This window comes from Halomonas sediminis (genome assembly GCF_044871105.1).
Classification (GTDB): Bacteria; Pseudomonadota; Gammaproteobacteria; order Pseudomonadales; family Halomonadaceae; genus Vreelandella; species Vreelandella zhuhanensis.
Window position 1 is genome coordinate 2,870,661 of record NZ_CP085246.1, and the last position, 115,343, is coordinate 2,986,003.

99 protein-coding genes, 7 tRNA genes and 1 pseudogene (2 of these 107 cut by a window edge) are annotated in these 115,343 nt (G+C 57.3%); 51 read left to right on the forward strand and 56 right to left on the reverse strand.

The genetic code is table 11. The annotated features are described in order from the left end of the window. Positions 1–198 carry the start of an ectoine hydrolase DoeA gene (doeA, locus tag LG290_RS13550; protein WP_499835251.1) on the reverse strand. Its footprint begins 1,002 nt before the window's first position, so 198 of the gene's 1,200 nt are visible here — the first part of the coding sequence; it begins with the start codon at positions 196–198; its stop codon lies off the left edge, out of view. 299 nt (positions 199–497) lie between these two features. Between doeA and LG290_RS13555 the strand changes: the two genes are divergently transcribed. The 5 genes from LG290_RS13555 (at position 498) to LG290_RS13575 (ending at position 5,178) form a co-directional block, all read left to right on the forward strand. After that, on the forward strand, positions 498–1,433 hold the full coding sequence (locus tag LG290_RS13555; protein WP_499835252.1) for a 2-hydroxyacid dehydrogenase: 936 nt from the start codon (positions 498–500) through the stop codon (positions 1,431–1,433). Between the two features lie 169 nt (positions 1,434–1,602). After that, positions 1,603–2,361, forward strand: a complete 759-nt coding sequence (locus LG290_RS13560) for a hypothetical protein (protein WP_499835253.1) — start codon at positions 1,603–1,605, stop codon at positions 2,359–2,361. Next, complete coding sequence (locus LG290_RS13565; protein ID WP_499835254.1) at positions 2,362–3,294, forward strand: LysO family transporter; 933 nt, start codon at positions 2,362–2,364, stop codon at positions 3,292–3,294. It begins immediately after the preceding gene. A gap of 96 nt (positions 3,295–3,390) precedes the next feature. After that, on the forward strand, positions 3,391–4,173 hold the full coding sequence (locus tag LG290_RS13570) for a ZIP family metal transporter (protein WP_499835255.1): 783 nt from the start codon (positions 3,391–3,393) through the stop codon (positions 4,171–4,173). 87 nt (positions 4,174–4,260) lie between these two features. Then, a complete protein-coding gene (locus tag LG290_RS13575; protein WP_499835256.1) occupies positions 4,261–5,178 on the forward strand; it encodes a cation diffusion facilitator family transporter in 918 nt (305 codons plus the stop codon). A gap of 170 nt (positions 5,179–5,348) precedes the next feature. Here LG290_RS13575 and LG290_RS13580 read toward each other — a convergent pair whose 3' ends face one another. From LG290_RS13580 to LG290_RS13595, 4 genes are all read right to left on the reverse strand, one after another. Then, positions 5,349–6,086: an SDR family oxidoreductase gene (locus tag LG290_RS13580; protein ID WP_499835257.1), complete on the reverse strand. Its 738-nt coding sequence runs from the start codon at positions 6,084–6,086 to the stop codon at positions 5,349–5,351. 60 nt (positions 6,087–6,146) lie between these two features. After that, a complete protein-coding gene (locus LG290_RS13585; protein WP_499835258.1) occupies positions 6,147–7,253 on the reverse strand; it encodes an alkene reductase in 1,107 nt (368 codons plus the stop codon). 149 nt (positions 7,254–7,402) lie between these two features. Then, complete coding sequence (locus tag LG290_RS13590; RefSeq protein WP_499835259.1) at positions 7,403–7,987, reverse strand: TetR/AcrR family transcriptional regulator; 585 nt, start codon at positions 7,985–7,987, stop codon at positions 7,403–7,405. Positions 7,988–8,108: 121 nt separating this feature from the next. Next, positions 8,109–10,292, reverse strand: coding sequence for an OsmC domain/YcaO domain-containing protein (locus tag LG290_RS13595; protein ID WP_499835260.1), 2,184 nt, complete (start codon positions 10,290–10,292; stop codon positions 8,109–8,111). A 305-nt stretch (positions 10,293–10,597) separates the two neighbouring features. On the opposite strand from LG290_RS13595, the gene LG290_RS13600 reads away from it, so the two are divergent. The 3 genes from LG290_RS13600 to LG290_RS13610 are packed head-to-tail and all read left to right on the forward strand — an operon-like array spanning position 10,598 to position 12,891. After that, complete coding sequence (locus LG290_RS13600) at positions 10,598–10,741, forward strand: hypothetical protein (RefSeq protein ID WP_499835261.1); 144 nt, start codon at positions 10,598–10,600, stop codon at positions 10,739–10,741. A 33-nt stretch (positions 10,742–10,774) separates the two neighbouring features. Continuing rightward, positions 10,775–12,184 (forward strand): ATP-binding protein, encoded by a 1,410-nt coding sequence (locus tag LG290_RS13605; protein WP_499835262.1) that lies wholly within the window; start codon positions 10,775–10,777, stop codon positions 12,182–12,184. Beyond that, positions 12,181–12,891 (forward strand): response regulator, encoded by a 711-nt coding sequence (locus tag LG290_RS13610; protein ID WP_499835263.1) that lies wholly within the window; start codon positions 12,181–12,183, stop codon positions 12,889–12,891. Before LG290_RS13605 ends, LG290_RS13610 begins: the two co-directional genes overlap by 4 nt. Here LG290_RS13610 and LG290_RS13615 read toward each other — a convergent pair. Beyond that, the gene (locus LG290_RS13615; protein WP_499837110.1) at positions 12,888–13,748 is read right to left on the reverse strand and encodes an alpha/beta hydrolase fold domain-containing protein; all 861 of its coding nucleotides are present in this window, start codon (positions 13,746–13,748) and stop codon (positions 12,888–12,890) included. The two genes, LG290_RS13610 and LG290_RS13615, sit on opposite strands and share 4 nt — an antisense overlap. A gap of 180 nt (positions 13,749–13,928) precedes the next feature. Between LG290_RS13615 and LG290_RS13620 the strand changes: the two genes are divergently transcribed. The 4 genes from LG290_RS13620 to dauA all read left to right on the forward strand — a co-directional run bounded on the left by LG290_RS13620 (position 13,929) and on the right by dauA (position 19,392). Then, entirely contained in the window at positions 13,929–14,315 is a 387-nt protein-coding gene (locus LG290_RS13620; protein ID WP_499835264.1) for a hypothetical protein, read from the forward strand. A 185-nt stretch (positions 14,316–14,500) separates the two neighbouring features. Then, positions 14,501–16,549 carry a choline BCCT transporter BetT gene (gene betT, locus LG290_RS13625; protein WP_499835265.1) on the forward strand — a complete coding sequence of 683 codons (2,049 nt, stop codon included), beginning with the start codon at positions 14,501–14,503 and terminating at the stop codon, positions 16,547–16,549. Between the two features lie 240 nt (positions 16,550–16,789). Then, positions 16,790–17,533 (forward strand): ZIP family metal transporter, encoded by a 744-nt coding sequence (locus LG290_RS13630; RefSeq protein ID WP_499835266.1) that lies wholly within the window; start codon positions 16,790–16,792, stop codon positions 17,531–17,533. A 92-nt stretch (positions 17,534–17,625) separates the two neighbouring features. Continuing rightward, on the forward strand, positions 17,626–19,392 hold the full coding sequence (gene dauA, locus LG290_RS13635; RefSeq protein WP_499835267.1) for a C4-dicarboxylic acid transporter DauA: 1,767 nt from the start codon (positions 17,626–17,628) through the stop codon (positions 19,390–19,392). Here the strand turns inward: dauA and LG290_RS13640 are convergent. From LG290_RS13640 to LG290_RS13675, 8 genes are all read right to left on the reverse strand, one after another. Further along, complete coding sequence (locus tag LG290_RS13640; protein WP_499835268.1) at positions 19,387–20,010, reverse strand: methyltransferase domain-containing protein; 624 nt, start codon at positions 20,008–20,010, stop codon at positions 19,387–19,389. The genes dauA and LG290_RS13640 overlap by 6 nt on opposite strands. 163 nt (positions 20,011–20,173) lie before the next feature. Then, positions 20,174–22,441, reverse strand: a complete 2,268-nt coding sequence (locus LG290_RS13645) for an ATP-binding protein (protein WP_499835269.1) — start codon at positions 22,439–22,441, stop codon at positions 20,174–20,176. Beyond that, positions 22,431–22,949 carry a putative pterin-binding protein gene (locus tag LG290_RS13650; RefSeq protein WP_499835270.1) on the reverse strand — a complete coding sequence of 173 codons (519 nt, stop codon included), beginning with the start codon at positions 22,947–22,949 and terminating at the stop codon, positions 22,431–22,433. Before LG290_RS13650 ends, LG290_RS13645 begins: the two co-directional genes overlap by 11 nt. Before the next feature lie 167 nt (positions 22,950–23,116). Further along, a complete protein-coding gene (locus LG290_RS13655) occupies positions 23,117–23,929 on the reverse strand; it encodes a DUF2189 domain-containing protein (RefSeq protein WP_499835271.1) in 813 nt (270 codons plus the stop codon). Between the two features lie 155 nt (positions 23,930–24,084). Continuing rightward, positions 24,085–24,513 (reverse strand): universal stress protein, encoded by a 429-nt coding sequence (locus LG290_RS13660; RefSeq protein WP_160419135.1) that lies wholly within the window; start codon positions 24,511–24,513, stop codon positions 24,085–24,087. Positions 24,514–24,527: 14 nt separating this feature from the next. Continuing rightward, complete coding sequence (locus tag LG290_RS13665) at positions 24,528–27,122, reverse strand: TRAP transporter permease (RefSeq protein ID WP_499835272.1); 2,595 nt, start codon at positions 27,120–27,122, stop codon at positions 24,528–24,530. A 136-nt stretch (positions 27,123–27,258) separates the two neighbouring features. Continuing rightward, positions 27,259–28,239, reverse strand: coding sequence for a TAXI family TRAP transporter solute-binding subunit (locus LG290_RS13670; RefSeq protein ID WP_160419133.1), 981 nt, complete (start codon positions 28,237–28,239; stop codon positions 27,259–27,261). A 286-nt stretch (positions 28,240–28,525) separates the two neighbouring features. After that, on the reverse strand, positions 28,526–28,756 hold the full coding sequence (locus LG290_RS13675; protein ID WP_499835273.1) for a DUF2798 domain-containing protein: 231 nt from the start codon (positions 28,754–28,756) through the stop codon (positions 28,526–28,528). A gap of 163 nt (positions 28,757–28,919) precedes the next feature. Between LG290_RS13675 and LG290_RS13680 the strand changes: the two genes are divergently transcribed. Next, the gene (locus LG290_RS13680; RefSeq protein ID WP_499835274.1) at positions 28,920–29,465 is read left to right on the forward strand and encodes a macro domain-containing protein; all 546 of its coding nucleotides are present in this window, start codon (positions 28,920–28,922) and stop codon (positions 29,463–29,465) included. 48 nt (positions 29,466–29,513) lie between these two features. On the opposite strand, the gene LG290_RS13685 is transcribed toward LG290_RS13680, so the two are convergent. The 7 genes from LG290_RS13685 to LG290_RS13715 all read right to left on the reverse strand — a co-directional run bounded on the left by LG290_RS13685 (position 29,514) and on the right by LG290_RS13715 (position 36,089). Next, positions 29,514–30,833 (reverse strand): TRAP transporter large permease, encoded by a 1,320-nt coding sequence (locus LG290_RS13685; RefSeq protein WP_499835275.1) that lies wholly within the window; start codon positions 30,831–30,833, stop codon positions 29,514–29,516. Next, the gene (locus LG290_RS13690) at positions 30,823–31,302 is read right to left on the reverse strand and encodes a TRAP transporter small permease (protein WP_499835276.1); all 480 of its coding nucleotides are present in this window, start codon (positions 31,300–31,302) and stop codon (positions 30,823–30,825) included. Before LG290_RS13690 ends, LG290_RS13685 begins: the two co-directional genes overlap by 11 nt. A gap of 97 nt (positions 31,303–31,399) precedes the next feature. Further along, the gene (locus LG290_RS13695; RefSeq protein ID WP_499835277.1) at positions 31,400–32,407 is read right to left on the reverse strand and encodes a DctP family TRAP transporter solute-binding subunit; all 1,008 of its coding nucleotides are present in this window, start codon (positions 32,405–32,407) and stop codon (positions 31,400–31,402) included. Positions 32,408–32,523: 116 nt separating this feature from the next. Further along, on the reverse strand, positions 32,524–33,030 hold the full coding sequence (locus LG290_RS13700; RefSeq protein WP_499835278.1) for a DUF192 domain-containing protein: 507 nt from the start codon (positions 33,028–33,030) through the stop codon (positions 32,524–32,526). Beyond that, positions 33,027–34,511 carry a pyruvate kinase gene (gene pyk, locus LG290_RS13705; RefSeq protein ID WP_499835279.1) on the reverse strand — a complete coding sequence of 495 codons (1,485 nt, stop codon included), beginning with the start codon at positions 34,509–34,511 and terminating at the stop codon, positions 33,027–33,029. Before pyk ends, LG290_RS13700 begins: the two co-directional genes overlap by 4 nt. Positions 34,512–34,825: 314 nt before the next feature. Further along, on the reverse strand, positions 34,826–35,185 hold the full coding sequence (locus tag LG290_RS13710) for a phasin family protein (protein WP_499835280.1): 360 nt from the start codon (positions 35,183–35,185) through the stop codon (positions 34,826–34,828). 208 nt (positions 35,186–35,393) lie between these two features. Continuing rightward, positions 35,394–36,089 (reverse strand): glutathione S-transferase family protein, encoded by a 696-nt coding sequence (locus LG290_RS13715; RefSeq protein WP_499837111.1) that lies wholly within the window; start codon positions 36,087–36,089, stop codon positions 35,394–35,396. 431 nt (positions 36,090–36,520) lie between these two features. Here LG290_RS13715 and LG290_RS13720 point away from each other — a divergent pair, with 431 nt between their 5' ends. From LG290_RS13720 to LG290_RS13740, 5 genes are all read left to right on the forward strand, one after another. Continuing rightward, on the forward strand, positions 36,521–38,227 hold the full coding sequence (locus LG290_RS13720) for an L-lactate permease (protein ID WP_499835281.1): 1,707 nt from the start codon (positions 36,521–36,523) through the stop codon (positions 38,225–38,227). A gap of 159 nt (positions 38,228–38,386) precedes the next feature. Then, positions 38,387–39,886 carry a glycolate oxidase subunit GlcD gene (gene glcD, locus LG290_RS13725; protein ID WP_499835282.1) on the forward strand — a complete coding sequence of 500 codons (1,500 nt, stop codon included), beginning with the start codon at positions 38,387–38,389 and terminating at the stop codon, positions 39,884–39,886. A gap of 19 nt (positions 39,887–39,905) precedes the next feature. Continuing rightward, the gene (gene glcE / locus LG290_RS13730; RefSeq protein WP_499835283.1) at positions 39,906–41,027 is read left to right on the forward strand and encodes a glycolate oxidase subunit GlcE; all 1,122 of its coding nucleotides are present in this window, start codon (positions 39,906–39,908) and stop codon (positions 41,025–41,027) included. Between the two features lie 3 nt (positions 41,028–41,030). Further along, positions 41,031–42,263 carry a glycolate oxidase subunit GlcF gene (gene glcF, locus LG290_RS13735; protein ID WP_499835284.1) on the forward strand — a complete coding sequence of 411 codons (1,233 nt, stop codon included), beginning with the start codon at positions 41,031–41,033 and terminating at the stop codon, positions 42,261–42,263. Between the two features lie 117 nt (positions 42,264–42,380). Next, complete coding sequence (locus LG290_RS13740) at positions 42,381–42,785, forward strand: heme-binding protein (RefSeq protein ID WP_499835285.1); 405 nt, start codon at positions 42,381–42,383, stop codon at positions 42,783–42,785. Between the two features lie 81 nt (positions 42,786–42,866). Here the strand turns inward: LG290_RS13740 and LG290_RS13745 are convergent. The 5 genes from LG290_RS13745 to LG290_RS13765 all read right to left on the reverse strand — a co-directional run bounded on the left by LG290_RS13745 (position 42,867) and on the right by LG290_RS13765 (position 43,457). Next, positions 42,867–42,943: transfer RNA gene (locus LG290_RS13745), tRNA-Asp, on the reverse strand. 3 nt (positions 42,944–42,946) lie between these two features. Then, positions 42,947–43,023 (reverse strand) — tRNA-Val (locus tag LG290_RS13750). 89 nt (positions 43,024–43,112) lie between these two features. Beyond that, positions 43,113–43,189 (reverse strand) — tRNA-Asp (locus tag LG290_RS13755). Positions 43,190–43,235: 46 nt separating this feature from the next. Further along, positions 43,236–43,312 (reverse strand) — tRNA-Asp (locus tag LG290_RS13760). Positions 43,313–43,381: 69 nt separating this feature from the next. Beyond that, positions 43,382–43,457, reverse strand: a tRNA-Val gene (locus LG290_RS13765). A gap of 532 nt (positions 43,458–43,989) precedes the next feature. Between LG290_RS13765 and ccoN the strand changes: the two genes are divergently transcribed. The 11 genes from ccoN to fnr all read left to right on the forward strand — a co-directional run bounded on the left by ccoN (position 43,990) and on the right by fnr (position 55,003). Further along, entirely contained in the window at positions 43,990–45,417 is a 1,428-nt protein-coding gene (ccoN, locus tag LG290_RS13770) for a cytochrome-c oxidase, cbb3-type subunit I (protein ID WP_160419122.1), read from the forward strand. A gap of 18 nt (positions 45,418–45,435) precedes the next feature. After that, positions 45,436–46,044 (forward strand): cytochrome-c oxidase, cbb3-type subunit II, encoded by a 609-nt coding sequence (gene ccoO / locus LG290_RS13775; RefSeq protein ID WP_160419121.1) that lies wholly within the window; start codon positions 45,436–45,438, stop codon positions 46,042–46,044. A gap of 3 nt (positions 46,045–46,047) precedes the next feature. Then, positions 46,048–46,269: a cbb3-type cytochrome oxidase subunit 3 gene (locus tag LG290_RS13780; protein WP_499835286.1), complete on the forward strand. Its 222-nt coding sequence runs from the start codon at positions 46,048–46,050 to the stop codon at positions 46,267–46,269. Beyond that, positions 46,266–47,195, forward strand: a complete 930-nt coding sequence (gene ccoP / locus LG290_RS13785) for a cytochrome-c oxidase, cbb3-type subunit III (RefSeq protein WP_160419119.1) — start codon at positions 46,266–46,268, stop codon at positions 47,193–47,195. Before LG290_RS13780 ends, ccoP begins: the two co-directional genes overlap by 4 nt. A 133-nt stretch (positions 47,196–47,328) precedes the next feature. Then, a complete protein-coding gene (gene ccoG, locus LG290_RS13790; protein ID WP_499835287.1) occupies positions 47,329–48,759 on the forward strand; it encodes a cytochrome c oxidase accessory protein CcoG in 1,431 nt (476 codons plus the stop codon). A gap of 1 nt (position 48,760) precedes the next feature. Next, a complete protein-coding gene (locus tag LG290_RS13795) occupies positions 48,761–49,291 on the forward strand; it encodes a FixH family protein (RefSeq protein ID WP_499835288.1) in 531 nt (176 codons plus the stop codon). Beyond that, the gene (locus tag LG290_RS13800) at positions 49,288–51,735 is read left to right on the forward strand and encodes a heavy metal translocating P-type ATPase (protein ID WP_499835289.1); all 2,448 of its coding nucleotides are present in this window, start codon (positions 49,288–49,290) and stop codon (positions 51,733–51,735) included. Before LG290_RS13795 ends, LG290_RS13800 begins: the two co-directional genes overlap by 4 nt. Then, a complete protein-coding gene (gene ccoS / locus LG290_RS13805) occupies positions 51,732–51,962 on the forward strand; it encodes a cbb3-type cytochrome oxidase assembly protein CcoS (RefSeq protein WP_160419115.1) in 231 nt (76 codons plus the stop codon). Before LG290_RS13800 ends, ccoS begins: the two co-directional genes overlap by 4 nt. After that, the gene (locus LG290_RS13810; protein WP_160419114.1) at positions 51,959–52,657 is read left to right on the forward strand and encodes a sulfite exporter TauE/SafE family protein; all 699 of its coding nucleotides are present in this window, start codon (positions 51,959–51,961) and stop codon (positions 52,655–52,657) included. The genes ccoS and LG290_RS13810 overlap by 4 nt, the downstream gene beginning before the upstream one ends. A 168-nt stretch (positions 52,658–52,825) precedes the next feature. Continuing rightward, positions 52,826–54,157: an oxygen-independent coproporphyrinogen III oxidase gene (hemN, locus tag LG290_RS13815; RefSeq protein ID WP_499835290.1), complete on the forward strand. Its 1,332-nt coding sequence runs from the start codon at positions 52,826–52,828 to the stop codon at positions 54,155–54,157. Positions 54,158–54,250: 93 nt separating this feature from the next. Beyond that, the gene (gene fnr, locus LG290_RS13820) at positions 54,251–55,003 is read left to right on the forward strand and encodes a fumarate/nitrate reduction transcriptional regulator Fnr (RefSeq protein WP_499835291.1); all 753 of its coding nucleotides are present in this window, start codon (positions 54,251–54,253) and stop codon (positions 55,001–55,003) included. On the opposite strand, the gene ttcA is transcribed toward fnr, so the two are convergent. Both ttcA and LG290_RS13830 read right to left on the reverse strand, forming a co-directional pair. Then, on the reverse strand, positions 54,990–55,928 hold the full coding sequence (ttcA, locus tag LG290_RS13825) for a tRNA 2-thiocytidine(32) synthetase TtcA (protein ID WP_499835292.1): 939 nt from the start codon (positions 55,926–55,928) through the stop codon (positions 54,990–54,992). The genes fnr and ttcA overlap by 14 nt on opposite strands. A 106-nt stretch (positions 55,929–56,034) precedes the next feature. After that, the gene (locus tag LG290_RS13830; protein WP_499835293.1) at positions 56,035–57,855 is read right to left on the reverse strand and encodes a putative nucleotidyltransferase substrate binding domain-containing protein; all 1,821 of its coding nucleotides are present in this window, start codon (positions 57,853–57,855) and stop codon (positions 56,035–56,037) included. Positions 57,856–58,560: 705 nt separating this feature from the next. Between LG290_RS13830 and LG290_RS13835 the strand changes: the two genes are divergently transcribed. The 4 genes from LG290_RS13835 (at position 58,561) to LG290_RS13850 (ending at position 65,444) form a co-directional block, all read left to right on the forward strand. After that, a complete protein-coding gene (locus LG290_RS13835; protein ID WP_499835294.1) occupies positions 58,561–58,821 on the forward strand; it encodes a DUF4212 domain-containing protein in 261 nt (86 codons plus the stop codon). 6 nt (positions 58,822–58,827) lie between these two features. Continuing rightward, on the forward strand, positions 58,828–60,624 hold the full coding sequence (locus tag LG290_RS13840; RefSeq protein WP_499835295.1) for a sodium:solute symporter family protein: 1,797 nt from the start codon (positions 58,828–58,830) through the stop codon (positions 60,622–60,624). Between the two features lie 99 nt (positions 60,625–60,723). Continuing rightward, complete coding sequence (locus tag LG290_RS13845) at positions 60,724–61,236, forward strand: hypothetical protein (protein WP_499835296.1); 513 nt, start codon at positions 60,724–60,726, stop codon at positions 61,234–61,236. 260 nt (positions 61,237–61,496) lie between these two features. Then, a complete protein-coding gene (locus tag LG290_RS13850; protein ID WP_499835297.1) occupies positions 61,497–65,444 on the forward strand; it encodes a hybrid sensor histidine kinase/response regulator in 3,948 nt (1,315 codons plus the stop codon). A 28-nt stretch (positions 65,445–65,472) separates the two neighbouring features. On the opposite strand, the gene LG290_RS13855 is transcribed toward LG290_RS13850, so the two are convergent. The 3 genes from LG290_RS13855 to LG290_RS13865 form a co-directional block, all read right to left on the reverse strand. Then, entirely contained in the window at positions 65,473–66,135 is a 663-nt protein-coding gene (locus LG290_RS13855) for a response regulator (protein WP_160419106.1), read from the reverse strand. A gap of 209 nt (positions 66,136–66,344) precedes the next feature. Continuing rightward, on the reverse strand, positions 66,345–68,294 hold the full coding sequence (gene acs, locus LG290_RS13860; RefSeq protein ID WP_499835298.1) for an acetate--CoA ligase: 1,950 nt from the start codon (positions 68,292–68,294) through the stop codon (positions 66,345–66,347). Between the two features lie 190 nt (positions 68,295–68,484). Next, positions 68,485–69,045 carry a SprT family zinc-dependent metalloprotease gene (locus LG290_RS13865; RefSeq protein ID WP_499835299.1) on the reverse strand — a complete coding sequence of 187 codons (561 nt, stop codon included), beginning with the start codon at positions 69,043–69,045 and terminating at the stop codon, positions 68,485–68,487. Positions 69,046–69,089: 44 nt separating this feature from the next. Between LG290_RS13865 and LG290_RS13870 the strand changes: the two genes are divergently transcribed. Continuing rightward, a complete protein-coding gene (locus tag LG290_RS13870) occupies positions 69,090–69,749 on the forward strand; it encodes a YecA/YgfB family protein (RefSeq protein ID WP_499835300.1) in 660 nt (219 codons plus the stop codon). Here the strand turns inward: LG290_RS13870 and LG290_RS13875 are convergent. From LG290_RS13875 to ampD, 7 genes are all read right to left on the reverse strand, one after another. Then, a complete protein-coding gene (locus LG290_RS13875; protein ID WP_499835301.1) occupies positions 69,746–70,885 on the reverse strand; it encodes a phospholipase D-like domain-containing protein in 1,140 nt (379 codons plus the stop codon). The two genes, LG290_RS13870 and LG290_RS13875, sit on opposite strands and share 4 nt — an antisense overlap. Before the next feature lie 55 nt (positions 70,886–70,940). Continuing rightward, positions 70,941–71,633 carry a class I SAM-dependent methyltransferase gene (locus LG290_RS13880; protein ID WP_499835302.1) on the reverse strand — a complete coding sequence of 231 codons (693 nt, stop codon included), beginning with the start codon at positions 71,631–71,633 and terminating at the stop codon, positions 70,941–70,943. Next, positions 71,630–72,328, reverse strand: coding sequence for a tRNA (adenosine(37)-N6)-threonylcarbamoyltransferase complex dimerization subunit type 1 TsaB (gene tsaB / locus LG290_RS13885; RefSeq protein ID WP_499835303.1), 699 nt, complete (start codon positions 72,326–72,328; stop codon positions 71,630–71,632). The genes LG290_RS13880 and tsaB overlap by 4 nt, the downstream gene beginning before the upstream one ends. A 106-nt stretch (positions 72,329–72,434) precedes the next feature. Continuing rightward, positions 72,435–73,091 (reverse strand): adenylate kinase, encoded by a 657-nt coding sequence (gene adk / locus LG290_RS13890; RefSeq protein WP_160419101.1) that lies wholly within the window; start codon positions 73,089–73,091, stop codon positions 72,435–72,437. 200 nt (positions 73,092–73,291) lie between these two features. Then, on the reverse strand, positions 73,292–75,331 hold the full coding sequence (gene aceF, locus LG290_RS13895) for a dihydrolipoyllysine-residue acetyltransferase (RefSeq protein WP_499835304.1): 2,040 nt from the start codon (positions 75,329–75,331) through the stop codon (positions 73,292–73,294). Between the two features lie 57 nt (positions 75,332–75,388). Further along, entirely contained in the window at positions 75,389–78,061 is a 2,673-nt protein-coding gene (aceE, locus tag LG290_RS13900) for a pyruvate dehydrogenase (acetyl-transferring), homodimeric type (RefSeq protein WP_499835305.1), read from the reverse strand. A gap of 372 nt (positions 78,062–78,433) precedes the next feature. Beyond that, complete coding sequence (gene ampD / locus LG290_RS13905; protein ID WP_499837112.1) at positions 78,434–79,006, reverse strand: 1,6-anhydro-N-acetylmuramyl-L-alanine amidase AmpD; 573 nt, start codon at positions 79,004–79,006, stop codon at positions 78,434–78,436. Between the two features lie 143 nt (positions 79,007–79,149). Between ampD and nadC the strand changes: the two genes are divergently transcribed. After that, positions 79,150–80,007: a carboxylating nicotinate-nucleotide diphosphorylase gene (nadC, locus tag LG290_RS13910; RefSeq protein WP_499835306.1), complete on the forward strand. Its 858-nt coding sequence runs from the start codon at positions 79,150–79,152 to the stop codon at positions 80,005–80,007. 13 nt (positions 80,008–80,020) lie between these two features. On the opposite strand, the gene LG290_RS13915 is transcribed toward nadC, so the two are convergent. Further along, on the reverse strand, positions 80,021–80,518 hold the full coding sequence (locus LG290_RS13915; protein WP_499835307.1) for a GNAT family N-acetyltransferase: 498 nt from the start codon (positions 80,516–80,518) through the stop codon (positions 80,021–80,023). Between the two features lie 102 nt (positions 80,519–80,620). On the opposite strand from LG290_RS13915, the gene tsaA reads away from it, so the two are divergent. Beyond that, entirely contained in the window at positions 80,621–81,349 is a 729-nt protein-coding gene (gene tsaA, locus LG290_RS13920; protein ID WP_499835308.1) for a tRNA (N6-threonylcarbamoyladenosine(37)-N6)-methyltransferase TrmO, read from the forward strand. A 27-nt stretch (positions 81,350–81,376) separates the two neighbouring features. Here tsaA and purC read toward each other — a convergent pair whose 3' ends face one another. The 3 genes from purC to dapA form a co-directional block, all read right to left on the reverse strand. Next, positions 81,377–82,093, reverse strand: a complete 717-nt coding sequence (gene purC / locus LG290_RS13925) for a phosphoribosylaminoimidazolesuccinocarboxamide synthase (RefSeq protein WP_499835309.1) — start codon at positions 82,091–82,093, stop codon at positions 81,377–81,379. A gap of 52 nt (positions 82,094–82,145) precedes the next feature. Further along, positions 82,146–83,132, reverse strand: coding sequence for a lipoprotein, NlpB (locus tag LG290_RS13930; protein WP_499835310.1), 987 nt, complete (start codon positions 83,130–83,132; stop codon positions 82,146–82,148). Between the two features lie 74 nt (positions 83,133–83,206). Continuing rightward, positions 83,207–84,091, reverse strand: a complete 885-nt coding sequence (gene dapA, locus LG290_RS13935) for a 4-hydroxy-tetrahydrodipicolinate synthase (protein ID WP_499835311.1) — start codon at positions 84,089–84,091, stop codon at positions 83,207–83,209. 222 nt (positions 84,092–84,313) lie between these two features. Here dapA and LG290_RS13940 point away from each other — a divergent pair, with 222 nt between their 5' ends. Continuing rightward, the gene (locus tag LG290_RS13940) at positions 84,314–84,796 is read left to right on the forward strand and encodes a peroxiredoxin (protein WP_499835312.1); all 483 of its coding nucleotides are present in this window, start codon (positions 84,314–84,316) and stop codon (positions 84,794–84,796) included. Positions 84,797–84,867: 71 nt separating this feature from the next. On the opposite strand, the gene LG290_RS13945 is transcribed toward LG290_RS13940, so the two are convergent. Both LG290_RS13945 and LG290_RS13950 read right to left on the reverse strand, forming a co-directional pair. Beyond that, positions 84,868–85,965 carry an AI-2E family transporter gene (locus LG290_RS13945; protein ID WP_499835313.1) on the reverse strand — a complete coding sequence of 366 codons (1,098 nt, stop codon included), beginning with the start codon at positions 85,963–85,965 and terminating at the stop codon, positions 84,868–84,870. Then, entirely contained in the window at positions 85,962–86,219 is a 258-nt protein-coding gene (locus LG290_RS13950) for a sulfurtransferase TusA family protein (RefSeq protein ID WP_499837113.1), read from the reverse strand. The genes LG290_RS13945 and LG290_RS13950 overlap by 4 nt, the downstream gene beginning before the upstream one ends. Positions 86,220–86,477: 258 nt before the next feature. Here LG290_RS13950 and LG290_RS13955 point away from each other — a divergent pair, with 258 nt between their 5' ends. After that, entirely contained in the window at positions 86,478–87,950 is a 1,473-nt protein-coding gene (locus tag LG290_RS13955) for a M48 family metallopeptidase (RefSeq protein ID WP_499835314.1), read from the forward strand. Between the two features lie 89 nt (positions 87,951–88,039). Here the strand turns inward: LG290_RS13955 and nadA are convergent, their stop codons facing one another. From nadA to LG290_RS13990, 7 genes are all read right to left on the reverse strand, one after another. Then, a complete protein-coding gene (nadA, locus tag LG290_RS13960) occupies positions 88,040–89,068 on the reverse strand; it encodes a quinolinate synthase NadA (protein ID WP_499835315.1) in 1,029 nt (342 codons plus the stop codon). Between the two features lie 259 nt (positions 89,069–89,327). After that, positions 89,328–89,403 (reverse strand) — tRNA-Lys (locus LG290_RS13965). Between the two features lie 51 nt (positions 89,404–89,454). Next, positions 89,455–89,530: transfer RNA gene (locus LG290_RS13970), tRNA-Lys, on the reverse strand. A gap of 120 nt (positions 89,531–89,650) precedes the next feature. Beyond that, positions 89,651–90,463, reverse strand: coding sequence for a 23S rRNA pseudouridine(2605) synthase RluB (gene rluB, locus LG290_RS13975; protein ID WP_499837114.1), 813 nt, complete (start codon positions 90,461–90,463; stop codon positions 89,651–89,653). Between the two features lie 112 nt (positions 90,464–90,575). Beyond that, positions 90,576–91,361: an SMC-Scp complex subunit ScpB gene (gene scpB / locus LG290_RS13980; protein WP_499835317.1), complete on the reverse strand. Its 786-nt coding sequence runs from the start codon at positions 91,359–91,361 to the stop codon at positions 90,576–90,578. Next, positions 91,358–92,278, reverse strand: coding sequence for a segregation and condensation protein A (locus LG290_RS13985; protein ID WP_499835318.1), 921 nt, complete (start codon positions 92,276–92,278; stop codon positions 91,358–91,360). Before LG290_RS13985 ends, scpB begins: the two co-directional genes overlap by 4 nt. A 126-nt stretch (positions 92,279–92,404) precedes the next feature. Next, positions 92,405–93,439: an SO_0444 family Cu/Zn efflux transporter gene (locus tag LG290_RS13990; RefSeq protein WP_499835319.1), complete on the reverse strand. Its 1,035-nt coding sequence runs from the start codon at positions 93,437–93,439 to the stop codon at positions 92,405–92,407. Between the two features lie 79 nt (positions 93,440–93,518). On the opposite strand from LG290_RS13990, the pseudogene LG290_RS13995 reads away from it, so the two are divergent. Together LG290_RS13995 and LG290_RS14000 are read left to right on the forward strand one after the other, a co-directional pair. Further along, positions 93,519–93,791, forward strand: a pseudogene (locus LG290_RS13995) (MerR family transcriptional regulator); the annotation flags it as partial. Positions 93,792–93,968: 177 nt separating this feature from the next. Then, complete coding sequence (locus LG290_RS14000) at positions 93,969–94,505, forward strand: DUF924 family protein (protein WP_499837115.1); 537 nt, start codon at positions 93,969–93,971, stop codon at positions 94,503–94,505. Positions 94,506–94,525: 20 nt separating this feature from the next. Here LG290_RS14000 and radD read toward each other — a convergent pair whose 3' ends face one another. Beyond that, entirely contained in the window at positions 94,526–96,388 is a 1,863-nt protein-coding gene (radD, locus tag LG290_RS14005; RefSeq protein ID WP_499835320.1) for a DNA repair helicase RadD, read from the reverse strand. A 3-nt stretch (positions 96,389–96,391) separates the two neighbouring features. Continuing rightward, entirely contained in the window at positions 96,392–100,333 is a 3,942-nt protein-coding gene (gene purL / locus LG290_RS14010) for a phosphoribosylformylglycinamidine synthase (RefSeq protein WP_499835321.1), read from the reverse strand. A gap of 164 nt (positions 100,334–100,497) precedes the next feature. On the opposite strand from purL, the gene mltF reads away from it, so the two are divergent. Continuing rightward, positions 100,498–101,964: a membrane-bound lytic murein transglycosylase MltF gene (gene mltF, locus LG290_RS14015; RefSeq protein WP_499835322.1), complete on the forward strand. Its 1,467-nt coding sequence runs from the start codon at positions 100,498–100,500 to the stop codon at positions 101,962–101,964. A 100-nt stretch (positions 101,965–102,064) separates the two neighbouring features. Here the strand turns inward: mltF and tadA are convergent, their stop codons facing one another. Then, positions 102,065–102,532: a tRNA adenosine(34) deaminase TadA gene (gene tadA / locus LG290_RS14020; RefSeq protein ID WP_499835323.1), complete on the reverse strand. Its 468-nt coding sequence runs from the start codon at positions 102,530–102,532 to the stop codon at positions 102,065–102,067. Positions 102,533–102,641: 109 nt separating this feature from the next. On the opposite strand from tadA, the gene LG290_RS14025 reads away from it, so the two are divergent. Further along, complete coding sequence (locus tag LG290_RS14025) at positions 102,642–103,469, forward strand: acyl-CoA thioesterase (protein ID WP_499835324.1); 828 nt, start codon at positions 102,642–102,644, stop codon at positions 103,467–103,469. A 118-nt stretch (positions 103,470–103,587) separates the two neighbouring features. Here LG290_RS14025 and LG290_RS14030 read toward each other — a convergent pair whose 3' ends face one another. Both LG290_RS14030 and rpmE read right to left on the reverse strand, forming a co-directional pair. After that, on the reverse strand, positions 103,588–104,859 hold the full coding sequence (locus tag LG290_RS14030) for a malic enzyme-like NAD(P)-binding protein (RefSeq protein ID WP_499835325.1): 1,272 nt from the start codon (positions 104,857–104,859) through the stop codon (positions 103,588–103,590). A gap of 412 nt (positions 104,860–105,271) precedes the next feature. Then, positions 105,272–105,487: a 50S ribosomal protein L31 gene (gene rpmE, locus LG290_RS14035; protein WP_160419076.1), complete on the reverse strand. Its 216-nt coding sequence runs from the start codon at positions 105,485–105,487 to the stop codon at positions 105,272–105,274. Positions 105,488–105,633: 146 nt separating this feature from the next. Here rpmE and LG290_RS14040 point away from each other — a divergent pair, with 146 nt between their 5' ends. The 9 genes from LG290_RS14040 to ubiB all read left to right on the forward strand — a co-directional run. Beyond that, entirely contained in the window at positions 105,634–107,859 is a 2,226-nt protein-coding gene (locus tag LG290_RS14040; RefSeq protein ID WP_499835326.1) for a primosomal protein N', read from the forward strand. Between the two features lie 126 nt (positions 107,860–107,985). Further along, positions 107,986–109,671, forward strand: coding sequence for an arginine--tRNA ligase (argS, locus tag LG290_RS14045; protein ID WP_499835327.1), 1,686 nt, complete (start codon positions 107,986–107,988; stop codon positions 109,669–109,671). A gap of 3 nt (positions 109,672–109,674) precedes the next feature. Next, positions 109,675–110,403, forward strand: a complete 729-nt coding sequence (locus tag LG290_RS14050) for an SPOR domain-containing protein (protein ID WP_160419073.1) — start codon at positions 109,675–109,677, stop codon at positions 110,401–110,403. A 179-nt stretch (positions 110,404–110,582) separates the two neighbouring features. After that, on the forward strand, positions 110,583–111,140 hold the full coding sequence (gene hslV, locus LG290_RS14055; RefSeq protein ID WP_499835328.1) for an ATP-dependent protease subunit HslV: 558 nt from the start codon (positions 110,583–110,585) through the stop codon (positions 111,138–111,140). Positions 111,141–111,150: 10 nt separating this feature from the next. After that, a complete protein-coding gene (hslU, locus tag LG290_RS14060; protein ID WP_160419190.1) occupies positions 111,151–112,473 on the forward strand; it encodes an ATP-dependent protease ATPase subunit HslU in 1,323 nt (440 codons plus the stop codon). Between the two features lie 78 nt (positions 112,474–112,551). Then, complete coding sequence (locus LG290_RS14065) at positions 112,552–112,935, forward strand: gamma-butyrobetaine hydroxylase family protein (protein WP_160419071.1); 384 nt, start codon at positions 112,552–112,554, stop codon at positions 112,933–112,935. Positions 112,936–113,064: 129 nt separating this feature from the next. Beyond that, positions 113,065–113,820 carry a bifunctional demethylmenaquinone methyltransferase/2-methoxy-6-polyprenyl-1,4-benzoquinol methylase UbiE gene (ubiE, locus tag LG290_RS14070; protein WP_499835329.1) on the forward strand — a complete coding sequence of 252 codons (756 nt, stop codon included), beginning with the start codon at positions 113,065–113,067 and terminating at the stop codon, positions 113,818–113,820. A 7-nt stretch (positions 113,821–113,827) separates the two neighbouring features. Beyond that, positions 113,828–114,466, forward strand: coding sequence for a ubiquinone biosynthesis accessory factor UbiJ (locus LG290_RS14075; protein ID WP_499835330.1), 639 nt, complete (start codon positions 113,828–113,830; stop codon positions 114,464–114,466). Then, positions 114,463–115,343: the 5' portion of a ubiquinone biosynthesis regulatory protein kinase UbiB gene (gene ubiB / locus LG290_RS14080; RefSeq protein ID WP_499835331.1), read on the forward strand. 742 nt of this gene lie beyond the right edge of the window; 881 of the gene's 1,623 nt are visible here — the first part of the coding sequence; the start codon lies at positions 114,463–114,465; the stop codon falls past the right edge of the window. The genes LG290_RS14075 and ubiB overlap by 4 nt, the downstream gene beginning before the upstream one ends.

A 115,343-nucleotide genomic window follows, 5' to 3' on the forward strand; every position in this document is an offset into this window, starting at 1 on the left:
CACGGGCTCACCTTCCAGCCCCACCAGCACACATTGGTGTACATAAAACGACCAGCCGTCGTAACCGGTCAGCCAGGCCATATTCGAGGGGTCACTGACGATCAACACATCAATGCCACGGCCGGCCATCTCAGCTCGCACCTTCCACAGGCGGGTAGCATACTCCTCTCGTGTGAAAGGCAGGGAAACCTGAATCATGGGCGACTCGCCATTAAAAAATCATTCAAGAACCGGGGAACACCAATTGCCGCCGGGCCAAAGAATCGACTGCTAGCCCCGAGCGGCCTGCCATGGCACGCCCGGCAGCCCCGCCAATGTCGTCTTCGCCGATACTAGCACCCACCCTTGGCCAGTGGTCAAAGCCTTTGTATCAAAAGATGAATAAAGCCCCTACCGCCCACCGAAAGCGCCTCGGATGGTTGCACTCAACAATGGAGCTCACCCATCATGGGCGATAAACCCTTACGTTCATCAGGCCTTGAAGGAGAGCCTTCACCATGAAGATTCTTGTGCATATCGACGACGCTGAGGCTTGGCGCGATGCATTGGCCGAGCGTCTGCCTGACGCTCAGGTAATTACCAGTGACGCTTCTGCCGAGCAACGTCGAGGCATGGACTACCTGGCAGTATGGAAGCCCTCCGAACAGCTGCTGCGCGAACAGACGCAGCTCAAGGGAATCATCAACCTGGGCGCAGGCGTGGATGCGCTGTTGCGCACCCCGGGGCGCCCAAGCGATGTGCCCATCGTCAAGCTGCGCGATGCCGGCATGGGCGATTTGATGGTGGACTACGTGCTATATGGCGTGCTGCATTTTCAGCGCAATTTCGATCGGTATCGCTTCCAGCAACAGCAGGCGCAATGGCGCGAAATCACGGTACCCGACAAGGCCGACTGGCCGGTGGGCGTGTTGGGATTAGGCGCTATCGGACGCAAGGTCGCCACGCGTCTGGCAGAGGAAGGGTTCCCGGTGATCGGCTGGAGCCGTTCGCCCAAGCAGCTCGACGATGTCGATGCCGTTCACGGCGACGACGGCCTGAACCACCTGCTGGAGAATGTCAAGACGTTAGTCACGCTGTTACCGGACACTGCCGAGACCCGTGGGCTGCTTGATGCCCAGCGCCTCGCACAGTTGCCCGAAGGCGCCAGCCTTATCAACCCGGGGCGTGGCAGCCTCGTCGATGAGCGGGCGTTACTCGATGCACTGGGTACGCCCTCTTCCTCCGGCCATCTGCGCGGCGCATTGCTGGATGTCTTCCAGGAAGAGCCTTTGCCGCAAGACAGCGAGCTGTGGCGACACCCCAACGTCATCATCACGCCGCACATGGCCGCCCCGACACCGCTCAAGGAAGCCGTGGACCAGGTCGCCGACATGATTCGTCGCTTTGAAGCGGGGGAACCCCTGGATACGGTCAATCGCGACGCCGGTTACTGATTCCCTTGCCAATGGCGGTATACTCAATGGTTCGGCAATGCTTGGCCGCTAACGCTAATAAGCGCTAGCACCGCTGTCGGAACCAAGAGCGCACCAAGAGTTCCTATGCTTATTATAGGCTGCGGTTATTGCCCTGACCGTGGAACCGGCGTGAACCGTTTTGGAGCAAGTGCCATTGGCTAATTCTGCTGTATCAGCATCCCGGCTAGCGAGTCGGCTGTTTCGGATACCGGCGCATGCCTGGGTCGCGGTTGCATTTTTTTCGCTCTTGAGTGGTGTGGGAGCCGGCACGCTACAGGCTGCCATCCACACCCAGCAAACGCCTCTGGCCGAGCCAAAGCCGTTCGAAGCCCAGTATCGCTTTGAAATGCGCGGCTGGCCGAGCGCCACCATCACTCATCAATTAAGCCAGGAAGTTAACCATTGGCTCAGCGACATGAGCTTCTCGGTGACGGTTGCCAGAGGGGCTGAGCGCAGCCGTTTCATCGTCAATGAAGACAGCGTGCATTCGCTGGTTTACAACAGCAGCTACGCCCTGTTCGGCATTGGCGACACCTATCAACTGGAAGAAGCCGAGATGTTCCTGCCGGACCGCCAGGCCGCCCTGTTCGAGCTCTCCCGCCAGGCGGGTAATGCCGGCTGTGTGGTAACCTCTCCTTGTGAAATCAATTACCTTGATCACCGTGGCCGTGAGGAACAATTCGCGTATTATCTCGTTCAGCGTGGTCCGATCAGCTTGCCCGCCGGCGAATTTGATGCCCTCACCGTGGCGCTGGTCGACGCGGAAAAGCCCGATCGTCAGCTGCAACTCAGCTTCCATCCCGGTTTTCCCGGCCTGGTGCTGTCCGCCGACTATCGGCGCGAAGGCCGCCGAGAAACCAAGCTATCCTTGACCCACTTCCAACCCCAGGGGGGCGCTACGCCCTAAATGCTCTCCGGTCTTGTTATCGTTCTCTTACCCTTGGTGTTGGGTTATCTGGTAGCGCTGCGCTCCACCGCCGTACTCAATATCGTCAATCAGGCGGTCAATCTGTGTGTCTATGCCATCCTGTCGTTCATGGGCATCAGTCTGGCGGGGCTGGAAAATCTGGCCAGCCAGCTATCGCGGCTGGGCGGACAGACGCTGCTGCTGTTCAGTGTGACCACGCTATTCAACCTCGCGGCCCTGTGGTGGCTTTCGCATCGGGTCGCGTTGCGTGGGGGCACCTCGCCTGTGGTGGAAAATGCTCCCACCAGCAAGCTGGCCGCCATGGCGGGTTCGCTGATGCTGGTCGGGGTGGTCGCCGGGGGTGTAGGCGCAGGGTTGATCCTTGGCCCATGGGTGGGGGCGAGCCTCTTTCATGGCGCGGAAACCCTGGCTGAGTGGACGCTTTACCTGCTGCTGGTCTTGATCGGCTGCCAGTTACGCAACTCCGGCATGCCACTCAGGCAGATCCTGCTCAACCGGCTGGGCTTAGTGATTGCTCTTACGTTGGCGGCAAGTTCGCTGCTGGCGGGGCTGGTGGCAGCGCCGCTGCTGTCGCTTTCCTGGAATGAAGGTCTGGCCATGGCCGCCGGATTCGGCTGGTATTCGCTCTCCGCTATCCTGATCGGTGAACACCTGGGGCCGCTCTTGGGCGGGGTGGCATTTTTCAACGACCTGACCCGGGAGCTTTTCGCCTTCATCTTGATTCCTCTGGTCATTCGCCGCTACGCGGCACTCGCCATCGGTTACGGCGGCGCCACCTCGATGGATTTCACCCTGCCAGTGATTCAACAGCACGGCGGCGTGGCCTGCGTACCGGTAGCCGTGGTCAGCGGCTTCATACTCTCGCTGCTCTCCCCGCCGTTGATCCTGTTTTTTCTATCGCTTTCGGGTTGATTGCTTGGGCGAAGTGGCCGCGCGTGCAAGGGCAGTAACGACTACAGCAATTACGCTTCTCCACCGAATCCAGGCATATTTCAATAGGATAACCCCATGGAAACCGCCCAACCGATTCTCCTGGCATTTATCGGCAGCTTGGCAGCCGGGTTGCTCACTGCGGTTGGGGCACTGCCAGCCTTGTTTGGCAAGGTACCTGGCCGCGCTTTCCGCGACCTGGCGCTGGGCTTCGCGGCCGGGGTGATGTTATCCGCGTCCTTTTTCTCCCTGATCATCCCGTCCCTGGAAGCATCGGAGCTGCTTTACGGTGGCACTACGCTGCCAGCCATCATTGCTTGCCTTTCGATTTTGACGGGTATTGGAGTGATTGCCCTGCTGAATGAACGGCTTCCCCACGAACACTTCCAGCAGGGACGCGAAGGGCCCGAGGCAGCTTCACTTCGCCGAGTGTGGTTATTCATCATCGCCATCACGATCCATAATCTGCCGGAAGGGCTTGCTGTCGGCGTTGGCTTCGGTGCCGGCGGCTACGAACAAGGATTGCCGCTGGCGATCGGGATAGGCCTTCAAAACATGCCGGAAGGACTGGCGGTGGCCATTTCTCTGTTGGGTGAAGGCTACTCCCGATGGAAAGCGTGGATGATCGCCGCCTTGACAGGTCTGGTCGAACCCGTTGGTGGCTTGCTGGGAGCGAGTATCGTGAGCATCTCCCAACCGCTTCTACCTTGGGGTTTGGCTTTTGCCGCCGGGGCCATGCTCTACGTTATCAGTCACGAAATCATTCCCGAGACCCACCGCAACGGCCACCAGAACAAGGCGACGCTCGGTCTTTCGATCGGTTTGGTTATCATGCTATTTCTCGATGTTTCTCTTGGGTGACGCGCAGCCACTCCCTTTCTCCCCAAAGGCCAACGCAATACCTGAACTGGGCAGCGTCGCTTGCGAAAAACAAAGTGAGGATAATGCATGGGACATCATCACGAGCACCACCTCCCCATCGATGCCACCTCCGGTGACCGGCGCGTGACCCTATCCATCTGGGCCAACGGGCTATTGACCGTGGCTCAGGTTGTCGGCGGCATTCTGTCGGGCAGCCTCGCCTTGATCGCGGATGCGCTACATAACTTCTCTGACATGGCGGCACTTATCATTGCGTTTGCCGCCCGCAAGATAGCCAGGCGACCCGCAGACGCGAAGATGACTTTCGGCTATGGCCGCATCGAGATTGTTGCGGCGCTGATCAATTACACCACGTTGATTCTCGTTGGCACCTACCTGATTTACGAAGGCATCATGCGCATGATCGATCCGCCGGAGATTCAGGGCTGGGCGATCGTTATCATCGGTGGCGTGGCGCTGGCCGTCGATACGCTTACCGCATTTCTCACTTGGTCGATGCAGAAACATAGCGTTAATATTCGAGCCCTTTTTCTGCACAACCTGTCCGATGCGTTTGCGTCGATCGCCGTGATCGCAGGGGGGGCACTGATCCTGTTATACGATGTACGCTGGGTCGATCCAGCGATTACGATCGGCATTGCGCTATACATTCTCTATCTCGCCTTTACCGAGATTAGCGGCCCTATTCGCACATTGATGCTGGGCTCGCCGCCCGATATCGATGGGCAGGCGGTCATTGACCTGATGCGCGATGTCGATGATGTAAAGGATGTTCATCACGTTCACCTATGGCAAATGCAGGAGAACACCGCCGCCCTTGACTGCCACGTGGTGATCACAGAGGCTGGCTGGCAGCATCTTGAAGCAATCAAGGCGGATATCAAAACGCGCCTAAAAGAACACTTCGGTATTGAGCACTCCAGCCTAGAGTTTGAGCATATCGACTACCCCCATGAAAATGTCAAACTCTATGGGCACTGGTAATTTTACAAACTTGGCCTCACCAGGCCCGGCTTGTAATTATTTTCAGCGCGCGAGGGGTTGCCTGCAAAAAACCATAATCAAAGACTCGCCCGACAAGTCGGCCCACCACCCCATGCCGAGGGTTTGATTATTTGGTGGAAGGCCGATTCATCGTGCGAGGGGTTAGCTGTTTACAGCTGTTGCTGCGTCGGGCGGATGATCAGTTCGTTGACGTCGACATCGGCGGGTTGCTCGATGGCAAAGGCGATGGCACGCGCAATCGCATCGGCATCGATCGCCATCTCGTAGAGCTCGTTGACACCCTGCGCCGTCTTGTCATCACTGATGGTGGTGGTCAGCTCGGTGGCTATTGCCCCCGGGGAGATATTGGTCGAGCGAATCTCGCCGTTGGATTCCTGGCGCAGTCCTTCGGAAAGCGCCTTGACCGCAAACTTCGTCGCACAGTAAATCGCCGCGGCGGGAAACACCACATGCCCCGCCACGGAAGACAGGTTGATCACATGGCCGGAATGCTGGTCGCGCATGGTCGGCAGCACAGCAGCAATGCCGTACATCACGCCCTTGATGTTGACATCGACCATCTGCTCCCACTCGTCAACCTTGAGACGGTTGAGCGGTGACAGCGGCATCACGCCAGCATTGTTGATCAGCACATCGATACGTCCGTAGGTATCCCTTGCCGCCTGGGCCAAGTCTTCGACCTGCTCGCGCTTGGTGACGTCGGTCACCCGGTAGATCGCATCACCGCCCTGCTCATTGATCTGATCGGTCAGGGCTTTCAAGCGCTCTTCACGGCGTGCGGCGAGTACCAGCTTGGCACCACCCTTGGCCAAACGGTGTGCGGTAGCTTCGCCCAGGCCGCTGCTGGCACCGGTGATAATGACGACTTTTGCGTTGATCTCGGACATGAAATCTCCTTACAGAAATGAAATGTAGTGCGTGAATGTTAAAAGACGTTGACCTGAAACTCAGGTATCGCTCAAGAAGGGATAGTCGGTATAACCGTGCTCATCGCCTCCGTAGAAGGTGCTGTCGTCCCAGTCGTTGAGCGGGGCATTGCGTCGGAAACGTTCGGGCAGGTCGGGGTTGGCAATGAAAGGCCGCCCGAAGGTCACCAGGTCGGTCTTGCCGGCAGTGATACGTTCCCGAGCTTCGTCGGCAGTGTAGTTGCCATTGGCAATGTAGGTGCGCGAAAAGACTGCCTGAATGGCTTCGATGACGCTTTCGGGACGGCCGTTCGCATGATTGCCCTGGAAGGAGTCTTCCACCACTTCGATGAAGGCGATGCCAAGCGCATCCAGCTTCTTGGCGAAGGCAGCGAATGTTTCCTCGGGGTTATCGTCCTGCATGGCGTTGAAGCTTCCGGTGGGCGACACCCTCACACCGACACGCTCGACGCCCCACACATCGACCACTGCCCGCACGACTTCCAGCGGCAGGCGCAGGCGATTTTCGAGTGAACCGCCGTAGTCGTCATCGCGCTGGTTGCTGCCGCTGCGCAGGAACTGATCAAGCAGATAGCCGTTGGCGCAATGCACCTCCACCCCATCGAAACCGGCCTGCTTGGCATTTTCCGCGCCTTTACGGTACTGGGCGACGATATCGGGCATTTCCTCAGTTGTCAGTGCGCGAGGGGTGGGGATATCCACCATACCCGAATCAGCGCTGATAAAGGTCTTGGCGCCTTCCGGCTTGATTGCCGAAGGGGCGACCGGCAGGGCATTGTCGGGCTGAAGCTCAGGATGAGAAATGCGCCCCACGTGCCACAGTTGCAAGTAGATGCGCCCGCCTGCCGCGTGAACTGCCGAGGTTACCTGGCGCCAGCCTTCAATCTGAGCTTGTGAATGAATGCCCGGCGTGAAGGCGTAACCCTTGCCCTGGGGCGAGACCTGGGTTGCCTCAGCGATGATCAAGCCGGCGCTTGCCCGCTGGCGATAGTATTCAGCATTCATGGCAGTGGGCACATCACCGGGCTGGGCGGCACGCGAACGCGTCAAGGGCGACATCAATACCCGGTTGGGCAGCTCTAGATCGCCTAGCTTGAGCGGCTGAAACAATACGTCTGGTGTTGCCATGAAAGCCTCCTTGAGGTGGTTCATGAATCATTTATGTTAGACCAGTCTACTAGAGAGTAGACGATAAACGGTGCCTACCCAAACCCTTCAGGAACCAGGAATGGGTATTTAACGAAGCTGAGCTGTGAGCCTTCAACGAAGGAACAATGTCAGGGTTTTAACAGCTGGCTGAACAGAATATCTTCAAAACGCTGCATGGGCGTCACCGACTTGAGTGTCTTGGCACGCAGGATGGCGCCTTCCCAGCCGGCTAAAATGAAACTTGCCAGGTCGTGGGTATCGATATCAACGGCGATCTCACCGACGACCTGGGCGTCGTTCAAGCAAGTTACCAGGCGATGTTCCCAACGCTGAAAGACTTTATCCAGGGTGTCGCGAAACACATCGCTTTGTCCGGCCAGCTCCTGGCCCAGGTTACCGATCAGACACCCCCGCGCATGGTCGCAAGTGAGCATGTCAGCGCGCCCGGCAGCAAAATAGCGCCGCAGCCGTTCCAGCGGCGTTACCGAGGTATCTTCCAACAGCTGCGCCAAGGCTTCATCGTATGCCTCGGCAAAGCTTACGATCACCGCCAGACCGAAATCTTCCTTGCTGGAAAAATAATGGTAGAAGGACCCCTTGGGCACACCGCTCGCCTTGAGCACGGCATTGATGCCGGTGGCGTTGTAGCCGTGCTGAGCAATCAACTCAGCACCTGCCTCGATCAACCTGTCACGAGTGGCGGTCTGCTTCATGCCTGCTGGTTTCATGCCTGTCTGTTTTGTGGCTGTCTTTTCCATAGCTTCAAAGTAGACCAGTCAGTCTAGCCCTGTCAAGAAACGCATCCCGTCAAGAACAGAAATCCGCGGCAGTAGCTTACATCCCCGCTTTGGCCGCTCGAGCCGTGTGGAGCTTTTTGTAGCTTTCGACCAGACGCAGATGGCGATCAAGGCCTTCCAACTGCATATTGGTCGGGGTCAGGCCGTGGAAACGCACCTCACCGCTTACCGAGCCCACCACGGCAGCCATGGTGTCTTGGCCAAACATGCGCTGGAAGCTGTGCAGGTAGTCTTCGAGCATCAGATCATCATCCAGAGCGATTTCCAGCACCGCGTTGACCGCCTGATAGAACAGGCCGCGCTCGACGGTGTTGTCGTTGTACTGCAGGAACATCTGCACACAGTCCAACGCCTCTTCGTGGCGCTGGAGTGCCAGGTAGACAAGCAGCTTGAGTTCCAAAATGGTGAGCTGCCCCCAGACGGTGTTTTCATCGAACTCGATCCCGAGCAAGGTGATGATATCGGCATGGTCGTCCATCTGGCTGTCTTCCAGGCGCGCGACCAGCTCGGCCAGCTGGTCGTCATCCAGGCCATGCATGTTGAGAATGTCCTCGCGGTACTCCAGCGACTTGTTGGTGTTATCCCAGATCAGTTCCTCCACGGGATACACTTCCGAATAGCCCGGCACCAGAATGCGGCACACCGGCGCGCCGAGGTCTTCATGCACCGCCATATAGACTTCGGCCCCCAGCTCCTCGAAGATGCCCAGCAGTGTCGCGGCTTCTTGCTCGTTGGTGCCGGAGAAATCCCATTCGCAGAACTCGAAGTCCGGCTTGGCACTGAAGAAACGCCAGGAAACCACACCCACCGAGTCGATAAAGTGCTCGACGAAGTTGTTCGGCTCGGCGACCGTCTGGGAATTGAAGGTAGGTAACGGCAGGTCGTTCAGGCCCTCGAAGCTGCGGCCCTGGAGCAGCTCGGTCAGGCTGCGCTCCAATGCCACTTCGAAGCTGGGGTGCGCACCGAATGAGGCAAACACGCCGCCGGTGCGCGGGTTCATCAAGGTGACGCACATCACCGGGAACTGCCCGCCCATGGAGGCATCCTTGACCAGCACCGGGAAGCCCTGGGCTTCCAGGGCGTTAATGCCTTCGACAATGCTCGGGTACTTCGCCAGCACTTCTTGCGGCACGTCCGGCAGCGTCAGTTCCTGCTCGAGAATCTCGCGCTTCACCGCCCGCTCGAAAATTTCCGAGAGACACTGTACCTGCGCTTCCACCAGCGTATTGCCGGCGCTCATGCCGTTACTCAGGAACAGGTTCTCGATCAGGTTCGACGGAAAGTAGATCGTTTCCCCATCCGACTGGCGCACAAACGGCAGCGAGACGATGCCGCGATCGGTACGACCGGAATTGGTGTCGATCAAGTGCGAGCCGCCCAGCTCACCGTCGGGGTTGTAGATCTCCAAACAGTGCTCATCGAGAATTTCTTCGGGCAGCTCGTCGTTGGGCCCCGGCTGGAACCACTTTTCATCGGGGTAATGAACAAAGGCGTTGCCCGCAATCTCTTCCCCGAAAAACTGATCGTTATAGAAGAAGTTACAGCTCAGCCGCTCGATAAACTCGCCCAGCGCCGAGCACAGCGCGCTCTCCTTGGTCGCCCCCTTGCCATTGGTGAAACACAGGGGAGAGGCCGCATCGCGGATATGCAGCGACCATACATGGGGCACGATATTGCGCCAGGAGGCGATCTCGATCTTCATGCCCAGATCCGCCAGAATCCCGCTCATGTTGGCGATGGTCTGCTCCAGCGGGAGGTCCTTGCCTTCAATGTAGGTACTGCCGCCTTCCGGTGCGCCCATCAGCAGCGCCTGGGCGTCTTCGTCGATGTTCTCGACCGTTTCGATCTGGAACTCGGGGTTGGTTTGCACCACTTTCTTGACCGTGCAGCGGTCGATGGAACGCAGAATGCCTTCGCGGTCCTTGGCGGAGATATCCTCCGGCAGCTCGACCTGAATCTTGAAAATCTGCTTGTAGCGGTTTTCTGGGTCAACGATGTTATTCTGGGAAAGGCGGATATTCTCGGTGGGAATATCGCGGGCGTTGCAGTACACCTTCACGAAATAAGCGGCGCACATGGCCGAGGACGCCAGGAAGTAGTCGAAGGGGCCGGGTGCCGAGCCGTCGCCCTTGTAGCGGATGGGCTGGTCCGAGATAACGCTGAAGTCGTCGAACTTGGCCTCCAGCCGGAGGTTGTCGAGGTAATTGACTTTGATTTCCATGAGCGGGGGTCCGGATAGAGAAATGGGTCTAGGCCATAGGCTGATTGGCGGCCATTATCCAGTTTTTAGCCCACTGCGTCTTGGGGAAGCGTTGCACTCAGGTTATCAAGAGGCGGATAAATGGACGGTGAATAGCTTAATCATGCACTTGCCATGCGCCACGGCATGAATCATCCACCCATTTGCACATTGTTTACACGCTTATTGCCCAATCGCTGCGCGCCGATCGGCGATGCTAGCATGCTGTCGATACTCGTGTAGACACGCCTCAGGCTAATCAACTACGCCAACCGCAAGCACTGCGGATGATTCTAGAAACCTCGTGCCAGGCGCGTTTCATGATTCCCATGGCGGTTTCGATGGGTTTCGGTATGTTGTTCGCTACCGTGATCCTGCTGGTACTGGCGTCCTGCCTGTATCTGAGGCTGGAAATTTCCGGGAGCGCCTAGGGCGTTCTCTTCAAATAAAGGAGCCATGTCCTGATGGCAAGGCCTTCTTTTCGATGGGCTATCTCGCCCCTCGGGCTCAAGCTGTTCGTGATCATTCTGAGCGTCAATGTGGCGATTTCCGCCGCGGTGTTCCTTGCGGTGTCTCACAGCATCGACCGCGGCTTTCTGGATTATCTGAACCAGGCACAGCAGCGCCGTGCGGAAACCTTGGCCGAAGGGCTGGTAGAACAGTGGAGCCAGCACGGCGACTGGGAGTGGCTGGCCCGTTCTCCCGAGCGCTGGCCGCTATTGGTACGTCAAGCGTTGGCCGCGGAGCGCCGCCGCCGACCGTCTCCCTTGGGAGAAGCTCATGACTTCGTGCTGCGCGCCCCCGAGGGCGCTTTCGTGATTCCGCCTCAAGAAGAAGACCCCGACGCCGCCGCTGACTGGCACTGGTTGCCGTTGAGCGACCGCAATGCCGTCATCGGAGAATTGGGCTATCGGCCACCGCAACAGATGATGGAACGCATGGAGCGCGGCTTTCTCGCGCGCCAACAGCGTAACCTGATGATTATTCTAGCTTCATTGGGTGTCGCTTCGCTGTTGCTCGCCGGGGGGCTTTCCTGGTGGCTGGGGCGGCGCACCCGAGCACTAGCCTTGGCGACTCGCCGGTTGACGGAAGGCGATTACAACACTCGCCTGAAAGGCGGCGGCCGCGATGAGCTGGCGCGCCTGGCACAGGATTTTAATGTCCTGGCAGCCACCTTGAAAGCCAACCGTGAAGCCCGCGCTCGCTGGGTATCGGATACCGCCCATGAATTGCGTACCCCCCTTGCCGTCTTGCGCGGTGAAATCGAAGCCATGCAGGACGGGATTCGCCCGCTAGACCAGGAAAACCTGGGCTCTTTGGCGCAGGAAGTCAGCCAACTCGAACGCCTGGTGACCGACCTGCGCCTGCTTTCGCAGAGCGATGCCGGTGCCCTGGAAACGCAACTGGCGCCCTTGGATCTCAGCCACAGCCTCAAGACCCGCCTGCTCGACGCCCATGGCTGGCTGACCGACAGCGGCCTGACTCTCAGCACCGAGATTGCCCCCAAGGTAATGATTCGGGGTGACAGCCAACGCCTGCGCCAGTTATGGAACAACCTGCTGGACAATAGCTGCGCCTATACCTCACCGCCCGGCATTTTGAAAGTGAGCCTGCACCGCAAGGCGGACCAGGCGGTGGTGACCTGGCAAGACAGCACTCCCGGCGTTCCCGAACGGGAACTCGACCGCCTGACGGAGCGCCTTTACCGGGTGGAAGGTTCACGGAGTCGCGCCAGTGGCGGCAGCGGCCTGGGGCTTTCGATTGCCAGTGCCCTGGTAAAGGCCCATGGCGGCACCATGGTCGCCTCGACCTCCGCCCTTGGCGGGCTGTGCTGGACACTGACATTTCCTCTTCTGACGGATAAAACCCAATGACATCAAATGCAACCGATCATCTGCTGATCGTCGAAGACGAACCCAAGATTGCTCGCCTGGTGACGGACTACCTGGAAAGCAATGGCTTTGCCACCCATCACCTAAACCATGGCGACCTGGTACTGCCCTGGCTGGAAGAGACCGTTACTTCTCCTTCACTGGTGTTATTGGATCTGATGCTGCCGGGCACCGACGGCCTGACATTGTGCCGGGAAATTCGCCAGCGTAGGCCGAATATCGCCATCATCATGCTCACCGCCAAGGTGGAAGAAGTCGACCGGCTGCTGGGCCTGGAACTGGGCGCTGACGACTACATCTGCAAGCCGTTCAGCCCACGAGAAGTCGTGGCCCGCGTCAAGGCCGTGCTGCGTCGCAGCCAGGCGATTCAGGATGCTCCCGTCGCCCTGGCCTCCCAGGCATTGCTGTCTCTCGACGAAGACGGCTGGCGAGCACTTGCCAATGGCCAGGACATCGCCCTGACCGCCGTGGAGTTTCAGTTATTGAAAGTATTGATGCAGGCGCCCGGGCGCATCTTCAGTCGCGAACAGCTGATGGATCACATGTACCGTGACCACCGTATCGTGTCCGAGCGTACCGTCGACAGCCACATCAAGAAGCTGCGCAAGAAAATCAACGAAGCCTTGCCCGAACATGACATCATTCGTTCGGTCTATAGCGTCGGTTACAAGTATCAACCCGAAGGCTAGAACACCTGCTGATTGAGGAAGGCGATACCTGCATCCACCGCGTTGCCCCGGGTCAAGAAGCTGGTGATGTGGCCGCGAAAATGCTGCAGATAAAGTTCGCTTTCCACACCGTTGGCCTTCAGTTCATCATAGAAATCCGTGGCGTGATCCACCGGTACCAGCCGGTCCCAGGTGCCATGAAAGAGAAAGAACGGCGGCGCTTGCGGGGTAATATGCCGAGCGGGAGATGCCAAGTAATACGCTTCGGGTTCCTCGGCACGGGTACCGCCGATGAATTCAACCACTAGGCGCCCATCGGCGAACTTGAACAGGTCACTGGGCAAACCGCCGGCAACCACGGCCGCCAGACGCGTATGCTCGCCGCCATAAGGCTCGGCCAAGGGGCCTTCGGCACCGGTAAGTGCCAGCAGGCTTACCAGATGCGCCCCGGACGAAAATCCCACCCCGACGATACGCTGCGTATCCACCCGCCACGCATCAGCCTGTGAATGCAGCCACGCCATGGCTTGCTGGAGGTCATGGAGTGGTTTGGGAAATTTATATTCGGGTGCCTTGCGGTGTTCGATATTGATCACCACATAGCCTTGCTCAGCCAGCTTTCGTGCGATGCTCCGCATATCTTCAGGATCCCGGTTCTGCCAGCCGCCGCCGTGCACCACCAGGGCGGCGGGCCGTAAGGCGTCCCCTGGCGTTTCGGGCAGATAGACATTCGCTTCAAGGGGTTCCGGCCAGTCGCTGGGAGTATAGGTTTGTCCTTCTAGGCGTTTGAAATTTAACGAATCTCTTCCTGCGTCAGCGATCGTCGCGGCCGGTTCGCCTTGGCTGGCCAGATGCGTTCCCCCGCACCCGGCGATCATCAAGGCAACCCCTCCCGTCAGTATTAAATACAGCCACTTTTTCACCTGAGCGCTCCCTTGAACGGTAGAAGTCACGGTAGTAGATGTAACAGTAGACGTCATGATTGTTGCACAGTATCTGCAATGACCTTGCACAGCGCCCGATGATACTGCAGTTGTCCACTCACAAGGAGAGCTCACATGACCACTCAACATATCAGCAAGTTTTTGGCGCCCGCCCTTTTCGCACTGGCCATCGCCCCTTTCACCTTGACCGCGCAGGCCGGCCAGGACGACGACAAGACAGAGCGCGGTTATGGACGCATGCAGCTCCATGAGGAAAACCGCCAAGCGCTACATGAGCGCGCCGGGCTCGATGAAGAGACCCGCGCAGAACTCACCAGCACCCATGAAGAATATCGCGCCGCCATGCGTGAATTACGCGACCAGCACCGCGAACGCATGGATGAAATCCTCGACGAAGACGAACAACAGGCCTTGCACGATGCCATGCAGGAAATGCGGGCGGAAATGCGCGAAAAGGTCCGGGATAGCCATGACCCTCGTGGTGAGCGCAATAGCGACTAACGCTTATCGATAAATCCATGGATAGCCCATAGTTAACTTGAAACGCCCGGCCCTGCCGGGCGTTTCTACGTTCGGCTTGCGCAAAACACGACTTGAAGCACCGGGGGAAAGCGGGTATTTTATTTGAACGTTCATTTAAAATAAACTCTCCAAGACCCTTCCCTAACGACAGGAGTTAGCCCTGCATGGCGCATGACAACCCCGTCCAGGCCCCTCGTGACCGGCTGAATCCCGTGGTTTTCCATGGCAGCGTCGCCGGTATTGTTGTGTTTCTGGCACTCACTATGTTGTTCACCGAACAGGCGGGAGCATTCTTTGATGCTGGCCTGGCCTGGGTCAGCAAAACCTTCGGCTGGTACTACATGCTGGCCATCGTAGCCTACCTGATGTTCGTGATACTGATCGGCGTTTCGCGCTATGGCAGCATTCGCCTCGGGCCGGATCATTCGCGCCCCGAATTTTCGCTGCTTTCTTGGTCGGCGATGCTGTTTGCCGCCGGTATCGGTATCGACCTTCTGTTCTTCAGTGTCGCCGAGCCTGTGGCCCACTATCTGGCGCCGCCGGACCTTACACCGGAAAGCCAGGCGGCGATGCGTAACGCCGTCGTCCAGACCTACCTGCACTGGGGAGTTTCCGGTTGGGGCCTGTATGTGTTGATGGGGATGGCCCTGGCCTACTTCAGCTACCGCCATCGTCTACCCCTGGCGATTCGCAGTGCGCTCTATCCGCTGCTAGGCAAGCGCATTCACGGCCCAATCGGTAATGCCGTGGATATCACAGCGGTGATTTCCACCGTTTTCGGTATCGCGACCAGCCTGGGTATCGGCGTGATGCAGCTCAACTACGGCCTGGCGTACATGTTCGATGTGCCGGAAAGCTTGAGCGTGCAGATCATCCTGATTGCCTTGGTGGTGATTCTAGCCACCATCTCGGTGGTAAGCGGGGTTGAAAAAGGCATTCGACGCCTGTCCGAGTTCAACATGCTACTCGCCCTGGCGCTGATGCTGTTCGTGCTGTTTCAGGGCAACACCTTGGCATTGCTGGATAAACTGGTGCTCAATGCCGGGGATTACTTGTCCGGCTTCGTGGGCAAAAGCTTCGACACCTACGCCTTTGCCGGTGAGGAAGCCCAGGAATGGAAGATGTGGTGGACGATCTTCTTCTGGGGCTGGTGGATTGCCTGGACGCCGTTCGTCGGCCTGTTCCTGGCACGTATTTCGCGCGGACGTACCATTCGTGAATTCGTCGCCGGTGCCTTGTTCATTCCATTGGCGTTCATGATGGTATGGATGTCGGTATTCGGTAATAGCGGGATAGACCTCGTTGCCAACCAGGGTGTCGTCGAGCTGGGTGTTCAAGCGCTGAACACGCCGCAAACCACGATGTATACCCTGCTGGAATATTATCCGTTCGTTTCCATTACCGCTGCCGTGGTAACGGTGCTGGGGATCGTGTTCTTCATTACCTCGGCGGACTCCGGTGCCCTGGTACTGGCTAACTTCACTTCCATTCTGAGTGACGTGAACCATGATGCCCCGGTAAGGTTGCGTATTTTCTGGTCGGTCATCATCGGGCTTATCACCATTGCGCTGCTGATGGCGGGCGGTCTGGCCGCGCTACAAAGTGCGGTGGTGATCACGGCATTGCCTTTTTCGCTGGTGATCTTTGCGATCATGGTGGGCATGGTCAAGGCGCTGAAGCTCGAAGGCAGCAAGGTCGATGCTCGGCGCCAGATTGCCGGTAGCGCCCCGGGAGGCGACTGGCGTGAGCGTCTGGACCGCGCCCTGGATACCTCCAACCGCGCCGGTGCCGCCGCGACGATAGAGCATTCGATTCGCCCGGCCATGACGCAGTTTGCCCAGGAGCTTGAAAGCCGTGGCCAGACGGCCAACGTCACCGAAGAGCATGCGGAGGGAGAATCACTTCCCAACCTAACGCTACAGGTCGATTTTGGCGATGCCACCAGCTTTGTGTATCAGGTTTGCCCGCATCGCATGCGCACCCCGAGTTTCATTCCGGCGGATGACGACTACTATGTGCGCCTCGATGTCTACCTTGCCGAAGGTGGCCAGGATAAAGACCTGAACGGCTATACACGTGGTCAGGTGATTGGCGATCTGGTAGCTGAGTATGAGCGCCACCTGCACTTCTTGGCCTTGGCCGGTCAGCAGGGCAATATCCAGGCCATGCCTGGCACCATCGGCGAACCGCCGGAGGACGCTACCCAAGGCTGAACGTCAGTAGGTACTTTTTATCTGTAACACTTTTATCATTAGCCATTTTTAGTGGTTCCTCTTTCCCCAGCCTGCAGGCTGGGGTTTTTTATGTGCCATGCTCCTTGGGTTCAAGCCGCAAGATTTTGTGTTCAATGAGCACGCCGATTAAGCTTTAGCCTTCTTAACTTATTTCTTGCTGGTTTATTTTCTTCGGCCACGACCCGGATCGCCTATCGATTGAAAGCTCAGGAGCCACTCATGTCGTTCGATGCCAATTTATGGACGGTGTTCATCGCCGCCATGATCACCGCCCTGGCCACCGGCATCGGGGCGCTGCCCTTTTTGTTCGTCAAGCAGTTCAGCAGGTATTGGCTCAGCCTGTTCAATGCGACCGCTGCCGGTCTGATGCTGGCCGCCAGCCATAGTCTGCTGGTGGAAGGGGCCAATAATGACCCTTGGTTGACCATGCTGGGTATGGTCGTGGGGCTGGTACTGATCAATGTATCCGATATGTGGATTTCTCGGCGCGGCGCCCCGGACATCAGTGACCTGCATGGGGCCAACGCCCGCAAGGCCTTGTTGATACTGGGGGTGATGACCATCCATTCCTTTGCCGAAGGCGTGGGGGTCGGAGTGTCGTATGGCGGCGGTGAGTCGCTGGGGATGTTCATTACTACCGCCATTGCAGTACACAATATTCCCGAGGGGTTGGCGATCAGCCTGGTGTTGATACCGCGCGGCATGTCGGTATGGAAGGCGGGGGGCTGGAGCATTTTTACCAGCTTGCCGCAGCCGTTGATGGCGGTACCGGCGTTTCTGTTCGTCACCCTGTTTGCCCCGTTCCTGCCGTTCGGGCTGGGGCTGGCCGCCGGGGCGATGATCTGGATGGTGTTTGCCGAATTGGTGCCGGATGCCATGCAGGACGCGTCCAGCACAGCCGTGGCCACCATGGTGACGCTGGCCTTTGTGCTGATGTTCGGCTTCCAATACCTGATCCATTAAAGAGGCTGGAAGCTCTGTCATACCTTGGCCGCCTTGCGAGCCACCTGGGGTGGGCGTAGCGTATCGGCTCCTTTCGCTAAGGCACGGTGGCAATGTCACGCAGAATCAAGACCCCCAGAACCAAGACCCCCAGTTACCTCTTTCCTCTTCCCGGCCGGGCATTGTTCAATGCCTGGCGCGAAGGCTACAGCCTGGCCGCCTTCAAACGTGATCTCATGGCCGGGTTGACCATCGGCATTGTCGCCGTGCCGCTTTCCATGGCGCTGGCAATCGCCACCGGGGTCCCGCCACAGCACGGCCTCTACACCGCTATCGTGGCCGGTGCCGTTATCGCCTTGACCGGTGGCTCACGCTTCAACATTTCCGGCCCCACCGCCGCCTTCGTGGTGATTCTGTTTCCGATCGTGGCCAATCACGGCATCGGGGGACTGCTGATCGCCACGCTAATGGCGGGTCTGATCCTCGTCGCTCTGGGTCTGGCGCGGCTGGGCAGCCTGATCCAGTTCGTCCCCTACCCGGTGGTATTAGGCTTTACCGCCGGGATCGGGGTGGTGATCGCCCTGTTGCAGGTGCCTGATTTTCTGGGCCTGACTGGAGTGGCGCTTGGCGACAGCACGCCGCACAACGCCGTCGCCATTGTTCAGGCCCTGCCGAGTATCGCTCCGGCGGAGCTGGGCATCGGGCTGATCACTCTGGCGACCTTGCTGCTATGGCCCCACCTGAATACCGCCGTGCCCGCGCCGTTGGTCGGCTTGGCCGTGGGAACCCTGGCGGCGGCCTTGCTCATGGCGTTAGGCGGCGACGTGGATACCATCGCCTCGCGCTTCACCTGGGTGCTCGAAGGCCAAAGCGGTAGCGGCATTCCGCCTTTTGCGCCGAGCCTGGTGGCACCCTGGCACTTGCCGGGAGCCGATGGCACGCCTCTCAGCGTGAATTTCGAGTTGATTCGTGAACTGCTCGGCCCGGCCCTGGCGATTGCCTTGTTGGCCGCCATTGAATCGTTGCTTTGCGCCGTGGTGGCGGACGGCCTGACGCGTACGCGACACGACCCCAATGCCGAGTTGCTGGGCCAAGGTATCGGCAATATCGTCGTACCCTTCTTCGGCGGCATCACGGCCACGGCGGCGCTTGCGCGCACCGCCACCAACATCAAGAGCGGGGCTTTTTCGCCGGTAGCGGCGTTGGTGCATTCTCTCGTGGTATTGCTGGCGGTGGTGGCGCTGGCAGGCATCCTGGGGTTGGTGCCCATGGCAGCGCTGGCGGCACTTTTGTTCATCATTGCCTGGAACATGAGCGAAGCGCGCCATTTCGTCCACACCTTGAAAACTGCTCCGCTCGCTGACGTCCTGGTATTGGTGATCTGCTTCGGCCTGACGGTCATTTTCGACATGGTGCTGGCCGTCGCCGTGGGCATGGGCCTGGCCGCCGCCCTATTCATTCGGCGCATGGCACAACTCACTCATACCCGCCGCCTGAATAGCCCGGAAGATCAGGCCACCTATCACCTGCCCGCCAAGGTGACGCTTTACAAGATATCGGGGCCTCTATTCTTCGGTGCCGCGGAAAAAGCCATGGCCTCGCTGCGTATCGTCGATCATGGCGTGAATGTGGTCATGCTCGACATGCAGGACGTCCCCAGCCTTGATGCCACCGCCATTGTGGCACTGGATGGATTACGACAGGAGTTACACGACCAGCAGGTAGGGGTGATTTTCATCGGCCTGCCCGCGCGCATGGTGGTCAAGTTGAAGCGTGCAGGAATCAAGCGTGAAGCCGGAAAACTGGCGGTGGTCTCCAACATTGAGCAGGCTCGGCGCCTGGCGAACCGTTGGCTGGAAACGCAGCCTCAGCAATCATGAGTTTGATGCATGGCGCTCGAAAGCTGCCAGCTGGGTCGGCTGGCCAAGATGCGAATGCCATTCCCCGACGCCGCCGAAACGCACGCGATAACCGTTACGCCGCGCCACACCCTGAGCCCAATCGCGGAAGCGGTCGCGGGACCATTCGAATTTGTGGTCGGGATCACGGAACTCGCCGTCTTCCAAGTCGAACAACGGGTTGTATTCACTGTTGGGGGTGGTCATGACTAGGTAACCGGGGCGTAACCCACCGAAAACCACCTGCTCCACAGCGGATAAACGCTCTGGAGGGATGTGCTCGATGGTTTCCACCATGGCCGCGCCAGCGAACCCGGTGAGCGCGGGGTGATGTTCGGTATAAGAACCGCATACCAGCTCCAGACGCCCCTGGCGTGCCTGCGGCAGCCTACCCAGACGAAACTGGGCTTGAGCCAGCAGTTCGCCGCTCAACTCCAAGCCTACCAATTTCTCGAACTGAGGCTGATGGAGTAGATATTGCAAGAGCCCACCCGAACCGCAGCCCAAATCCAGTACTTTGCGAGCACCGCTGTCACGCAGCCGCTCCACCACATGAAGAAGCCGCTGTTGGTGTAAATCCGGCGCTTCGATATCGCTCATGATCCGCCTTGTGTTGGGCAAAGCCGCCATGATGCAGCAAAGTTTCGCTGTCTTATAGCGAGAAAGAGCAAAAAATGGGCGGGATAAGGCACGAAAAATAGTGCGTGGGGAATAAAAGCTCCGCTCGGGCACTGGCGTATTTTAATAAACGTCCCGAACGTTTCTAACCAGAGACATGCACGCTTCTCCAAGCCCCCATAGCCGCCAAGGTACGCTCCGCAGTTTCAAATAACTGTTGCAAGGCAGCGTCTATTTGAAATTGATTCTCTTCCTTAGCTAGAAGCTCCACGATTTTGGCTTGCTGGGCCAGACGTGCGCCCCCCAAGCTTGCCGATTCACCGCGTAGCTGGTGTGCCAGGCGACCAATTTCTCGAATTGGCGATGCGCGACTCGAGGGTTCTTCTACGGCGTACTTATCGGCTGTTTTCTCAGTTTCTGACAGGGCCATTAAATCAGCGATATAATGACTTATATGCTGATGATGCAGTTCCACCAATTGAGCCACTCCTTGGACACCCAGCATGGCATTCAGATTTTCCAGGATCGCGATATCCAGCAACGGCGCCAAATCCGCAGAGTCATACCAGCACAGTCGTTGCGGTGGCGAAAGCTGGGTTTCCAGTTGCTGGGAAAGCAGTTCGCTAAGGGCCGTCAACGATAATGGTTTGGTGATATACCCGTTCATGCCCGCAGCAAGACAACGAGCACGATCATCATCATAGCCACCAGCGGTCATGGCGACGATAGGTACATCCTTCAGCCAGCCGGTTTGAGCACGCAATTGACGTGTTGTTTCAATCCCATCCATGTCCGGTAACTGGATATCCATGAAAATTAGCGCTACCTGCTGATTGTCCACACAGGTCAAGGCTTCGTTGCCAGTGCCCGCACATATTACCTTGCAGCCCAAATACTCCAGCATGCCCACCGCTACTTTTTGATTGACCGGATTATCCTCCACCAACAACAGGGTTACTCCGTCGAAATGGTGCTGGGCAGGGACAAGGGCACCAAGTGACGATTCCGGTCCTGCTTTCACCAACGGTAGCTTCAACAAGAACTCACTCCCTTGGTCGGGAGTACTTTCCACCTCTATTTGGCCCTGCATGGCAACCACCAGACGCTTGCATATCGCCAAGCCCAAACCGGTACCGCCATAGCGCCGAGTCACGCTGTTATCTGCCTGTTGGAAGGGTTCAAACAAGCGGGCCTGTTGCGATGGGGTCAAACCGCAACCGGTATCACTGACGCTTATATGCAAGCCACTATCGCGGGTAAAGACACTTACCTGAATACTTCCGTGCCCAGTGAATTTGATGGCGTTAGCAATCAAATTGAGCAGAATTTGGCGCAACCGTCTGGCATCCATCAGTATCCATTCGGGAAGCTCGGGATCAAACGTTACCCTCAAGGCAACTCCCTTGGCCTGTGCCTTGGGATCAAACAATGCGACCACGCTCTTCACTAATGGCTTGATTTCGGTAGGGCTGGTTTCAAGTATCAGATGTCCGGCTTCAATCTTGGAGAAATCGAGAATTTCATTGATCAGTTCCAGCAGCTGGCTGGCACTCTCATGGATCGTATGCGCGTAGTCACTGACATTTTCAGCCTTAATCGGCGCCAGGAGTAATTCGCTCATTCCGATCACGCCATTGAGTGGCGTACGCACCTCATGACTGACCATGGCCAAAAAGTCGGATTTGGCACGACTGGCTGCTTGGGCTTGATGAGCCGTTATTTTCAATTTATGGCTCAAAAGCTCCTGCTCATGCCTAGCGTTTGTACTTTCACGCATTTCTCGCACCAGGAAGATCACCACTAACAGCGCTGCCAAGCTCATTGCCATAATCAAGCTAAGCAAGAGGCTGTATAAGATATTCAGTTGGTTACGCGCTCGGGTGGTTGCTTCCGCCAAATGACCATTGAATGCAATCACAAAACGTTCGGTCAAATGCGCCAATGCTTTAAGTCGATCTTCCAGCTCACGCAAATGCGGCGTATCAAAGGAAGCGGTTGGAGTAATCAGCGGGTCCAGCGCATCCAATGTCTGCTGGATCTGGGGAATCAAGTGCTGACCGGCGGGAATGCTTTGCCACAACTCCCTGATTTCTCCATTAGTCAGTAGGTTGATGCGGCTATAAAGTAATTCGAAGCGTAAATTAAGCTCTTGTTTTTCCGCGTCTTCGAGTGGGGCCGGCAAAGTACCCAAGAGATAATTAAGTAGCTGAACCGTATCTCGGTCCAGCTTGTACGCCACCCATGCAGTGTCTTCTCTCAGGCTGCGTGTCAGCCCGTCCTGACGCCAGGCGACTAGGGACGCCACCACCAAGGCAGCTGCAAACAACACAACGGCAATAATCGCGACGCTTTTCAAACGCCGCGGATAACGCAACACCTGGGGAGCATTCATGGGAGAATGCTTAGCGAACATGAATATGCATTACCTGCCACACCGAACGAAAACGAAACGTTTCGCCGAGCAGTTCTACATGGTCATCAAAGGGATACAGCACCCAGAGCGGCCCGTATTCGCGAATCGGCATGATTTCACCATCACGATGTATGGCTAACAGGACATCGTAGTTATGCAGATCGGCAATCGGGAGAGTAGCCTCGTAATCGTTAAGAGCCCTTACGTAAATGTCTTCTCCTTCAGCGCCAAGCGTTTCAAGCAAGTCACGCAGCAACGGACCGCTGTAATAACCGGACGTTTCCGTCCATGGAGTTCTCGTTTCAAAGCCGTGAGAAGGCATTGCTTCCAACATGGCAAGATCGAACTGAGCTTCATCTCCCACGTTGGTTACCGCAATATCGCCACTTATCGTCAAGATGGCCGAGCCGATGGGCGGTGGCAAGATAAGCTTGTCTTCGGCGTAAAGCGATGCCCAAGGAATCACGCTTCCCACCACCATGACCCATCCCAACACTATATTTTTCACGTAGCTGCCCCTTATAGTCTAACGACTTGACACTTTGTTGTTCGGCATAAAAAAGATGGCGCAAGAATACGCCATCTTATGGTCAAGGTCAGGTCATCCAACAAATTTCAGGCTTTACTATCTGATTCAGTTTTTCTTCAACGACTGCTTTGCCTTCCAATTTTCTTTCAAATTTTCACATAATCGATACGAACGAGATCCTTATAGGCATGCCAGCTGGCATGACCCAGTATCGGAAGCACCAACGCCAGGCCGATATAAAAAGTAAGCACGCCCACCAGAACACAGCCAGTCAGAATCGCCGCCCACAAGAGCATGGGACGGAAATTCTTCGACACAGCACGTCCGCTGGCTTCGATGCCTTCCATGAAGGTGAGGTCCTGGTCCATGAGGGTAGGAATCGCCACCACACTGATGGTAAAAGCCCCAAATGCCAGCACCCCTCCTGCCGCTGTACCCACAGCCAACATGCTTAGCCCTTCAGGCGTGGTTAAAAGAGAGGTATACAGCGCTTCGGGGCTGGGCACTTCAAAGCCGAAAAACAAGGCAAATAATAACGTCGCCAAGCGAATCCAGGCCATGAAGAAGATCATCATCATCACGCCCATCATCGCCAGCTGTCCGGCATGGGCTCTCCAGCTACCGAAGGCATCCCCCAAGTGAGCCGGCCGGCCTTGCTCAAGGGCACGGCTGATTCCATAAGAACCTACCGCAACCAATGGCCCGAGAAACATGAAGCCCGCAATCAACGGCAACAGCCAATGCCAATAACCCAGGGTGAAGGCACCTACGGTAATCGCGATGCTCCACCCAACCCAAAACATCCCATATGACAGACTGACTGCCATGGCACGCCGGAAATCTTCGAAACCGGCGGCCAACCAAGCTCTCGGTCTTTCCATTCCTATCTTGTTAATCGAAATTTGCACCCTGTAGGAGGTGTCCGGGTAGGCTTGTTTTTTTGTCGTGGCCTCACTCATGGCATGGCTCCTGTGGTTCACCCTTAAACCGTTAATTCCGACATAATGTCGTAATGCCAGTTTAATGTAGCCGAGTTACCCACCCTCTGTCCGCAAACACCATTAAACGATACAAAAAATCCACCAGAGTGGCTTTTAGCATCGATTTAAATCGTTCAACGCACAATCATCACTGAAATCTTGGAGTGATGTACCACATGCTCGGCATTAGGCCCCAGCACATAATCGATAAACTTACGCTTATTGTGCGAGGCCATGACGATCAAATCTGCATCCAATTTCTTCCCGGCCTTGATGATCGCCTCCCACGGCGAACCATCGACGATCACGCTCTGTACCTTGATATCCTCCGGCACATGTTGCTGGATGAATTCATGCTGTGCTTGCGAGATCGCTTCATGCGCCTTCTCGGAAAAACCTTCAGGAAAATAGGAGCCCACCATGGGCATTCGGTAGTCCGGTAATGCCGTGACAATATGTAACGAGGCCCCAAAGGTCTTGCACAACGTCAGTGCCGTGGGCAACGCCTTCTCCCATGAGCTTTCCTCGTTGATATCCACTGGCAACAGGATTTTCTTGTACATGGTATCTCCCTCCTTCAGGCAGTAGCGGTAGTCGCCGTTTTGTCACGACGCCGGCGCTGCATCAGTACAATCAGCCCGAAGACCAGGAAGGCAGGAATCCACATCAACTCCTTGGTCCAGCGGTCGACGGGGGCCAGCACCTCGATGATTTCCTGGTCGAAGTCAAAACCGAGATCCGACGCCTGGCTGCCGTAGGCGACCATATCGACGATCACTCTGTTGTCTTCGATCAAAAGCTCCATCCCCAGGTTATCGAGTCTCTCCTGACCAGTATCACCCTCAGGCACCGGCAGGGTCATGTAGGTGGTCATGGGATCGCCATACGCATCGAGGCCCGCAATCTGCAGGCGCAGGGTGGAGTCTTCATCGACATTGCCCAGAGCCTCAACAAATTGCGTGGGTGGCACGGATTCGTAGGGATCATGGATCATGTCCATCCAGAACCCAGGCCGGAACAGCGTGAACGCAATCAGTAGCAGCACAATGGACTCATACCAGCGGTTACGGGTGATCATGAAGCCCTGTGTCGCCGCGGCGAAGATCAGCATGGCGATGGTCGACACCACGAAGATCAATATCCCCTGCAAAAAAGTCACGTCGATAAGCAGCAGGTCGGTATTGAATATGAACAGAAACGGCAGCGCCGCAGTACGCAGGCTGTAGTAGAAGGCCTGAAAGCCGGTCCGGATGGGGTCGCCACCCGATACCGCCGCTGCCGCGAAGGACGCCAGCCCCACCGGTGGCGTGACATCAGCCATGATGCCAAAATAGAACACGAACAGATGCACCGCAATCAACGGTACCAGCAGGCCGTTCTGCGCCCCCAGCTGCACGACGACCGGCGCCAGAAGCGCCGATACCACGATGTAGTTGGCCGTCGTGGGCAGCCCCATGCCGAGAATCAGGCTGAGCACCGCCGTAAGCAGCAGGATCAGCATCAGGTTGCCCATGGCGAGGGTTTCCACTACCTCGGCCAGCACCAGGCCGACACCGGTCTGCGATACGGCCCCGACGATGATGCCGGCGGTGGCCGTGGCGATGCCGATACCGATCATGTTGCGGGCACCGGTGACCAGGCCGTCCCACAGATCCATGGCGCCTTCACGCAGGTCCGCGCTCATATCGCTGCGACCCCGGAATATCGAGGTAATGGGGCGCTGAGTCACCATGATGAAGATCATGAACATGGTGGCCCAGAAGGCGGACAACCCCGGCGACAAGCGCTCCACCATCAGACACCAGACCAGCACGATGACCGGCAGAATGTACTGCAGGCCGACCAGCACCGTGGGCTTGGTCTGCGGTAGCGAATAGATCGGTTGATTGGGATCATCGAGCTCGAGTTCGGGGTAACCGGCGGCCAGCTTGAGCAGCGCGATATAGACCCCTGTCAGCCCAACTGCGATTACCCAGGGCGTGGCGTCTCCCAGCACGGGCTTGAGCCAGCCAAGGCCGTAATAGACCGCAAGAGCGGTGATCATCATCAGCAACAGACCACCGAGAAAGCCGATCACCTTGCTCACCAGCGGCTTGGGCGGGTTGCTGCTCTGAAGCCCCTGCATGTTGGCCTTCATGGCCTCCAGATGAACGATATAGACCAGCGCGATATAGGAGATCAGTGCGGGCAGGAAGGCATGCTTAATCACCTCGACATAAGAGATACCCACATACTCGACCATCAGGAAGGCGGCAGCGCCCATGACCGGCGGCATGATCTGACCGTTGACCGAGGACGCCACCTCGACGGCCCCGGCCTTTTCGGCGGAAAAACCGACTCGCTTCATCATCGGCACGGTAAAGGTACCGGTGGTCACGACGTTGGCAATCGAGGAGCCGGAAATCAGCCCGGTCATTGCCGAGGCCACCACGGCGGCCTTGGCCGGCCCGCCCCGGTAGTGACCGAGCAGCGAGAATGCCACCTTGATGAAATAGTTGCCGGCCCCGGCCTTGTCGAGCAAGGCACCGAACAACACGAACAGGAACACGAAACTGGTCGAGACCCCCAACGCGATGCCGAAGACCCCCTGGGTCGTCAACCACTGGTGATTGATCAGCCCGAAGAGGCTGACCCCGCCATGCGAGAGAATACCGGGCATCCAGGGGCCGGCCAGGCTATAGAGAAGAAAGACCGACGCCACGATCATCAGTGGCGGACCAAGGGCTCGGCGGGTTGCCTCGAGCAGCAACAAGATTCCCGCCACCCCGACGATCACGTCCTGCAGTATCGGTGCCCCGGGGCGCTGGGATAGCTGCTCGTAGAACATGAACATGTAGGCGCCGCAGAAGGCCGCCGCCGCGGCTAGGATCCAATCCTGGATAGGAATACGGTCACGTGGCGAGCGCTTGAGTGCCGGATAGGCCATGTAGGCCAGAAAAAGCGCAAAGGCCAGGTGAATGGAGCGAGATTCAGTGGCGCTGAACACCCCGAAACCCAGAATAAAGGGTACCGGAGAAGCGATCCATAACTGGAAGAGGGACCACGCTGCCGCAATGCTCACCAAGAGCTTCCCAGGCATGCCGGCCGGCTTGCGGGCCCCCGTGTCGCTGGAAGCGACCATGTCCTCCAAGTCCACTCCGCTCCCCGAAGCCCTGCTGTTATCGTCAGTCATATGCCTGCCCTGCTCCGAGTCGATTGACGCCTGATGGCCATATCGAAATGTCTATCAACATCCTAAACCAGAATGCGCGGCACCCTGAGGTAACCGCGCATTCCTTACCAAGGTAGCAACACCTCGGACTGTAGGATTACTCGATCCAGCCTTGTTCACGATAGTAACGCGCCGCCCCATCATGCAGCGGTGCGGAAAGCCCTTGAGTCACCATCTCTTCCTGATTCAGGTTCTCAAAGGCCGGGTGCAGACGCTTGAAGCGATCGAAATTGTCGAATACCGCCTTGACGGTCTGGTAGATGATCTCGTCATTGGCCTCGGCGGTGGTTACGAAGGTCGCCGCCACCCCGAAGGTCTCGACATCTTCGTCATTGCCGCGATATAGGCCACCCGGAATTACCGACGTGGAGTAGTAAGGATACTCCTCGACGATGTCCTGAATATCCTCGTCGTTCAGCGGGATCAGACGAGCATCGACAGTGGTGGTGGCTTCCTGAATGGAACCATTGGGGTGGCCCACGACATAGACCATGGCATCGATGTTATTGTCAGCAAGGGCGGCAGCCTGCTCGGCGGCATCGAGCTGAGACGCCAGAGAGAAGGTATCCTCGGTCCAGCCCTTGGCGTCCATCACCACTTCGAAGGTGTTGCGCTGACCGGAACCCGGGTTACCAATGTTGACGCGCTTGCCTTCCAGGTCGTCGAGTTCTTCGATGCCCGAATCGGCACGCGCCAGCAGGGTCAATGGCTCACCGTGGACGCGGAACACGGCCCGCAGCTCCTCGTAGGCATCGCCTTCGAAGTTGCCAGTGCCGTGGTAGGCCTGGTACTGGACATCGGACTGGGCGACACCCATGTCCAGTTCACCGGACTTGATGCCATTGATGTTGGCAACCGAACCGCCGGTCGAGGGCGCATTACACTTGATGTTGGAATCTTCCAGACGATTCACCAAGCGACAGATCGACTGGCCGACCACGTAATACACACCGGTTTGGCCACCGGTGCCGATGGTGATGAATTGCTCATCATCCTGAGCCACCGCCGGGGAGGCAAAGGAGGCTGCAGCAATCAAAGCGCCGGAAAAAGCGGCGGTGGAGAAGACATGGCGTTTCATGAATACACCTCTTGATATTGTCAGCAAAATATTTTGCATTTTTCAGTACCGACCCGGTATATGCCGGTTATTTAACGTAATTTTCTACTTAAGCAATTTACCACAGCAAGATTCCAATTCAATGAAGAAATGCTCCTTGGTGTAGCCATTTTCTTTGGGCTGAGCTTTTTACTCATTCTGAAGTCTAGTCATAAGCTACGTTTAGAGAACGTTAATTTTTACCTTGCATCATGCTATCTTCTCGTCATTATTTCACGACGCTTTCATGATCAACGCCTGCTTAGCTTCAATGCTTGCGAATCAGCTTGACCGTCACTCTCTGAAAACGGGGTGCGCCTACCCATATAAGAGAAAAAGCCACTGGCCAGGCAATATAGAACGCATGCCACCAACGCCCGAGAAAACCATCGCCAAGGCCGGTGTTGATCCAAGTGATCAGACACGTCATCAGCGATACCATATAGAACGACATCAGCACGGCAAAAACCAGCGGGGCAAAACGTGGAGCAAAAAGCATCCGACTCTCCTGAAACAGGAAAATGAATTAACGTTATAACAATATCGTCATTCAGTATATTACCTCAGCTTGTTAAGCACACTCAAAAGCAACCAGACTGCCATTGACCTAGTATTTTTTGACAACTAACCAGAATCGAACATCCTTCCACAGGAGTGCGATCATGAACACACCAGCGGAACGTATCGAATGCCGACAAGGGGATATTGCCAACCAGTCGGATATGGACGCAGTCGTCAATGCCGCTAACGCCCAACTTAAAAGTGGTGGAGGCGTGGCGGGAGCATTACACCGTGCCGCTGGGCCAGGCCTTGCACAGGAATGTCACTCAATGGCCCCGATCAAGCCTGGACAGGCGGTACTCAGCAGTGCCCACGACCTGCCCAACGACTACGTTATTCATTGCCTGGGGCCGGTGTATGGGCGCGACGAACCTTCCGACAAGTTGCTTGCCGATTGTTATCGCAATGCCCTACACCTTGCGGAAAAGCATGCTATTGCGTCTCTCGCGTTTCCTGCGATTTCAGCTGGAGCCTTCGGTTATCCACCCGCCGAAGCGGCTCGTATTGCGCTGAGCACCGTCATCAAGACGTTACCCGAGTGCCCGCATATCAAGTGCGTGCGATTCGTGCTGTTCGATGCTAAAAGCGCCCAATTACACCATGAAATCCTGGCTCAATTACACTCCAATACCAGTCATAGTGAGTGAACCGCAGCAAGCCGGTGACCGCCTGGCTCATGCCTTCGGCCAGGCGCCTCAAACGTTGTAGCCCAGCACTGTGGGCAACCACAAAGCAATGCCGGGGAAGACCGCCACCAACGTCAGGGCGCAGGCCATGGCTACCACGAACAGCAGCGCCCAACCCATGGTATGTTCCAGGCGTATTCGCGCCACTTCCGTGGTCACCATCAGGTTCACCGCCACCGGCGGAGTAAACTGACCGATGGCGATATTCATCGCCATCAGAATACCGAACCACACCGGATTCCACTCGAAATGCTGCATCACCGGAATCAGGATCGGCATCATGATCAGGTAGATGGAGATCGCATCCAGTAGCATCCCCGCCACCAACACCGCCAGCATCACCAGGATCAACAACAGCACGCCGTTATCGGTCAAACCGATGATCCATTCGGCCAAATGGCGAAAGGTACCCAGCATGGTGCCGGCCCAGGCGAAAATACCCGCCAAGGCGATGATCAGCATCACCACACCGGAAATTACCGCTGCTTCGCCGAACAATTCCCACAGATCACGCAAGTTGATTTCCCGGGTCAGGAACAGGCCGACCAAGGCGCCATAGGCGACTGCCACGACCGCCGCTTCAGTGGGAGTAAACAACCCCGAACGTAACCCGCCCAGAATCAGCACCGGGGCAAATAGCGCAGGCAATGCCTGCCTGAAACTCTCGCCCACGCTCAGACGCTCCTCCCCTTCTCCCAGGTTTACGCCTGCCTGACCACCCCCTTCCCAACCGTAGCGTTTCGAAACGATTAGTGCCGGTACCAACAGTGCCATCCCCGCCAGCAGGCCGGGGAAAAGCCCAGCGGCAAACAGCGCTCGCAAATCGACTCCCGGCACCACAATCGAATACAGGATCAGGGCTACCGAGGGCGGAATAAGAATCGCGGTAGAAGCTGAGGCAGCAATCAAGGTGGCCGAAAACGGTTTGGGATAACCCGCCTTGGTCATGCTCGGCAACATCACCATGGCCACCGCCGCTGCATCGGCCGGGCCTGAGCCGCTCATCCCGCCCATGATCATGCACACCAGCACCGCCACCAGCGCCAAGCCACCGTGACGCGGCCCGATCAACGCCTGAGCGAAGCGCACCAGACGCAACGCCACCCCCGAGCGCTCGAAAATCAGTCCGGTGAGAATGAACAATGGAATCGCGATCAAGGGATACTTGGCAATGCTGTTGTAGGTATTGGTGCCCAGAGTCGCCAGCATGGTCGGCGAGAGCCCCACCACAATGCCCACGGCACCCGACAGACCTAGGGAAAACGCCACCGGCACCCCGGCGATCAACAGGCCGACAAAGGCCAGCAGCATCCAGATATCAGGGCTCATCGTCGAGACTCCCGTTCAACCGGGCGCGCGTTTGCTGAACCAGACGCACCAGCATGGCAGCCGATAATAGCGGCAGCCATACGATGTACCACCATTGTGGCAATCCCAGCCCCGCCGACAGGGATTCCCAGTGATATTCCTGCCAGGCCAGCTTGACACCGAACCAGGTCACCAGCCCTAATACAGTTCCCATACACAGCGCCTGGAAAACGATCAAGCCATGGCGCGGCCCTTCCGGAAGCGCCCGCTCGAGAAAACTGATACGAATATGCCGATTGCGCCGCAATGCCACCGACGCCCCGGCAAAGGTCAGCACCACCAGCAGAAACACTGAAAACTCTTCGGTGAACGAGAACGAGCCCCCGGTGATATAGCGCGTTACCACATTGCCCAGGCTGATCACGGCGATAATGATCAACGCCAGCGATCCCAGCCAGCGCTCCACCGGCGCATCGGGAAGTTGTTTCATGAGTCCCTCATGTTTTTTCACTCCGCCCCTCTTCATAACCTACGCAAGAAAACCGGCCCTAAAGGGCCGGTTAAACGCTAGCAGGCAAGAATTTTGGTTAGCGTGCGTCAATCGCAGAACGTGTCGCTTCAACCAGGTCTTCGCCGATACGCGGCACCCATTTTTCATACACTGACTGAGTGGCTTCGACAAAGGCTTGATGTTGCTCATCCGTCAGTTCGGTGACGGTGACGCCACGCTCCTGAATACTCGCCAGACGCTCGCCCTCCTGCTCACGGGTCATGGCGATTTCCCATTTGCCGGCTTCGATGGCGGTTTCGCGCATCAGCTCACGGTCGGCCTCATCCAAGGACTGCCATACATTCTGATTGACGGCGAAAATTAGGGGATCATTCATGTAGTTCCATAACGTCAGATATTTCTGACCCACCTGGTCGATACGCGCCACATCGAACACCGACAAGGGGTTTTCCTGACCGTCCACTGCGCCTGTGGTCAAGGCGGGTTTGGCATCGGCCCAACTCATCTGAGTGGGGTCGGCATCCAGCGCACTGAACGTATCCTGAAACAGAGGTGAGCCCACTACCCGAATCTTGAGTCCCTCAAGGTCCTCGGGCGCGCTGACAGGCCCTTGCGAATTGGATAACTGACGAAAACCGTTTTCACCCCAAGCCAGAGGAATAACACCGCGTGACTCGATAGCCTCGAACACCCTTTCACCCGCCTCACCGCCGGTCACCGCATCCACAGCGGCTTCATCCGGCATCAGGAACGGCAGCGAAAACAAGTTGAGTTCCGGCACTTGCGGCGACCAGTTGATGGTCGAGCCCACCGCGGCATCAATCAGGCCGGATCGCATGGCGGAAAACTCGCGGGTCTGATCGCCCGATACCAGCTGGGAGTTAGGATAAACGCGCAGGGTCAAGCGTCCCTCGCTACGCTCTTCCATCAACTCTGCCCATTTTTCTGCTGCCTGGCCCCAAGGGAAGGCATCGGGCAGGACAGTGGAAACGGAAAGCTCCCGCGCCTGGACGGAAAGCGACGCGGTCAAGACGGCGGTACCGGCGAGCAGCACGGCGGCACGGGTTAAATGCGGCAATGTCATGATGGTTCCTTGCGCAGAGCCTGGAAAGGCGGTTGTTATTGGGGTTTTTTACGTTTAGTCAAGCTATCTGATTGTACTCAGCCAAGCGTTGAAACCGAATGCTTGAGCCGCTTTTTTCAGCAGGCGCCTTCTCGCCCCGGCCAACTGACGCAGTCGCCAACCTTGATAGCATGCTCGGCGAAAAATCCTGCGTTTACCTCGAGCGCAGAGCGGTAGCTTGCTCCTGCCGGATAAGAGGCGCAATCAGCCGCCGACTCAGATTCACAAGGTGACATACGATTGATGGCGACAATCCGGCCTTGCTCATCCAGATAAGCGATATCCAGCGGAATGCGCGTGCGGTACATCCAGAAAGCGTTTTCCGGAGGCTGATCCTCCGCGTAGCGAAACAGCATGCCCGAGCGAGGCGCAAGGCTGTCACGCTCCATCAAGCCCTGGCGTCGCTGTGCTGGGGTTCGAGCCACTTCCACCTCCAGGCGCTGTGGCCCTTGGTCGCTATGGATCACCAGGCGTGTCACCGCTGGCAGGGAAGACTCTTCGGCCTGCAACCAGGAAAAGGGCGCCAGGCTGAAAAACGGCAGGGCAAGCGCCCCTTTAAGCAAAGCACGACGTGTCGGGTTCATTTCGGGATCGCCTCGCCGTGGACATCGTCCACCTGCATGACCTTCATGGTATTGGTGCCACCGTGAGCATTCATGTGATCGCCCCGCGTCAGAATGACATAGTCGTCCTTTTCAGCCAGTCCGTGACTCACCAACAAGGCCAAGGCGCGGTGATTGAGTTCGGTCGGGCTCATCCCGGAAGTATCGAACGGCAGCGACACCACACCGCGATACAGTGCCATGCGTCGCTGGGCAATGGGGTTGTGCGCCAGACCCACGATCGGCAGACCCGAGCGTATACGCGAGGCGATCAGGGGGGTATAGCCCGACGCCGTCATGCAGGCAATGGCAGCCACGCCGGTCATATGATTGGCCGCGTACATGGCGGAAAGTGCAATCGTTTCATCCGCCCGCGTGAAGCCTTCGTGAATACGATGACCCGATTCCTGGGCGCTCCTTTCGCGCTCGGCACCCAGGCAGATACGCGCCATGGCTTCGACTGTTTCCACCGGATAATCGCCGGCGGCCGTTTCGGCGGACAGCATCACGGCGTCACTACTGTCGAGCACGGCGTTGGCCACATCGAATACTTCAGCCCGCGTCGGCAGCGGAGAGTCGATCATCGACTCCATCATCTGAGTGGCGGTAATCACCGCGCAGTTGAGGGTGCGGGCGCGCTTGATCAGGCGTTTTTGTATCCCCACCAGCTTGGCATCACCAATTTCCACACCCAAATCGCCACGTGCCACCATGACCGCTTCCGATGCTTCGATAATCGCATCCAAGGTCGCGTCATCGGCCACTGCTTCGGCGCGTTCGATCTTGGCCACCAGACCGATATCGGCACCAGCCTCACCCAGCATGCGGCGAGCGGCATGCATGTCGTCGGCGGAACGCGGAAAGGAAATCGCCAGATAATCCACGCCGATGGCGACGGCAGTCTCGAGGTCCTGCTTATCCTTTTCGGTCAACGCCGGGGCGGAAAGCCCACCGCCTTGTTTATTGATCCCTTTGTGGTTGGAAAGCTTGCCGCCCACCACCACCGTCGTGTAAATTTCCTTTCCTTGAACGTGAGCGACTTCCAGCACCACGCGGCCATCGTCGAGCAACAGGCGATCACCTGTTACCACGTCATCCACCAGAGCGGTGTAATCGCACCCCACCCGCTGGTGGTCACCGGCATCACGATCCAGCCCCATGTCCAGAATGAACGTCTGGCCTTCATGCAAAGCGATAACGCCTTCCTTGAATCGGGCGATGCGAATCTTGGGGCCTTGTAAATCACCCAAGGCCGCGACGCTGCGACCCAGCCGGGCGGCAATTTCACGGACCTGTTCCAGGCGCCGTTTGTGATCTTCGGCACTGCCATGCGAGAAATTCAGCCTGACCACATCCACACCCGCCGCCAACATGGCTTCCAGCACACCGTCACGGTCGCTGGCAGGCCCCAGGGTGGCAACAATCTTGGTACGGCGAAGGGGAATATGCGGTAGGGGTTTCATAAGGTTCCTCGATAAACCGGCACGGCAAGATCGTAAATGCTTGCCTTTATTTCAGGCACCACCTCGATCATTGACGCCCTATAGATGAGCATCGAGGTAGCTAAGAGCCTCCAAGTATACTCGCCATTGAATGGCAGAGGTACGAGAGAGGTACGAGCGCCCCCACTCAAAATCGAGCTCGCCCTTCCATGGGTTAATAGCCTCCCTCGGCCACTCAGTACCGAAAGCGCATAAAAAAACGCCACCTTATAAGATGACGTTTTTGCACTCCGGCCTAGCAGCGCGGATCAAACCTTGCAAGCTAACCCTGACAATTACTGAGTTGCCACGACATTATTGGCTTTCTTGCTATTTTCTTCGGTCATTTCCTGGCTTTGTTGAGCGAAATCCTGGCTCATGGAAATGACTTTTTCCGCGTCACCTTTCATCCGTTCGGTAAGGTTGGCGGCGATTTTTTGCTGGCTTTCCATGGCTTTTTTAATGCTGTCGGTGTCTTTGACGTCCAGCCAGGTGCGCGCTTGCTCCATGGACATGTCGGTGTAGGCCCGCATTGCATCAATCTGGGCGTTGAGTAATTGATCATAATAGTTCAAGGCGGCGACGGCGTAGGAACGCATTGGAGAAATCATTGCAGATTCAAACTGTTGGCTGGCTTTTTCGGCTGTGTTTTTCATTGCTTCATCTCCTCAAGTGATAACGCCTCGGGGGCGACCATCCCCGTTAAGGGGAGACTTATTGCCCTGGCTGGGTAAAAAAGTAGCAGGGAGTTTTGTGCAGCGCAACATAGTTTTTGTCTTCATTTCATCCGCTTTTCATGTTTCCCCTTTTTAGGGCTTTTTAATCATATACTTCCGTGCTTCTCGTTCATCGGCTATCGAGGGCTTAATCCAGGTCTCGAATCGTGAAAGCCTTGGCCCCCACGCCATCGTGCACCATCAACATGCGCTTGAACCATTCATCCACCGGGTCTCCAGCACTCACCCAGGCGGCACGTGAGACGCTATAGGCCCACATGCAGCTGCCGAACATCAGGTAGTCCGCGCCAGCCGGTGCATCGCCATCGATGAAATCAGTGCCCCGTAACTGATCCCGTAAGGGTGCGAGTAGCGCTTTGAGCTGCGCGCGTCCTTGTTCGGGCTGGTGAAATTCTTCCAGGCGGCAGCCGAAACGTGCTTCGCGTGTAGTACGGAAATAATCTCGGTCATCCGGGTGAATGGCAGCCAATAAGTCCATGACCACAATTCGAAACAAGGCAGGCGTGACGCTGCGTTCCACGAAATGCTTGAAGAAAAGTACCCGGGATTGAGCTAAACCTTCTCCCAATACGGGTGATTCAGGGTAGGCCTGATCCAGGTAACGCATGATCTCGAAGCTGTCAGTCACCACCTTTTCGTCATCGCACAGCACCGGCACCTTGTCATGATCGGCAAAGGCCAATGCCTGCTTGTCACTGAAACGCCATTGGCGGGTTTCAAAACTCAGCCCCTTGTGCGCCAGCGCCATACGCACGCGCCAGCAATAAGGGGAAAAACGTAGCCGCTCATCACGACCGCAAAGATCATAGAGTATTCGTGTCATCATAATGCCTTGTTATCAAGGGATGGAATTACCTTTCATTTGTCGCACAAAGGTCTGGATGGCATCAATATCCCTGTTTGTCTTTCACTGAACTTCTTTGCATAGGCAAGCACACAAACAGAGCCCGAGAAAGGAGTGGGCAAAAAAAATAGGGTGGGCAAAACAGTGGTCAAGGCCTGTCTATTAGTCTAATGAAATTATCATGACTCAATGCCGATAAACCCAAGCAAACATCATAAAAATCATAATATTAAAAAAACCTCTCCTGATACCCAATAGCTTCGGACACTCAAAATATTGGTCATACCAATTCTCCAATAGTAGTCAAGCTGATAAGCGATACGTATCTTTCAGCCTGGCTTGGCTGCTGTATTTACGGCGCCGAGGTTATCGCGGAGCCTACCGATAAATAACAAGGGGCAGTTTTTTCCATGAATGAAACAACGCTTGCACTGATTGCTTTTGTACCTTTGGTACTGGCTGGGGTGCTGTTGATTGGACTACGCATGCCGGCCAAGAACGCCATGCCGATCGTCTTCGTGGTCACAGCACTGATCGGCCTATTGGCCTGGGAAATGACTTTCACACGCGTGCTGGCCTCCACCCTTCAAGGGTTGCTTCTGACGGTGGCGATACTGTGGATCATTTTCGGGGCTATTCTGTTGCTCAACACCCTGAAGCATTCCGGCGGCATCACGGCAATTCGCAAAGGTTTTTCCGGCATCAGCCCGGACCGTCGCGTCCAGGCGATCATTGTTGCCTGGATGTTCGGCTGTTTCATTGAAGGGGCTTCCGGCTTCGGGACGCCGGCGGCGGTAGCAGCGCCGCTGCTGGTCGCCTTGGGGTTTCCCGCCCTGGCGGCAGTCGTGGTGGGCATGATGATCCAGTCGACACCGGTTTCCTTCGGCGCCGTAGGTACGCCTATCGTGGTGGGGGTGAGCGGTGGCATCAACCGGGAAGGCATTACCCAGCAGCTCGCCGAGGGTGGCTATACCTGGCTTGAGTATTTCCGATTGATTGTTTCTGAAGTCGCGGTGATCCACGGCATCGTGGGTGTGCTGATGCCACTGATCATGGTGGTCATCATGGTGCGCTTTTTCGGTGCTAACCGTTCGTGGAAAGAAGGACTCTCCATCGCCCCCTTCGCGATCTTCGCCGGTGTGGCCTTCGTGGTGCCCTACATGCTCGCAGGCGTATTTCTCGGACCGGAATTCCCGTCGATGATCGGCGCCATGGTGGGCCTGGCAATCGTCGTGCCCGCGGCTCGTCGCGGCTTCTTGATTCCCAAGGACACCTGGGACTTCCCAGATCGTAAGTCCTGGCCTGACGAGTGGATCGGCAAGTTGGAAATCAAGATGGACGACATCGCCGGCAAGGCACCGATCTCCACCTTCATGGGCTGGGTACCCTACGTACTACTGGCTGTTTTTCTGGTCGCTTCACGCGTCATTGAACCGCTCAGGGACGCCTTGACGTCGTTCGCCTTCGGCTGGAGCAATATCTTGGGAGAGGCAGGCGTCTCGGGCAGCATTCAACCCTTCTACCTGCCTGGCGGCATCTTGCTGATCGTGGTTTTGATCACTGCGTTGCTGCATCGCATGAAATTGGGCGAACTGAAAAATGCCTTCAGCGATTCATCCAAGACCATTCTGGGCGCCGGTTTCGTACTGATCTTCACCATTCCCATGGTGCGTATCCTGATCAATTCCGGCATCAACGCGGCGGACCTGGTTTCCATGCCGGTCGCTATGGCGCGGTTTGTCGCCAACAGTGTGGGAGATGTCTACCCATTCTTCGCGCCGACCGTGGGGGCTCTGGGAGCTTTCATTGCCGGCTCCAACACCGTGTCCAACCTGATGCTCTCGGAATTCCAATTCAACATCGCCCAGCAGTTGGGGGTTTCCACGGCCATGATGGTGGCACTCCAGGCCGTCGGTGCAGCCGCGGGCAACATGATCGCCATCCACAATGTGGTGGCGGCATCGGCGACGGTCGGCTTGTTGGGGCGTGAAGGTACAACGATCCGCAAGACCATCCTGCCAACGCTTTATTACCTCATCGCCAGTGGTATTCTCGCCATGATCGTGTTGTATGGAGTGGGTATCAGCGATCCACTTATGCGCGCATCTGGCACCTAACCAAGCCCATCGCCGGGATAGCATTATCCCGGTGATTTCATGCAAAAGGTTTCCTCCTGCAATTCTTAAAATAAATTATGGAAACCTTTTCCATGAAACAATACCCTACAGGGTGGAGGCGTTCATTTCGTCTCGCCCTCTCTGGTTTCAGGAGTTGCCATGAATATTCACTTCGACGAGCGCCTGGATGGTGAACTGACTGTCATCGACAAGGCCGAGGTACTGGCCGACCTTCAGCACGCCTCCCCTGACTTGACCTTGCTGCATCGCGAAGAAGACCTGCATCCCTTCGAGTGCGACGGCCTTGCGGCCTATCGCGTACTCCCCATGCTAGTGGCGATGCCGGAAACCTTTGAGCAGGTACAAACGCTACTCAAGCGCTGTCACCACCTGGGCGTGCCTGTGGTGACCCGCGGTGCCGGCACCGGCCTTTCCGGCGGCGCCCTGCCCCTGGAAAAAGGCGTGCTGCTAGTGATGTCGCGCTTCAGCAAGATTCTGAGTGTCGACCCGGATGCCCGCCTGGCCCGTGTGCAACCGGGGGTACGCAACCTGGCCATTTCCGAGGCGGCCGCACCTTACGGGCTATATTATGCACCCGACCCCTCCTCCCAGATCGCTTGCTCGATTGGCGGCAATGTGGCGGAAAATGCCGGTGGCGTGCATTGCTTGAAGTACGGCCTCACGGTGCACAACGTCATGCGCTTGGACATACTCACCATCGAAGGCGAACCCATGACACTGGGCTCGGAAGCCCTGGATGCACCCGGCCTCGACCTGCTGGCGCTGATGAACGGCTCCGAGGGTATGCTGGGTGTGGTCACCGAAATCACCGTCAAACTGCTGCCCAAGCCGGAAACTGCCAAGGTGCTGATGGCCAGTTTCGACGATGTTGAAAGGGCCGGTCGCGCGGTAGGCGATATCATTGCCGCCGGTATCATTCCCGGCGGTCTGGAAATGATGGATAACCTGGCCATTCGCGCCGCCGAAGACTTTATTCGGGCGGGCTATCCGGTGGACGCCGAGGCCATTCTGCTCTGCGAACTGGATGGTGTGGAAGCGGATGTCGATGATGACTGCGCCACGGTACGCCGCGTTCTCGAAGCTGCCGGCGCCACCGATATCCAGCAGGCCCGCGACGATGCCGAACGCGCCAAGTTCTGGGCCGGACGCAAGAACGCCTTTCCAGCCGTGGGACGCATGTCACCGGATTACTACTGTATGGATGGCACCATTCCTCGCCGTGAGCTACCCAGGGTACTCAAGGGCATTGCCGCACTGTCCGAAGAAAGCGGCCTGCGCGTGGCCAATGTCTTTCATGCCGGCGATGGCAACATGCACCCCTTGATCCTGTTCGATGCCAATCAGGAAGGCGAACTGGAACTCGCCGAAGATGTCGGGGGCAAGATACTCGAACTCTGCGTGGCTGCCGGTGGGTCCATTACCGGGGAACATGGCGTGGGGCGCGAAAAGATCAATCAGATGTGCAGCCAGTTCAAACCCGATGAGCTGACGATTTTTCATGCCTTGAAGGCAGCTTTCGATCCAAAGCGCCTGCTGAACCCCGGCAAGAACATTCCCACCCTGGCGCGCTGTGCCGAGTTCGGCGCCATGCACGTGCACAACAATGAATTGCCGCATCCGGAACTGCCCCGTTTCTGAATGGCCTGCAGGAGTGATTATGACCAATACCAACCAGCCGTTACCCCAGGCCCCGGACATGACCGAGCAGGACAATGCCGAGACCCTGTGCGAGCAAGTGCGTCAAGCCTATCGTGAACGCTCACCGCTGCGCATTGCCGGGGGTGATACACGCGCTTTCTATGGGCGCGCAGTGGAAGGCCGGGCCTTATCGACCTCAGAGCATCGCGGCATCGTGCATTACGACCCTGTCGAACTGGTGGTCTCCGTGCGCGCCGGCACACGCCTGAGCGACCTGGAAGCCGCCTTGGCGCACCATAACCAAATGCTGCCTTTCGAACCGCCTCGCTTCGGTGAAGCCAGTACCATCGGCGGCGCCGTGGCAACCGGCCTTTCCGGCCCCCGGCGCCCTTGGGCGGGCGCCGTGCGTGATTTTGTGCTCGGCACCCGCGTCATCACCCAGGAGGGCAAGCTGCTACGCTTTGGTGGTGAGGTGATGAAGAACGTCGCCGGCTACGACCTTTCACGTTTGATGGCAGGCGCCCAAGGCACATTGGGGGTCCTCAGTGAAATATCCTTCAAGGTATTGCCCCGGCCCAACGCGACTCACAGCCTGCGCCTGACAATGCCCATTGAAGAAGCCTTGGAAAAAATCGCCGAGCTGGGTCGAAAACCGCTACCGATCACCGCGGCCGCCTGGCATGACGGAGGCTTACATTTACGCCTGGAAGGGGGGCAAAGCTCGGTCAAGGCCACCCATGAACGCCTGGGTGGTGACTCCTTGGATGCCTCCTTCTGGCAAGAATTGCGTGATCATTCTCTGAGTTTTTTCCAAGGGACCGGCGATAAAGCCCTGTGGCGCCTGTCGCTACCTCCCAATAGCGGCACCTTGGCGCTACCCGGCGTTCAGGAAAACGAGGTGCTTTACGACTGGGCTGGCAGCCAGCGCTGGGTGAAAACCTCTGTTGATGCCGAGACGTTAAGGCGCCTGTGTCAGGAAGCCGGTGGTCATGCCACCTGTTACACCGCTCACCAGGACGGGGGCGCTAGCGAGCCGTTCACGCCGCTCAACCCGGTGGTGGCCAAGTATCATCGCAACCTGAAGCGCGAACTCGATACCTATGCCATCTTCAATCCCGGCCGTCTCTACGCGGAGTTTTGAACCATGCAGACGCAATTTACCGATGCCGACCGCCAGAAACCGCATATCCAGGAAGCCGATCGCATTCTGCGCACCTGTGTGCACTGCGGCTTCTGTAATGCTACCTGTCCCACCTACCAGTTGCTAGGCGATGAACGCGACGGCCCGCGCGGGCGCATTTATTTGATGAAGGAGTTGTTGGAAAGCGCCGAGGACGACGACCAGGTCACGGAAGAGACTCGCCTGCATCTGGATCGCTGTCTGACGTGTCGCAGCTGTGAAACCACCTGCCCTTCCGGGGTCGAGTATCACAAACTTCTGGATATCGGGCGCGCCGAAATCGATCGTCGCGTTCCCCGCCCGGCTGCGGACAGAATGCTGCGCTTTGGATTACGCAAAGCCTTGGTCGAACCCAAGCGTTTTCAGGCATTGCTCAAACTGGGCCAGACCTTCAAGCCAATGGTTCCCGGCGCCCTGCAGAACAAGATGCCCCCCAAACCCGCCGATGCAGGACAGCGCCCGGATACACAAACGCATAGCCGCCGTGTGCTGATGCTGGAAGGCTGCGTGCAACCCGGGCTTTCGCCCAACACCAACGCCGCCACGGCGCGCATGCTCGACCGCCTGGGCATCAGCGTCACGCCAGTCAATGAAGTCGGCTGCTGCGGTGCTATCGACTTTCACCTCAACGCACAAAAAGACGGCCGTCACCGCATGCGTGCCAATATCGACGCCTGGTGGCCGCATATCGAACAAGGGGCTGAAAGTATCGTTCAGACTGCCAGTGGCTGTGGTGCCTTCGTCAAGGAATATGGCTATATGCTCCGAGACGACCCCGCCTATGCCGAAAAGGCCCAACGCGTGAGCGAGCTGGCCAAGGATCTCGTGGAAGTATTGCGTGACGAGAATCTGGAAACGTTCGAGATAGGCGACACTCAGCGCCTAGCCTTTCATTGCCCTTGCACTTTGCAACATGCCCAGCAACTGAGTGGCGCCGTGGAAGGTGTACTCACACGCCTGGGGTTTGCGCTGACGCCAGTGGCGGATGCTCATCTGTGCTGTGGCTCAGCCGGCACCTACTCGGTCACCCAGCCGGAACTTGCCACCCAACTGCGCGACAACAAGCTCAATGCCTTGGAAGCAGGCGCCCCAGAGGTGATCGTGACCGCCAATATCGGCTGTCAGACACATCTTGCCGGCGCCAACCGTACGCCAGTACGCCACTGGATCGAAATAGTCGATGCCGCCCTTGTCTGACCCTCTAGTTTCAAGCTTGATGCCGGCATGATTCAGCTGCGAGTCGTGCCGGCATCGACTTTTCGGGCATTTGCTCACCACCCCTGATCTACAATCAATCATCAAAAGGAAACTCTCATGCAGACCAAATCTGTTTTGTCCCAAGTCGATGTCACCGCCATGCTGGACGCTGCCCAACAGGAAGCCGACAGCAACGGCTGGCCGGTGACTATTGCGGTCACTGATGACGGCGGCCACCTGCTGGGCTTGCGCCGTCTGGATAACGCCGCTCCCATGAGTGCTTACGTAGCCACCGAAAAGGCACGTAGTGCTTCTATCGGGCGCAAGGAAACCAAGATTTTCGAAGACATGATCAATGGCGGGCGAAATGCGTTTCTTTCAGCCCCATTGGAAGGAATGCTCGAAGGTGGCGTACCAGTCATCATTGATGGCCAGGTAATTGGTGCAGTGGGCATTTCCGGGGTAAAGCCGGATCAAGATGCCCAGGTAGCCAAGGCAGGCGTCAAGGCTGTCGGCGGCTAAACATGTTTACCGAAAAGCGCCCATGACGAAAGCCCCGGATCAGGTAACTGATCCGGGGCTTAGGGATTCGTAGATGCTAAATGGCGGACCGGACGAGACTCGAACTCGCGACCTCCGGCGTGACAGGCCGGCATTCTAACCAACTGAACTACCGGTCCGCGTGGTGGGTGATACCGGATTCGAACCAGTGACCCCCAGCATGTGAGGCTGGTGCTCTAACCAACTGAGCTAATCACCCACGCATAAGCATTCTAATAACGCTGTTCTTACTACTTTCTACTACAAATTCGGCACTTTCTTTCTACTACAAATTCGGCACTTTCATCATGGCGGACCGGACGAGACTCGAACTCGCGACCTCCGGCGTGACAGGCCGGCATTCTAACCAACTGAACTACCGGTCCGCATAATGAAAATTCACTCAGAAAAGCAAGACTAGGAGGATGATGCTGGCGGACCGGACGAGACTCGAACTCGCGACCTCCGGCGTGACAGGCCGGCATTCTAACCAACTGAACTACCGGTCCGCTATATGCATCAAAACTTTAGACTACGTTTTTCTTTGCTTTTGCAACGTGATCACATCACCTAGGTGATGGTGGGTGGTACTGGGTTCGAACCAGTGACCCCCAGCTTGTAAGGCTGGTGCTCTCCCAACTGAGCTAACCACCCGTCTGGTCACGTGGCGCTGCATTCTACCAAAACTCAGGGGGATGTCAATATTCATGAAAATTTGATTGTCATGAATTATCTCCCTGCCACGGCAGCCTGCTGCGAGCGCGTGAAGAATGCAATATACGCGCCTCTGGGTCAATCATCTTGAAGAAATACCTGTGAGACAAACATGGAGGCAATTTGTCGCAGGCCAACCAGGATCGCTTCTCGGTCCTCAAAAAAACAGTAGGGATAACAGGCCTTCCGGTTAACCGCTGCACTCGCAAATGCTTGCAATAAAGGCGATTCCAGGCGTTTGGAAGGTTTGTAGGCTAATAATAAAGGGTGCTACAAAAATCCACCCGCAAGGCTCGAACCCAGACATTATTGCTTGCGTATATAATCGCTTAGCCAAACGCCTTGTTCAGCTTGTAGCGTGGCTGCGATAGAATACCAAACGGACTTATTGACCTGCATCATCAAGCGGGTGGCCGCACCCGAGCACAATGCTACGGGTTACCCCCTAACCGCGTTCGATGGGAACATTCAAATGAACTCAGCACTAGAACACCCGACCTACAATTACAAGGTAGTTCGGCAGTTCGCGATCATGACAGTGGTATGGGGCATCGTGGGCATGCTCCTCGGCGTCATCCTTGCCGCACAGCTGGTATGGCCGCAACTGAATCTCGATCTACCTTGGACGAGCTTTGGGCGGCTACGCCCGCTGCATACCAATGCCGTCATCTTTGCCTTCGGTGGCTCAGCATTGTTTGCCACGTCTTATTACGTCGTACAGCGTACTTGTCAGGTACGTCTTTTTTCCGACAAGCTCGCGGCGTTTACATTCTGGGGCTGGCAAGCTGTCATTCTTTCCGCCGTCATTTCGCTACCCTTGGGTCACACTACCACCAAGGAATACGCCGAACTGGAATGGCCAATCAACATATTGATCGCCGTTGTCTGGGTGACATATGCATTGGTATTCTTGATGACCATCAAGAAGCGGACGACGTCGCATATCTATGTGGCCAACTGGTTCTTTGCTGCCTTCATTCTGACCGTGGCCGTGCTGCACATCGTCAACAATGCAGCCATTCCAGTCACGGCCATGTATTCCACCTCGCTTTATGCCGGCTCCATCGATGCCATGGTGCAATGGTGGTACGGGCATAACGCGGTAGGGTTTTTCCTTACTGCCGGCTTCTTGGGGATGATGTATTACTTCGTACCCAAGCAGGCGGAGCGTCCGGTGTACTCCTACCGGCTCTCCATCGTCCACTTCTGGGCGCTGATCATGATTTACATGTGGGCCGGCCCGCACCACCTGCATTACACCGCTCTGCCTAACTGGGCGCAGTCTTTGGGCATGGTCATGTCGATCATCCTGCTTGCACCTTCTTGGGGTGGCATGATCAACGGCATGATGACGCTATCAGGCGCTTGGCATAAGCTACGCACCGATCCGACCTTGCGTTTTCTGGTCGTGGCACTGTCGTTCTACGGCATGTCGACCTTTGAAGGTCCAATGATGGCCATCAAGACCGTCAATGCTCTTTCTCACTACACTGACTGGACCATTGGACACGTACATGCGGGTGCGCTGGGCTGGGTCGCCATGATTACCATCGGCTCCATGTACCACTTGATTCCACGCCTGTTCGGCCAGGTACAAATGCACTCGGTCAATTTGATTGCCGTGCATTTCTGGCTGGCGACCATCGGCACCGTGCTGTATATCGCCTCCATGTGGGTCAACGGCATTCTGCAAGGCCTGATGTGGCGCGCCATCAACCCGGACGGCACCTTGATGTATACCTTCATCGAATCCGTGGAAGCCAGCGGACCAGGCTATTTCGTTCGCTTGATTGGCGGCTTGTTCTGGGTAACCGGCATGCTGATCATGGCCTACAACGTCTACATGACGGTGAAGCGTAGCGAAGCCATTCGTCAGCAGCCTGCACCGCAAGCGGCTTAAACGGGGATACCAAGACCAATGAAACACGAGATTGTTGAAAAGAATGTCGGTCTGCTCGCCGTCTTGATCCTGGTAGTGATCAGCTTCGGCGGCCTGGCAGAAGTGGTACCGTTGTTTTTCCAGAAACAAACCACGGAACCGGTGGAAGGGCTTGAACCGCTTTCCGCTCTGGAGCTGGCAGGGCGCGACATCTATCGCCGGGAAGGCTGTGTCGGCTGTCATTCCCAGATGATTCGTCCGTTCCGCGCAGAGACAGAACGCTACGGTCACTATAGCGTGGCTGGCGAGTCGATCTACGACCACAACTTCCTGTGGGGCTCCAAGCGCACAGGCCCGGACTTGGCACGCGTCGGTGGCCGTTACAGTGATGACTGGCATCGTGCCCACCTGTACAACCCGCGCGACGTCGTTCCTGAATCGATCATGCCTTCCTACCCTTGGCTGTTCGAGAACACTCTCGATGGTGAAGATATGGCCGCCAAGATGAGCACATTGCGCATTCTAGGCGTCCCGTATACCGATGAGCAGATCGAAAATGCCAAGCGTGACGTTCAGGGAACTCAAGAAATCACCGCGTTAATCGCTTATTTGCAACAACTCGGAACTGTGCTTGAGGGCACTCGCTAAGCTATGGATACGGGAACCTTTCGCGGCCTTATCACTTTTGTGCTTCTGGTCGCCTTCATTGGCATCACCTGGTGGGCCTACTCCAAGCGACGCAAGCCGGATTTCGACGAAGCGGCCAACTTGCCCTTCGCCGATGATAAAGATGAAGAAGAAATCCGCAAACAACACGCCGCGCAAGAAGAGCAGACCAATTCCCGACACGACGGGGGAGACAAAAACATATGAATAATCTCTGGGGTGACTCCCTATCCGGCTTCTGGAGTGCCTGGATCATCATCATCACGCTTGGCACCATTGCCTTCAGCTGGTGGATCCTAGTCTCGAATCGCCGTACCGATAAAACTCCTGACGCCGACGGCAATGTGGAAACCACAGGGCACGCAGCAGACGGAATTGAAGAATATGATAACGCTCTGCCCAAATGGTGGTTTCAGTTGTTTATCGCCACCATCATATTTTCTTTGGGCTATCTGGTGCTTTACCCAGGCCTGGGCAATTTTGCCGGCATTCTGGGTTGGACACAGGAAGGTCAATGGGAAGAGGAAGTGGCTCAGGCCGAAGAACGTTTCACACCGATTTTCGCGCAATATCAGGAAGTACCGATTCCTGAACTGGCAGAAAACGAAGAAGCCATGCAAGTGGCCGAGCGCGTCTACCAGAATAACTGTGCCGTTTGTCACGGCTCCAACGCCCAGGGCGGGTATGGTTTCCCCAATCTCACCGATGATGACTGGCTATATGGGGGAGAGCCGGAGAACATTCTGACGTCCCTGCACAATGGACGTAATGGTTTGATGCCTTCCTGGCAGCAGTTGGGGGAGAACAATATTGGCAACCTGACACAATATGTCCTCTCTCTTTCTGGGCTTGAGCACGACGCCGAGAGTGCCGAGCAAGGTGAAGCCACCTTCGCATCGGTATGTGCGGCATGCCATGGACCAAGCGGTACCGGTAATCAGGCCTTGGGCGCGCCCAACCTGACCAACGACACTTGGCTCTACTTGGCTCCTGGCCAGGAAGTCGCGGATTCAGTTCGTCAAACACTGCGTAACGGGCGTAACGGACACATGCCGGCACAGGCCTCTTACATTGGTGAAGAACGGGTTCATCTGGTAGCGGCTTACGTCTATAGCTTTCGCCTACAAGACTGATTCAATTAGCGTTTTTAACCAAAGGGTGCGGCTTCGAGTCGCACCCTTTCTTGTTGGCGACGATGAATAGTTATAATGAGGCTCCATTCTCTGGAGCAGCTTCCTTCTGTTCCTTCTGAGCTATGACATCATTATGGAAAGAATACCCAGCGAAGATGTAACTCCGGATTCCGTGGGTCATTACGCCCCCAAGGATCAATCAGCCACCCAGGAAATGTATGCTAGACGGCAGCATATTTATGTGCGTGAAATAAAGGGGCTATTCCAGAAAATCCGGCGCAGCGCCAACTGGGTACTGATGCTGGCATTCTTTCTGCTTCCATGGATCCAGTGGGGAGATCGGCCGATGATCTGGTTTGACCTGCCGAGTAGGGAATTTCACCTCTTTGCCGGGACATTTTATCCTCAGGAGTTCATGCTGCTTTCCTGGCTGCTGATCATCTGTGCCTTTGGTCTTTTTTTCATCACGGTTTTTGCAGGCCGAGTCTGGTGCGGCTATACCTGTCCACAAAGTGTCTGGACCTTCTTGTTCATGTGGGTCGAGCACCGCATCGAAGGGCAACGCAACAAGCGCATCAAGCTCGACAAACAGCCCATGACATCTGAGAAATTAGCCCGCAAGAGTGCAAAACATACGATTTGGTTACTGATTGCTCTGGCCACGGGTATTACGTTCGTGGGCTATTTCACCCCGATTCGCCAGTTAGTGATCGACCTACCCACCCTTGAGGCACATGGCTGGTCGTATTTTTGGGTGGGTTTCTTTCTGGTATTCACCTATTTGAATGCTGGCTGGTTGCGCGAGCAGGTGTGCTTTTACATGTGCCCCTATGCCCGTTTCCAATCGGTCATGTTCGACCGCGACACCTTGATTGTGTCTTATGATCAAGAGCGTGGTGAACCTCGCGGCGCGCGTAAAAAAGGTATCGACCCCAAGGAAAAGGGCTTGGGCGACTGTATCGACTGCGAGCTTTGCGTTCAGGTGTGCCCCGTGGGGATCGACATTCGTGACGGTCTGCAATATGAATGTATAAGCTGTGCCGCCTGCATCGATGCCTGCGATAGCGTGATGGACAAGATGGACTACCCGCGCGGCCTGGTGCGTTACACCACAGAAAATGCGCTGGAGGGTAAGAAGAGTCACATTCTGCGCCCCCGCCTCGCAGGCTATTTTGCGGCTCTGGTGATCATGATCGGGGTATTCGCCTGGGCGGTAGGTGATCGCCTGCCATTGGGCTTTGATGTGGAACGTGAGCGCAATCAGCTTTATCAAATGACACGTGACGGTCGCATCACTAACGTTTATACATTGAACGTGCGTAACCTGGATAACCGTGACCATACCTATCAGCTAAGTGTTTCCGGACTTCCGGGGCTCACTCTTGATCACAAGACGCTCGACGTGGAAGCCGGTGAATCACGCCTACTCGTGATTGACGTGACCGCCGATGAGGAGGTTATCGAAAAACCCAGCCATTCCATTTTCCTGACTATTGAATCTCAGCAGGATGAAAGTATCAGCCTAGAGCGTGACATACGCTTTATCGGCAACATAAGGAGGTAACATGCCTACCACGACACCCACAAAGATACCTCCTTGGTACAAGCAGTTTTGGCCGTGGTTCTTACTCGGCCTGCTGTTTTCCTCGATTATCGTCAGCACCACTTTTGCCGTCGTGTCGATAAAGAGCTTCGACGGCATGGTCGTCCAGGAAGATTATTACGAGCATGGCAAAGCCATTAACATGGTAATCGCCAAGCAAGTACGTGCGCGTGAATTGAACCTGAGCGCAGAGCTGCTCCTTGATCCGCTCACCAGCGATATCGTGGTGGACCTGGCGGGCGATACACGCCCCGAAAATTTGTATTTACAGCTCATTTTCCCCACGGAAAATAACCGTGACCAATCGTTCGTGCTCGAGCATGTCCGCGACGGCCGTTATATCACTCAAGGCCCCGATAACCTGCGCTATCGTTGGTATCTGCAGCTACAGCCCGATCAGCAAGATAGCGATTGGCGTCTCACGGGTGAGGCTACCTTCCCCAGTGATAACAGCATCGCGTTACTGCCGGGAGGGCGTAAAGAAAGCGAATGAGCCACGCACCTGCCTGCTACCATTGCGGTAACCCAGTGCCCGCTGCAGCACCTTGGACCATCACCCTGGACGAGGACACCCACCCGCTTTGCTGCCCAGGCTGCGAAGCGGTGGCCCATGCTATCGTCGACGGTGGTCTGGAAAGTTATTACCGCTATCGTACCGAACTTCCAGAGCGCCCGGATGAACGTCAGGCCGTGCGTGCCGACACCTGGTCGGTCTTCGACGACCCAGGCCTGCAACAGCAATTTGTCCATCCCGACGGCGATGAAGGGCATGTCGCCACCACACTAGCGGTGGAAGGCATTACCTGTGCGGCCTGCGCCTGGTTGATCGAGCACCGCCTGAACGCCATGCCGGGAGTAAAATCCAGTGCCGTCAACCTGACCCACCACCGGGTCCGTGTCAGCTGGGACCCCGATCAGATCAAGCTTTCCGAGCTACTTGCCGAAATGGCGGCTATCGGCTATAACGCCCAACCTTATGAGCCGGATCAGGCTCAGGCGCGCCTGCAGCACGAAGAACGAATGAACGTACGGCGTTTGATTATCGCCGCTGTGGGGATGATGCAGGTGATGATGTTTTCCATCCCTATCTATGTCTCTTCACCAGGCGAGATCAGCGAAGATTTCTACGCCCTGTTCCACTGGCTGTCGTTTGCACTAGCAACACCGGTCGTATTTTTTTCCGCCTTGCCGTTTTTCCGCAATGCCGTGCGGGATGTAAAAACAGGCGTACTCGGCATGGATGTTTCGGTGTCACTAGCCATTGGTGGCGCTTATCTCGCCAGCGGTTATGCCGTGATATTCGGCGTGGGGGAAGTGTATTTCGATTCAGTGGCCATGTTCACTTTCTTCCTGCTGTTCGCCCGTTATGTGGAAACCCGCGCCCGCCGTCGCAGTGGGCATAGCGGCAATGCCTTGAGTGGCGCGCTACCCCTTTCTGCCGTTCGCCTGGATGATGAGGGCAATGAACGCATTCTCCCCGCCTCAGAGCTCAGAACAGGCGACCGAGTCAGAGTAAAACCAGGCCATAGCGTACCCGCTGACGGCATAATAGAAGCGGGCGAATCAAGTCTCGACGAGTCCATGCTGACCGGCGAATACCTACCTGTCACTCGGCGAATAGGCGATGAAGTCACCGGGGGCAGTCAGAACATGGAAAGCCCTCTGGATATTCGGGTCACTTATGCGGGACGCGAAGCTCGTGTCGCTGGCATTGTCGACTTGACCGACCGCGCCTTTGCCAGCCGTCCGCGTCTGGCACAGATGGCCGCACGCATGGCGCACCTTTTTGTGCTACGCCTATTGATCGTTACCGCCTGCGTGGCAGCGGTCTGGTGGTTCATTGATCCCTCTCGTGTACTCTGGGTCACCCTTTCCGTACTGGTGGTCACCTGCCCTTGCGCCTTGGCACTGGCCACCCCAACGGCTCTTACCGCGGGTCATGGCCAACTGCGCAGCCGTGGCGTCTTGATTACGCGTGCCGACGCCCTGGAATCCCTCTCCCAAGCCCATAGAGTGATCTTCGATAAAACCGGCACACTGACGCATGGCGAAATGCAGCTGATGCAGACCCTTCCACTGGGGAATATCGACGAAGCAGATGCCCGCGCCCTGGCAGCCGCCCTTGAAGCCCACTCGGAACATCCCATTGCCCGAGCGTTTCATCCTTTTCGTGACACCACCGTGCAAGCAAACGAGGTGCAAAGCCATACGGGACAAGGGCTGTCAGGTTCCATCAACGGGGCACGCTGGCGACTAGGCAAACCCGAATTCGCCGCGATACAGCCGCCGACCATACCCGATGAAGGGCAATGGCTATTGTTGGCGAAAGAAGGCGAGCCACGTGCCTGGTTCGGTCTGCACGACGCGATTCGCGAGGACGCCGGAGAAACTGTAATGACACTACAGGCCGCTGGCCTCAAGGTCGAACTGCTTTCAGGCGATACGTCGCATGCAGTGGCAAGCCTGGCCAGACAGCTGAATATCGATACCTGGCAGGCAAGCACCTCCCCTGAAGGCAAGCTTGAGCGTTTGCAGCAATTGCAGGCTAGCGGCGAAACCGTGATCATGGTCGGCGATGGCATCAACGATATTCCGGTGCTGGCCGGGGCTGACGTGGCGATCGCCATGAATAGCGCCACGGACCTGGCCCGCACACGCGCCGATGCGATACTGTTGAGTCCACGCCTGATGCGCATTGCCGAAGCGATCCAGATTTCTCGGGCGACGCGCCGGGTGATGCGTCAGAACATGATCTGGTCGGTATGTTATAACGCTTCCGCCTTGCCGCTGGCCGCGATAGGTATCGTACCGCCCTGGCTTGCCGCCATCGGAATGTCTCTCAGCTCACTGGTGGTGGTAGGCAATGCCTTACGCCTATCCCGCTGGCGCAGCAGCACTGTGCCGCTGCCCCATTCCCCTACGCCGGTGCCCGCATGACGATATTGTATCTGTTGATTCCATTATCGCTAATTCTCCTAGGGTTGGCGGTCTGGGCTTTTTTCTGGGCGGTGAAAAATGAACAGTTCGATGATCTGGAAGGGCCCGCTCATCGCATCCTGTTCGATGAAGATGAAAACGACCTCTCGCCCGAGGAGCGCCAGCGCAGAAAACAGCAAAAGCAGCCCCGGACGCGACCGGACGATAACTCCGAGAGCCCTCGATGAATCCCACCGGCATGGACCTACCACCACTGCTGGCGGCGTTCGTTTTCGGTCTTTTGGGTGGAGCTCACTGCATCGGGATGTGCGGCGGCATCATGAGCGCCCTGACCTTTGCCGTGCCGCCCAGCATGCGCCATCCAGCTAGGCTCACAGGCCTGTTATTGGGTTATAACGCCGGGCGTATTGTTAGCTACATGGCTGCCGGTGCCTTGGTGGCAACGCTCGGCACCTTGCTGGCATTGTCCCCCGAGGCCGGCATGGTGCTTCAGGCCTTCGCCGCCGTCATGCTCATCCTCATGGCCTTGTACATCGCCAACTGGTGGAAAGGGCTACTCAAGGTTGAAGCGGTAGGCAAGCGGTTATGGCGTTACCTGGAGCCTTTGGGGCGCCGCTTGATGCCGGTGGTCAAACTCCCCCAAGCCTTTGCTCTAGGTGCCATCTGGGGCTGGTTGCCCTGCGGTCTGGTGTACTCAATGCTCGCTTGGAGTCTGGCCACAGCGGACCCTTTGCATGGAGCCGCCCTGATGGGAGCCTTCGGTCTGGGCACGCTTCCCGCATTGCTGGTTACCGGCATTGCAGCACGCCAGATGGCCGGCTTGATTCGTCACCGCGCCACACGCAGCCTGGCAGCATTAACTATCATTAGCTTCGCGCTTTGGCAATTATGGACATTGCTCACAACCTCCTCGCTTCACTAAGCCCAACCATCGTTACATTGACTCAGCTCAATCTTCCTTTCCTCTCTGCGAACTACCATTAGTACTCTACGTTCTAGATACCGGAGCATCTGTATGCCCGTTCAAGCCATTCCCGACCGCTACCCTGCTTTGAACGGATTCATTCCAGGCAGAGCTTGGAACCAAGCCATGTTACAGCGCAACGACAAAGAGGAGCCTCGCTATGTGTCTTACCCTACGCCGCGCTCCTTTCATGATAACTTCAGTGCCGAAGAGTTTACTGCTGCGCTAGAGCGCAGCAATAGTGGCAACAAGCCTTTAGGCGTGTATGTTCATGTGCCATTTTGCCGAAAAGTTTGCTTTTATTGCGCTTGCGACAAGATAGTCACTCAGAACACCCAACTAGCCGAGCCTTACCTATCGCGGCTGGATCGAGAAATGGTGCTGAGCTCACGCCATCTAGATTCCTCTCGTCAAATACAACAGCTTCACTGGGGCGGCACACCGGCTTTTTTGACGTTGGATCAAATGAGCGACTTGATCGACCGGCTGGATGCACGCTTTGGTCTTTCCTACGCGCCAACCCGCGATTACTCCATCGATATTGACCCGCATCAAGCCGATGTATTGACCTTGCGCCATCTTCAAGCCCTGGGCTTCAACCGGATAAGCCTGTCGATACAGGATTTCGACCCGACTGTTCAGCATGCAATCAATCGTGTGCAACCGCACGTCTTGACCGAGACATTGATGGAAGAAGCCAGCCGTCTCGGTTTTCGCTCGCTTTCTCTGGACCTGATTTACGGCCTGCCTTGCCAGACTCGCACAAGCTTCGCCAAGACACTCGCCCAGGCAATCGAACTCAACCCAGCACGCTTCAAGGTAACCAGCTACCGTCATATGCCTGAGCGTTTTGCGTCCCAACGGCACATCAACCGCGACGACCTGCCGTGCCCCGAAGAAAAAACGGCGATTCTACATACCGCTATCACCATGCTGACCCAGGCCGGTTACGTGCCTATTGGACTAGACCATTTCGTCCGACCGGACGACAACCTGGCTATCGCTCAGCAGCAAGGCACCCTACAGCGAAATTTCAAGAGCTACTCCAGCCACACCCAATATGATTTGGTGGGCTTAGGAGTTTCCGCTGTAAGTTGTGTGGATAATATCTATGCCCAGAACCCCACTAAGCCGGCAAGCTATGAACAAGCTTTGGATAAGGGTCACTTGGCTATAAAACGCGGCATTCGCCTGACACAAGACGACCAAATTCGCCGGCATGTCATCGAATGCATGTTGTGTGACATGGCGCTCGACCTTGATGAAATCAGTAGACGATGGAGCATCGACGCACCGCGCTATCTTGCAGATGCCTTGACCAAGCTGGAAGGCGCCGAACGAGCCGGCTTGATTCAGCGAACCGGTAATAGATTGGTGGCTACTGCCCAAGGGCGATTACTGCTCGGCCGCCTAGTCATGGCTTTCGATGCTCATTCACCAGCCCAAGCGATTTTTTAAAAACCGTTTTTTTAAGGAACTTTTTCGACAACACTTGCTGCCGGCGCTTAATTCCTCATAATGGTCCTTGCCACCTATTTGAGGGAGGAACTCATGCCGGACATCATGGGCCGTCATAGAGCCATACTGAACGAAGCTCACTGTCAGACATGCAGTTTGAGCTCACTTTGCCTCCCCTTGGCGCTTGAGCTTGAACACATGGATCAGTTCGACTCGATTATTCGTCGTCGCGCACCGCTCAAGAAAGGTGAGCCCCTATTTCGCCAAGGGGATGTCTTCACCAGCGTGTTTGCTGTGCGTTCCGGCAGTCTCAAGCAAGTCACCACGGAAGGTAATGGTAGCGATCAATTGACCAACTTTTACCTCCCCAGTGAGTTGGTGGGTCTTGATGGCATCAACGAAGCAACCTATCCCGGCAGCATCATTGCGCTGGAAACGACTACCGTTTGTGAAATTCCTTTCGACCGTCTGGATCTTCTTTCCGAGCAACTCCCTGAATTACGCGGACAGCTTTACCGCAGCATGAGCAAGGAGTTACGTGAGGATCGGCGCATGATGCGCCTACTTTCACGCAAGACGGCAGACCAACGCCTGGCAAGCTTCTTGATAACGTTATCCGAGCGGTTTCGCCGCAGGGGCTATTCGCCCTATAGCTTTCGGCTTTCCATGTCCCGAGCGGATATTGGTAACTACCTGGGACTGGCAGTGGAAACCGTCAGTCGCATCTTGAGTCGCTTTCAAAGCCAGAAGGTGGTGTCGGTTTCCGGAAGGGAGGTCAATGTTCTCGATATGCCTGCGCTGATTGCCTTATCCGAGGAAGAAGAGCAAGAGCTCAACTCACCTTGACTGCCTGAATGCGGCTGGCCATCAGGTCAGCCTGCTTGGCTTCCAGCCCGATAAAATCGAACAGCTCACGATCGGCCAACTGAGACGGTGCCACATTGGTGACCGCCTTGAACATGCTCTCCAGTCGGCCAGGGTATTTCTTGTCCCATTCCGCCAGCATCTCTTTGGCCAACTGACGCTGCATGTTGGGCTGGGAACCACATAGATTGCAGGGAATGATCGGGAAAGCCATTTGTCGGGAAAACTCGGCGATATCGGCTTCCTTGCAATACGAAAGCGGCCGAATCACAATATTTTTTCCGTCATCAGAGAGCAGCTTAGGCGGCATGGCCTTGAGCGTTCCACCGAAAAAAAGATTAAGAAACAAGGTCTCCAGTATATCTTCTCGGTGATGCCCCAAAGCAATTTTGGTGGCCTTGATTTCTTCGGCAAAGCCATACAAAGACCCTCTACGCAGCCGCGAACACAGCGCGCAGGTGGTTTTGCCTTCAGGGGTTTTTTCCTTGACCACCGAATACGTATCTTGCTCGAGAATATGATACTCGACACCTAGATTGTCGAGATAGGCTGGCAAGATATGCTCGGGAAAACCGGGTTGTTTCTGATCAAGATTGACTGCTATCAAGGAAAAATCAACCGGTGCATTGCGCTGCAGGTTGCGCAATATTTCCAGCAGAGTGTAGCTATCCTTTCCGCCACTAAGACATACCATGACGCGATCCCCTTCCTGGATCATGTCATAGTCAATAATGGCATTGCCTACCTGACGCCGCAGGCGCTTTTGCAGCTTGTTGAAGGCGCGTTTTTCATTGGCACCTTTGTCTGGCTCAGAAGCCGCGACGACGCCATGAGAATTATCTACACCGGAACCGCTCATGCTGGAATGGGCAAAAGCATCAGGATCGAAATGTTCAACGGATTGCATAGAGTAAGACCTGCCGATGGCTGGAATGGCGGGCAAATATTCTATCAATACTCACCCCTTGCCTACCAACAATCTATCCACCAACGATCTCCCCCGCTGCCTCCACTCACGAATATTCCAGATGGTAACGATGCGTCAGGCGCTGCTTGAAATCCTTGACGATGTGTAGGGCCTCACGCAGCAGATCACGTTCCAATGAGGAAAGTTCTTGCACCACCACGCGATCCGGCTGGCGATCTTCGGCCTCCCCATCCATCTGGGCCAATTGCTGTCTTAGACGAAGTTCGGTGAAAAGCGCCAAGGCTTCTCCCAAGTCTTCGGCAAAACGTTTTTTCAGCCGCCCATCCTCCACTAACGCATCGAGACGCTCAAACGTGGACGTTGCCTTGATACGCCGCTCCAAGGCCATGGTGCGAACCCCATGCACAATCGTAAAGATACCGCCTTTTTTGATATCAATGCCGTGCTGAGGCTTTTTCAGCGAGCCGAACAATGTCAAAGGTGTCGAGAAACGCAGTGCCGTGCGAGCAAAATAGGACAATAAAATCTCATCTCGTGCGCAGCGTTCAAACAATTCATCGCGTACCTGCTCCAGCAATGCTGCATTACCCGCCACCGCATGAGAGTCCAGAAGGATGGCCAGCTTCATCAGGCTCTCACCATCACGAGCCGCGACCCAGTGAGCAATATTGTGCTTCCACTGAGTTACCGTTCCCACCCATTCAGGGTTACATACCATGATATTGCCGGGACAAGGAGGATAGCCCAGCTCCACCAACGTATCCGTCAGGGCCTGCATTTGTTCGCCAACATCCGGCCACTCCAGATCGTCAGCAAGAATCAATCCGTTGTCCTGGTCGGTCTTGAGAATCTGCTCGCCCCGCCCTTCACTGCCCATCACCATCATGCAGCTATCACGATGGTAGCGCTCATCAATCAGAAATCCCCACGCCTTGTTCATGATGCGTCCGTTGAGTGCAGCCAGAAGATCCATGGCAAAGCGTAATTTGACTCCCTGGGCCATTAACGCCTTGACCAGCTCAGGGGTGCGCCGGCTAGCTTCGGTCAGAGCCTGCAGGCTATCCGCCTGCTCGACCTGGAGGCTGATGACATAGCTACGACTGGAGAAATAACTCAGCACATCCGTCAGTTCGACAACGCCGGTTACTTCCTTGTCTTCTACCACCGTTACACGGGCGACTTTGTGACGCGTCATGGCGACCAAGGCTTCAAACAGATATTGCTGCGGTGTGACGCTCACCAGCTCAAAATGGGCAATATCCTTGACCGCAGTGCTCTGCGCCAGCCCCTTGACCACCAAGGCATTGAGCAGATCGGTCTTGGTCACCATCCCCACGCCTTTCTGACTTTTCACCAACAAGCTATCGGCATGGCTGTCATTGAGGGTATGTACCGCCTGGTCGATTGGTGTCGTCGCCTCGACCATCAAGGGCGCGCGCATGCATTCAATCACCTTGGCCAGCATGAACCCGGCCATGGTAACGCCACCTTCTGCACGCTTTTCGGTCAATAAGCGCGCTTTGTGGGCCAAGGTTTGACGAAAAAAATCGTTGAAATCGGGATATTTTCGACATAACTGCTGAAATAAAGCCTTTGGCAGTAAGTAGCACAGCGTCTCCTGCTCCGCCTGGAAACGATAACGGCTCTTGCCATTGAGGATACTGATCGCGCCAAAAAGATCGCCGGCAGTGTAAAGGCCGATCCGAGCACTTGACGCTGGTAAGGTGGGATCGAGTTCAGCCACTTCACCTTTATGAATCAGAAAAACAAACTCACCCGGCTGTCCGGTTTCCAGAATGATTTCATCCCGGTCAAAATAGGCCAGATCCACACCACTGCGTATCCGTTCTCGACCCTCCTCGTCCAACAATGAAAAAGGCGGTTGTGAAAGTTCGACATCGACCATGGTATTACCCTCGTTATAGTACAGGTACTACAAGATTGTGGTGATTCACTGTCTGTCGCCCGCAATGCCGGTAATACTCGTTTCGGTGCAGTTTGCCAAAAACTGCAGCCACACCTGGAGAAGGGTTTCACCGCGCCTTACCATTATTTGATGGAACCCAAAGAACGACTTATGAAAAGAACTCACCCATGCTGAGAAACTGAAAGTCGATGAAAACAGAATACCAAAATCATGTTTTGCGAGAATACCTAGACTATCGTTTCGTATCCTTGAGAAACACATAAGCCCCTACAACAAAAAAATTATCAAAGCCTTTGTTTTTTAAGGTTTTATTAAAAATACTCATTACTCCCCTTTTGTCGTGATACCAAAGTCTGGGATTTAATTTTTGTGTTTATTGCCCAGTATTGTTCATGAGTCAGGCAGGGTAATCGCATGTTAGTAACGTAGCTCGATAGCCAGGCATTGAGGTGAGTAGAGAGCGACTTTAGTCGGCCAAAGGGCAGTAAAGGGTAACCGGCGCTGTCATCACCAGTGATGAAAACGCCGGTTACCTTGTTACCTTTTGGGCCTATGAACGAGCAAAATGGCTGTAGGCTGAAAAGCGATACAAGAAACTGTTCCGTGCATGCGACACCCTGATGAGTCATTCATTTTCAATGCAACTTCCCCTCCAACCTTAAATTACAAGTGGAGATCACCACTATGGCAGACGATAAATCCAATGCTGCTGCTTACTGGAAGGCTAACGTACGCCTGATTGCCGGGTGCCTGGTCGTCTGGGCATTCGTCTCGTACGGCTGTGCCATCCTGTTCCGCCCATTGCTGGCAGGTATCCCTGTCGGCGGCACCGACCTTGGTTTCTGGTTTGCCCAACAAGGTTCCATTCTGACGTTCATAGCGCTCATTTTCTTCTACGCCTGGAAAATGAACAAACTGGACGAAAAATTTGGACTCGGGGAGTAAGCCAGCATGAGTCAATTTGCAATCAATCTTTTGTTCGTTGGGGCATCATTTGCCCTATACATAGGCATCGCTGTATGGGCGCGTGCCGGCTCGACCAAGGACTTCTATGTTGCAGGGGGTGGGGTACACCCGATCACTAACGGCATGGCGACGGCAGCCGACTGGATGTCGGCCGCTTCCTTTATCTCCATGGCAGGTCTGCTGGCGTCCGGCGGCTATGCTAACTCATCGTTTTTAATGGGCTGGACCGGCGGCTATGTCATCCTGGCCATGTTGCTGGCACCTTACTTGCGCAAGTTCGGCAAATTCACCGTGCCCGACTTCATCGGCGATCGCTTCTACAGCAACACCGCACGTCTGGTGGCGGTAATCTGCCTGGTAGTGGCATCGGTCACCTACGTTATCGGTCAGATGACCGGTGCCGGCGTGGCCTTCTCGCGCTTTCTGGAAGTCAGCAACACCTGGGGCATCTGGATCGCCGCCTTCATCGTGTTCCTGTATGCCGTATTCGGTGGCATGAAAGGCATCACCTACACCCAGGTGGCGCAGTACGTGGTACTGATCATTGCCTACACCATCCCGGCAGTGTTCATTGCCATGCAGTTGACCGGCAATCCCATTCCCATGTTCGGCATGTTCAGCACTCATACCGAGTCCGGCTTGCCGCTGCTGACGAAGCTGAACACAGTACTCAATGAGCTTGGGTTCCGGGACTACACGGCTGATGTCGACAACAAGCTGAACATGGTTCTGTTCACCCTGTCACTGATGGTAGGTACCGCTGGTCTGCCTCACGTCATCATCCGCTTCTTCACCGTTCCCAAGGTGGCTGACGCACGTTGGTCCGCGGGCTGGGCATTGGTGTTCATCGCCCTGCTCTACCTGACGGCCCCGGCTGTCGCCTCCATGGCACGCCTGAACCTGATGACAACCGTTTACCCACAAGCTGCAGGTCAGGTGGAAAACTACGAAGAGGCCATGGATAACGCCCTGGTCTACGAAGAGCGTCCCGAATGGATCAGAACCTGGGAAGAGACGGGCCTGATCACCTTCAACGACCTCAACAATGATGGCCGCGTCCAGCTTTACAACGATGGCAATGAAGACTTTGCCGATACAGCGGAAGCGCGTGGATGGGAAGGCAGCGAACTGAATGTCAACAACGACATTCTGGTACTCGCCAACCCGGAAATTGCCAACCTGCCGCCTTGGGTTATCGGTCTGATCGCCGCCGGTGGTATTGCAGCGGCACTGTCTACCGCCGCGGGTCTGTTGCTGGCCATTTCCTCGGCCATCAGTCATGACTTGATCAAGACCATGATCAACCCGAAGATCTCCGAAAAAGGCGAAATGCTGGCTGCGCGCATCTCCATGGGCGGGGCCATCTTGCTGGCAACCTATCTCGGTCTTAACCCTCCCGGGTTTGCGGCTCAGACGGTGGCGCTTGCCTTCGGCATCGCTGGTGCTTCGCTGTTCCCGGCGCTGATGATGGGTATCTTCTCCAAGCGCATGAACAGCAAAGGCGCGATTGCCGGCATGCTGGCTGGTCTGCTCTGCACCCTGCTGTATATCTTCACCTACTTGGGCTGGTTCTTCATTCCCGGCACCAACATGCTGCCCAACACCGCGGAAAACTGGATATTTGGCGTTTCGCCGCTGTCCTTCGGCGCGGTGGGTGCAATGATCAACTTCGCGGTTGCCTTCGCGGTATCCAGTGCCACTGAAGAACCTCCGCAAGCTATCCAGGACCTAGTGGAAAGCGTTCGCTCTCCAAAAGGGGCTGGCATGGCAGTCGACCATTAAGCCATAATCGATTCCGGATGCAGCCTCTCTGAGCTGTGGAATCAAAATGAAATCGGGCTTCCCCTGGGGGAGCCCGATTGCTTTGAGGAAGGTTGAATTATGTTATGGCATTTAGTTGCGGCAGTATTTGCCGGTTTAGCAGCCGCCGGAGTGGGCTTGTTCTTGCGGGTTGTCACTCGCAAATGGCTACCCAGCTGGATCGTTCCGGTCTGTGCCGGGCTGGGCATGCTGGCTTATCAAATCAACCACGAGTATTCCTGGTTCAGCCACAAGCAAAGCCAGCTGCCTGAATCAGCACAGATAATCAGCAGCGAAAGAGGCGAAGCCTTCTGGCGCCCATGGACGTATTTCTTTCCGATGACCATCGCCTTCAGGGTCGTGGATCAGGACAACATGGTGAAAAGTGAGGCTAATGATCAACAACTTATCGAATTCATTCTCTACCACTTTGAAAAACTGCATATGGACCGGGTAACTACGCAGGCTTATCTACTCAATTGCACCACCCGCGACCTCGTGCCCCTCGGAGGGGAACAGCGTCAGCCCCGCACCACCGAGATGCGTCAGCTAAAAGCCTCAGCCCCTCTCTACCAAGCGTTATGCAACACCTGACATTTCTTTCAAGCGACCTGTGTCAAATTTTCAATGCCTGAGTAGCGCCCGGAAACCGCTCGGTGGACTGGACTCACTCAGGTTATTTCGCCATTACAAACTTCCCGCCTCACGACTGCCCCCCTAAGCGGTATTAACGTAGAATCGGCGTTTTGCCCTGCTGCCTATCGCTTGGCCCGGGTTTTCCAGCACTTCCAGGCGCTATTTCGGTAATCGTATTTGCCAGGCACCTATTGTTAGCTCTATTGACGGAGAGATGCATGTTCCACGGCTGGCTGCTGGTAATTATTTCCTTGTTCTACATTGCCGTGTTGTTCACTATCGCCTGGTACGGTGACCGTCGCGCACGCATGCATGGCGCCAGCCGGCGGCGTCCGATCATCTACAGCTTGGCACTGGCCATTTACTGTACCTCCTGGACGTTTTATGGCGCGGTTGGGCAAGCCGCTACGGCGGGCTGGTCATTTGCCAGCATCTTTGTCGGACCGATACTGACCTTCCTGCTTTTCTGGCCGATTCTGGCCAAGATGATCCGGGTGGCCAAACACCAGAACGTCACCTCGATCGCCGATTTCATCGCTTCGCGTTATGGCAAGACACAATCCTTGGCCGCCTTTGCCAGCCTGATCGCCCTCGTCGGTACCCTGCCTTACATCGCCTTGCAGCTGAAAGCCGTTTCCACATCGTTTACCGTACTGACTGATGCCACTGATATCACCCATACCCCGCTATTCGGGGACACGGCCTTTTACATTGCCATCGTCATGGCCGTGTTTGCCATTCTATTCGGCACCCGCCACACCGATGCAACCGAACATCATGAAGGTCTAATCCATGCGGTCGCCTTCGAGTCATTGATCAAACTGGTGGCATTTCTCACCCTGGGTGCCTATGTCACCTGGGTGATGTTTGACGGCTTGGGCGAGCTAATGAGCCATGCCGAAAGCCAACTTGAGCTACAGCGCCAGCTCGCTCGCCAGGACTTCGGGCAAAGTTTCTGGGCGCAAACGCTCTTGGCCATGCTGGCGATCCTTTGTCTGCCCCGCCAATTCCATGTAGCAGTAGTGGAAAACATTCATCCAGATGACGCCACCAAGGCGCGCTGGCTATTTCCGCTCTACCTGATTGCCATTGCCTTCTTCGTAGTGCCTTTGGCCGCCGCCGGCCTGATGCTGTTTTCCGGCACTGGGGTGGAAGCCGACTCCTACGTCCTGGCCCTGTCTATGGCCTCCAACCAGCAATGGCTGACGTTACTTACCTTCATCGGTGGCTTTTCCGCCGCCACTGGCATGGTCATTGTTGCGGCGGTAGCCGTCTCCATCATGATCTCCAATGAAATCGTGATCCCCGCCCTGTTCCGTATGCGTTGGTTTGATACCAAGGCCCGCGATTATGGCCGTATGGTGTTGCGAGCACGGCGCCTTACCATCATCGCCGTCCTCGCCATGGCCTACGGCTTCTACCATTTGATTGCCGAGTTCTCCTCACTGGCATCGATCGGCATGCTGTCTTTTGCCGCTGCGGCACAGTTCGCTCCAGCGGTAATCGGCGGGCTTTACTGGAAACGCGGTAACCGGCTCGGGGTTATCGTGGGGATGAACGTGGGTTTTGCCATCTGGGCCTACAGCCTGTTACTCCCGGCAATGATCAGTGCTGGGGTGCTACCGATGGAATGGCTGGACGGTGGACCATTGGGGCTGAACTGGCTATCACCCGTGTCATTGTTCGGACTCAACCTGGGCGACAGTTTCACCCATGGGGTCATGCTGTCGTTGGGACTCAACTTATTCTTTTATATATTTATTTCGCAAGTTACCTCGCAACGCGTGGTAGAACGCATTCAGGCTTCGCTGTTCGTCGATAGTGTTGAAACTCGTCAGACCTCGGTCAATCGTCCCTGGACGGGCGCCACCACGGTGGGCGACTTGAAAGTACTCTGTGAACGTTTTCTCGGAGCAGGCCAAGTCGACAGAGCCTTCGAGAACTACGCCCGGCGCAGTGGCAAACCCTTGGATAACAGCACGCGTGCTTCGATCGACATCATTCAGTTTACCGAGCGCTTTCTGGCATCGGTGCTTGGCGCCTCCTCGGCGCGCATCGTGGTCAACTCGGCGCTCCAAGGCCGGGGTATCGGCATTTCGGATGTTATCTCGATTGTCGATGAAGCCTCGCAAGTACTGGAATTCAACCGCGCCCTTCTTCAAGCCACCATCGAAAACATCAACCAAGGCATCAGTGTGGTGGACCAAAACCTAAAACTGGTGGTGTGGAACCAGCGCTATCTGGAGCTGTTCCGCTTCCCAGATCACTTGATTCGCGTGGGCGCGCCTATCGACAGGATCTTTCGCTATAACGCCCATAACGGTGAATACGGTCCTGGCGACCCGGAAGAACACGTCCAATTGCTGCTCGACAACATTCGTGACGGCCAACCGCATCGCTATGTGCGCTACCGCCAGGATGGCAGCGTGCTGGAAGTTCAGGGCAATCCTATGCCCGGCGGCGGGTTCGTGTATACCTATCAGGATATTACTCAGCAAAAGCGCATTGAAGAGGCGTTGATTCGCTCCGAGAACAACATCCGCATCTATACCGACAACGTGCCGGCCCTCATTGCCTATTTCGACAAGGAGTGTCGCTACCTCTTCACCAACCGCGCTTATGAGCAGGCCTTCGGCATCGACCGTAATGCGGTCATCGGCAAACGCTATGAAGAGGTACTTCCGGCCAGACATGCCGAAGAACGGGTACCTTGGGTGGCACGCGCCCTGGCTGGTGAGCGAGTCAACTTCGAAGTCTCGCTCAAGGTCAGTGATGCCATGCGTTACATGCTGGTGACCTACACGCCGCACTTCGGTGACAGCAATGCCATCCTGGGCTTCTTTGCCCTCTACCAGGACATTACCGAACGCCGCCAGGCTGAGATCGCGCTTAAAGAAACCAACGAAACCTTAGAAGAACGGGTACGTGAGCGTACCCAGGCGTTATCGGAAGCCAACGCCGCCCTGCGCCAGGAAAACCGCGTACGTGCAGAAGCGGAGCTGGCGCTACGCCAGGCCAAGCGGCTCGCGGAAGATGCCAACGCCTCCAAGACGCGCTTTCTGGCGGCGGCAAGCCATGACCTCTTGCAGCCTCTCAATGCCGCGCGTCTTTTCACCTCAGCCTTGCTGCAGAATGTGAAAGCCGAAGACACCCAGCGTACCATCGGCCATATTGATAATTCCTTGCAGGCTGCCGAAGAGCTACTCGGCACCTTGCTGGACATTTCCAAGCTCGATGCCGGCGCCCTGACACCGCGACGCAGTCACTTTGCCTTGGCTGATATCTTCCGTCCCTTGCGCGCCGAATTCGAAGTCATGGCCGATGAGCGCGGCCTGGATCTGATGGTGGTTCCCACTCGGCAATGGGTGGACAGCGACCCCCAGATGCTCAGACGCATCGTGCAGAACTTTCTTTCCAATGCCCTTCGCTATACTCAAGACGGCCGCGTATTACTGGGATGCCGACGCAGGGGCGACCGGTTATGGATAGAAGTCTGGGACAGTGGCCCGGGCATTCCTCAGTCCAAATTATCGGAGATCTTCCAGGAGTTTCGCCGACTGGACCAGGTATCACGCCACAAGGAAAGCGAGAAAGGATTGGGGCTCGGGCTGTCGATAGCCGACCGAATGAGTCGCGTACTCGATCATCCGATCAAGGTGCTTTCTCAGGAAGGGGTGGGTACCGTCTTTGCCGTGAGCGTTCCGCGAGTAGCCGCCAGAGAGCGACCCACCGAAAATATCGAGTTTCAACAGCGTCGCGGCAGCAACAAGCTTGCCGGCATTCGCCTTGTATGTATCGACAACGAGACATTAATTCTGGAAGGCATGGTCGCCATGCTATCGGGATGGGGATGCGAGGTGTTTACCGCAACCACCATCGGAGGAGCGAAATCGATACTGCGCAACATGAACGGAGAACCCGATGCGATTTTGGTGGATTATCATCTGGACAATGAAGTCACGGGGCTGATGGCGCTGGAAGTGTTGAGTGAACGCCTGGAAGGGGAAGTACCGGGAGTCGTGATCACTGCCGATAGAACCGAAGCCGTGGCGGAAGAAATCAGACGCAGTGGTTATCAGCTATTGCTCAAGCCAGTGCGCCCCGCTGCGCTACGTGCCCTGCTGACCCGCACCTTGCAGGCCAGCCGTGCCCCTCACAGCGACTAGTCGATTCGCTGCAAAAGACAAGGTTAGCTCAGGACTGAACCTTGGGGGGGTCGACTTCAAGCTTCTGGGCGGCAATCACCGCCTGGGTGCGTGAATGCACTCCCAGCTTGCGTAAGATAGCCGTTACATGCGCCTTGATCGTGGCTTCGGAAACACTCAGTTCGTAGGCAATTTGCTTGTTAAGCAAGCCTTCCGTCAACATGTTGAGAACACGAAACTGCTGAGGCGTCAACGAGGCAATGGCTTCGGCAAAGCGCGTTTCATCCTCATTGTTGCCTTCCATGACATTGGCCAAGGCTTCCGGCAGCCATACTTCACCTTCGAGAATTTCTCCCACTGCTTCAGCAATCAGGGCAAGCGAAGATGATTTGGGGATGAAGCCGGAAGCGCCATAATCGATGGCACGTCTTACCACATAAGGTTCATCACTACCCGATACTACTGCTACCGGGATATCGGGCATCTGGCCGCGTAACTGGATCAACCCGGAAAAACCATGAGCGCCGGGCATGTGTAAGTCCAGAAGGATCAAGTCCGCATCGGGGTGGCGCTTGACCACTTCGTTGGTCGCTTGCATGGTGTCGGCTTCCACGATTTCTGCTTGTGGTGCCAATTGGCGCAACGCCTGAGTCAGGGCCGCACGAAAAAGCGGGTGATCGTCGGCGACAATAAACTTATGGGCAAAGGCCATGGATATTCCTCCGGTTCCTTGCGCAGCGGGTCACTACCTGCCGCCACGAGGCTAGGCTCATTGGATGGGAGCATGGTACCGCATGGACTTCCTGATGCCCAAGCACTGCACGAAGAATGTATCATTTTTATACAACAATGCCGGCCCAAAGGGCCGGCATTGTTCATTGGCATCGCTTATCTTTGATTTGGCTATTTGATTTGGCGCAATTATTTGATAGCGCGATGCTCGATCAAGTCATCCACGACAGAAGGATCCGCCAGAGTACTGGTATCTCCTAGGCCCTCACATTCATTTGCAGCGATCTTGCGAAGGATGCGACGCATGATCTTGCCTGAGCGCGTTTTGGGCAGACCCGGCGCCCACTGAATGATATCCGGTGAGGCAATAGGCCCGATGTCCTTACGTACCCACTTGATCAACTCTTTCTTGAGTTCGTCGGTAGGTTCGGCATTATCGTTCAAGGTAACGTAGATATAGATACCCTGACCCTTGATATCATGCGGGAAGCCAACCACGGCAGCCTCGGCAACGGCTTCATGGGCCACCAAGGAAGATTCAATCTCGGCGGTACCCATACGGTGGCCGGAGACGTTGAGCACGTCGTCAACACGCCCAGTGATCCAGTAGTAGCCATCTTCGTCACGGCGGGCACCGTCACCGGTGAAGTACATGCCTTTGTAGGTCGAAAAATAGGTCTGAACGAAGCGCTCATGATCATTCCAGATCGAACGCGCCTGACCCGGCCAGGAATCCATGATCACCAGATTACCGTCGGTCGCGCCTTGGAGCTCATTGCCTTCGTTATCAACAAGGGCCGGCACCACCCCGAAGAAAGGCATGGTCGCAGAGCCCGGCTTGAGGTCAATTGCGCCTGGCAAGGGAGCAATCATGATGCCACCGGTTTCCGTCTGCCACCAGGTATCCACGATAGGGCATTTTTCATTACCGATAACCCGGTAGAACCACTCCCAGGCTTCCGGGTTGATCGGCTCGCCTACCGATCCTAGCAAACGCAGACTTTCACGGGTGCTGGAATCCATGACGTTGTCGCCATGCGCCATCAAGGCACGTACTGCCGTGGGAGCAGTATAAAGGATGGAAACCTTGTGCTTATCGACGATCTCGCCCATGCGGCCGTGAGTCGGATAGCTCGGCACCCCTTCGAACATCAGGGTGATGCCACCGTTGGCGAGCGGTCCATAAATAATATAGCTATGCCCCGTGACCCAGCCCACATCGGCGGTACACCAGTAAACCTCGCCTTCCTTGTAATCGAAGACATACTGATGCGTCATCGCGGCATATGTCAGATAACCCCCGGAGGTATGCTTCAGTCCCTTGGGGGCACCGGTGGAGCCGGACGTGTAAAGGATGAACAGCGGGTCTTCGGCGCCCATTTCTTCCGCCGCACAGTCGGTGGACTGATGGTCCACGGCATCCTGATACCAGACGTCACGGCCGTCTTTCCACTCGACATCGCCCCCGGTACGCTTGACCACCAATACCTTCGTGCAGACTTCGGTACCGGGACGCGTCAGGGCGGCATCGACGTTATCCTTGAGCGGCACGTGCTTACCGCCACGCACGGATTCATCGGCAGTAATCACCAGTTTGGAGTCAGCACCGATGACACGCTGGGCCACGGCGTCCGGGGAGAAACCACCGAAAACCACGGAGTGAATGGCGCCGATACGTGCACAGGCCAGCATGGCGACGGCGGCTTCCGGAATCATCGGCATGTAAAGCGTGACCACGTCACCCTTGGCGACACCCATTTCCTTGAGCGCATTGGCAAGCTTGCAGGTACGCTCATGCAGCTGACGGTAGGTGATCGTCTCGGAGTCGTTGGGGTCATCCCCCTCCCAGATGATCGCTGGCTGGTCGCCGCGCGCTTCAAGATGGCGATCCAGGCAGTTGGCGCTGACGTTGAGAGTGCCGTCTTCAAACCAGCGAATATCTACGTTATTGATATCGAAAGAAGTGTGCTTGATTTTTTTGGGTTTTTTGATCCAGTTAATACGCTCGGCCTGGTCGGCCCAGAAGCCTTCAGGATCGTCCACCGATTGCTGGTACATGGCCTGATACTTTTCTTGGTCGGCCCAGGCATTGGCGGCGAAATCGTCGCGCACCGGATAGACGTTCTGCTGTTCGCTCATGAAATTGCCTCTAGTCCGTAGGAATGTGTTCACGGAAACAATTCCGTGAAATGCATTCACTAAGGGGAATGTTGTCGACCAGGTTATTATTAACTCTATCGACGCCATATAACTCTCTTAGCATAAACCTCCCTTGGCGGGCTTCCCTTTAGACATTGGTATTAGCTATTTTTATTTATATAACAAAGACTTATATATGCCCTTTGGGCCTATCTTCCGCATGATAGACCAAGGTCTCGGCACAAAAACGGCACCGGTAGTATCCTCCTTGCAGGACGAAGGTATGTCGGCGGCGCGTCAGGGCATGCTCCCGGCAACCACAGCGATAGCGAAACGGGGTCGAACGCACGCGCCGCGTATCGAAGCGGTGGGTTACCCGAGGCACCAAACCGAATAATTCTCGCATGACGGTTTTCCATTCACGCCCATGAGGTTTCAGCCGGGGACCATTTTCCAGGTGAAATACCAACCAGTGGACCATTTCATGGGGAATCACTTCCTCAAAGAAAGCCAGACGATTATCTTCCAAGAGTAGTCGATTAAAACGCAGTCCGCCGCGTTTCATATTCGCTTGACCCGCCCCGGCCCCACGCAGATCCAGCCATACTCCCGGTCGCGGTAAATCGGGATGCACTTCCCGGCACAACTGCCACGCTTCGGCCACCCGCACATCCACGGCCTGTGCCAAGGCGCTCGAATCAAGTGATCCTAGTCGTTTGCTGCACGGCGAAGGCAATACCGGTGTCATCATAATGCTAAACTGTGCCCTTTGATTCACGTAATGATGAGGTTCCCATGGCAGATCACTCCTCCCCTCATGCGGAGACACCCTCTCCTCAACCGCTGCTTGACGATGAGCAACTTGAACGGCTGGATGAATTTCTCGATTCCGAGCATGTCGACCCCGATGCGCTGGATTTGATTTCAGCTCATGGCTTTCTTGTCGCTCTCGCCGTCGCTCCGCGGGAAACCCCTTTCACTGAATGGATGGCGGAGCTTTTTCAGGGCGAGCCGACCTTCACCAGCGACGCTCAGCGCCAGGATATTTTCGCGCTGCTCACCCTGCTGCGCGATAACGCCGTGGACGTGCTCGAACAAGGCGGGCTGCCGGAGCTACCTTTCGACCTGATCCTCGAGGGAGCCGCACCGGAAGACACGCCTATAGGCGACTGGTGTGCCGGTTTCATGGAAGGCGTTTTCCTCGATGAAACTGCCTGGTTCGACGATAACGAAGAGACCACGGCAACGCTACTTCTGCCGTTCATGCTGCTCTCTGGGCTGTTCAATGACGAACCGGACATGGCAGAGCTCTCTGCCGATACTCAGCGTCTGGAAGCGCTGGTGGTTCAGCTACCCGAACTGGTACTGGATATTTACCTGCACTACCGGGTGCCGCCGGAAACCGCCAAGCCCAAACCGCGCAAAAAGGCACCGGCGCCGGGCAAAAGACGTTAACGCAACCGAGCCAGCAAACTGTCCAGCGTGCCATACAGCCATTCCTTGATGCGTTGCGGATAGGGACGTTTCGCCCATTCACCGGCATTCACTTCTGCACTGGCAGCGAAATTGCGCTTGAACAATTCGCCCACCTCATCCGCTAGATATCGATCTTCGATTTCCTGATTGGCTTCCAAGTTCCAGTGCAGATTCCAGTGATCGAAATTGCAGGAACCCAAGCTGACCCAATCGTCCACCAGCACAAATTTTGCATGAATGAAGGTAGGCTGAAATTCAAAAATTCGCACACCCGCCTTGAGCATACGCTGATAGAACCGCTGACCGGCATAGCGCACGCCAGGGTGGTCGTGCTTGCTCCCCGGCAGCAACAAGCGTACATCCACCCCACGGCGCGCCGCTCGAGTCAGCCGCAGGCGCAAGGTAAAGGTGGGCACGAAATAAGGCGTACATAGCCACAGCCGTTGCCGGGAAGAGGAAACACGTTGGTACAATGAGTGGCGGATGGCCTGATAACGGTAACCCCGCCCCCAGATCACCCGGCCGCGCATGCCTTCCTCGCCTTGCCGCAACGTAGACGTATCCGGAAGCTTGCGTACCAGCCACGTCTTTCCCTTACCGCGCGTCAGCCTGGAATCCCATAACTGGCGGAACAGCCGCTCCCAGTCGTTCACTACCGGTCCTTGAATACGGATGGCAATTTCGTACCAGGCTTGAAGGAATTCATCCACGGCCCCGAACCCACCGGTAAATGCCACCTTGCCATCGACAACCACGATTTTACGGTGATCACGGCTCAGGTTACGCGCCAGGGAATGAAACCCCAGCGGATTGAAAAGACGCAGTGCCACACCGCCCGCCTCCAAGCGGTTTCGGTCTTCATTGGAAAGGCCCATGGCGCCGTAACCATCCAGCAATAGAAGAACCGTCACGCCGCGCTCGGCCGCGGCTATCAGTGCATTGCAGACACGAGTGGCAAGCTTACCGGACGCCATCAAGTAGAGTTCGATCAGTATGTAATCCTGCGCTTGCGCCACTGCCTTGAACATGGCGGGCAAAAACCGAGAAGCCTCGGGCAATAGCGTAAACTGATTGCCCTCTTGCCACACACTTTTCAAGTCGCTTCCTTCATGCATCCCGTCGCATCCTTGGTCTTCTTTCCCAGGCGTTTGTAGCTCAGCCTGTCAAGTATCAGCGCTGGGTCAAAGCCCGGTGAACATACAAATCATACCGACTGGTTTTACCCTCCACACTATGCTGTGGCGCTGGACCCTCGATAGGCGGCGCCTTGCGTGGCCGCTTGACCACCACCCGATGGGTCGCCACATCCAGCGCCGCTTCCAGCAAGCGCGATGCATCAGGATCATCGCCAGCTAGCTCACGAAACAGGCGCATTTCCTTTTTGACCAGGGCGGACTTTTCCCGATGAGGAAACATGGGGTCAAGATGAATGACTTGAGGCGAAAACGCCGTTTCAGCGACCAATGCCTCTAGCTCACTCACGGCATCCCCCTTGATCAACCGCATACGCGCTATTATCGCGGCAATTTCTGGATCACCGGCAGCACGCATCAGGCCATCCTCAAGCAAGGCGGCAATGGCGTCGACACGTTCGATCAATAGCACCTCGGCACCCAGGCTCGCCAATACGAAAGCATCGCGCCCCAGACCCGCAGTGGCATCGACCACATTCGGCGTTACCCCCTTGCTCAAACCGCAGGCCTTGGCGACCAACTGGCCGCGACCCCCGCCAAAGCGACGCCGATGAGCCGCGCGTCCTTGCACAAAGTCCACGCGTAGAGGTTTGCCATACAGACGTTCATCGCCGGCCAGCACCAAACCATCTGATTGATGGCGCAAGACCCACCCGCCGGGCAGGCTCATGCTGGTTTTTTCCAGGCGACTTCATTACGCAGGTAGACGGGCTGAACCTCATGGGGATCACGCCCCAGGCCAGCATCAAGATCCCGAGCAGCCAACACCACCATGTCTTCGGCACTGGCCTCGATGTTCTCGAGGGTCTGGCTCAAGCCGGCTTGAACCTGGGCGGGCATTTGTTCCCATAATGCCCATCCCGATCCCACCCCTACCCAGTCAGTTTCCTTTGCGGGCAAACGCAAGGCTTGCGGGGCCAGGACGGCTTCTTGCTGCAAAAGCGTGGTGACGCCATCGGCACAGTGCCAGGCAGCCACGTAAATCTCGCCCATCCGCGCATCCAGGGCAGTGACTAGATAGCGAAAGTGATAGCGACGGTGGACACCCAGTGCCAATGCCTCCAAGGTGGATACGCCCAGCAGCGGCCGTTCCAGACCGAACGCCAATCCCTGAGCTGCACCCGCTGCAATTCGCAAGCCGGTGAAAGAGCCTGGACCACGACCATAGGCAACCGCATCCAATTCGCTTGGAGTAATGCCGGCCTCGGCCAGGACCTCATTCACCATCGGCATCAAACGACGGGTATGGGCACGGGGCGTCAGCTCAAAGCGACTGATGCATTCCTGCTTTTCGGCATCCCGCCGAAGCAAGGCAACCGAACAAGCACTCGAAGAGGCATCCAAGGCAAGCAACACTGATGACATGGCGAAAACCACCCAACGCAGAATGAAACATGATTATACGTGGCTTGAACCATAACGACGATGGCCCGCACGAGGCGGGCCATCTGTAATGCTGGGCAAGCGAGAGTCAGTCTTTAAGTGCTTCAAGCACCTGACGGGTAATCTCGTCAACGCTACCAGTGCCTTCCACACGATGATACTCGGGGGCCACCTGCGGATCTTCCTTGGCCCACTGCTTGTAATAGTCGACCAGCGGAGCCGTTTGGTCATGATAGACCGCCAGACGATGACGCACGGTGGATTCCTGATCATCTTCGCGTTGAATCAAGGCTTCGCCGGTCACATCATCCTTGCCTGGCTCCTTGGGCGGATTGTGCTCAACGTGATAGACGCGCCCAGAGGCAGGGTGGACACGGCGACCTGCCAGACGGCTGACAATTTCCTCATCGGGAACCGCAATTTCCAGGACGTGATCGATCTTCACGCCGGCGTCTTTCATGGCTTGCGCCTGAGGAATGGTGCGCGGGAAGCCATCCAGCAGGAAACCATTTTCGCAATCCGGTTGGCTGATACGTTCCTTGACCAGATCGATGATGATGTCATCGGACACCAGGCCACCGCTGTTCATGATTTCCTTGACCTTGAGCCCCAGCTCACTGCCTTCCTTCACGGCGGCGCGCAGCATGTCGCCGGTAGAAATTTGCGGAATATTGAACTGCTCGCAAATAAACTGAGCTTGAGTTCCCTTGCCAGCCCCCGGGGCGCCCAACAGGATCAAACGCATCGCACTGCTCCTTGGATTACAAAAATATAAAAAATAGACCGTCGACAATAACCGTGGCGCCGGGGTGGCACAACTCTCCAAAAGCCTGAGACACGCCTTTTTTATCAAGTTTAGACGGGAAATTCGGTTTGAAGGGAGAACCGGGTACGCAAACGGCGCCCGAAGGCGCCGCTAACGTAGCGTTACTTTAAACAACTCTGTTACAGCAACAATCGCCGGATATCGCTCAGCACCTCCGCCAGGAAGGCGGTGAAGCGTGCCGCGTCCGCCCCGTTGATCGCCCTGTGATCATAGGACAACGACAGCGGCATCATCAGCCGCGGCTGGAAGGCGGCGCCGTCCCAGACCGGCTTCATTGACGCCTTGGACACCCCGAGGATGGCCACTTCCGGCGCATTGACGATCGGGGTGAACGCCGTGCCACCAATCGAGCCCAGGCTTGAGATGGTGAAACAGCCGCCGGTCATTTCCTCACGCTTGAGCTTCTTGGTCTGGGCCTTCTTGCCCAGCTCCGCCATGTCCTTGGCGATCTCGATCAACGACTTCTTGTCGGCATCGCGCACCACCGGCACCATCAGCCCGGCCGGGGTATCCACCGCCACGCCGATATGCACGTAGTGCTTCCACACCAGCGTCTCGCCATCGCCTTTCAGACTGACGTTGAACTGCGGGAACTTCCTGAGCGCAAAGGCACAGGCCTTGACCATGAACGGCAGCGGGGTGAGCTTGGCGCCCTGGGCTTCCGCTTCGGCCTTCATCGCCTTGCGAAACGCTTCGAGCTCGGTGATGTCGGCTTCGTCGAATTGGGTCACGTGGGGCACGTTCAGCCAGCTGCGATGCAGGTTGGTGGCGCCCATCTTGAGCAGCCGGCCCATGGGCTTTTCTTCGATCTCGCCAAACTGGCTGAAGTCGACCTCGGGAATCGGCGGGATGCCCGCACCACCGGTGGCGGCGGGGGCGGCACCGGCCTTGGCCTGACGGGCAATCGCCTGCTTGACGTAGTTCTGCACGTCTTCCTTCAGCACCCGTTCCTTGGGGCCGCTGGGTTTGACCAATGCCAGGTCGACTCCCAGCTCGCGGGCCAGCATGCGCACCGCGGGGCCGGCGTGCACCAGCTTGCCGTCGCGCGGCTTGTGCGCGGCCATCTGGGCTTCGGGGCTCGGAGTGCCGGGGGGTGTTTCCGCCTTGCTGGGTTTCTTGTCGGTCGTGGGTGCCGGGGCGCTCTTTTCGGCCGGCTGCGGCTTGGCCTTCTTGGCTGGCTTGGCCCCCGCCACTTCCATGATGCCGATCACGTCACCTTCGGAGACCGTGTCGCCTTCCTTGACGGTGAGCTCGACGATCGTGCCCTTATAAGGGCTAGGCACGTCCATGGAGGCCTTGTCGGACTCCAGGGTGATCAGCGGATCTTCCTCATTGACCTCGTCACCGGCCGCCACCCCGATCTCGATGATCGGCACATCCGTGGCGCCGGACAGGTCCGGCACCCGAATTTCCTTGCGTTCGGGCGCACCGCTGCCCTCTTCTTCTTCAGGTTCAGCTTCCTCGCCCGCTTCCTCTTCAGGTTCAGCAGGCTCAGGCGCCTGGGTCTCGTCGGGTCTCGCTTGCTCGTCGGCGGCGCCCTCGCCGGAGATCTCCATCTGGCCGATGACATCGCCTTCGGAGACCCTGTCGCCTTCCTTGACCGTCAAACTGACGATAGTGCCGTCATGCGGGCTGGGCATGTCCATGGAGGCCTTGTCGGACTCCAAGGTGACCAAGGTATCCTCGGCGTTGACCTCGTCGCCTTCGGCCACCGCCACGTCGATGATCTCGACATCGCTGTCGCCGCCGAGATCCGGCACCGTGATATCCACGGTCTGCTTGCCGCCGGCTGGCTTGGCGGCCTTTTGGGCGGCGGGTTTCTCCGCCGCCTGCGGTGCCGGTGGCTCTTGCGATGACGGCTTCGCCTCGGACTCAGACTCTGACTCGGCTGGCGCGGTATCTTCCTCTTCCTCGCCGCCCCCCTCGGCTTCGAGCTCGAGGATCTCGTCGCCTTCCGAGACCGTATCGCCTTCCTGGACCAGCACCTTGAGGACCTTGCCGCCTTTCGGAGCGGGCACGTCCATGCTGGCCTTGTCGGATTCCAGGGTGATCATGGTGTCTTCCGCGGCAATCACGTCGCCTTCGGCCACCGCGATCTCGATGATTTCGACATCCTCGCTGCCGCCGATGTCGGGCACTTTGATGATTTCGCTACTCAAGGTCGCGCTCCTTACAAATCGTGTCGAGCCGGCGGGCCTGGCCCGCCGGGCACCGGATCAGCTGGTCAGCGGGTTGGGCTTGTCGGGGTCGATGCCGTACTGCTTGATCGCGTCCCCGACCAGCTTGCGTTTGATCTCGCCGCGATCCGCCAAGGCCTTGAGCGCGGCGACCACCACGAAGTGGCGGTCCACTTCAAAGAAGTAGCGCAGCTTCTCGCGGCTGTCGGAGCGCCCGTAGCCATCGGTCCCCAGCACGGTATAGTCGCTGGGCACCCAGGCGCGTACTTGGTCGGCGTAGAGCTTCATGTAGTCGGTGGAGGCGATCACAGGCCCCTCGCGCCCGCTCAGGCACTGGGTAACGTGCGGCGTGGCCGGGTCCTCGTCGGGGTGCAGGAAGGCCTGGCGGTCGACGGTCAGGGCGTCACGGCGCAGCTCGTTGAAGCTGGTGACACTCCAGATATCGGCGCCGATGCCCCAGTCGTTGGCCAGAAGGTCGGCGGCGGCTTCGACTTCGCGCAGGATGGTGCCGGAGCCCAGCAGCTGGACGCGGCCCTTGTCACCCTGGGTTTCGCGTAGCAGGTACATGCCCTTGATAATGTCCTCGGCGGGGATCGTCTCGAGCTCGGGGTGCGCGTAGTTCTCGTTCATCACCGTGAGGTAGTAGAAGCAGTTTTCCTTGTCGGCGAACATGCGCTTGAGGCCGTCCTGGACGATCACTGCGACCTCATGGGCGTAGGTGGGATCGTAGCTTCTACAGTTGGGGATGGTGGAGGCCTGGATCAGGCTGTGACCGTCCTGGTGCTGCAGGCCTTCGCCGTTGAGCGTGGTGCGCCCGGCAGTGCCGCCGACCATGAAGCCACGGGCCTGCAGGTCCCCGGCGGCCCAGGCCAGATCGCCGATACGCTGGAAGCCGAACATGGAGTAGTAGACGTAGAACGGCAGCAGGGTGACGTTGTTGTTCGAGTAGGAGGTGGCGGCGGCGATCCAGGCGGACATGGCGCCGGCCTCGGAAATGCCTTCCTCGAGGATCTGGCCTTGCTTGTCCTCGCGGTAGAACATGATCTGGCCCTTGTCCACCGGCTCGTACTTCTGGCCTTCGGAGGTGTAGATGCCCAGCTGGCGGAACATGCCTTCCATGCCGAAGGTGCGCGCTTCATCGGGGATGATCGGCACCACGCGCTTGCCCAGGGTCTTGTCCTTGACCAGGCCGTTGAGGATGCGCACGAAGGCCATGGTGGTGGAGACTTCGCGGTCCTTGGAGCCGCCGGTCTGGGAGGCGAAGATCTTGTGGTCGAGCCCGGGAATCTCCAGCGCCTGGAAGTCGCTGCGCCGGCTGGGCAGGTAGCCGCCCAGGCGTTCGCGCTGCAGGTGCATGTACTTGAGCTCGGGGGAATCGTCCTCAGGCTTGTAGTAGGGCACCTCCTTGAGCTGGTCGTCGGACAGCGGAATGCCGAAGCGGTCGCGGAAGGTCTTCAGCGCCTCGTGTTCCATGGTCTTGATCTGGTGGGCTTCGTTGGCGGCTTCGCCATCACCGCCGCCCATGCCGTAGCCCTTGACGGTATGCGCCAGTATCACGGTGGGCTTGCCGCCGGCGTTCTGGGTGGCTTCGTGGTAGGCCGCATACACCTTGAAGGGGTCATGGCCACCGCGGTTGAGCTTCCAGATGTCCTCGTCGGACAGATCCTTGACCATCTCGGCGGTTTCCGGGTACTTGCCGAAGAAGTGCTCGCGGGTGTAGGCGCCGCCGTTGGCCTTGTAGTTCTGGTACTCGCCGTCGACCGCTTCGTCCATACGCTTTTGCAGGATGCCTTTCTTGTCCTTCTCGAACAAAGGGTCCCAGTGGCGGCCCCAGACGACCTTGACCACGTTCCAGCCGGCGCCGCGGAATACTCCTTCCAGCTCGTCCATGATCCGGCCGTTACCGCGCACCGGGCCGTCCAGGCGCTGGAGGTTGCAGTTGACCACGAAGATCAGGTTGTCGAGGTTCTCGCGCCCGGCCAAGGAAATCGCGCCCAGCGATTCGGGCTCGTCGCACTCGCCGTCGCCCAGGAAGCACCAGATCTTGCGATCGTGCATGTCCTTCATTTCACGCGAATGCAGGTACTTCATCACGTGGGCCTGGTAGATCGCCTGGATCGGGCCCAGGCCCATGGAGACCGTGGGGAACTGCCAGAAGTCGGGCATCAGCCAGGGATGCGGGTAGGACGACAGGCCGTCGCCGTCGACTTCCTGGCGGAACTTGTCCATCTGCGCTTCGGTCAGGCGGCCTTCGAGGAAGGCGCGGGCGTAGATGCCCGGGGCCACATGGCCCTGGATATACACCAGGTCGCCTTCGAAGTCGCCGTTGGGGGCGCGGAAGAAGTGGTTGAAGCCCACGTCGTACAGGGTCGCCGCCGACATGAAGCTGGCGATGTGACCGCCCACCCCGGGGCAGGCGCGGTTGTTGCGGATCACCTGGGCGATGGCGTTGTAGCGGATGATCGAGCGAATCCGGCGCTCCATGAACAGGTCGCCCGGCATCGGCGCTTCGCGGTGGACCGGGATGGTGTTGCGGTGCGGGGTTGTCACTGAGAAGGGTACCTTCATCCCGTCTCGGCGTAGCCGGTCCGCCAAGCGGGTCATCAGGTAGCGGGCACGTTCCTCACCCTCACGATCCAGTACCGACTCCAGGGAATCCATCCATTCCGTGGTTTCGATCAGATCGAGATCTTCTCTTGTCTCCAGACTCATAGAGGTCTCTCCGAATGACGATAAATGACAAGGGCCCCGCAACCTCAGGGCCAGCCGGCGATAGCAACGCTTGCGCCGTGAACCAATGACAAATCGTTGTACAGTGCATCAACCCTAACAGGCAACAACAGCACCGAATTAGATTTTGGCTCTATATTCAACGAATTACATAATTCAAATGTAGTAAACCTACAAAAATGTTAAAAAATAACCGCCTTGTATAGGCAGAAGATACCTCAAAGTCGCCACGCTGCCAATTCAGCAGGCCGGGAAAAGCCTATCGAAAACAAAGTACTGCACTGCAACATAAGGGTTATCCAGCATATTGCAGTTTACGACCAAGGCGCAGCAACTTGTAGTCAAACTACCGTTTTATACGGTTTTAGAGGGCTGCTTGGCCAGACAACCACGAAAGTACTTCCAATCAAATGCCGGTCCGGGATCAGTCTTGCGCAGTGGCGCCACCTGGGCATGGCTGGTAATACGTTCGGGTGTAAGAGAAGGATAGCTTTCCATCAAGGTTTTAGTGACGCACGCCAAGGCATGATATTGAGCCTGGGTGAAAGGCGTCTCGTCATCTCCTTCAAGCTCGATACCCACGGAAAAATCATTGAGCGCTTGGCGCCACTGTTCAACGTGCGCATCAAACCAGTGCGAACGCCCGGCATGCCAGGCCCGCGCCTCGAATGAGACAAACTGAACACACTTTCCGTCGCGGCGAATCAGCAAATGTGCCGAGACGCGCAAATGTGCAATCTCGCTAAAAAATTTATCCGCGTCAGGATCAAGGCGGTTCAGGAACAAGGCCTCTATTGCATCGCCATGAAACTGCCCCGGTGGCAAACTGATAGCATGCAGGAGCAATAACGAGACTTCACCTTCGGGGCGCTGATCCTGATTGGGCGAATCCACCCGGCAAGCCGCCTCCCACCATCCTTGATTGATTGAAACCTGATGAACTGAACGTTGATTGCCTGCGCTTTGTTCGATGGTTTGTTGGTGCTTGATCACCTTACCCCCTGACGTTGTGCCATGACTTTTCCTATAATGCTCAACTATATGTTATTCCTTCTGCTGAAAGGCACGCTATGCATTATCAAACCGCCCTTACCGATGAAATCCGTAACAGCGCCGCGCACTTGCTAGCGGAAGACGTCGGCCCCGGGGACATTACCGCTGAATTGATCCCCGACACCCAGTGGGCCACCGCCCATGTGATTACGCGAGAGGCTGCAGTGCTATGCGGTGTTGCTTGGGTCGATGAGGTATTTCGCCGCCTGGACAGCCGTGTGGTGCTCCACTGGCTGGCCGCAGATGGTGACAGCTTGGAAGCCGGGCAACGCTTTGTGGAAATGGAGGGTCCGGCGCGCAGTCTATTGACCGGCGAACGTGCCGCACTCAATCTGTTGCAGACACTTTCCGCCACCGCGACAGCCACACGGCATTACGTGAACTTGATCGAAAATACCGGTGTACGCCTGCTGGATACGCGCAAGACACTGCCCGGCATGCGTTTAGCGCAAAAATACGCGGTGACTTGCGGCGGTGGGCACAACCACCGTATCGGTCTGTGGGATGCTTTTCTTATCAAGGAAAATCATATTGCCGCCTGTGGCGGCATCGAAGCGGCAATCAACCAGGCTCACAAGATTGCCAAGGAACTTGCCGTGGAAATCGAAGTGGAAACGTTCGATGAGCTCGATCAGGCACTGGCCGCGGGTGCCGATACCATCATGCTGGATAACTTCTCACTGGACGATATGCGCGAAGCAGTCAAACGTACCGCAGGACGCGCTGTCCTGGAAGCCTCGGGGAACGTCGACGCAAGCACGCTGCGCGCCATTGCCGAGACCGGCGTTGACTGTATTTCCAGCGGTGCGTTAACCAAGGATATCAAAGCCATCGACCTTTCCATGCGCATCACCCAGACGCGCTCACAAGCCTAACGCCAGGCATCGCCTAGGTTTCTACCGCCACGATTGGCTTTTTCAAATGGTGGCGACGCAACCGCTCGCCTCCACGCTCGACCCATTCCTCACCTAAATCACGCCAGCCCCGTCGCAACAACCGTTCACAAAGCATCAGGCTGGCGTCTATCTGGATATGCTGAATGCCATGCTCCAACAACAAGCGCTCGGCGTGGATCAACAAGGTGGTACCGATACCCCGCCCGGCCAACGTCGGCCAGACGTAGAGAGTGACCACGCGACCTGTGGGAATATCCAGCTCCAAAAAAGCCACGCAACGGCCGTCACAGGTAGCCACCAGGGTGGAATAAAGCACCTGACGCACCGCCCAGGCACTGGCTTCTCGCGGCAGTGCCGAAGCCCAGGCCTGGCGCTGAGTCAAGTCGTATTGTGCCGTCGCGCCTTGCATCACCGCGTGGTAAAACACTTCCGCCTGGTCGGCCGCATCACGCGACAGGGCGGCACGATAAAGTATGCGATGGCTAGTCATCCAGTTATCCTTATTGGTTGGCGCGTCTCGGCAGCCTAAGCACTTTGCTTAAACGACTCAAGCCGCACCGTTTCGATTACTTGCCACGATACCCTGCTCCTCATGCCTGATTCATCTTTCGCAACTGCTCACTTTTCACTCACTTCTATCGGGGTGATCGAAAGCGATTACCCCGATAAATTCGGCATTCCGCGCCAGCCGGGCCTGGCCCCGGCGGCGCGCGCCACGCTTGTACTGACACCCCCGCACAATGACGCCTTGGCGGTACGCGGACTGGAAGCCTTTAGCCACTTGTGGCTAAGCTTCATTTTTCATCAGAGCCCTGAACGCTGGACGCCGTTAGTGCGTCCACCTCGCCTGGGCGGCAATGCCAAAGTCGGCGTATTTGCCAGCCGCAGCACCCATCGCCCCAACCGCCTGGGACTTTCGCTGGTGGAGCTTAGGTGCGTAGACACTACCCAGGGTGTGCGCCTGGAATTAGCTGGTTGCGACTTGGTCAGCGGCACGCCGGTGGTGGATATCAAGCCCTACTTACCCTGGGCGGAAGCACACCCGGAGGCACGTTCCGGTTTTGCTCCCCAGCCGCCTGAAGCCTGCCCGGTGAGCTTCTCCCCTTCTGCTGTTTGCGACTTGGCGCAACACCCTGGGGGGGAGTCGCTAATGCTGCTCATCACTCAAGTGCTTGCCCAAGACCCTCGCCCGGCCTATCGCAAGAACAGCACAGCGGACCGCCTCCATGGAGTCAGGCTCAGAGATGTGGATGTGCGCTTTCGCGCTGTAATACACAATAACGCCACGACTCTGGAAGTCGTGGCGATCGTAGCGGTTTAGGGAAGGCTGGCTTGCAGGAAAGGCGGTTCAGGCAGGGAATTCGATCCCGATCCGCCGGCCGACTTCCTCGTAGGCCTCGATGACACCACCCAGGCCTTGGCGGAAGCGATCCTTGTCCAGTTTTTCGCGGGTCTCGGCATCCCACAGTCGGCAACCGTCCGGCGAGAATTCATCGCCCAGCACAATCTCACCCTTGAAGATACCGAATTCGAGCTTGTAATCCACCAGCAATAGACCGCCTTGAGCGAACAACGCCTTGAGCACGTCGTTCACCTGGTAAGTCAGCGTTTTCATTTCAGCCAGTTGCTCGGGTTTCGCCCACCCGAAGGTTTCCGCCAATGACTCGTTGATCATGGGGTCGCCCTTCTCATCGTCCTTCAGGAACAACTCGAAGGTCGGTGGGACAAGTTCGATGCCTTCTTCCACCCCCAGTCGCTTGACCAGTCCGCCGGCAGCAACGTTACGCACCACACATTCCACCGGAATCATGTCGAGCTTCTTGACCAGGCTTTCGGTGGCATTCAGGCGTTTTTCAAAATGCGTCGGCACCCCGGCTTCCTGCAGGCGCGCCATGATGAAGGCATTGAACACATTGTTGACCATGCCCTTGCGGGCCAAGGCTTCTTTTTTCTTACCATCAAAGGCGCTGGTATCATCACGAAACTGCAGCACCAACCGGTCTTGATCATCGGTGGTGTAGACGGATTTCGCCTTACCGGCATAAAGTTCTTGACGCTTTTCCATGAGGGCTCCGAAGGAGAGTCAAAACAAAGATAACAACCGATCAAGCCGGCACTCAGCGCAGGTAGCCGGATACCCGTTCCAGCAGTTCACGCTGGTCTTGCGGGGCAAGGTCACGCTCGCTGGCATTGATCGCCCGCAGCACCGTCTGATTGGTACCCACGGATTCCAGCGCCAGGCGGATGCGTTGCGACATCTGACTGACGTCCGGAGTGATCAGGCCTAATAGAAAACCACGCTCGCGCTTTTCGCTGGGCGTATAGTTCACGAGAAACTCATGCACTTGGGGGTCTTCCGACAACAGCTCATGCTGTCCTTCTTGAACGAATTCAAGCGTCAGGAAATGATTGAGCTCCGCCCAGACTCTGTCGATATTGCGGGGAATGATGACTTTCCACTCGCCTCCTTCCTGTTCCAGCTGGATGTAGGCGCTACGATCCAGACGCTGGGCGGAAAGCGAAGATGATGCAGAGTCAGCCAGGGCGCTACGGGCGCTGAAGTAATTTTCCAGCGCATCCAGGCAGGCACTCAATGCCTGACCGCCGCGTTCACAGCGCACCTCGCTGTTACCGGCACGCAAGCCACTTTCCAGCCGAATACGTCCCTCAGAGGTTTCAATCATCCCACGTTCGGCATCGCTCTCTTGCACCCCAAGTTGGCGTGATTGGACGAAATCTTCCAGCTGCGACCATACCGCCCCGGGAGGAGCTGCAATCACCAGCCAGCTTTGCCCATCGATATTGCGGCGTTCCACGTAATCCTGCTCGGCGCCACTACCGGCAAGCGCTCTTGGCGGCCTGACCAGAGCAGGTTCGGAAGGTTGTACATTTTCAGAAGCAACGCGTGGCACTGGCATGGCGTCGCCATACTGCCGCATGTCGCGGCTTTCCGGCAATGCCAAAGGTGCACTGGGTGTGGTTTCCACATAATCCAGGTTACGGTCATGGTAGAAACCATCACGCGCACACCCTGCCAATGACATGGCCGCCACTAGCGTCAACGGCATCCATTTGAGTGCAGGGTTAAAAAGCGCAAATTTCATCAAGCCACCTTAGCAATCTACAGTTCGGGACCCGGCGTCGGCTCCCCGGTATATGCGCCTGCTCAACAAGACGACTATTCCTCGATCACACCAGCCAACTGCAGCGCTTCACTGACCGTGGCGTGGTATTTTTCCGAAAGCCAGGTAAGTGGCAAACGGATACCGGGTTCGGCATACCCCATGCGGTGCAGAGCCCATTTCACCGCAATAGGATTCGACTCAATCCCCAGGTTAGTATGCAATGGCATCAGGCGCGTATTGATCTGGTGAGCCTTGTCGGCATCCCCCGCCACGGCCGCCACACACAGCTCATGCATCGCCTTGGGCGCTACGTTGGCGGTCACCGAAATATCGCCATGACCCCCCATCAGCATGAAATCGCAGGCGGTAGCATCATCGCCCGAATAAAGCATGAAACCACTGCCTTCCAGGCGCTTGATCAAGTCTTCTGCACGCTCGAGATTGCCGGTGGCATCCTTCAACCCAATGATATTATCAATTTTGGCCAGACGTACCACGGTCTCATTGTACAGATCGGAGCAGGTACGCCCCGGCACATTGTACAGGATAACCGGCAATTGGCTGCCTTCGGCCACCGCCTTGAAGTGTTGATACAACCCTTCCTGGGTCGGTTTGTTGTAATACGGACACACCGAGAGACAGTAATCCGCACCCACTTCGCTGGCATAGCGTGCCAATTCCACGGCTTCCGACGTGGCATTGGCACCGGTACCCGCAATCACCGGGATTCGCCCGTTGACTTGTTCGACCACACTGCGAATCACATCGAAGTGCTCGGCGAATGACATGGTGGTGGGCTCACCGGTGGTACCGGCAGCGACAATACCATCGGTGCCGTTGTCGAGATGGAAGTTCACCAGACGACGAAGCGCCTCCCAGTCGATGTCGCCATTGACTTTCATCGGCGTCGCCAGGGCGACAATACTGCCTGTGATCATCCGTTCATTCCTCTATTTCGGAGGTACCCGCTGACAAGAAATTGGCGCAGCGTCAAACATAACACCCTGCCGCCATGTAAGGGACAAATGGTACTCAGGCGGCTCGAGTGTGTACAGCGCAAAGCCACCTGTCTTTTTTCAGCCTGCATAAAAGCGTTTTGACAGCAGGCTGCGGGTTGCGTGTAATCAGCACCTTAATCTACCACCCCATGAGGAATTTTCATGAGTCTCAGTCTCAGTCTCGGCCAGCCCGTTCCGGGTTTTACCGTCCAGGCCACCGGTGACGCCACCATCACGCTTTCGGATCTCAAGGGAAAGCAGGTGGTGCTGTACTTTTACCCCAAGGCCAGCACGCCAGGCTGCACCACGGAAGGCGGCGATTTTCGCGATCTCAAGGAAGCCTTTGATGCGGCCGACACCCTGATACTCGGCGGCTCGCGTGATGGCATTCGTGCTCAGGAAAACTTCAAGGCCAAGCAGGGCTTTAATTTCGAGCTTATCGCGGACAAGGACGAAGCCGTTTGTCGGCTATTCGAGGTGATCAAACTCAAGAAACTCTACGGCAAGGAGCACTTGGGGATCGAACGCAGCACTTTCCTAATTGATAGAGACGGTCGACTTGCCCACGAGTGGCGCAAGGTCAAGGTAAAGGGTCATGTTGACGAGGTGTTGGAAGCCGCCCAGGCACTGCATGAAGGTAAATGATCGCGCCTGACCATATCCCGCTTGACCACACATCGCCTGCTCCCGCCTAACAGCGTTTGCGGGCTTATAAATCAACCCTGCTCCGCTTCCAGCGCTTGTTTTTCATGGCGCTTACGGATACCTCGCGGCCAGGCATACACCAGCGCCTTGAGCAAGGTGGCCAGTGGTATCGCAAAGAATATTCCCCAGAAGCCCCAGATTCCACCGAAAAACAGCACTGCCACGATGATCGAGACCGGGTGCAAATTCACCGCTTCAGAAAACAATACTGGCACCAGCACATTACCATCCAGCGCCTGGATAATTGCGTAGGCGATCAATACATAGGCGAACTGTTCACTAAGGCCAAAATGAAACCCGGCCACGGCGGCAACCGGCAGGGTCGCCACCGCCGCCCCGATGTAAGGCACCAGCACCGAGAACCCCACCAATACCGCCAGTAAGGCTGAATACGGCAAGCCAAAGAAAGCGAACGTCAAGAAGGTAACCGTACCCACAATAATGATCTCGATGAACTTGCCGCGCACATAGTTGGCAATCTGGACATCCATTTCCTGCCAGACCCGCTCCATCAAGTTGCGCTTTTGCGGCAACAAGGAGAGCGTGAATGCTATCAGCGTCCGGCGGTCCTTGAGCATGAAGAATACCAGGATGGGAACCAGCACCAGGTAAATGATCAATGACAGCACATTACCCAGCGAGGCCAGCGAAAGCGTCAGCGCACGTTGCCCCAACTGAGTAATTTCACGGCTTGCCACGCCGATCCAGCTTTGCATCTGATCGGGCGTTATCAGGTTGGGATAGCGAGCCTGGAGTTCATCGAGCCAGCGCTGGCCACTGGCGAACATACGCGGGGTTTCCTGCAGCAAGCTCACCATCTGGTTCCAGATCAATGGCATGAGAATAAACGCCATGCTCAGCAGTATGCTGATGAATCCCAGAAATATCATGATCACCGCAAGCAGGTGGGGAACCCCTCGGCGGGTCAACGCATTCACTCCCCCCTGCAACAGGAAGGCAATCACCAAGGAAGTGAAAAAAGGCGCCAACATACGCCCCAACCAGATCACCGCAGCGAACCCCACCACTAATACTAGTAGCAGGATGATCGCCTCTTCATCGGAAAAGTAACGATCCACCCAGCCTTTCAACAGTGTCTGCATGGTCATGAAATGGGAGCTCCACCCTTACGAATCCAGTAATGATAGATATCACCGCGCGTTTCACGCGCGATCAATTCATGTTCACTCTGTTCGGTAAAAGAGGCAAAGTCACGCCAGGAGCCGGCATCTGTTGCCTGCACTTCCAGTAACTCACCAGGCGACAGGCGAGAGAGTGCCTGCTTGGCCTTGAGCAATGGCAGCGGACATGAAAGCCCACAGGCATTCAATACCGTATCGGGTTGCATAGAGCTGGGTTGCATAAAACTGGAAACTCCCATGAGAATGCCATCCATACCAACGGCACTCTGTTTCGATAGAACTCTTTCAATAAAACCCTGAGGATTTAACGGCACTTCCGCCTGTGAATCAATGTCACAACGTGGCCGGTTGCTTAACATCCCGCTTTTTTCATCTTTTGAGCCCATTTCATTTACTTTGTTCTTTTAGCATGGCCCTTGCTTGTTCTCGTTCATGCTCACTATTCGATCCATCCACACCACTATCCATAAGGATGTGCCATGTTGTCTTCTGCTCTACATCGGTATTGCTCTGGCTGGCTGATATTTGGCATCCTCAACCTGATGCTTTTCAGCACCCATGCCTTGGCTTTCGACGAATCACGTCTGCCCAGCCTGAGCAGCAGTGCAACACAAACGGCGGGCAACGAGGAGTACCGCCTGGGGCGTGCCTGGCTACGTCAATTTCGCGCCCATGCCCCTGAATGGGATGATGCAATAGCGGCTGATTACATCGACAGCCTGGTCTCCCGGTTACTTCCTCACAGCCAATTGGGCAGCATGCGCACCAGCATCGTGATGGTCGATAACGACGCCTTGAATGCCTTCGCCGTGCCCGGCGGCGTCATCGGCGTCAACGCCGGGCTCTTTGCCTTTGCCGAAGATGAAGGCGCCTTTGTATCGGTTCTGGCACATGAACTGGGACACCTCTCGCAACGCCATTATGCGCGAGGCACAGCACGTGCCGAGCAAACCCAGCTTCCCGCCATGGCGGGAATGCTGGCGGGAATGCTGATAGCCGCAAGCGGTGGCGGCGATGCCGGCCTCGCTGCAGCGATAGGCTCCCAGGCGGCATTGGCGCAGGACCAACTCCGCTACTCGCGACGCTTCGAACAGGAGGCCGACCGCCTGGGCCTGCAAACCATGGCCGATGCTGGCTTCGAGCCCGAAGCCATGGTGCGCATGTTTCGTGCCATGCAACGCATGGCCAGCCTGCAAGGCGGCACCCCACCGGAATTCCTGCTTACCCACCCGGTTTCCGAGGCGCGCCTGAGCGATGCTCAATCACGCGCTTCACAGCTGCAAACAGCCTCGTCTGGCGATAGCAATCCCATGTATGCCTTGATACGGGCGCGGGCTCTGGCACATATCCACGCCGACCGCCCGCAGCAGGCAATCACTCGGATGGCGGAAAGCCCGGCTGCAGAAGACATCGCCAAACGCTATCTCCAGGCGCTACTCGACGCTCAGGCCGGACACACCGACGAGGCATTGCAAGAATTCGATCAACTCGCTCGAGCATTGCCCGACCTGGCCATATTCCCGGCTACCGCTGCAGAAATGGCGCTCAAGGATCGCCGCTATGAAGAGGCTGCCCAGCGCAGCCGTCGCCTGCTACGCTTGATGCCCAATCACCTCCCAGCGCAAATGGTGCTTGGCGAAGCATTGCTGCAATACCAGCCAGACGAGGCCTATCGCATTCTTCGCGACATTACCGCTCAGCAACCGGAAAATGCGCAGGCATTCAGTTTATTGGCGGAAGCCGCTGGGCGTAGTGGACGAGAAGCTTGGGGACATCTCGCCCGTGCCGAGCAATTGCAGCTCACCGGGCGGATTGATCGGGGTATCAGGCAACTGGATATCGCCAAGGACGTGGCTGAGCAGCAAAACGATCGCCAAGCCTTGGGGCGCATCGAGCAGCGCCGCCAGGACTTTATCGACTACCGGGAAACATTGGAAAAGTTCGGCAAATAGACGCTTTAAAACCGATCCGAAAAATCAGAAGCGCTGAAGCCAAGCAAAAACTCCAGCGCTCCAAGGATCGTCAGATGAGACAAGGCCTATCAGGCGTTGAAGCTGAGCATGCGTTCCAAGGGCTTTAACGCTTTTTGGCGCATGGCATCATCCACATGGATTTCTCCGCTGCCCTGACGCAGCGCTTCTGCCAGGTTATCCAGGCCGTTCATCGCCATCCACGGGCAATGGGCGCAGCTCTTGCAAGTAGCGCCACTACCCGCCGTGGGCGCCTCAAACAATGTCTTGTGCGGCACTGTCTGCTGCATCTTGAAGAAGATGCCGCGATCGGTCGCGACGATCAGCTTGTCATTGGGCAGCTCTTTTGCGGCCTTGATCAGCTGCGAGGTAGAGCCTGTCACATCGGCCAATGCCACTACCGAAGCAGGCGATTCCGGGTGCACCAGAACGGCGGCATCCGGGTAGAGGCGTTTCAGGTCTTCCACGCCCTTGGCCTTGAATTCTTCGTGAACGATACAGGCACCGTCCCACAGCAACATGTCGGCGCCGGTTTTTTTCTGGATGTAGCCCCCTAGGTGCTTGTCCGGCGCCCACAAGATCTTCTCGCCTCGCGCCTGGAGATGCTCGATCACCTCCACGGCGATGGAGGATGTCACCACCCAGTCGGCACGTGCCTTTACCGCCGCAGAGGTATTCGCGTACACCACCACGGTACGATCTGGATGCGCATCGCAGAATGCGCTGAATTCATCCTCCGGACAGCCGATGTCCAGCGAACAGGTGGCCTCCAGGGTAGGCATCAGCACACGCTTTTCCGGGGACAGAATCTTGGCGGTTTCGCCCATGAAACGAACCCCGGCCACGACCAGGGTGGTGGCTTCGTCGCGAGCGCCGAAACGGGCCATCTCCAGGGAATCCGCCACGCAGCCGCCGGTTTCCTCAGCAAGCTGTTGAATGGCGTCGTCGGTATAATAGTGCGCTACCAGCACCGCATTCTGGGCTTTCAGCAATCCCTTGATCTCTTCCACGCGAGCTTGATCCTCGGCGGGAATGCGAGTGGGACAGTACGGGCTAGGAATCTGAGCGATAAGCTCAGCTTGCTTGGTCATTATAGTCATCGTGTCTACCACTGTGACGGCAGGGGCTCCCCCTGCATGGCACCAGGCACGGCACTCATGCGCTCCGCATGAACCATGCACCGAAATGGTGGCCGTGGCGTCTCTCGCGGTGGCCAACCAATAGCTATTCGGACCATTGTGCTGGCAATTCGTTGCACAGCGCAAGACCTAGAGCAGTGACAGGTGCCCAGGCCATGCCGCTTATTCTCATCGCCGCACAGCAAAACGCCCCGTCAGCTTGCTGACGGGGCGTTAAAATTGGTGGGTCGTGTAGGATTCGAACCTACGACCAATTGGTTAAAAGCCAACTGCTCTACCAACTGAGCTAACGACCCTGACTTGCCTTTTACCGACTTGCTCACAGCTTGCTTCACACAACGTTCGAATGGTGGGTCGTGTAGGATTCGAACCTACGACCAATTGGTTAAAAGCCAACTGCTCTACCAACTGAGCTAACGACCCGCCTTAACGGGTGCAAATAATACGTATAGAGGCCCGCCATGGCAAGGATTTATTTTAACTTTTTCCATGGCGGCACCCTTAGGTGGTGACTGAAATCAGCCAACGAACGCCTGGCAGTGCCTAGCGACGCCGAGGTTTTTCAGTCGGCTTGCGCATTGCCTGCACCGGGCGCCGCTTTTGCTTATCGCGACTCCAACGGTTTTTCTCATCCGGGGTCAGTGCCGGCACCTTGCGCGACTCAAGCTCAGCCAGACCGGCCAGGTCATCCACCTCATCCTGAGTCAGCTCGATCCATTCGCCGGCCTTGGCACGCTTGTCGATAAAGATATTACCGTAACGCACGCGCTTTAGACGGCTGACCGTCAAGCCCTGGGATTCCCACAGACGCCGCACTTCCCGGTTGCGTCCTTCGAGGATCACCACATGGAACCAGGTGTTGATGCCTTCGCCGCCGAATTCCTGCACATCGCTGAAACGCGCTGGGCCGTCTTCCAGCATTACGCCTTCGACCATGGCCACTATCTGCTCTCGCTTTACTTCACCCATGACCCGAACGGCATATTCACGTTCAACCTGAGTGGAAGGATGCATCAAGCGGTTGGCCAACTCCCCATCAGTGGTGAACAACAGCAACCCGCTGGTATTGATATCCAGACGGCCAATAGCGATCCAGCGCTCGCCCTTGAGGCGCGGCAAGCGCTCGAAAACGGTACGCCGCCCTTCGGGATCCTTGCGTGTGCAGAGTTCACCTTCGGGCTTGTTGTACATGATCACTCGGCGCGGCACATCGTCTTCGGCACGCAGCGAAACCGGACGGTCATCGAAACTGACCTTGTCGCGCATTCCCACACGGTCGCCCAGCTTGGCAAGCTGATTGTTGACTTTGACGCGCCCCCCGGCAATCGCCGTTTCCATCTCACGGCGCGAACCCATTCCGGCGCGAGCCAGCACCTTTTGCAGTTTTTCCGTGTCGGGCTTGGGGGTGCTGTTAGGGGTGCTGTTAGGGGTGCTGTTAGGGGTGCTGTTAGGGGTGCTGTTAGGGGTGTTAGTTGTCGTACTCATGGTCATCCGACCTCACTTCAGGGTTATCATCACCGGCACTTGTGTCGTCATCGACGCTAGTCCCGGCGCGTGCCGCCAGCCTTGCTTGAAGGTCGGCAAAACTCAGCGGCGATTTTGACGCCGTCTCGGCGTGCTGGGTGTCGGCTATCTCAGCCGTCGGCGTCTCCACCGGAGCACTCACCTCATCCTTGAATGCTTTTTCCTTGGCTTGGTCGTCCTTGTCCAGCGCTTCTTTACTCTGAATGTCGTCAAGCAACAAATGCATCGGCGGTAGAGCATCCAGCGTCTTGAGCCCGAAGTCATCCAGAAAGGTGCGCGTGGTGGCATATACCGCCGGGCGCCCTGGCACATCACGGTGCCCGATCACACGAATCCAGCCGCGCTCCATCAAGGTGCGCACGATGGAGCTGCTGACGCTGACCCCGCGAACGTCTTCGATATCGCCGCGGGTAACCGGCTGACGATAAGCGATCAAGGCCAGGGTTTCCAGCAGTGCGCGCGAATATCGCTGTGGGCGCTCGTCCCACAACCGCGAGATCCAGGGCGAAAGCCGTGGCCGGATGCGCAATTGATAGCCGGAAGCGGTTTCCATCAGCTCGAGCGCCCCGCTTGCATGACGCTGCTCAAGGCGCTGCAAGGCGGCGCGCAGTTCACGCCGCTGCGGCCGTTCCGCCTCACTGAAGACACCTTCCAGGCGCTCCAGCGCCAGCGGTTCACCGGCGGCCAGCAAGGTGGCCTCGAGTATTTCTTCCAACAGGGAGGCATTCATTTCGGCACCTTCTCCTGCCATTCGAAAGCGGGCTCTGCTGTTTGATCTTCGAAGGCGCTCTCCTCGGTGCCAGAAGGGACAGCCGTACGAGCACGGACGTGAATCGGCGAAAGCGGTGCATTCTGCACGATCTCGATCATGGCTTCCTTGGTCAGTTCGAGTATCGCCATGAAGGTCACCACCACGCCGGCGCGACCTTCTTCCAGGGTGAACAGCGCTTCAAAGGGCATGTAATGTTCGTGGCTCAATTGCTCCATGATCCTCAGCATGCGCTCACGAGTGGAAAGCACTTCCCGGCTGATCTGGTGGGTCTGGTTGAGTTCGGCGCGCTTGAGAATATCGGCCAAGGCGCCGAGCAGCTCATCCAGCGCCACCTCTGGATGGATCACTTGCGCTTCAAGCGGTGGCAAGCCTGCCTGGACAGGGAACCAGTCACGTCCGGCACGCGGCATGGCTTCCAGCGATTCCGCCGCCTCCTTCAAGCGTTCGTATTCCTGCAGGCGAAGAATCAAGGCAGCGCGTGGGTCCTCTTCTTCCTCGCCGCCGCCTTCCCGGGGCGGGCGCGGCAGCAAGCTGCGCGACTTGATTTCCGCAAGCATGGCCGCCATCAACAGATACTCACCGGCAAGTTCGATTTCCATCGACTTCATCAGTTCAACATATTCAATGTATTGCCGGGTAATCACCGCCACATTGATCGCGAGAATATCCAGGTTCTGACGCCGGATCAGGTACAACAGCAAATCCAACGGCCCTTCGAATGCTTCCAGAAATACACGCAGCGCTTCAGGAGGAATATACAGGTCCTCCGGCATCTGAGTAATGGGCTCATTGAATAGCCGCCCCAAGGCCTCCGCCACGGGAGCTTCCACCGCAGGCGTTTCACTAAAGGGCTGAGTAATGGACGTCTCGCTCACGCGGGTCGATTCTCCTGGGTGGGCTGAAAGGCTGAGCTGGCCGTGCAGTCTAGCAAACTTGGCGGCACGAAAAATGCCAGATCACGGCAGCGCCATTATAGCCACGCCTTTCACTGGAAAGCCTCGTCATTGAGGAACCAGGCGTTCCACGCCACGCCGTAGCGGGCGGATAGCCAGTATTCCCAGCAAGCCGAGCGCCGACCATTCCAGCCATTCCGGCAACAGCTCTTGAACCGCGCCTACCTGGGCGATCAGGTTGATATCCAGCTGCGCCACCAGCACATTGGTCAAGACACCCACGATAAGTGCCGTGCTCAGGATGCCCGCCAGATAAGCCACTAACGCAGGGCCGCCTAGTTCACGACGCAATACGCCCAGCGTGGCTAGGCTGGTAATAGGCCCGGCCAACAGAAATACAATGACCGCACCGGGAGATACGCCGCTCAGCAACATGCCGGCAGCAATCGGCGTGGCGGCGGTGGCGCATAGGTACAACGGAATACCCACCACCGCCATCAACAGCATGATTCCGAAACCACTGCCGTAAGTGGCGATGGCTTCGGGAGGCACCCAAGCCATCAGCGCTCCGGCCACCATCAACCCCGCCAGGACCCAAAGGCTGATATCATCAAGCACGTCATTGAACGCATAATGCATGCCTTGGCGCAGCCGCTGCCACCTTGAATCACCCCCTTCCGGCGGCGCATGGCCTGCTTCGCAGCAGCCACCACAGGTGCTTTGCGGTTCGGGTATAACGGGTCGCTCATTAGTCATTGCCACGAGTAACCCCGTCGCAATAGCGGTGGCAATCGCCCCGGCCACCCGGGCCAGCATCATGAAGGGCCCTAACAGGGCATAGGTAATGGCGATGGAATCCACTCCTACCCCGGGGGTGCCGATCAGAAAGGCCGTGGTCGGTCCACGCCCTGCGCCTTTGCGATGCAGCGCCAGGGCGGTAGGAATCGCTCCGCAGGAACACAGGGGTAAGGGCGCCCCGATAACCGCTGCCCGCGCAATACTCGCCAGTCCTCGCCCGCCGATCCAACGCTCCAGCAGGGCATCGGGAAAGAATGCCTTGATCAAGCCGGCCACGAACAGACCGAACAATAACCAAGGGGCCGCTGCCAGCGCCACGGAAAGCATTTCATTGAGCATCTGCATGGGCGTCTCCTTTGGCGATTGCCTTCGTATGCCATTACGACCTAGCATAAACCCTGTAACCGTTACAGAGTCAAACCACATGCACGAACTGATCAAGATAGGCGAGGTCGCTCGCGCCAGCGGCTGTTCAGTCGAAACGATCCGTCACTACGAAAAACTCGGCTTGCTCAAACCTCCTAAACGGGGTGACAACGGCTACCGCTACTACACAGCGGAAGCGGTGAAACAGCTGGGATTCATTCGCCATGGGCGCGACCTGGGGTTGGACCTACACAGCATCCATGAACTGCTGAACCTGACCGCTCACCCAGACGCACAGTGCCACCAGGTGGACGCTATCGCTTCGCAACATCTGCAACGTATTGAAGCGCGCATCTCGGCTCTGCAGGCATTGGCGCAAGAACTGCGTACCGTTGTTACTCAGTGCCGAGGCGGCAGTATTCGCGAATGCCGTATCGTGGAAGCCTTGTTCGAGCCACAACCCGTCCTCGAAGAGGATTCCACTTCGCCTCAGCAGGAGACAAGTGACATGCAACAAGCTGTACTGGATTTCTGGTTCAACGAACTCGACCCGAAACAGTGGTGGCAAAAGGATGCGGAGCTGGATGCCAGAATCACCCAACGCTTCAAGGCACTTTTAAGCCAGGCCGCCCAGGGGGAGCTATTTGAATGGCGAGCGACTCCTCGGGGGAGACTGGCCGAAATACTGGTGCTGGATCAATTTTCTCGCAATATACACCGCGATACCCCGGAAGCATTTGCTCAGGATAACGTGGCGCTGATACTGGCCCAGGAGGCCGTTGCCTCGGGAGAGGCGGATACCCTGACGCCCATAGAGCGCAATTTTCTTTATATGCCCTACATGCACAGCGAATCACCCAGGATTCACCAGCATGCCGAACGTCTGTTCCGAGTCAATGGCCTGGAAGACAACTACAACTTTGAAGTGAAACACAAAGCGATCATCGACCGCTTCGGCCGTTATCCATACCGTAATGCGATTCTAGGGCGCGATTCCACCGCCGAAGAAATCGAGTTTCTCAAGCAACCCGGCTCGGGATTCTGACCCGCACAGCTTGCGCTCGCTCAGCCTGCCTCCTGCGCCTTGCGATAGCGCCCGCTGTAGTCGAACAGCTTCTCGCGCACCTGGAAATGCCGCCCCACCTTGCGCCCGATGACGAAATCCGGCCCACGCAGGCGGTACTGTTCCACTATCACCTCTTCCGGTGTCACGGGTTTCCAGGGCAAGCCGGGAGCGCGCAGGTGCTCGCGCAGAAAGGCAGCCTGAAAGGCCTGCCGCTGCGCAGCGGTTTCCAGCGCGAACCATTCGCTCAGGGTGGCGCCGTCCTCATCGTGATAGGTGACCTTCAGGCGGGGCAGCCCGCGGCCGTTGACGGTGGCTTCCAGCTGCATGCCGCTGACGCGCAACACCAAGGCATCCTTGAGCTTCAGGGCATCCTTGAGCTTGTCGTCGGCATCCACCAGCAGCACTTGGCAGCCATGGCAGCGCCGGGCGGCAATGTCGTTTTCGGCACCGCAGTCACCGCACACCTTGAAACGAAAGCGGAACGTACATTGCTCCATCGCAGGTGCTACCGGTTTTGACCTTGTACCCTTCGCGCGGGGTCGGGCGCGATCAGAAAGCACCAGCCCTTGGCAGCGGCGGCCGAAATGCTCGATGACCAGGTCGCCATCACGCTTGCCCCAGAAAAGATTGGCGTGGCCGCAGGCCGGGCACTCCACCTGCACCGGCTCGTTGTCGCCGGGGGGTTTGGGTGAACCGACCTCCGGCGCATAAAGATCCCAAGGGTTGCCAGCGTAGTCCAGCACAAGGCAATCGGTTTTTCCCGGTGAGAGACGCAGACCACGCCCGACAATCTGCTGGTAAAGGCTGACCGATTCGGTGGGCCGCAGAATCGCGATCAAATCGACATGCGGCGCATCGAAGCCGGTGGTCAGCACTGCCACGTTGACCAGGTACTTGAGCTTGCGCGCCTTGAAAGCGCTGATCAGTGCTTCACGTTCGGCGGAAGCGCTAGCCCCCGTGATCAACCCGGCCTCAGTCGCCGGCAGATAGCCCAGGATTTCTTCGGCATGGGCGACACTGGCGGCAAAGATCATCACCCCCTGACGGTTCTCGGCACGCTGGATGATCTCCTGGATGATTCCCGGCGTTGCGCGGTTGGCAGCCACCACCCGGTTGAGCTCTTCTTCACGGAACGAGCCCGAGGGAGCAGGCAGAAGCTGGGAGAAATCGTAGCGCTCCACGGCGGCATCGATGCGCTCGGGCCTGGCCAGATAGCCCTGCTTGACCATCAGGCGCAGCGGTTGCTCGAACACGCAGTCACGAAAGAAGCAGTCTTCATCACCGCGCACCATGCCATGGATATGGCGATGATAGATAAACCCCTGCCCCAGCCGATAGGGCGTGGCAGTCAGCCCCAGCACCTTGAGTCGCGGGTTCTGCCGGCGCAGATGCTCGATCACCTGGCGATAGCCAGCGTCTTCCTTGAGCGAAACACGGTGGCACTCGTCGATCACCAGCAAGGTAAAGCCGCCCCGCTCGCCTTCATCAGAGCCAAAACGCGCCAAATTGCGCATCACCGACTGTACCGAGCCGAACACCACCTGCCGCTCGGCCTCCTTGCGCTTGAGCCCGGCGCTGAAGATATCCGCCTCGAGCCCGTAGGCCTGGTACTTGGCGTGATTCTGCTCGACTAGCTCGCGCACGTGGGCCAGCACCAGCACTCGCCCCCGCGCCAGACGCGCCAGCTCGGCAATCACCAGCGACTTTCCGCTGCCGGTGGGCAATACCACCACCGCCGGGTCGCTGGAGCCGCGAAAATGCTCGACAACGCGCTTGACCGCTTCAGTCTGATAAGGACGTAGGGCGGGCGGTGATGATAAAGGCGGCCCCTGGGCCGCCTTGGGAGCGTTGCTTTTGGGCATCGCTCAGCCTACCCAGACCCGTGCATTGCGGAACATTCGCAGCCAGGCACCGTCTTGCGTCCATTCTGTAGGACGCCAGGAGTTGGTGACCGCACGGGTGACACGCTCGGGGTGCGGCATCATGATGGTGACTCGACCATCCGGGGTAGTCAGGCCGGTGATACCGGAAGGCGAGCCGTTGGGATTGGCCGGATAGCGTGTCGTGACCTGGCCGTAGTTGTCGATATAGCGCATGGCGACCTGACCGCTCGACTGCATCTTGCGAAGGTGGGCGCTATCGCGAAACTCGGCGCGGCCTTCACCGTGCGCCACGGCAATCGGCAAGCGCGACCCTTCCATACCCGCCAGCAGGATCGAAGGCGTCTGTTCGACACGCACCATGGCCACGCGCGCCTCGAATTGCTCGGATTCGTTACGCATGAACTGTGGCCAGTTTTCCGCTCCCGGGATCATTTCCTTGAGCTGCGAGAGCATCTGACAGCCATTGCACACCCCTAGCGAAAAGCTGTCCTCACGCTGGAAAAACGCCGCAAACTGCTCGCGGGCATGCCCATTGAACAGCACCGACTTGGCCCAGCCACCACCGGCGCCCAGCACATCGCCATAGGAGAAGCCCCCGCAGGCCGCCAGCCCCTTGAAGTCTTTGAGGTTCACCCGGCCTTCGAGAATGTCGCTCATGTGCACATCCACGGCATCGAAGCCGGCCTTGTCGAAGGCCCAGGCCATTTCCACCTGACCGTTGACGCCTTGCTCACGCAGGATCGCCATGGCCGGGCGGGCCGTATTGATGAACGGTGCGCTGATATCTTCGTTCACGTCAAAGGTCGGCGTGGCGGAAAGACCCGGATCGCGGGCATCGAGCAGATTATCGAATTCGTTCTTGGCACATTCGGGGTTGTCACGTAGCGCCTGCATGCGATAACTGGTTTCCGCCCAGGTGCGCTGGGTAAGCTGGCGCGTGGTTTCCAGCAACGGCTCCTCGAATACCGTCACACGCACCTGGTCGTCATAGCGCGGACGGGCAATGACGCCGCAGGTTTCGATACCCGCCATGGCGAACTGGGTCAGCACTTCCGCGGTGTCGGCACGCTTGACCTGGATCACCGCACCCAGCTCCTCAGAGAACAGGGCGTTGAACGCCTCCACCGGCTCGTCGATCAGCCAGTCGAGCTTGATTTCCAAGCCGGCATGAGCGGCGAAAGCCATTTCTAAAAGCGTAACCAGAAGGCCGCCGTCGCTGCGGTCGTGATAGGCCAACAGCTTGCCGTCGCGATTGAGCCCCTGGATGACCTCGAAGAACGCCTTGAGGTCTTCCGGGTCGTCAAGATCGGGGCACTCATCACCCACCTGTCCATATACCTGAGCCAGGGCCGAGCCACCCAGGCGATTCTGGCCGTTGCCCAGATCGATCAGGATCAGGTCGCTCTCTTCCTGCTCCAGGTTGATCTCGGGCGTGAGGGTCGCCAGGGCATCGGTCACCGGAGCGAAGCCGGTAACCACCAGTGATAACGGCGAGGTGACGCTCTTGTCTTCGACCTCGCCCTTGGCGTTTTCTTCCTGCCAGGCGGTACGCATGGACATGGAGTCCTTGCCGACGGGAATCGCGATACCCAGTGCCGGGCACAGTTCCATGCCCACCGCATGCACGGCTTCATACAGTGCCTGGTTTTCACCGGGATGGCTCGCCGCACTCATCCAGTTGGCGGAAAGTTTGACGTCACCCAGCTTGGCAATCGGTGCGGCCGCCAGGTTGGTGATGGCCTCGGCCACCGCCAGGCGGGCACTTGCCGCGGGATTGATCAATGCCACCGGCGGGCGTTCACCCATGGCCATCGCTTCCCCGGCATGGGTATCGTAGCTTGCCGTGGTCACCGCGACATCGGCCACCGGCACCTGCCAAGGGCCGACCATCTGGTCGCGAGCCACCTGGCCTGTGATCGAACGATCGCCGATGGTGATCAGAAAGCTCTTGGAAGCCACGGTAGGCAGACGCAGCACCCGATCCAGCGCTTCGCGAAGATCGAGGTTATCCAGCATCACCGCTGGCATGGTGCGGGTCTCGCTCTGGAATTCACGCAGCATCTTGGGCGGCTTGCCGAACAATACGCTCATCGGCAAGTCGACCGGCTGACTATTGAAATGGCCGTCGTGCACTTCCAGATGATGCGCTTCAAGCGCTTCCCCGACCACCGCATAAGGGCAGCGCTCGCGGGCACATAATGCCTCGAAGGTCGCCAGATCCTCCGGCGCCACGGCAAGCACGTAGCGCTCCTGGGCCTCGTTGCACCAGATTTCCAAGGGGCTCATCCCTGGCTCGGCGTTGGGTACCGCACGTAGATCGAAGCGCCCGCCGCGTCCGCCATCCTTGACCAGTTCCGGCAAGGCATTGGAAAGCCCACCGGCACCCACGTCATGAATGAAGCGAATCGGATTGCGCTCGCCCAGCGACCAGCAGCGGTCGATCACTTCCTGGGCGCGGCGTTCGATTTCCGGGTTTTCACGCTGTACCGAGGCAAAATCCAGGTCGGCGCTGGAAACTCCGGACGCCATGCTGGAAGCCGCTCCGCCACCCAGCCCAATCAGCATCGCCGGGCCGCCCATGACGATCAGCTTTCCCCCTACGGGAATCTCGCCCTTCTGGACATGGTGAGCACGAATGTTGCCGTAGCCACCGGCGAGCATGATGGGCTTGTGAAAACCACGCCGCTCGATGCCGGTTTCGGTCAGAGCGTCCTGCTCGTAGGTGCGAAAATAGCCGGTGAGATTGGGGCGGCCGAACTCGTTGTTGAACGCCGCGCCGCCGATCGGCCCTTCGAGCATGATCTCAAGCGCGGAAACGATGCGCTCGGGCTTGCCGTAATCGAGGGTTTCCCAAGGCTGAACGAATTCGGGAATACGCAGGTTGGAAACGGTAAAACCGGAAAGCCCCGCCTTGGGCTTGCCGCCGATACCGGTAGCGCCTTCATCCCGGATCTCGCCGCCGGAACCGGTGGCGGCGCCAGGAAAGGGGGCAATCGCCGTGGGATGGTTATGGGTTTCCACCTTCATCAGGATATGAATCAGCTCCTGATGCGTGGCATAACGCGCGGTTTCATCGGCTTGGCCGGTCAGGGGGTCGGCGAAGAAGCGTCCGCCATGGCTACCCTTGATAACGGCGGCATTGTCGCTGTAGGCGGAAAGAACGTTATCCGGCGAGCTGGCGAAGGTGTTCTTGATCATCTTGAACAGGGAGTGCGGCTGCGCTTCGCCGTCGATCACCCAGTCGGCATTGAATATCTTGTGGCGGCAGTGCTCGGAGTTGGCCTGGGCAAACATCATCAATTCGACGTCGGTGGGGTTGCGCTCGAGTTCTTCGAACGCTGTCACCAGGTAGTCGATTTCATCATCGGCCAAGGCCAGACCCAATTCCCGGTTGGCGGTGGCCAGCGCCTCACGGCCACCGTCGAGAATATCCACACTGCCCAAGGGCCCAGGCGCGTGGTGAGCGAACAGCCTGGCCGCATCCGAGGCGTCACTCAACACCGTTTCGGTCATGCGGTCGTGCAATAACGCCACCAAGGTGGCGAATTCGGTTTCATCCAAGGGTGCACTGAACGTCAGGCGATAATCGATGCCCCGCTCGATGCGTTGAATCTTTTCCAGGCCACAATTATGCGCGATATCCGTGGCCTTGGACGACCAGGGTGACTGCGTACCCAGTCGCGGCACCACCAGAAACCGCTGAGCGGACCTGGGTGGCGGCTCACGTTCACCACTATGGCTGGAGTAATCCAGAAGCTGGGTGAGGCGTTCAAGGTCGGCATCATCCAACTTGTCTTGGTGGTCAATGAAATGGACATAGTCGGCAGACAGCGACTCGACCTCGGGAAGGCGTTCACGCAGAACCGTTAACAACCGGGCATGACGGAAGTCGGAAAGGGCGGGTGCGCCTGGCAGTTCGAGCATATCCTGGAGCCTCTAGAGCAGGGAATTCGAGCGGGGAAAACAGTAAACCGTCGAGCGGTAATCCCCCTATGATACTGGAAAGCATTGGCCACACGAAATCAGTGAGGTGACAGCAAGCACCGGCCTGGGTATCGTGATGACTCCTTTCATGCCGACATGACATTATGTTTAAACTGTTCAGCCGTCATTTCAAGGTTTGTGCCGGGGGGTATTTTACCCTGATTGCCATTGCTTTGATGGTGATGATGCCCACCTTTTCTCTCGTTCCCGACGGCGAACACCTAAAGCTGATCCAGTCGCGCGATTTCATTACCGTGCATACCCGCAATACTCCTACCACCTATTACGAAGGCCGTCATGGCCCCACCGGTTTCGAGTACGAACTGATGCGCGGTTTTGCAGATTACCTCGAGGTGAGTTTGAATCTGGATGCCAGCCATCATCTCGACAGCGTGCTGCCCGCGGTCCGTGAAAAAGGCGACCTGGGCGCTGCCGCGCTACCGCTGGAGCCCACCACGCCGGGCGTGTATTTCACTCGGGCCATCATCGGCTTGCAACCGCTGTTCGTTTATCGTCGCGGTCTGCACGGCATTGAAGCACCCGCCGACATGGCCGCACTGGAAATCGGCACCCTGAGCGGTACCGGAACAGACAAGGTGCTGCGTGAGCTGCAGCAACAGCAGCCACTGCTGAGCTGGAAGGAGTCCACCGAGCTTGAAGTTGCGGATCTTCTGGCTCGCGTGGAAAGTGGCGCACTGGATGGCGCCGTCATCTTTGATCATCAATTCCGCCTGAACCGGCTGTTCTTTCCCAACGTCGAGCGTGGCTTTCTGTTGGGCGAACCGCTCTCCATGGCCTGGGCAGTCCCTCGGGGCCGCGGACTGGGCCTGTTGAAAGCCGCCAACAACTACCTTGGCGACATGCAGCAAAGCGGCGTTCTGGATCGTCTCGTGGAACGGTATTTCGGCCATGACGACTATCTGGAATACGTGGGCACTCGCACCTTCCTGAGCCATCTGGATTCGCGCCTGCCGCGCTTTGACGCCTTATTCCGGGAAGCCGCAAGACAAACCGGGTTCGACTGGAAATTACTTGCGGCCATGGGTTACCAGGAATCCCATTGGGACCCCGAGGCCACCTCCCCCACCGGGGTGCGCGGTTTGATGATGCTGACCTTGCCCACTGCTGCGGAAATGGGCGTCAGCGATCGTGTCAACCCGGCGCAAAGCATCGACGGCGGGGCACGCTACCTGCGCAGTATCATGGATCGCTTACCGGAGTCGATCACGGGCGAGGATCGCCTGTTCATGGCCATGGCCTCTTATAACGTCGGGCTTGGCCATCTGTATGATGCCCGGCGTATTGTCGAGACCCGCGGCGGCGACCCGGACAGCTGGCTCGATGTGCGTGAGGCCCTGCCGCTACTGCAAAATCAACAATGGCACAGCCAGACCCGTCATGGTTATGCCCGCGGAGGTGAACCGGTGATCTACGTGCGCAACATCAGGCGTTATTATGAGATGCTTGAATACGTCGAGCGCAGCCGACAGCAGTTTTTCCAGCTTGAACAGACCGAACTTGATGCGGATGCCGTCTTTCCGTTGTTCGACCTTGTGCCGCCAATTGATTGATTAAAGAAATCAATATAGACCCTTTGATGCGAGCTGCCGATGAAGCACTGTATCGTGCTAAAAATAATCGGCGAAACAGTGATTTGGCTGCCGCTCTGGCTTAAGCTTCCGGCTCGCCGCGTTTAAGGGCAAATAATGTCTTCAACAAACGCCTTGACTGGCTCGCCAACAGCCCGCCTTGCACCTCGACACGATGATTGAACCAGGGTTGCGCCAGCAGGTTCGCCTTGGACTCCAGCATGCCGGTGCGCGGTTCGGCGGCGCCATACACCAGCCGCGCCAGGCGGGCATGAACAATGGCACCGGTGCACATCATGCACGGCTCCAGAGACACAAACAGGCTGCATCCATCCAGCCGATAATTGCCCAGCTGCGCTCCGGCCGCCCGCAATGCGCGAATTTCTGCATGCGCCGAAGGGTCACAACTTGCTATCGGCGAGTTATAGGCCGCACCGATGACATTTCCTTCAGGACAGACCACCACGGCACCCACCGGCACTTCACCCGCCGCCAAGGCATGGTGCGCCTGGTCCAACGCCCGGTGCATGTAAAATTCATCGCTGCGCATGGAGGCAAACTCCGCTAAGGTAGAAAACGGTCGTATGATAGTGATAAGCGCGACTCGCGTACTGACCCGTTTCATATTTTTGATCATCTTTGCACACAGGATAACGAGAATGGCAGAGTCCCTGAATAACCTGATCGGATTACTGGATCTGGAACCTCTTGAAGAGACGCTGTTTCGCGGGCAAAGCCAGGATCTCGGTTTCCCTCAGCTATATGGCGGCCAGGTTCTCGGACAAGCGCTGGCTGCTGCCGCACGCACCGTGCCCAAGGAGCGCCGTCCGCATTCTCAACATGGTTATTTCCTGCGTCCCGGCGACCCCCATCGCCCGGTGGTATACCAGGTGGATACCGTACGCGATGGAGGTAATTTCACCACGCGCCGAGTTACAGCCATCCAGAAAGGACGGCCGATTTTTTTCTGCAGTGCCTCGTTTCAAAGCTCGGAATCCAATCTATCACATCAGCGTCCCATGCCCGAGGTACCCATCCCCGAAGCCTTGCTCAAGAGCAGTGATACCCAGCATTCACGCTTTCCCGGTCACCCCATCGAATTTCTTTACCTCGAAGGCAATCCCGACAATGCGGTGCCCGCCGGCCAATGCCTATGGTTCAGATTGTCTGGAACCTTGCCCGACGACCCGGCACTCCATCGGCATTTGCTTTCGTATAGCTCGGACTTCAATCTTCTGACCACCAGCTTGATTCCACATGGTGTGGGCTATACGGATAAGCACCTGCAGATCGCTAGTCTCGACCATGCCTTGTGGCTGCATGCCGATACTCGCCTGGATGATTGGCTGCTTTATGTGATCGACTCTCCCTGGGCAGGTGGCGCCCGGGGGTTGGCACGCGGGCACATCTATGACCGTCAAGGCCGGCTGGTAGCCTCCACTGCCCAGGAAGGCCTGATCCGCATCCACGATGCACCCATTCGCTAACGGCCTATTTCCCTTCGTTGCCATTTACTCCCTGCAACGCAAAATGCCTGCCCCGGTCATCCGGTGGCAGGCATCTTTAATACGCGGCGAGGTGCGCGATTGTCGAGTGCCCGTTACCTCAGCCGCCGTAAACGTCGTTGATGCTTTTCAGCGGATAGTGCGCCGGATACGGCTTGCGTGCCACACCGGAGTCCACCGCCGCTTGCGCCACGGCAGAGGAAATACGCGCCAACAGGCGTACATCCACCGGGGTGGGAATGATGTATTCACGGCCGAAGCTCATCTCATCACACTCATAGGCATCCAGCACTTCCTGGGGAACCGGCTCACGCGCCAAGTCTTTCAAGGCGTGTACCGCAGCGAGTTTCATGGCCTCATTGATGCGCGTGGCGCGCACATCCAGCGCACCACGGAAAATGAAGGGGAAGCCCAGGACATTATTGACCTGGTTGGGGTAATCCGAACGCCCGGTAGCCATGATCACGTCCGGGCGGGCTTCGCGAGCGACGTCCGGGTGAATTTCGGGGTCGGGATTGGTGCAAGCGAAGATCACCGGGTCCGGCGCCATCGTCTTGATCTGCGCAGCGGAAAGCAGCCCCGGGCCGGAAAGACCCACGAAAACATCAGCCCCGTCGATGGCGTCATCGAGCGTACGCATATCGGTATCCAAGGCGAACTGGGCCTTGTATTCATTGATACCTTCACGGTGAGTGTGAATCACACCACGCCGGTCAAGCATCACCAGGTTTTGCTTTTTAGCGCCGCAAGAAACCAGCAGGCGCATACAGGCAATGGCTGCCGCTCCAGCACCCATGCAGACGATCTTGACGTTTTCGATCGATTTGCCGGCAATGTCCAGCGCGTTGAGCATGCCGGCGGCAGTCACGATAGCGGTACCGTGCTGGTCATCATGGAAGACCGGAATATTACAGCGCTCGATCAACGCTTTCTCGATCTCGAAACATTCAGGGGCCTTGATGTCTTCAAGATTGATACCGCCCCAGGTGTCGGCAATGCGCGCCACGGTGTCAATGAAAGCTTGAGGGCTTTCGGCATCGACTTCGATATCCACTGAGTTGATGCCGGCAAAGCGCTTGAACAACACGCCCTTGCCTTCCATGACCGGTTTGCTGGCCAGCGGGCCCAGGTTACCCAGTCCCAGAATAGCCGTACCGTCGGAGATGACAGCGACCAGATTTCCTTTGCCGGTATAGAGATAGGCGTTTTCCGGCTCGCGGGCAATTTCGCGCACAGGCTCGGCCACACCCGGGCTATAAGCTAGCGCCAGATCACGGGCGGTGGCAGTCGGCTTGGTCAGCTCGACAGACAATTTACCGGGAATTGGTTTGGCATGGTAATCCAGTGCAGCTTGCTTCTTTGCATCCGTCATCGTCGGGGCCCAATCAAACGTCAAAAGGAAATATAGAGAAAACGAGAGTATAGAAAAACCCTGACATGCTCAACCCTCTCCGCCTTTTTGACACGTACGGGACTATTTTGCACTTTTAGCTTCATTTTTACCGACGATCGAATCTATTTGCTGAAACTTATGCCAGCAGCCTTCAGCCATAAGCTTTTACTTATCCTTGCACACCTAGTTTTTATGGAAAAATTTTCCAAATTTGATTTAAAAACACAATTGCCAGCCAATAAAAAAACCCGCCCTCGGCATTGCCGGGGGCGGGTTTCGCTTGAGCCTGGTCGGCTCAAGAAACTGTTTGCTCAAGAACCGTCCAGTTCAAGAATCATTCAGTTAAAGGCCAGTTGACTCAACGCCATTCAGGTGGATGTCAAAGGGATTATTAACCGCGCTTGACCGCAGCACCGAAACGCTTGTTGAAGCGTTCGACACGGCCACCAGTGGTCGCTTGCTTCTGCTTGCCGGTGTAGAAAGGGTGGCAATTGGAACAAACGTCCAGAGAGAAATCATGATCCGATGTGGTGCCGACATCGAAAGTAGCGCCACAGGAGCAAGTCGCTGTGACCTTCTTGTAATCCGGGTGAATACCTTGTCTCATCTTAAGCCTCACTTGAGCTGTATGCCGCCACCTGATCACTTGCCAGGCACCGCATACGGGTTGAAAAACTGCTGAACCGGTTAACGCCCTGAATCGCCTGCTTCAGGATAGCCGCGTACTATAGCAAAGCTGACGCCGGAGGCCAATTGCCCAATCCTGCTTTATCGACCGTTCTCAGGGTCGCCCTTCCCTCGCCGCTGCGTCGCTTGTTCGACTACCTGCCTGGCCGGGAAGTTCCCAGCCAGGGATGGCAGCCGGGATTGCGTGTGCGAGTGCCATTTGGCCGGCGCGAGGTCGTCGGCGTGGTGATCGAGTGTACCACTCATAGTGAGCTACCACTGGCGAAGCTACGCCCGATCGGCGCGGTACTTGATGAAACCCCACTGCCTTCCGACTGGCTGTGGTTATGCCGGTTTACCGCCCGTTATTATCAGCATAGCTTGGGTGACACCCTGCATCAGGCAATGCCGGCACTAATGCGCCAAGGGCATCCCTTGGTCGGACGCACCCACACCTTATGGCAATCGATTGATAGCGCCTCTGAAAAACAACCCGACCCTTTGGCCCGTGCCCCGCGCCAGGCGGCGCTACGCGAGATGCTGCAACAGCATCCTCACGGCCTTGCCGGTCGTGCCATCTATGCCCAAGGATTCACCCGCGAGCAACTGCGCGCTCTACAGGAAAAAGGGCTGGTCGCGTCACGCGAGGTTACCTTGGCCGCCGCTCACCCTGACACTGGCAAGCTACTCGCAACCCCCACCCTGCCTCTCAATCGTGAACAAGCCGTGGCGCTGGCCGCCCTGCACGAGCGCCGCGACGACTTTCATCCTTGCCTCCTGGAAGGCGTTACCGGTAGCGGCAAGACAGAGGTCTATCTGCAACTGATCGAAGCCATCGCCCGTCAAGGGCGTCAATCACTGGTGCTGGTGCCGGAAATCGGGCTCACTCCGCAAACCTTGGCACGCTTTCGTCAACGTTTCTGTGTTCCGGTGGTGGCACTGCATTCCGGGCTCACCGATCATGAACGCCTGGACGCCTGGGAAGCCGCTGCCAGCGGGCGCGCCCTGATTATTATAGGTACCCGTTCGGCGCTGTTCACACCATTGGCCAATCCCGGTGCGATTATCGTCGATGAAGAACACGACGGCTCCTACAAACAGCACGACGGCCTGCGTTATCATGCACGCGACCTGGCCGTGGCCCGCGCCCACCATCACCGCATTCCCTTGGTGCTGGGCAGTGCCACCCCCTCCCTGGAAAGCCTGCAACAGGCATTGAGTGGAAATTACCAGCACCTGCGCCTGACCCAGCGTGCCAGCCGCTTCCCGCCGGCCAAGCTCGAACTGGTGGATCTGCGCCACCGCCCCCGCCAAGGGGGGCTGACCCCCACCGCTATCGAAGCCATCAAGACCACGCTCGGCGCCGGTCATCAGGTACTGGTGTTCATCAACCGGCGCGGTTTCGCTCCGACTCTCGCCTGCCACGCCTGCGGCTGGCTGGCTGAGTGCCATCAATGCGATGCACGCATGACCCTGCACCGCCATCCGCCGCTTCTGGCCTGCCATCACTGCGACAGCCGCCGTGCCCTGCCGGATGCCTGCCCCGATTGCGGCAGCGGCGACCTGCGTGCCCTGGGCAGCGGCACCGAGCGCACCGAAGAGACACTCCAGGGGTTATTTCCCAAGGTGCCGGTGCATCGTATCGACCGTGACAGCACCCGGCGGCGCGACAGTTTCGAGCAAGTCCTCAAGGAGATTCAGCGCGGCGCGCCCTGCCTGCTGGTGGGTACCCAGATGCTGGCCAAGGGGCACCATCTGCCCCATGTCACCCTGGTGGTGGTGGTCAATGCCGACGGCGGCCTGTATGCCGCGGATTTTCGCGCCCTGGAGCACAGCGCCCAGCTACTCGAGCAAGTGGCCGGGCGCGCCGGGCGCGCCGCGCATCCCGGGCGCGTTCTGGTCCAGACCCTGCACTCGGACGACCCCCACCTCAGGCTACTGGCGGAACAAGGCTACGCGCCCCTCGCCCGCCAGCTATTGGAGGAACGCCGCGCCGCCAAGCTACCGCCGTTCTGCTTCATGGCGTTGCTGCGCATCGAAAGCCCCAAGGAAACCGTCGCCTTGGCCCTGGCCCAGCAAGCCGCCCAAGCCTTGCGCGACTGGCTGGCCGACCGTCCGGTGCGCTGTCTCGGCCCGGTACCCGCGCCCATGGAGCGTCGCCAGAACCGCTATCACCTGCACGTGATGCTGGCGGCGGACAAGCGCAGCCAGCTGCATCCGGCGGCCAATTGGCTGAGCCAATGGCTGCAAGCCAACCCTGATGCGCGCAAGGTACGCTGGTCGCTGGACATCGATCCCCAGAGCTTAAGCTGAATCGATTCACGGCACGGCTTTGAAAGTGTGGCTCAATTGCCGATAATGAACCTCTTTGACGACGCAAAGGCATGGTTTACTCTTCCTGCGCTTCGCAGCACACCGACGTTACCCGGATATCCTTAAATGAAAGACACCATCATTTCTCTGCTCGACGGCGCCATCGTGACGCTCAAGCACCAGGGCGTGCTGCCGAATGACATCCAAGCCGTGATCAAGGTCGACCCGGCCAAGGACAAGGCCCACGGCGATTACGCCAGCAACCTGGCCCTGATGCTGGCCAAGCCGGCAGGCAAGAAGCCTCGCGAGCTTGCTGAAATGCTGATTGCGGCCCTGCCTCAGGACGCCGCCGTCACCAAGGTCGAAATCGCCGGGCCGGGATTCATCAACTTTTTCGCTGCCACCACTGCCGCCGCTCAGGTAGTCGCCCAAGTGCTGGATTGCGGCGATACCTTCGGGCGCAGCCTGATCGGCAAGGGTGAAAAGGTGCAGGTCGAGTTCGTTTCCGCCAACCCCACCGGCCCGCTGCATGTGGGCCATGGCCGTGGTGCCGCCATCGGCGACTGCCTGTGCCGCCTGCTCGAAGCGACCGGCTATGACGTCACTCGTGAGTTCTACTACAACGACGCCGGCGTCCAGATCCGTAACCTGGCGCTCTCGGTACAAGCACGGGCGAAGGGACTGGGGCCGGAAGACGCCAGCTGGCCGAAAGACGGCTATCGTGGCCAGTACATCAGCGACGTTGCCGAGGATTATCTAGCCGGCGCAAGCGTGGCCGCCGATGACCGCCACGTCACCGCCAAGGGTGACCCCGACGACCTCGACGCCATACAGGAATTCGCCGTGGCCTGGCTGCGCCGCGAGCAGGACCTTGATCTCAAAGCCTTCGGTGTGGAATTCGACGTCTATTTCCTGGAATCGTCGCTCTACGAAGAAGGCAAGGTAGAGGAGACCGTCAAACGCCTGGTGGAAAACGGCCATACCTATGAAGATGCCGGTGCCCTCTGGCTGCGCACCACCGCTTTCGGTGACGACAAGGACCGGGTGATGCGCAAGAAGGACGGCGACTACACCTATTTCCTGCCTGACGTCGCTTATCATCTGAACAAATGGCAGCGCGGCTTCAAAACGGCGATCAACGAACAGGGCGCCGACCACCACTCCACCGTCACGCGGGTACGTGCCGGGTTGCAGGCCCTCGAGGTCGGCATTCCCCAAGGCTGGCCGGACTACGTCCTCCACCAGATGGTGATGGTCACGCGCTCCGGTGTCGAAGTGAAGATCTCCAAGCGTGCCGGCAGCTACGTCACCGTGCGCGATCTGATCGATGAAGTGGGTCGTGACGCCACACGCTTTTTTCTCGCCGCCCGGCGGGCGGATTCCCAGCTCACTTTCGACATCGACCTGGCCCGTTCGCAATCCAACGATAATCCGGTGTACTACATCCAGTATGCTCACGCCCGGGTATGCAGCATGCTGCGCAAGACGCAGGATGCCGGTCAGGATTTCGACCACGACCTGGCCCTGGCCAACCTGGCCCTGCTGGAAAGCGACCAGGAAAAGGCCGTGATGAACCGCTTGGCACGCTTTCCCGGAGTGGTGGAAAATGCCGCCAAGAACCGTGAGCCACAACAAATCGCACAATATCTGCTGACTCTCGCTGGGGATTTCCATACCTGTTACAACGCGGTCAAGGTGATGGTAGAGGATGATGCCCTGCGTAATGCGCGCCTGGGTCTTGGCCTGGCCACTCGCCAAGTGCTGCGCAACGGCCTTGACCTGATGGGTGTCAGCGCCCCCGAGGAGATGTAATCCATGGCCAGCCCGCGCAAGACGCCCGCGCGCCGCAGCGGTGCAACAAGCCAACGCAAAGCCCCACGTGCCACCCGCAGCAGCTGGCGCCTACCCGGCTGGGTGTGGGGCCTGGCAGGAATGGCGGCAGGCTTTTTTCTTGCCCAGCACCAGCACGGCACAGCACCCTGGCAGGAGCAAGCAACCTCGCCCCCCCAAGCCACAGTATTGCCCAAGCCTGCCGCTTCGCAAGAGCGTGAAGCGGCGCGAGAAACCGAGGCCGCCGCCGAACCGGCCATGCCGACTTTCGAGTTCTATACCTTGCTGCCGGAGACCGAGGTGATCGCTCCAGGCGCCACCCTGCCGTCCACCGCCTCGCGCCCGCCCATACCGGCACAGGCCATAGAAGAGATACCGACTTCCGAGGCAGTGCAAAGCGACCCCATTGCCGAAGTGATTGCGGCCAATACACGCCCCGATGAGCAGGCGCCCAGCAAACCCACCGCAGCCGCCGAAGCACATCGTTATATGCTTCAGGCCGCCTCGTTTCGGGAAATCAGTGATGCCGAGCAACTGCGCCAACGGCTGCGCAACCTGAGCTTGCTGGCCCAGATCAGCGAGGTACAGGCCGGTGGCGATACCTGGCATCGCGTTCAGGTCGGGCCTTATGAGGACACCCGCGAACTTAATCGTGCTCAGGATTTGATGAGCACCCAAGGTATCGAGCCATTACTGATTCAGCTGCAGAACTGATCTTGCACAGGGCCTCTCGTACAGCGTCCTGAACAATCGTGCCATAAGTACTTGCCATAAGCGTAAGGCGGTTGTTTTTTCAGGATGCGCCCACATTGTGTTGTGCATAGCAAAACACCTATCGCCGTCGGCGATATCGCAAGTCATCGGGAGCACGCCTCCCCCAAGGAGTTTTCTCCATGACCACCATCGTATCCGTGCGTCGCGGCAACCAGGTCGCCCTGGCGGGTGACGGCCAGGTCTCACTGGGCAATACCGTGATGAAAGGCAATGCCAGCAAGGTACGCCGCCTGTATCGCGGCAAGGTGCTGGCAGGATTTGCCGGTGGCACCGCCGATGCATTCACCCTGTTCGAGCGTTTTGAAGCGCAATTGGAAAAATACCAGGGACACCTGACCAAGGCCGCTGTGGAATTGGCCAAGGATTGGCGTACCGATCGCGCCCTGCGCCGCCTGGAAGCACTGCTGGCGGTCGCCGATCATAGCGCCTCCTTGATCATTACCGGCAATGGCGACGTGGTCGAGCCCGAGCGCGGCATCCTCGCCATCGGCTCCGGGGGCAATTTCGCTCAGGCCTCGGCACGTGCGCTACTTGAAAATACCGAGCTCTCGGCGCGTGAAATCACCGAAAAATCCTTGGCCATCGCCGGTGACATCTGTGTGTTCACCAACCATCACGTGACACTCGAAGAGCTCTCCTATGAAGAGCAAGCTTCCGCAACGTCCACCGAACGCTAAGGCCGAGACCATGACCCAGATGACTCCCCGTGAAATCGTCCATGCCCTGGATCAATACATCATCGGCCAACAGGACGCCAAGCGCGCCGTGGCCATCGCCCTGCGCAACCGCTGGCGGCGCATGCAGCTCGACGACGACTTGCGCCCGGAAGTCACCCCCAAGAATATCCTGATGATCGGCCCCACCGGTGTGGGCAAGACCGAAATTGCCCGGCGCTTGGCCAAGCTGGCCCGCGCTCCCTTCATCAAGGTCGAAGCCACCAAGTTCACCGAAGTCGGCTATGTGGGCCGGGATGTGGAGTCGATCATTCGTGACCTGATCGAAGCGGCGTTCAAGATGGTGCGTGAACAGGCCAAAGAGGAAGTCGGCAATCGTGCCGCGGACGCTGCCGAAGACCGGATTCTGGATGCCCTATTGCCACCGCCGCGGGGCCAGGAAGACCAGCCGCGCCAAGACAGCGGTACCCGCCAGGCCTTCCGCAAAAAATTGCGTGAAGGCCAGCTGGATGACAAGGAAATCGATATCGAGATTTCCGCGCATGGCCCGAACGTTGACATCATGACCCCGCCGGGCATGGAAGAAATGACCAACCAGCTGCAAAGCCTATTTTCCAATATGGGCCAGCAGAAACGCGAAACACGTCGTGTCGCGGTCAAGGATGCCTTTGCCCTGCTGCGTGACGAAGAAGCCGCCAAACTGGTCAATGAAGAAGAAATCAAGGCACGCGCCGTGGAAGCGGTCGAGCAGCATGGCATCGTGTTTCTGGATGAAATTGACAAGGTGGCCAAGGGTAGCGGCCAGTCCAGCGGTGGCGAAGTGTCACGCGAAGGTGTTCAGCGCGACCTCTTGCCGCTGATCGAAGGTTCCTCGGTATCCACCAAGTACGGCATGGTCAAGACCGACCATATTCTGTTCATCGCCTCCGGTGCTTTCCACCTGTCACGGCCTTCGGACCTGATTCCCGAACTCCAGGGGCGCCTGCCGATTCGCGTGGAACTCGATGCGCTGACGCCAAATGACTTCAAGCGTATTCTGACCGAGCCTTCCGCGTCACTGACTCGCCAGTATCAGGCGCTGTTGGCCACCGAAGGGCTGGATATTTCCTTCACCGACGATGCCATCGAACGGATCGCGCAAATTTCCTGGCAGGTCAACGAAGGCACCGAAAATATAGGTGCACGGCGTCTGCATACGGTCATGGAGCGTCTGCTCGAAGAAGCCTCATTCAAGGGCGGCGACATGCAGAGCCCGCTGGTGATCGACGCGGATTATGTCAATGCTCAGCTTGGCGAACTGGCAATGGATGAAGACCTGGCACGTTATATTCTCTAGAAAGCCGGCTACCTGGGATTTGCTCGCCGGGTAGTCGTTTTTTAGACAGAGGTTACTCCGGTAACCGAGGAGGTCAGCATGAATGCTCCTGAACCCAAACAGGTTCACTACCACAAGAAAGCGCGTGAACTTGAGCTGAGTTACGCCGACGGCAGCCATTACCGCCTGCCGGTGGAGTACTTACGGGTCTATTCACCCTCCGCCGAGGTACGTGGCCACGGCGGGGAAACCGCCGTGCTGCAGGTAGGCAAGAAAGATGTGGGCCTAGCGAACATCACGCCTACCGGGCGCTATGCGCTCAAGCTGCACTTCGATGATGGCCACGACACCGGCCTGTACAGCTTCACTTATCTGTACGAATTGGCGACCCGCTTCGATACCTATTGGGCGGATTACCTGGCACGTCTGGAAGCTGCAGGCGCCTCGCGTGAACCCTTGGGTATCGAAATCCGCCAGCTGTGAGCGCTCTATGGGACGAGCCACCTGGCAAGCAAAGACAAGCCGGGTGGAGAAGGCTACAATGTCGCCTGGATCGAACCCATGGCCACGACGCCCAACTGCCACCGCCTCGAATTCGGGAGCCTTAGTGATATGAGCCCCACGCAAAAACGCACCACTCACTTCGGTTATCAGGAAGTCCCGGTCGACGAAAAAGCGTCACGCGTCGCCGATGTATTTCATTCGGTCGCCGCTCGCTATGACATCATGAACGACCTCATGTCCCTGGGCATTCATCGCCTGTGGAAACGCCTGACCATCGAACGGGCGGGCGTACGCCCCGGGCATCGGGTGCTGGATATCGCTGGCGGTACGGGTGACCTTACCCTGAAGTTCTCGCGTCTGGTCGGATCGCGTGGCCAGGTGGTCTTGGCCGACATCAACGCCTCCATGCTCAAGGTGGGCCGCGACAAGCTGCTGGACAACGGCGTGGGCGGCAATGTGGAATACGTTCAGGCCAATGCCGAATGCCTGCCGTTCCCCGACAACAGCTTCGATTGCATTACCATTGCCTTCGGCCTGCGCAACGTTACCGACAAGGATGCTGCCCTGCGCTCCATGACCCGGGTACTCAAGCCCGGCGGGCGTTTGCTGGTGCTGGAATTTTCCAAGCCCGACAACGCCTTGCTCAGCAAGGCCTACGATGAATATTCATTCCGCCTATTGCCGAAGGTAGGTGAGCTGGTCGCGGGTGACGGTGATAGTTACCGTTATCTGGCTGAATCCATCCGAGTGCATCCGGATCAGGAGACGCTCAAGGCCATGATGGAAAGTGCGGGGTTGGAGCGCGTGGAATACACCAACCTCACCGGCGGCATTGTCGCCCTGCATCGCGGCATCAAGCTATGAGGTTGGCATGCTGGTAACCCCCTCTTTATTGCTGGCGGGCCTTGAACGCACCCTGAATGCATTGCTGGCACGAGATCCCGCCGCGCCTTCGCGGCTGGATGCGCTGGCCGGCAATCGCCTGTTGGTACGCCTGGAGCAGCCCCGCCTGCATCTACTGATTCATTTTCATCATCATGGCATCGATCTTCTGCGTGGCGACGAGGTCGACGAGAAAGACGTCAATGCCGTAGTCGAGCTCTCCCCGGACACGCTTGCCGAATGGATCAGTGGAAAATCCGTCGAACGCTTGATGTTCGAAGGCAAGCTTTCAGTGCGTGGCCACACGCACCTCCTGGAAGCGGCCCGCGAACTCTTTCTGGATTTGGATATTGACTGGGAAAACGATCTGGCTCACTGGCTGGGCGATATGCCCGCGCATTCGCTGGCGGAAGGTTTACGCCGCATGGCGCGCTGGGGGCTGCGCGCCAAGGATGAGCTGTTTCAGGACGTCGCCGATTACGTTTTCGAGGAAGCTCGCCTGCTGCCAGGCCGCCATCAGCACGATATTGTTCGCGATCATCTGACGGAAATCGATATTGCCACCGACCGCCTGGAGGCTCGGCTGGCACGCTTGCATAAAAAGCTCACCCAGGAACCGCGCTCATGATTCTGCGCCTACTGCGCATTTCCTGGGTCATCAGCCGTCACCGGCTGGATACCCTGATTCCCATGGAACGCCTACCCTGGTGGCTGCGTACCTTATTGTGGTTTTCCCCGCTGCGCTTGATTCCAGTGGGCTCGCGTTCCCGCGGGGAGCGCTTGCGTCTGTCGCTGGAACTGCTGGGCCCGATCTTTATCAAGTTCGGGCAAATGCTTTCCACCCGGCGCGACCTTTTGCCGGAAGACATCGCCGATGAACTCAAGCGCCTGCAAGATCAGGTACCGCCGTTTCCCGGCCACTTGGCCGTGGAGCGTATCGAAAAAGAGCTGGAAACCTCGATTGCCCTGGCATTTGCCGAATTCGATACTACTCCTTTGGCATCGGCGTCGATCGCCCAGGTGCATGCCGCTCGGCTGCACAGCGGTGAAGACGTCGTGGTCAAGATCATTCGTCCGGGCATCACTCGCGTCATGCGTCAGGACATGGCGCTGATGTATCAGGTCGCCCGGGTACTGGCCATGATTCCGGAAGCCAGACGGCTGCGCCCGGTTGAAGTCATCCGCGACTATGAAGCCACGCTGTTCGATGAACTCGACCTGTACAAAGAAGCGGCCAATACCTCCCAGCTCAAGCGCAACTTCAAGGATTCTCCCCTGCTGTTCGTGCCCAGCATTCATTGGCAATTCACCCGCCGGGGCATGATGGTGCAGGAGCGTATTCGCGGTGTACCGGTGGCGAACACCGCCATGCTGATCGCTCAAGGCACCAACCTGAAGAAGCTTGCCGAGCGAGGGGTCGAAATTTTCTTCACCCAGGTGTTTCGCGACAACTTCTTTCACGCCGACATGCATCCGGGCAATATCTTCGTCAATTGCGACAACCC

Bases quoted from the DNA above. Each gene is read 5' to 3' on its own strand.
- LG290_RS13555 (WP_499835252.1), top strand. From the start codon at position 498: ATGAAGATTCTTGTGCATATCGACGACGCTGAGGCTTGGCGCGATGCA.
- LG290_RS13565 (WP_499835254.1), top strand. From the start codon at position 2,362: ATGCTCTCCGGTCTTGTTATCGTTCTCTTACCCTTGGTGTTGGGTTAT.
- LG290_RS13570 (WP_499835255.1), top strand. From the start codon at position 3,391: ATGGAAACCGCCCAACCGATTCTCCTGGCATTTATCGGCAGCTTGGCA.
- LG290_RS13575 (WP_499835256.1), top strand. From the start codon at position 4,261: ATGGGACATCATCACGAGCACCACCTCCCCATCGATGCCACCTCCGGT.
- LG290_RS13580 (WP_499835257.1), bottom strand. From the start codon at position 6,086: ATGTCCGAGATCAACGCAAAAGTCGTCATTATCACCGGTGCCAGCAGC.
- LG290_RS13585 (WP_499835258.1), bottom strand. From the start codon at position 7,253: ATGGCAACACCAGACGTATTGTTTCAGCCGCTCAAGCTAGGCGATCTA.
- LG290_RS13590 (WP_499835259.1), bottom strand. From the start codon at position 7,987: ATGAAGCAGACCGCCACTCGTGACAGGTTGATCGAGGCAGGTGCTGAG.
- LG290_RS13595 (WP_499835260.1), bottom strand. From the start codon at position 10,292: ATGGAAATCAAAGTCAATTACCTCGACAACCTCCGGCTGGAGGCCAAG.
- LG290_RS13600 (WP_499835261.1), top strand. From the start codon at position 10,598: ATGATTCTAGAAACCTCGTGCCAGGCGCGTTTCATGATTCCCATGGCG.
- LG290_RS13605 (WP_499835262.1), top strand. From the start codon at position 10,775: ATGGCAAGGCCTTCTTTTCGATGGGCTATCTCGCCCCTCGGGCTCAAG.
- LG290_RS13610 (WP_499835263.1), top strand. From the start codon at position 12,181: ATGACATCAAATGCAACCGATCATCTGCTGATCGTCGAAGACGAACCC.
- LG290_RS13615 (WP_499837110.1), bottom strand. From the start codon at position 13,748: ATGATCGCCGGGTGCGGGGGAACGCATCTGGCCAGCCAAGGCGAACCG.
- LG290_RS13620 (WP_499835264.1), top strand. From the start codon at position 13,929: ATGACCACTCAACATATCAGCAAGTTTTTGGCGCCCGCCCTTTTCGCA.
- betT (WP_499835265.1), top strand. From the start codon at position 14,501: ATGGCGCATGACAACCCCGTCCAGGCCCCTCGTGACCGGCTGAATCCC.
- LG290_RS13630 (WP_499835266.1), top strand. From the start codon at position 16,790: ATGTCGTTCGATGCCAATTTATGGACGGTGTTCATCGCCGCCATGATC.
- dauA (WP_499835267.1), top strand. From the start codon at position 17,626: ATGTCACGCAGAATCAAGACCCCCAGAACCAAGACCCCCAGTTACCTC.
- LG290_RS13640 (WP_499835268.1), bottom strand. From the start codon at position 20,010: ATGAGCGATATCGAAGCGCCGGATTTACACCAACAGCGGCTTCTTCAT.
- LG290_RS13645 (WP_499835269.1), bottom strand. From the start codon at position 22,441: ATGTTCGCTAAGCATTCTCCCATGAATGCTCCCCAGGTGTTGCGTTAT.
- LG290_RS13655 (WP_499835271.1), bottom strand. From the start codon at position 23,929: ATGAGTGAGGCCACGACAAAAAAACAAGCCTACCCGGACACCTCCTAC.
- LG290_RS13660 (WP_160419135.1), bottom strand. From the start codon at position 24,513: ATGTACAAGAAAATCCTGTTGCCAGTGGATATCAACGAGGAAAGCTCA.
- LG290_RS13665 (WP_499835272.1), bottom strand. From the start codon at position 27,122: ATGACTGACGATAACAGCAGGGCTTCGGGGAGCGGAGTGGACTTGGAG.
- LG290_RS13670 (WP_160419133.1), bottom strand. From the start codon at position 28,239: ATGAAACGCCATGTCTTCTCCACCGCCGCTTTTTCCGGCGCTTTGATT.
- LG290_RS13675 (WP_499835273.1), bottom strand. From the start codon at position 28,756: ATGCTTTTTGCTCCACGTTTTGCCCCGCTGGTTTTTGCCGTGCTGATG.
- LG290_RS13680 (WP_499835274.1), top strand. From the start codon at position 28,920: ATGAACACACCAGCGGAACGTATCGAATGCCGACAAGGGGATATTGCC.
- LG290_RS13685 (WP_499835275.1), bottom strand. From the start codon at position 30,833: ATGAGCCCTGATATCTGGATGCTGCTGGCCTTTGTCGGCCTGTTGATC.
- LG290_RS13690 (WP_499835276.1), bottom strand. From the start codon at position 31,302: ATGAAACAACTTCCCGATGCGCCGGTGGAGCGCTGGCTGGGATCGCTG.
- LG290_RS13695 (WP_499835277.1), bottom strand. From the start codon at position 32,407: ATGACATTGCCGCATTTAACCCGTGCCGCCGTGCTGCTCGCCGGTACC.
- LG290_RS13700 (WP_499835278.1), bottom strand. From the start codon at position 33,030: ATGAACCCGACACGTCGTGCTTTGCTTAAAGGGGCGCTTGCCCTGCCG.
- pyk (WP_499835279.1), bottom strand. From the start codon at position 34,511: ATGAAACCCCTACCGCATATTCCCCTTCGCCGTACCAAGATTGTTGCC.
- LG290_RS13710 (WP_499835280.1), bottom strand. From the start codon at position 35,185: ATGAAAAACACAGCCGAAAAAGCCAGCCAACAGTTTGAATCTGCAATG.
- LG290_RS13715 (WP_499837111.1), bottom strand. From the start codon at position 36,089: ATGACACGAATACTCTATGATCTTTGCGGTCGTGATGAGCGGCTACGT.
- LG290_RS13720 (WP_499835281.1), top strand. From the start codon at position 36,521: ATGAATGAAACAACGCTTGCACTGATTGCTTTTGTACCTTTGGTACTG.
- glcD (WP_499835282.1), top strand. From the start codon at position 38,387: ATGAATATTCACTTCGACGAGCGCCTGGATGGTGAACTGACTGTCATC.
- glcE (WP_499835283.1), top strand. From the start codon at position 39,906: ATGACCAATACCAACCAGCCGTTACCCCAGGCCCCGGACATGACCGAG.
- glcF (WP_499835284.1), top strand. From the start codon at position 41,031: ATGCAGACGCAATTTACCGATGCCGACCGCCAGAAACCGCATATCCAG.
- LG290_RS13740 (WP_499835285.1), top strand. From the start codon at position 42,381: ATGCAGACCAAATCTGTTTTGTCCCAAGTCGATGTCACCGCCATGCTG.
- ccoN (WP_160419122.1), top strand. From the start codon at position 43,990: ATGAACTCAGCACTAGAACACCCGACCTACAATTACAAGGTAGTTCGG.
- ccoO (WP_160419121.1), top strand. From the start codon at position 45,436: ATGAAACACGAGATTGTTGAAAAGAATGTCGGTCTGCTCGCCGTCTTG.
- LG290_RS13780 (WP_499835286.1), top strand. From the start codon at position 46,048: ATGGATACGGGAACCTTTCGCGGCCTTATCACTTTTGTGCTTCTGGTC.
- ccoP (WP_160419119.1), top strand. From the start codon at position 46,266: ATGAATAATCTCTGGGGTGACTCCCTATCCGGCTTCTGGAGTGCCTGG.
- ccoG (WP_499835287.1), top strand. From the start codon at position 47,329: ATGGAAAGAATACCCAGCGAAGATGTAACTCCGGATTCCGTGGGTCAT.
- LG290_RS13795 (WP_499835288.1), top strand. From the start codon at position 48,761: ATGCCTACCACGACACCCACAAAGATACCTCCTTGGTACAAGCAGTTT.
- LG290_RS13800 (WP_499835289.1), top strand. From the start codon at position 49,288: ATGAGCCACGCACCTGCCTGCTACCATTGCGGTAACCCAGTGCCCGCT.
- ccoS (WP_160419115.1), top strand. From the start codon at position 51,732: ATGACGATATTGTATCTGTTGATTCCATTATCGCTAATTCTCCTAGGG.
- LG290_RS13810 (WP_160419114.1), top strand. From the start codon at position 51,959: ATGAATCCCACCGGCATGGACCTACCACCACTGCTGGCGGCGTTCGTT.
- hemN (WP_499835290.1), top strand. From the start codon at position 52,826: ATGTTACAGCGCAACGACAAAGAGGAGCCTCGCTATGTGTCTTACCCT.
- fnr (WP_499835291.1), top strand. From the start codon at position 54,251: ATGCCGGACATCATGGGCCGTCATAGAGCCATACTGAACGAAGCTCAC.
- ttcA (WP_499835292.1), bottom strand. From the start codon at position 55,928: ATGCAATCCGTTGAACATTTCGATCCTGATGCTTTTGCCCATTCCAGC.
- LG290_RS13830 (WP_499835293.1), bottom strand. From the start codon at position 57,855: ATGGTCGATGTCGAACTTTCACAACCGCCTTTTTCATTGTTGGACGAG.
- LG290_RS13835 (WP_499835294.1), top strand. From the start codon at position 58,561: ATGGCAGACGATAAATCCAATGCTGCTGCTTACTGGAAGGCTAACGTA.
- LG290_RS13840 (WP_499835295.1), top strand. From the start codon at position 58,828: ATGAGTCAATTTGCAATCAATCTTTTGTTCGTTGGGGCATCATTTGCC.
- LG290_RS13845 (WP_499835296.1), top strand. From the start codon at position 60,724: ATGTTATGGCATTTAGTTGCGGCAGTATTTGCCGGTTTAGCAGCCGCC.
- LG290_RS13850 (WP_499835297.1), top strand. From the start codon at position 61,497: ATGTTCCACGGCTGGCTGCTGGTAATTATTTCCTTGTTCTACATTGCC.
- LG290_RS13855 (WP_160419106.1), bottom strand. From the start codon at position 66,135: ATGGCCTTTGCCCATAAGTTTATTGTCGCCGACGATCACCCGCTTTTT.
- acs (WP_499835298.1), bottom strand. From the start codon at position 68,294: ATGAGCGAACAGCAGAACGTCTATCCGGTGCGCGACGATTTCGCCGCC.
- LG290_RS13865 (WP_499835299.1), bottom strand. From the start codon at position 69,045: ATGATGACACCGGTATTGCCTTCGCCGTGCAGCAAACGACTAGGATCA.
- LG290_RS13870 (WP_499835300.1), top strand. From the start codon at position 69,090: ATGGCAGATCACTCCTCCCCTCATGCGGAGACACCCTCTCCTCAACCG.
- LG290_RS13875 (WP_499835301.1), bottom strand. From the start codon at position 70,885: ATGCATGAAGGAAGCGACTTGAAAAGTGTGTGGCAAGAGGGCAATCAG.
- LG290_RS13880 (WP_499835302.1), bottom strand. From the start codon at position 71,633: ATGAGCCTGCCCGGCGGGTGGGTCTTGCGCCATCAATCAGATGGTTTG.
- tsaB (WP_499835303.1), bottom strand. From the start codon at position 72,328: ATGTCATCAGTGTTGCTTGCCTTGGATGCCTCTTCGAGTGCTTGTTCG.
- adk (WP_160419101.1), bottom strand. From the start codon at position 73,091: ATGCGTTTGATCCTGTTGGGCGCCCCGGGGGCTGGCAAGGGAACTCAA.
- aceE (WP_499835305.1), bottom strand. From the start codon at position 78,061: ATGAGTCTGGAGACAAGAGAAGATCTCGATCTGATCGAAACCACGGAA.
- nadC (WP_499835306.1), top strand. From the start codon at position 79,150: ATGCATTATCAAACCGCCCTTACCGATGAAATCCGTAACAGCGCCGCG.
- LG290_RS13915 (WP_499835307.1), bottom strand. From the start codon at position 80,518: ATGACTAGCCATCGCATACTTTATCGTGCCGCCCTGTCGCGTGATGCG.
- tsaA (WP_499835308.1), top strand. From the start codon at position 80,621: ATGCCTGATTCATCTTTCGCAACTGCTCACTTTTCACTCACTTCTATC.
- purC (WP_499835309.1), bottom strand. From the start codon at position 82,093: ATGGAAAAGCGTCAAGAACTTTATGCCGGTAAGGCGAAATCCGTCTAC.
- LG290_RS13930 (WP_499835310.1), bottom strand. From the start codon at position 83,132: ATGAAATTTGCGCTTTTTAACCCTGCACTCAAATGGATGCCGTTGACG.
- dapA (WP_499835311.1), bottom strand. From the start codon at position 84,091: ATGATCACAGGCAGTATTGTCGCCCTGGCGACGCCGATGAAAGTCAAT.
- LG290_RS13940 (WP_499835312.1), top strand. From the start codon at position 84,314: ATGAGTCTCAGTCTCAGTCTCGGCCAGCCCGTTCCGGGTTTTACCGTC.
- LG290_RS13945 (WP_499835313.1), bottom strand. From the start codon at position 85,965: ATGACCATGCAGACACTGTTGAAAGGCTGGGTGGATCGTTACTTTTCC.
- LG290_RS13950 (WP_499837113.1), bottom strand. From the start codon at position 86,219: ATGCAACCCAGCTCTATGCAACCCGATACGGTATTGAATGCCTGTGGG.
- LG290_RS13955 (WP_499835314.1), top strand. From the start codon at position 86,478: ATGTTGTCTTCTGCTCTACATCGGTATTGCTCTGGCTGGCTGATATTT.
- nadA (WP_499835315.1), bottom strand. From the start codon at position 89,068: ATGACTATAATGACCAAGCAAGCTGAGCTTATCGCTCAGATTCCTAGC.
- rluB (WP_499837114.1), bottom strand. From the start codon at position 90,463: ATGGGTTCGCGCCGTGAGATGGAAACGGCGATTGCCGGGGGGCGCGTC.
- scpB (WP_499835317.1), bottom strand. From the start codon at position 91,361: ATGAATGCCTCCCTGTTGGAAGAAATACTCGAGGCCACCTTGCTGGCC.
- LG290_RS13990 (WP_499835319.1), bottom strand. From the start codon at position 93,439: ATGCAGATGCTCAATGAAATGCTTTCCGTGGCGCTGGCAGCGGCCCCT.
- LG290_RS14000 (WP_499837115.1), top strand. From the start codon at position 93,969: ATGCAACAAGCTGTACTGGATTTCTGGTTCAACGAACTCGACCCGAAA.
- radD (WP_499835320.1), bottom strand. From the start codon at position 96,388: ATGCCCAAAAGCAACGCTCCCAAGGCGGCCCAGGGGCCGCCTTTATCA.
- purL (WP_499835321.1), bottom strand. From the start codon at position 100,333: ATGCTCGAACTGCCAGGCGCACCCGCCCTTTCCGACTTCCGTCATGCC.
- mltF (WP_499835322.1), top strand. From the start codon at position 100,498: ATGTTTAAACTGTTCAGCCGTCATTTCAAGGTTTGTGCCGGGGGGTAT.
- tadA (WP_499835323.1), bottom strand. From the start codon at position 102,532: ATGCGCAGCGATGAATTTTACATGCACCGGGCGTTGGACCAGGCGCAC.
- LG290_RS14025 (WP_499835324.1), top strand. From the start codon at position 102,642: ATGGCAGAGTCCCTGAATAACCTGATCGGATTACTGGATCTGGAACCT.
- LG290_RS14030 (WP_499835325.1), bottom strand. From the start codon at position 104,859: ATGACGGATGCAAAGAAGCAAGCTGCACTGGATTACCATGCCAAACCA.
- rpmE (WP_160419076.1), bottom strand. From the start codon at position 105,487: ATGAGACAAGGTATTCACCCGGATTACAAGAAGGTCACAGCGACTTGC.
- argS (WP_499835327.1), top strand. From the start codon at position 107,986: ATGAAAGACACCATCATTTCTCTGCTCGACGGCGCCATCGTGACGCTC.
- LG290_RS14050 (WP_160419073.1), top strand. From the start codon at position 109,675: ATGGCCAGCCCGCGCAAGACGCCCGCGCGCCGCAGCGGTGCAACAAGC.
- hslV (WP_499835328.1), top strand. From the start codon at position 110,583: ATGACCACCATCGTATCCGTGCGTCGCGGCAACCAGGTCGCCCTGGCG.
- hslU (WP_160419190.1), top strand. From the start codon at position 111,151: ATGACCCAGATGACTCCCCGTGAAATCGTCCATGCCCTGGATCAATAC.
- LG290_RS14065 (WP_160419071.1), top strand. From the start codon at position 112,552: ATGAATGCTCCTGAACCCAAACAGGTTCACTACCACAAGAAAGCGCGT.
- ubiE (WP_499835329.1), top strand. From the start codon at position 113,065: ATGAGCCCCACGCAAAAACGCACCACTCACTTCGGTTATCAGGAAGTC.
- LG290_RS14075 (WP_499835330.1), top strand. From the start codon at position 113,828: ATGCTGGTAACCCCCTCTTTATTGCTGGCGGGCCTTGAACGCACCCTG.